General features: G+C 72.9%; 89 protein-coding genes, 1 rRNA gene and 1 pseudogene. 58 read left to right on the top strand and 33 right to left on the bottom strand.

All coding sequences use genetic code 11. From position 1 onward, the window contains the following. The 3 genes from rrf to ABZ877_RS31480 all read left to right on the top strand — a co-directional run. Positions 1-91, top strand: a 5S ribosomal RNA gene (gene rrf, locus ABZ877_RS31490); the annotation flags it as partial. Positions 92-349: 258 nt separating this feature from the next. Further along, positions 350-1,357 carry a hypothetical protein gene (locus ABZ877_RS31485; protein ID WP_361078129.1) on the top strand — a complete coding sequence of 336 codons (1,008 nt, stop codon included), beginning with the start codon at positions 350-352 and terminating at the stop codon, positions 1,355-1,357. After that, positions 1,249-1,986 carry a tetratricopeptide repeat protein gene (locus tag ABZ877_RS31480; RefSeq protein WP_361078126.1) on the top strand — a complete coding sequence of 246 codons (738 nt, stop codon included), beginning with the start codon at positions 1,249-1,251 and terminating at the stop codon, positions 1,984-1,986. Before ABZ877_RS31485 ends, ABZ877_RS31480 begins: the two co-directional genes overlap by 109 nt. Before the next feature lie 84 nt (positions 1,987-2,070). Here ABZ877_RS31480 and ABZ877_RS31475 read toward each other — a convergent pair whose 3' ends face one another. Then, positions 2,071-3,405: a DUF1015 domain-containing protein gene (locus ABZ877_RS31475; RefSeq protein ID WP_361078092.1), complete on the bottom strand. Its 1,335-nt coding sequence runs from the start codon at positions 3,403-3,405 to the stop codon at positions 2,071-2,073. A 71-nt stretch (positions 3,406-3,476) separates the two neighbouring features. Here ABZ877_RS31475 and ABZ877_RS31470 point away from each other — a divergent pair, with 71 nt between their 5' ends. From ABZ877_RS31470 to ABZ877_RS31455, 4 genes are all read left to right on the top strand, one after another. Beyond that, on the top strand, positions 3,477-4,532 hold the full coding sequence (locus ABZ877_RS31470; protein ID WP_361078089.1) for an HAD hydrolase-like protein: 1,056 nt from the start codon (positions 3,477-3,479) through the stop codon (positions 4,530-4,532). A 166-nt stretch (positions 4,533-4,698) separates the two neighbouring features. Further along, entirely contained in the window at positions 4,699-5,745 is a 1,047-nt protein-coding gene (locus tag ABZ877_RS31465; RefSeq protein WP_361078086.1) for an iron chelate uptake ABC transporter family permease subunit, read from the top strand. Positions 5,746-5,750: 5 nt separating this feature from the next. After that, positions 5,751-6,788: an iron chelate uptake ABC transporter family permease subunit gene (locus tag ABZ877_RS31460; RefSeq protein ID WP_361078123.1), complete on the top strand. Its 1,038-nt coding sequence runs from the start codon at positions 5,751-5,753 to the stop codon at positions 6,786-6,788. Beyond that, the gene (locus ABZ877_RS31455; RefSeq protein ID WP_361078083.1) at positions 6,785-7,720 is read left to right on the top strand and encodes an ABC transporter ATP-binding protein; all 936 of its coding nucleotides are present in this window, start codon (positions 6,785-6,787) and stop codon (positions 7,718-7,720) included. The genes ABZ877_RS31460 and ABZ877_RS31455 overlap by 4 nt, the downstream gene beginning before the upstream one ends. Here the strand turns inward: ABZ877_RS31455 and ABZ877_RS31450 are convergent. Beyond that, positions 7,704-8,051 (bottom strand): SCP2 sterol-binding domain-containing protein, encoded by a 348-nt coding sequence (locus tag ABZ877_RS31450; RefSeq protein WP_361078079.1) that lies wholly within the window; start codon positions 8,049-8,051, stop codon positions 7,704-7,706. The two genes, ABZ877_RS31455 and ABZ877_RS31450, sit on opposite strands and share 17 nt — an antisense overlap. A 42-nt stretch (positions 8,052-8,093) precedes the next feature. Between ABZ877_RS31450 and ABZ877_RS31445 the strand changes: the two genes are divergently transcribed. From ABZ877_RS31445 to ABZ877_RS31420, 6 genes are all read left to right on the top strand, one after another. Next, the gene (locus tag ABZ877_RS31445) at positions 8,094-8,372 is read left to right on the top strand and encodes a hypothetical protein (protein WP_361078076.1); all 279 of its coding nucleotides are present in this window, start codon (positions 8,094-8,096) and stop codon (positions 8,370-8,372) included. A gap of 7 nt (positions 8,373-8,379) precedes the next feature. Then, positions 8,380-9,195: a TlyA family RNA methyltransferase gene (locus tag ABZ877_RS31440; protein WP_361078073.1), complete on the top strand. Its 816-nt coding sequence runs from the start codon at positions 8,380-8,382 to the stop codon at positions 9,193-9,195. Beyond that, complete coding sequence (locus tag ABZ877_RS31435; RefSeq protein WP_361078070.1) at positions 9,192-10,097, top strand: NAD kinase; 906 nt, start codon at positions 9,192-9,194, stop codon at positions 10,095-10,097. The genes ABZ877_RS31440 and ABZ877_RS31435 overlap by 4 nt, the downstream gene beginning before the upstream one ends. A 304-nt stretch (positions 10,098-10,401) precedes the next feature. Continuing rightward, the gene (gene recN, locus ABZ877_RS31430) at positions 10,402-12,126 is read left to right on the top strand and encodes a DNA repair protein RecN (protein WP_361078120.1); all 1,725 of its coding nucleotides are present in this window, start codon (positions 10,402-10,404) and stop codon (positions 12,124-12,126) included. Beyond that, the gene (locus tag ABZ877_RS31425) at positions 12,119-12,880 is read left to right on the top strand and encodes a hypothetical protein (RefSeq protein ID WP_361078067.1); all 762 of its coding nucleotides are present in this window, start codon (positions 12,119-12,121) and stop codon (positions 12,878-12,880) included. The genes recN and ABZ877_RS31425 overlap by 8 nt, the downstream gene beginning before the upstream one ends. 174 nt (positions 12,881-13,054) lie before the next feature. Beyond that, entirely contained in the window at positions 13,055-14,185 is a 1,131-nt protein-coding gene (locus ABZ877_RS31420) for a glycosyltransferase family 4 protein (protein WP_361078064.1), read from the top strand. On the opposite strand, the gene ABZ877_RS31415 is transcribed toward ABZ877_RS31420, so the two are convergent. Then, on the bottom strand, positions 14,182-15,846 hold the full coding sequence (locus ABZ877_RS31415; protein WP_361078062.1) for a PucR family transcriptional regulator: 1,665 nt from the start codon (positions 15,844-15,846) through the stop codon (positions 14,182-14,184). The two genes, ABZ877_RS31420 and ABZ877_RS31415, sit on opposite strands and share 4 nt — an antisense overlap. 53 nt (positions 15,847-15,899) lie before the next feature. Continuing rightward, positions 15,900-17,702, bottom strand: a complete 1,803-nt coding sequence (locus ABZ877_RS31410) for a glycoside hydrolase family 15 protein (protein WP_361078117.1) — start codon at positions 17,700-17,702, stop codon at positions 15,900-15,902. Positions 17,703-18,282: 580 nt separating this feature from the next. Here ABZ877_RS31410 and ABZ877_RS31405 point away from each other — a divergent pair. The 12 genes from ABZ877_RS31405 to ABZ877_RS31350 all read left to right on the top strand — a co-directional run bounded on the left by ABZ877_RS31405 (position 18,283) and on the right by ABZ877_RS31350 (position 33,057). Continuing rightward, positions 18,283-19,971 carry a CTP synthase gene (locus tag ABZ877_RS31405; RefSeq protein WP_361078059.1) on the top strand — a complete coding sequence of 563 codons (1,689 nt, stop codon included), beginning with the start codon at positions 18,283-18,285 and terminating at the stop codon, positions 19,969-19,971. A gap of 99 nt (positions 19,972-20,070) precedes the next feature. Then, positions 20,071-20,700 carry an NUDIX hydrolase gene (locus tag ABZ877_RS31400; protein WP_361078055.1) on the top strand — a complete coding sequence of 210 codons (630 nt, stop codon included), beginning with the start codon at positions 20,071-20,073 and terminating at the stop codon, positions 20,698-20,700. A gap of 822 nt (positions 20,701-21,522) precedes the next feature. Beyond that, positions 21,523-23,550, top strand: a complete 2,028-nt coding sequence (locus tag ABZ877_RS31395; RefSeq protein WP_361078115.1) for a tetratricopeptide repeat protein — start codon at positions 21,523-21,525, stop codon at positions 23,548-23,550. 145 nt (positions 23,551-23,695) lie between these two features. Further along, complete coding sequence (gene ald, locus ABZ877_RS31390; protein ID WP_361078052.1) at positions 23,696-24,811, top strand: alanine dehydrogenase; 1,116 nt, start codon at positions 23,696-23,698, stop codon at positions 24,809-24,811. Between the two features lie 538 nt (positions 24,812-25,349). Continuing rightward, the gene (locus ABZ877_RS31385; protein WP_361078112.1) at positions 25,350-26,369 is read left to right on the top strand and encodes a ParA family protein; all 1,020 of its coding nucleotides are present in this window, start codon (positions 25,350-25,352) and stop codon (positions 26,367-26,369) included. Then, positions 26,354-26,941 carry a hypothetical protein gene (locus ABZ877_RS31380; protein ID WP_361078049.1) on the top strand — a complete coding sequence of 196 codons (588 nt, stop codon included), beginning with the start codon at positions 26,354-26,356 and terminating at the stop codon, positions 26,939-26,941. The genes ABZ877_RS31385 and ABZ877_RS31380 overlap by 16 nt, the downstream gene beginning before the upstream one ends. A gap of 591 nt (positions 26,942-27,532) precedes the next feature. Next, on the top strand, positions 27,533-28,588 hold the full coding sequence (locus tag ABZ877_RS31375; RefSeq protein ID WP_361078109.1) for a segregation/condensation protein A: 1,056 nt from the start codon (positions 27,533-27,535) through the stop codon (positions 28,586-28,588). Between the two features lie 5 nt (positions 28,589-28,593). Beyond that, on the top strand, positions 28,594-29,247 hold the full coding sequence (gene scpB / locus ABZ877_RS31370) for an SMC-Scp complex subunit ScpB (protein WP_361078106.1): 654 nt from the start codon (positions 28,594-28,596) through the stop codon (positions 29,245-29,247). A 12-nt stretch (positions 29,248-29,259) separates the two neighbouring features. After that, complete coding sequence (locus ABZ877_RS31365; protein ID WP_361078046.1) at positions 29,260-30,384, top strand: pseudouridine synthase; 1,125 nt, start codon at positions 29,260-29,262, stop codon at positions 30,382-30,384. A gap of 111 nt (positions 30,385-30,495) precedes the next feature. Next, a complete protein-coding gene (locus tag ABZ877_RS31360) occupies positions 30,496-31,239 on the top strand; it encodes an NUDIX domain-containing protein (RefSeq protein WP_361078043.1) in 744 nt (247 codons plus the stop codon). 5 nt (positions 31,240-31,244) lie between these two features. Then, positions 31,245-32,255 carry an ADP-ribosylglycohydrolase family protein gene (locus ABZ877_RS31355; protein ID WP_361078103.1) on the top strand — a complete coding sequence of 337 codons (1,011 nt, stop codon included), beginning with the start codon at positions 31,245-31,247 and terminating at the stop codon, positions 32,253-32,255. A 40-nt stretch (positions 32,256-32,295) separates the two neighbouring features. After that, positions 32,296-33,057: a nucleotidyltransferase domain-containing protein gene (locus ABZ877_RS31350; RefSeq protein WP_361078039.1), complete on the top strand. Its 762-nt coding sequence runs from the start codon at positions 32,296-32,298 to the stop codon at positions 33,055-33,057. Here the strand turns inward: ABZ877_RS31350 and ABZ877_RS31345 are convergent. Genes ABZ877_RS31345 through ABZ877_RS31330 form a run of 4 tightly spaced genes read right to left on the bottom strand, consistent with a single transcriptional unit; the run spans position 33,028 to position 35,466 of the window. Then, complete coding sequence (locus ABZ877_RS31345; RefSeq protein WP_361078035.1) at positions 33,028-33,726, bottom strand: nucleotidyltransferase domain-containing protein; 699 nt, start codon at positions 33,724-33,726, stop codon at positions 33,028-33,030. The genes ABZ877_RS31350 and ABZ877_RS31345 overlap by 30 nt on opposite strands. Before the next feature lie 22 nt (positions 33,727-33,748). After that, positions 33,749-34,198, bottom strand: a complete 450-nt coding sequence (locus ABZ877_RS31340) for a Rieske (2Fe-2S) protein (protein WP_361078032.1) — start codon at positions 34,196-34,198, stop codon at positions 33,749-33,751. Further along, the gene (locus ABZ877_RS31335) at positions 34,195-34,776 is read right to left on the bottom strand and encodes a DUF6529 family protein (RefSeq protein WP_361078029.1); all 582 of its coding nucleotides are present in this window, start codon (positions 34,774-34,776) and stop codon (positions 34,195-34,197) included. The genes ABZ877_RS31340 and ABZ877_RS31335 overlap by 4 nt, the downstream gene beginning before the upstream one ends. A 21-nt stretch (positions 34,777-34,797) precedes the next feature. Beyond that, positions 34,798-35,466: a hypothetical protein gene (locus ABZ877_RS31330; protein ID WP_361078026.1), complete on the bottom strand. Its 669-nt coding sequence runs from the start codon at positions 35,464-35,466 to the stop codon at positions 34,798-34,800. A gap of 139 nt (positions 35,467-35,605) precedes the next feature. On the opposite strand from ABZ877_RS31330, the gene ABZ877_RS31325 reads away from it, so the two are divergent. The 4 genes from ABZ877_RS31325 (at position 35,606) to der (ending at position 39,690) form a co-directional block, all read left to right on the top strand. Continuing rightward, positions 35,606-36,691 carry a prephenate dehydrogenase gene (locus ABZ877_RS31325; RefSeq protein ID WP_361078023.1) on the top strand — a complete coding sequence of 362 codons (1,086 nt, stop codon included), beginning with the start codon at positions 35,606-35,608 and terminating at the stop codon, positions 36,689-36,691. An 87-nt stretch (positions 36,692-36,778) separates the two neighbouring features. Continuing rightward, the gene (gene cmk / locus ABZ877_RS31320) at positions 36,779-37,474 is read left to right on the top strand and encodes a (d)CMP kinase (protein WP_361078020.1); all 696 of its coding nucleotides are present in this window, start codon (positions 36,779-36,781) and stop codon (positions 37,472-37,474) included. Then, positions 37,432-38,136: a lysophospholipid acyltransferase family protein gene (locus tag ABZ877_RS31315; protein ID WP_361078017.1), complete on the top strand. Its 705-nt coding sequence runs from the start codon at positions 37,432-37,434 to the stop codon at positions 38,134-38,136. Before cmk ends, ABZ877_RS31315 begins: the two co-directional genes overlap by 43 nt. A gap of 81 nt (positions 38,137-38,217) precedes the next feature. Further along, on the top strand, positions 38,218-39,690 hold the full coding sequence (gene der, locus ABZ877_RS31310; RefSeq protein ID WP_361078014.1) for a ribosome biogenesis GTPase Der: 1,473 nt from the start codon (positions 38,218-38,220) through the stop codon (positions 39,688-39,690). Between the two features lie 162 nt (positions 39,691-39,852). On the opposite strand, the pseudogene ABZ877_RS31305 reads toward der, so the two are convergent. Beyond that, a pseudogene (locus tag ABZ877_RS31305) lies at positions 39,853-40,062 on the bottom strand (hypothetical protein); the annotation flags it as partial. Between the two features lie 115 nt (positions 40,063-40,177). Continuing rightward, on the bottom strand, positions 40,178-40,978 hold the full coding sequence (locus ABZ877_RS31300; RefSeq protein ID WP_361078011.1) for a hypothetical protein: 801 nt from the start codon (positions 40,976-40,978) through the stop codon (positions 40,178-40,180). A gap of 393 nt (positions 40,979-41,371) precedes the next feature. On the opposite strand from ABZ877_RS31300, the gene ABZ877_RS31295 reads away from it, so the two are divergent. Next, positions 41,372-42,004, top strand: a complete 633-nt coding sequence (locus tag ABZ877_RS31295; protein ID WP_361078008.1) for a transglycosylase family protein — start codon at positions 41,372-41,374, stop codon at positions 42,002-42,004. Between the two features lie 117 nt (positions 42,005-42,121). Then, positions 42,122-42,676 (top strand): transglycosylase family protein, encoded by a 555-nt coding sequence (locus ABZ877_RS31290; RefSeq protein WP_361078005.1) that lies wholly within the window; start codon positions 42,122-42,124, stop codon positions 42,674-42,676. Here ABZ877_RS31290 and ABZ877_RS31285 read toward each other — a convergent pair. From ABZ877_RS31285 to ABZ877_RS31275, 3 genes are read right to left on the bottom strand one after another with little or no spacing between them, the layout of a single operon-like run. Next, positions 42,663-43,346, bottom strand: a complete 684-nt coding sequence (locus ABZ877_RS31285) for an ATP-binding cassette domain-containing protein (protein ID WP_361078002.1) — start codon at positions 43,344-43,346, stop codon at positions 42,663-42,665. The genes ABZ877_RS31290 and ABZ877_RS31285 overlap by 14 nt on opposite strands. Beyond that, positions 43,343-46,213, bottom strand: coding sequence for an ATP-binding cassette domain-containing protein (locus tag ABZ877_RS31280; protein WP_361077999.1), 2,871 nt, complete (start codon positions 46,211-46,213; stop codon positions 43,343-43,345). The genes ABZ877_RS31285 and ABZ877_RS31280 overlap by 4 nt, the downstream gene beginning before the upstream one ends. A gap of 3 nt (positions 46,214-46,216) precedes the next feature. Beyond that, entirely contained in the window at positions 46,217-46,678 is a 462-nt protein-coding gene (locus tag ABZ877_RS31275; RefSeq protein WP_361077996.1) for a hypothetical protein, read from the bottom strand. A 141-nt stretch (positions 46,679-46,819) separates the two neighbouring features. Between ABZ877_RS31275 and ABZ877_RS31270 the strand changes: the two genes are divergently transcribed. The 4 genes from ABZ877_RS31270 to ABZ877_RS31255 all read left to right on the top strand — a co-directional run bounded on the left by ABZ877_RS31270 (position 46,820) and on the right by ABZ877_RS31255 (position 50,940). Further along, positions 46,820-47,383 (top strand): hypothetical protein, encoded by a 564-nt coding sequence (locus ABZ877_RS31270; protein ID WP_361077993.1) that lies wholly within the window; start codon positions 46,820-46,822, stop codon positions 47,381-47,383. Then, positions 47,358-48,665: an ABC transporter substrate-binding protein gene (locus tag ABZ877_RS31265; RefSeq protein WP_361077990.1), complete on the top strand. Its 1,308-nt coding sequence runs from the start codon at positions 47,358-47,360 to the stop codon at positions 48,663-48,665. Before ABZ877_RS31270 ends, ABZ877_RS31265 begins: the two co-directional genes overlap by 26 nt. Positions 48,666-48,859: 194 nt before the next feature. Then, positions 48,860-50,107 carry a glycosyltransferase family 4 protein gene (locus ABZ877_RS31260; protein WP_361077987.1) on the top strand — a complete coding sequence of 416 codons (1,248 nt, stop codon included), beginning with the start codon at positions 48,860-48,862 and terminating at the stop codon, positions 50,105-50,107. A gap of 56 nt (positions 50,108-50,163) precedes the next feature. Beyond that, on the top strand, positions 50,164-50,940 hold the full coding sequence (locus tag ABZ877_RS31255) for a hypothetical protein (protein WP_361078101.1): 777 nt from the start codon (positions 50,164-50,166) through the stop codon (positions 50,938-50,940). An 18-nt stretch (positions 50,941-50,958) separates the two neighbouring features. Here the strand turns inward: ABZ877_RS31255 and ctaD are convergent, their stop codons facing one another. Continuing rightward, positions 50,959-52,680 (bottom strand): cytochrome c oxidase subunit I, encoded by a 1,722-nt coding sequence (gene ctaD / locus ABZ877_RS31250; RefSeq protein ID WP_361077984.1) that lies wholly within the window; start codon positions 52,678-52,680, stop codon positions 50,959-50,961. A gap of 425 nt (positions 52,681-53,105) precedes the next feature. Here ctaD and ABZ877_RS31245 point away from each other — a divergent pair, with 425 nt between their 5' ends. Beyond that, on the top strand, positions 53,106-53,321 hold the full coding sequence (locus ABZ877_RS31245) for an I78 family peptidase inhibitor (protein ID WP_361077981.1): 216 nt from the start codon (positions 53,106-53,108) through the stop codon (positions 53,319-53,321). Positions 53,322-53,430: 109 nt separating this feature from the next. Here ABZ877_RS31245 and ABZ877_RS31240 read toward each other — a convergent pair whose 3' ends face one another. Then, positions 53,431-54,462, bottom strand: a complete 1,032-nt coding sequence (locus ABZ877_RS31240; protein ID WP_361077978.1) for a phosphatase PAP2 family protein — start codon at positions 54,460-54,462, stop codon at positions 53,431-53,433. Positions 54,463-54,741: 279 nt separating this feature from the next. Next, positions 54,742-55,875, bottom strand: a complete 1,134-nt coding sequence (locus ABZ877_RS31235; RefSeq protein ID WP_361077975.1) for a hypothetical protein — start codon at positions 55,873-55,875, stop codon at positions 54,742-54,744. Between the two features lie 249 nt (positions 55,876-56,124). On the opposite strand from ABZ877_RS31235, the gene ABZ877_RS31230 reads away from it, so the two are divergent. After that, positions 56,125-57,723, top strand: a complete 1,599-nt coding sequence (locus ABZ877_RS31230; RefSeq protein ID WP_361077972.1) for an MFS transporter — start codon at positions 56,125-56,127, stop codon at positions 57,721-57,723. 50 nt (positions 57,724-57,773) lie between these two features. On the opposite strand, the gene ABZ877_RS31225 is transcribed toward ABZ877_RS31230, so the two are convergent. Then, positions 57,774-58,220 carry a cell division protein SepF gene (locus ABZ877_RS31225; protein ID WP_361077969.1) on the bottom strand — a complete coding sequence of 149 codons (447 nt, stop codon included), beginning with the start codon at positions 58,218-58,220 and terminating at the stop codon, positions 57,774-57,776. A gap of 344 nt (positions 58,221-58,564) precedes the next feature. Here ABZ877_RS31225 and ABZ877_RS31220 point away from each other — a divergent pair, with 344 nt between their 5' ends. Then, on the top strand, positions 58,565-59,902 hold the full coding sequence (locus ABZ877_RS31220) for a DUF5685 family protein (RefSeq protein WP_361077966.1): 1,338 nt from the start codon (positions 58,565-58,567) through the stop codon (positions 59,900-59,902). A 47-nt stretch (positions 59,903-59,949) separates the two neighbouring features. On the opposite strand, the gene ABZ877_RS31215 is transcribed toward ABZ877_RS31220, so the two are convergent. Next, positions 59,950-60,891 (bottom strand): ABC transporter substrate-binding protein, encoded by a 942-nt coding sequence (locus ABZ877_RS31215; protein ID WP_361077963.1) that lies wholly within the window; start codon positions 60,889-60,891, stop codon positions 59,950-59,952. A gap of 544 nt (positions 60,892-61,435) precedes the next feature. On the opposite strand from ABZ877_RS31215, the gene ABZ877_RS31210 reads away from it, so the two are divergent. The 10 genes from ABZ877_RS31210 (at position 61,436) to ABZ877_RS31165 (ending at position 72,889) form a co-directional block, all read left to right on the top strand. After that, a complete protein-coding gene (locus ABZ877_RS31210) occupies positions 61,436-62,284 on the top strand; it encodes an amino acid ABC transporter permease (protein WP_361077960.1) in 849 nt (282 codons plus the stop codon). Continuing rightward, entirely contained in the window at positions 62,281-64,065 is a 1,785-nt protein-coding gene (locus tag ABZ877_RS31205; RefSeq protein ID WP_361077957.1) for an FAD/NAD(P)-binding protein, read from the top strand. Before ABZ877_RS31210 ends, ABZ877_RS31205 begins: the two co-directional genes overlap by 4 nt. 46 nt (positions 64,066-64,111) lie before the next feature. After that, positions 64,112-65,002 (top strand): amino acid ABC transporter permease, encoded by an 891-nt coding sequence (locus ABZ877_RS31200; RefSeq protein ID WP_361077954.1) that lies wholly within the window; start codon positions 64,112-64,114, stop codon positions 65,000-65,002. Next, positions 64,999-65,790: an amino acid ABC transporter ATP-binding protein gene (locus ABZ877_RS31195; RefSeq protein ID WP_361077951.1), complete on the top strand. Its 792-nt coding sequence runs from the start codon at positions 64,999-65,001 to the stop codon at positions 65,788-65,790. The genes ABZ877_RS31200 and ABZ877_RS31195 overlap by 4 nt, the downstream gene beginning before the upstream one ends. Positions 65,791-65,836: 46 nt before the next feature. Beyond that, complete coding sequence (locus ABZ877_RS31190; RefSeq protein WP_361077948.1) at positions 65,837-66,808, top strand: ABC transporter substrate-binding protein; 972 nt, start codon at positions 65,837-65,839, stop codon at positions 66,806-66,808. 40 nt (positions 66,809-66,848) lie between these two features. Next, entirely contained in the window at positions 66,849-67,928 is a 1,080-nt protein-coding gene (locus tag ABZ877_RS31185) for an LLM class flavin-dependent oxidoreductase (protein WP_361077945.1), read from the top strand. Continuing rightward, a complete protein-coding gene (locus ABZ877_RS31180; protein ID WP_361077942.1) occupies positions 67,925-69,274 on the top strand; it encodes an LLM class flavin-dependent oxidoreductase in 1,350 nt (449 codons plus the stop codon). Before ABZ877_RS31185 ends, ABZ877_RS31180 begins: the two co-directional genes overlap by 4 nt. A gap of 270 nt (positions 69,275-69,544) precedes the next feature. Beyond that, the gene (locus ABZ877_RS31175; RefSeq protein ID WP_361077939.1) at positions 69,545-70,447 is read left to right on the top strand and encodes a S1 family peptidase; all 903 of its coding nucleotides are present in this window, start codon (positions 69,545-69,547) and stop codon (positions 70,445-70,447) included. A gap of 176 nt (positions 70,448-70,623) precedes the next feature. Next, on the top strand, positions 70,624-71,541 hold the full coding sequence (locus tag ABZ877_RS31170; RefSeq protein WP_361077935.1) for a slipin family protein: 918 nt from the start codon (positions 70,624-70,626) through the stop codon (positions 71,539-71,541). Positions 71,542-71,806: 265 nt separating this feature from the next. Next, on the top strand, positions 71,807-72,889 hold the full coding sequence (locus ABZ877_RS31165) for a S1 family peptidase (protein WP_361077932.1): 1,083 nt from the start codon (positions 71,807-71,809) through the stop codon (positions 72,887-72,889). Between the two features lie 89 nt (positions 72,890-72,978). On the opposite strand, the gene ABZ877_RS31160 is transcribed toward ABZ877_RS31165, so the two are convergent. Then, a complete protein-coding gene (locus tag ABZ877_RS31160) occupies positions 72,979-74,055 on the bottom strand; it encodes a DUF3533 domain-containing protein (RefSeq protein WP_361077929.1) in 1,077 nt (358 codons plus the stop codon). 177 nt (positions 74,056-74,232) lie between these two features. Between ABZ877_RS31160 and ABZ877_RS31155 the strand changes: the two genes are divergently transcribed. Together ABZ877_RS31155 and ABZ877_RS31150 are read left to right on the top strand one after the other, a co-directional pair. After that, complete coding sequence (locus ABZ877_RS31155) at positions 74,233-77,676, top strand: DNA polymerase III subunit alpha (protein ID WP_361077926.1); 3,444 nt, start codon at positions 74,233-74,235, stop codon at positions 77,674-77,676. Continuing rightward, positions 77,673-77,834 carry a hypothetical protein gene (locus tag ABZ877_RS31150; protein WP_361077923.1) on the top strand — a complete coding sequence of 54 codons (162 nt, stop codon included), beginning with the start codon at positions 77,673-77,675 and terminating at the stop codon, positions 77,832-77,834. Before ABZ877_RS31155 ends, ABZ877_RS31150 begins: the two co-directional genes overlap by 4 nt. A 28-nt stretch (positions 77,835-77,862) precedes the next feature. On the opposite strand, the gene ABZ877_RS31145 is transcribed toward ABZ877_RS31150, so the two are convergent. Further along, positions 77,863-78,846, bottom strand: coding sequence for a lytic polysaccharide monooxygenase (locus ABZ877_RS31145; protein WP_361077920.1), 984 nt, complete (start codon positions 78,844-78,846; stop codon positions 77,863-77,865). A gap of 272 nt (positions 78,847-79,118) precedes the next feature. Then, on the bottom strand, positions 79,119-79,808 hold the full coding sequence (locus ABZ877_RS31140; protein ID WP_361077917.1) for a response regulator: 690 nt from the start codon (positions 79,806-79,808) through the stop codon (positions 79,119-79,121). A gap of 146 nt (positions 79,809-79,954) precedes the next feature. Here ABZ877_RS31140 and ABZ877_RS31135 point away from each other — a divergent pair, with 146 nt between their 5' ends. From ABZ877_RS31135 to ABZ877_RS31120, 4 genes are read left to right on the top strand one after another with little or no spacing between them, the layout of a single operon-like run. Further along, positions 79,955-80,938 carry a tripartite tricarboxylate transporter substrate-binding protein gene (locus ABZ877_RS31135; protein ID WP_361077914.1) on the top strand — a complete coding sequence of 328 codons (984 nt, stop codon included), beginning with the start codon at positions 79,955-79,957 and terminating at the stop codon, positions 80,936-80,938. Then, positions 80,935-81,468, top strand: a complete 534-nt coding sequence (locus ABZ877_RS31130; protein ID WP_361077912.1) for a tripartite tricarboxylate transporter TctB family protein — start codon at positions 80,935-80,937, stop codon at positions 81,466-81,468. The genes ABZ877_RS31135 and ABZ877_RS31130 overlap by 4 nt, the downstream gene beginning before the upstream one ends. A gap of 4 nt (positions 81,469-81,472) precedes the next feature. Beyond that, the gene (locus ABZ877_RS31125; RefSeq protein ID WP_361077909.1) at positions 81,473-82,981 is read left to right on the top strand and encodes a tripartite tricarboxylate transporter permease; all 1,509 of its coding nucleotides are present in this window, start codon (positions 81,473-81,475) and stop codon (positions 82,979-82,981) included. Beyond that, entirely contained in the window at positions 82,978-83,454 is a 477-nt protein-coding gene (locus ABZ877_RS31120) for a GNAT family N-acetyltransferase (protein ID WP_361077905.1), read from the top strand. The genes ABZ877_RS31125 and ABZ877_RS31120 overlap by 4 nt, the downstream gene beginning before the upstream one ends. A gap of 9 nt (positions 83,455-83,463) precedes the next feature. On the opposite strand, the gene ABZ877_RS31115 is transcribed toward ABZ877_RS31120, so the two are convergent. Continuing rightward, on the bottom strand, positions 83,464-83,601 hold the full coding sequence (locus tag ABZ877_RS31115; RefSeq protein ID WP_361077902.1) for a hypothetical protein: 138 nt from the start codon (positions 83,599-83,601) through the stop codon (positions 83,464-83,466). A 108-nt stretch (positions 83,602-83,709) separates the two neighbouring features. Between ABZ877_RS31115 and ABZ877_RS31110 the strand changes: the two genes are divergently transcribed. Beyond that, the gene (locus ABZ877_RS31110) at positions 83,710-84,318 is read left to right on the top strand and encodes a class I SAM-dependent methyltransferase (protein ID WP_361077899.1); all 609 of its coding nucleotides are present in this window, start codon (positions 83,710-83,712) and stop codon (positions 84,316-84,318) included. 7 nt (positions 84,319-84,325) lie between these two features. Here ABZ877_RS31110 and ABZ877_RS31105 read toward each other — a convergent pair whose 3' ends face one another. Next, positions 84,326-84,835, bottom strand: a complete 510-nt coding sequence (locus ABZ877_RS31105; protein ID WP_361077896.1) for a DUF402 domain-containing protein — start codon at positions 84,833-84,835, stop codon at positions 84,326-84,328. Positions 84,836-84,915: 80 nt separating this feature from the next. Here ABZ877_RS31105 and ABZ877_RS31100 point away from each other — a divergent pair, with 80 nt between their 5' ends. Next, complete coding sequence (locus ABZ877_RS31100) at positions 84,916-85,281, top strand: GntR family transcriptional regulator (protein ID WP_361077893.1); 366 nt, start codon at positions 84,916-84,918, stop codon at positions 85,279-85,281. Positions 85,282-85,294: 13 nt separating this feature from the next. On the opposite strand, the gene ABZ877_RS31095 is transcribed toward ABZ877_RS31100, so the two are convergent. Then, the gene (locus ABZ877_RS31095; RefSeq protein ID WP_361077890.1) at positions 85,295-86,392 is read right to left on the bottom strand and encodes a DUF5925 domain-containing protein; all 1,098 of its coding nucleotides are present in this window, start codon (positions 86,390-86,392) and stop codon (positions 85,295-85,297) included. Between the two features lie 85 nt (positions 86,393-86,477). Between ABZ877_RS31095 and ABZ877_RS31090 the strand changes: the two genes are divergently transcribed. Next, complete coding sequence (locus tag ABZ877_RS31090; RefSeq protein ID WP_361077887.1) at positions 86,478-87,872, top strand: xylan 1,4-beta-xylosidase; 1,395 nt, start codon at positions 86,478-86,480, stop codon at positions 87,870-87,872. A 7-nt stretch (positions 87,873-87,879) separates the two neighbouring features. Here ABZ877_RS31090 and pelG read toward each other — a convergent pair whose 3' ends face one another. From pelG to ABZ877_RS31065, 5 genes are all read right to left on the bottom strand, one after another. Beyond that, positions 87,880-91,335: an exopolysaccharide Pel transporter PelG gene (pelG, locus tag ABZ877_RS31085; RefSeq protein ID WP_361078098.1), complete on the bottom strand. Its 3,456-nt coding sequence runs from the start codon at positions 91,333-91,335 to the stop codon at positions 87,880-87,882. 88 nt (positions 91,336-91,423) lie between these two features. Further along, positions 91,424-92,236, bottom strand: a complete 813-nt coding sequence (locus ABZ877_RS31080) for a polysaccharide deacetylase family protein (RefSeq protein WP_361077884.1) — start codon at positions 92,234-92,236, stop codon at positions 91,424-91,426. Further along, on the bottom strand, positions 92,233-93,189 hold the full coding sequence (locus ABZ877_RS31075; RefSeq protein ID WP_361077881.1) for a glycosyltransferase family 2 protein: 957 nt from the start codon (positions 93,187-93,189) through the stop codon (positions 92,233-92,235). Before ABZ877_RS31075 ends, ABZ877_RS31080 begins: the two co-directional genes overlap by 4 nt. Then, the gene (locus ABZ877_RS31070; RefSeq protein ID WP_361078095.1) at positions 93,186-93,902 is read right to left on the bottom strand and encodes a glycosyltransferase family 2 protein; all 717 of its coding nucleotides are present in this window, start codon (positions 93,900-93,902) and stop codon (positions 93,186-93,188) included. The genes ABZ877_RS31075 and ABZ877_RS31070 overlap by 4 nt, the downstream gene beginning before the upstream one ends. 136 nt (positions 93,903-94,038) lie before the next feature. Next, a complete protein-coding gene (locus ABZ877_RS31065; RefSeq protein WP_361077878.1) occupies positions 94,039-94,410 on the bottom strand; it encodes a hypothetical protein in 372 nt (123 codons plus the stop codon). Between the two features lie 207 nt (positions 94,411-94,617). Here ABZ877_RS31065 and ABZ877_RS31060 point away from each other — a divergent pair, with 207 nt between their 5' ends. Next, positions 94,618-95,427 (top strand): SGNH/GDSL hydrolase family protein, encoded by an 810-nt coding sequence (locus ABZ877_RS31060; RefSeq protein WP_361077875.1) that lies wholly within the window; start codon positions 94,618-94,620, stop codon positions 95,425-95,427. Positions 95,428-95,441: 14 nt separating this feature from the next. Here ABZ877_RS31060 and ABZ877_RS31055 read toward each other — a convergent pair whose 3' ends face one another. From ABZ877_RS31055 to ABZ877_RS31040, 4 genes are all read right to left on the bottom strand, one after another. After that, positions 95,442-97,094 carry a serine/threonine-protein kinase gene (locus tag ABZ877_RS31055; RefSeq protein WP_361077872.1) on the bottom strand — a complete coding sequence of 551 codons (1,653 nt, stop codon included), beginning with the start codon at positions 97,092-97,094 and terminating at the stop codon, positions 95,442-95,444. Between the two features lie 52 nt (positions 97,095-97,146). Next, positions 97,147-98,655, bottom strand: a complete 1,509-nt coding sequence (locus ABZ877_RS31050) for a sulfite exporter TauE/SafE family protein (protein WP_361077869.1) — start codon at positions 98,653-98,655, stop codon at positions 97,147-97,149. Then, on the bottom strand, positions 98,652-99,962 hold the full coding sequence (locus ABZ877_RS31045) for a hypothetical protein (protein ID WP_361077866.1): 1,311 nt from the start codon (positions 99,960-99,962) through the stop codon (positions 98,652-98,654). The genes ABZ877_RS31050 and ABZ877_RS31045 overlap by 4 nt, the downstream gene beginning before the upstream one ends. 91 nt (positions 99,963-100,053) lie before the next feature. Further along, positions 100,054-101,601 carry a DUF4331 domain-containing protein gene (locus tag ABZ877_RS31040; protein WP_361077863.1) on the bottom strand — a complete coding sequence of 516 codons (1,548 nt, stop codon included), beginning with the start codon at positions 101,599-101,601 and terminating at the stop codon, positions 100,054-100,056. Positions 101,602-101,817: the final 216 nt, after the last annotated feature.

The following is a 101,817-nucleotide window of genomic DNA, read 5'->3' as shown; positions in this document are numbered from 1 at the left end:
GCCCGGTTACATTCCGAACCCGGAAGCTAAGCCTCACAGCGCCGATGGTACTGCAGGGGGGACCCTGTGGGAGAGTAGGACGCCGCCGAACTATTATTGAGAGGACCTTTGGTCCCGGCACACATGCTGGGACCAAAGGTCCTTTTTGTATTTCCAGAGACTTTCTCGGAGCGCGCCGGCACCCCGGCTGCGCGAGAATGACAGCGGTACCGAAGACAGGAGTCCCCGATGTCCCCCAACTCTCCCGACGAGCGACCGGAGCGCGACCAGCGCCGCCGGGACAGTGGTGACCGGGGCGGCTACCGCGGGGGCGCTCCGCGCGGTGACCGGCGTGGTGACCGTCCCCAGGGTGACCGTGACCGGGATCGTGACCGTGGGCCTCGCCGTGACGGTGACCGGCCGTCCTACCGGCGTGATGACCGGCGCGACGACAATCGCGGCGGTGGGTTCCGGCGGGACGACAACCGTGGTGGCGGGTTCCGTGGGCGTGACGACAGGCCGTCGTACGGCGACCGTGACCGGGATCGTGACCGTGGGCCCCGTCGTGATGGTGACCGGCCCGCCTTCCGCCGTGACGACCGGCGTGACGATCGTCGTGATGACCGGCGTGACGACAATCGCGGTGGTGGGTTCCGTGGGCGCGATGACCGGCCCTCGTACGGTGACCGTGACCGGGATCGTGACCGTGGGCCCCGTCGTGATGGTGACCGGCCCGCCTTCCGCCGTGACGACCGGCGTGACGACAACCGTGGTGGCGGGTTCCGGGGGCGGGATGACCGGCCTTCGTACCGGCGTGATGACCGTGACCGGCCCTCGTACGGTGACCGTGATCGGGATCGTGATCGTGGGCTCCGTCGTGATGGTGACCGGCCCGCCTTCCGGCGTGACGACCGGCGCGACGATCGTCGTGATGACCGGCGTGACGACAACCGTGGTGGTGGGTTCCGTGGGCGTGACGACCGGCCTTCGTACCGGCGTGATGACCGTGACCGGCCCTCGTACGGCGACCGTGACCGGGACCGCGATCGTGGGCCCCGTCGTGATGGTGACCGGCCGCCCTTCCGGCGTGATGACCGGCGCGACGATCGTCGTGACGACCGGCGCGGTGGTGGGTTCCGTGGGCGGGATGACCGGGGCGGTCGGCCCGGTGGCGGTGGCTACCGTGGGCGCGACGACCGGCGGGACGACCGTCGTGGCGGCGGGCGGTTCCGGGACGAGCGGGAGCGGGACCGTGAGCCGATCAAGCGGCTGCCGATCCCGGAGGACGTCTCCGGCTATGAGCTCGACAAGGACGTGCAGCAGGAGTTGCAGTCCCTGCCGAAGGGGCTCGCGGAGGACGTCTCCAAGAACCTGGTGATGGTCGCCCGGCTGATCGATGAGGACCCCGAGACGGCTTACGCGTACGCGAAGATCGCGCTGCGGCTCGCGTCGCGCGTGGCCGCCGTGCGGGAGGCCGCCGGGTTCGCCGCGTACGCGACGCAGAACTACGGTGAGGCCCTCGCCGAGTTCCGGGCCGCGCGGCGGATGACCGGGCGTGTGGAGTTGTGGCCCGTCATGGCCGACTGTGAGCGTGGGCTCGGGCGGCCTGAGAAGGCGCTCGACATGGCCGGGGCGCCCGAGGTGCACAAGCTGGACAAGGCCGGGCAGGTCGAGATGCGGCTCGTCGCGGCCGGGGCGCGGCGTGACATGGGGCAGTTGGACGCCGCCATCGTGACGTTGCAGAGCCCCGAGCTGGCGTCGAACTCCGTGCAGCCGTGGACGGCGCGGCTCCGGTACGCGTACGCCGACGCGCTGCTGGCCGCCGGGCGTGAGGACGAGGCGCGCGAGTGGTTCGCCAAGGCCGTGGAGTCCGACAAGGACGGCACCACGGACGCGTCGGACCGCCTGGCCGAGCTGGACGGTGTCGAGTTCGTCGACGCCTTCGACGGCGACGAGGACGATGACAGTGACGATCACCGCGACGACGATGCCGGTGAGAGCAAGTAGGCAGCGGCCGCGTCCCGTGTGAGACGACGGACGGGCGGGTTCCCTTCGGGGGGCCCGCCCGTCCGTCGTCTCAGTCGTATTGGTTCAGTCGTTCGTCAGTGTGCGGAGGACGAGCCCGGTGGCCGGCTTCGGGCCGAACGACGTCGACTTGCGGGGCATCGTCACGCCCTGGCGGGCCAGTTCGCGGACGACCTCCTCGCGGACCGGGTGCATCAGGACCGCCGTTCCGCCGTCGCGGCGGGCCTTCTCGACGGTCGCGTCCGTCGAGTGGATGTAGGTGACGTCGGCGGGGGAGTCCTCGGCGATGCCCCACAGGTGGGCGAGGAGGGTGGAGTGCAGGACCGTCGCGTCCAGGGTGCGCCAGTCCTCGGGGCGGTCCTTCGGGATCGTCCGGTCGAGGAGGGCGGGGTCGGGGCGGTCGAGCAGGTGGTACGTGTCGGCGGTGCCGGTGAGGAGGAACGCGTTGCCGTGGCGGGCCGCCTCGGCGAGGGACTCCATGGCTTGGGGGAGCGGACCCGGGACTTCCCGTATGCGGAAGTGGGGGGACGCCGCTGCCAGGGCCTCCTCCAGCGGGAGGTTGTTCAGGAGGCGGTGGATGGCGCGGACGCGCAAGGGGTAGCGGGCCGTGTCGACGAGGAGGACCAGGCCGTGGTCCCAGGGGGTCGGCGACGGGTGTTCGGCGCGCAGGCGCAGGTAGGTGGCCCAGCGGTGGTGGCCGTCGGCGATCAGGGCCTGGTGGCGGGCGAGGTCGTCCTGGACCGTGCGGATGTCCGCGGGGTCGGTGATCGCCCAGAGGCGGTGGTGGTAGCCGTCCTCGGTCGTCGTGGAGAGGAGGGGGCTGGTGTGGCGGGTGGTGTGCTCGATGAGTGTCGACGCGGCGCCGGGCCCCTCGGCTTCGGCGTCAGTGGCGTCGTCAGTGGCAGCATCGGTGTCGGTGTCGGCGGGGTCCGTGCCTCGGTAGGTCAGCAGGAGTGGCTCGAAATTCGCCTCGGTGGTGCGCATCAGGGCCGCGCGGTCCTCGACGATGTGCGGCATGACGTCCTCGTGCGGCAGGACCACGCCCTCCGCCGCCTCGGACAGGCGCAGGGCGCCGATGAGGCCGCGCTGGAGGAGTTCGCCGTTGCGCTGCTCGTAGACGTAGAGGGCCGGTTCGGTGTCGGTGGCGAGGATGCCGTCGGCGAGCCAGCGGCGCAGGGTCGCGGCCGCCTGGTCGTTGCGCGACTGCGGGGACGTGGCCTGCGGGAGGATCAGGCGGACGATGTTGTACGGGTCCGCGCTCTCCAGGTGGAGCAGGCCGTCCGGGCGGACGACGACGTCGTACGGGGGTGAGGTGACGGCCGCGAGGCTGCCGACGCGCTCGGGGTCGTAGCGCACCCCGCGGAAGGGGCGCAGATCCAGGCCGTCACCTGCAGTGTTCATGCGGGCATCGTACGAGTGTCAGTGGCGTGGGGGATGATCGGGGGAGTGGGATCGAGGAAGGGCGGAACGGAATGAGCCAGAGTGCGGGCGGTGCGGCCGGCGTGGAGCCGCGGGTGCGGCCGGGGAGCAGCGCGCGGGCGCTGAGCGAGGCGTACGACACCGCGCTGCTCGACCTGGACGGGGTGGTGTACGCGGGCGGGCACGCCATCGCGCACGCCGTGGAGTCGCTGGCGGATGCGCGGAAGGCGGGGATGAAACTCGCTTACGTCACCAACAACGCGCTGCGTACGCCGGACGCCGTCGCCGAGCACCTGGTGGAGCTGGGCATTCCGACCGAGGCGGAGGACGTCATCACGTCCGCGCAGGCTGTCGCGCGGCTCGTCGCCGAGCAGTTGCCCGAGGGGGCGCGGGTGCTCGTCGTCGGCGGGGAGGGGCTGCGGGTCGCACTGCGGGAGCGTGGGCTCGAGCCGGTCGACTCGGCGGACGACGAGCCGGTCGCGGTCGTGCAGGGGTACGGCGGCCCCGACATGGCGTGGGGGCGGTTCGCCGAGGCCTGCTACGCCATCGCCGGGCGTGGTGTGCCGTGGTTCGCGTCCAACACCGACCTGACGATCCCGAGCGCGCGCGGCATCGCGCCGGGGAACGGGGCGGCGGTCGAGGTCGTCCGGATCGCGACGGGGGCGGAGCCGCAGGTCGCGGGGAAGCCGTTGCCGCCGATGCACCGGGAGACGATTCTGCGTACGGGGGCGCGGACGCCGCTCGTGGTCGGGGACCGGCTCGACACGGACATCGAGGGGGCGTTCAACGGGGAGGTGGACTCGCTGCTCGTGCTCACCGGGGTGACGGACGCGGCGCAGCTCCTCGCCGCGCCGCCGCAGCACCGGCCCACGTATGTGGACAGGGACCTGCGCGGGGTGCTCACCGGGCAGCCCGAGGTGACGGCCGAGGGGGACGGGTTCCGGTGCGGTGGGTGGACGGCCTCGGCGGGGGATGAGCGGCTGGAACTTGAGGGTGACGGTGACGCGATGGACGGGCTGCGGGCGCTGTGCGCGGCGGCCTGGACGGCTGCGGGGGACGGGGTGTGCGAGCTGGACTCGGAGAAGGCGCGGGGGAGGCTGGGACTGTAGGGCTCCGGCCCCAGGCTCCCGGCCCGCTTTCTGGAGGCTCCGGCGCAGGGCTCCGGGTTCTGGGCCCAAGTTCCCGGTCTCCGGGTTCTGGGCCCCCGCCCCTCTGGGGAGCTGCGGGGTCGGCCGGCTCAGGGTGGGCGGGTCGAGGGTAGGCTAACCTAACCTCGTGTTGGTTGAGAGTCCTCCAGAAACGGGCGCGGACGCCGCCCCCGCGCCGCCCGGCCGCCGCACGGCGATACGTACGGCCGGGCTGCTCGCCGCCGCGGTGGTGTTGCTCGCCGTTCTCGTCGCGAGCATCGCCGTCGGGGCCAAACCGCTCTCGCTGGACCAGGTCTGGCACGGGCTGTTCCACGACTCGGGGAACTATGCCGACATCGTCGTGGGGGAGCGGGTGTCCCGGACGCTGCTCGGGCTGCTCGCCGGCCTCGCGCTCGGCCTCGCGGGCGCCGTGCTGCAGGCGCTGACCCGCAACCCGCTCGCGGACCCCGGCATCCTCGGCATCAACATGGGCGCCTCCGCCGCCGTCGTCACGGCGATCAGCTTCTTCGGGGTGACCTCGTTCAGCGGCTATGTGTGGTTCGCTTTCCTCGGGTCGGCCGCCGTCGGTGTGCTCGTGTATGTGCTGGGCGGTACGCGCAGTGCGACGCCCGTGCGGCTCGCGCTGGCCGGTACCGCGATCACCGCCGCGCTCTCCGGCTACCTCTACGCCGTGATGATCACCGACGACGTGGCGCTGAACCGGATGCGGTTCTGGCAGGTCGGCTCGTTGGCCAGCGCCAAGATGGACACCATCGAGCAGGTGCTGCCGTTCATCGCGGTCGGCGCCGTGCTCGCGCTCGCTCTCGCCCGGCCGCTCAACGCGATGGCCATGGGCGACGACACCGCCCGCGCCCTCGGTGCCCATCTCGGCCGCACTCGCGCGCTCAGCATGGCCGCCGCGACGCTGCTGTGCGGCGCCGCGACCGCCGCCTGCGGGCCGATCGTCTTCGTCGGCCTGATGGTGCCGCACATCGTGCGCTCCTTCACCGGCCCCGACATGCGCTGGATTCTGCCGTACGCGGCGGTGCTGTCCCCCGTGCTGCTGCTCGGCGCCGATGTCGTCGGCCGGATCGTCGCCCGCCCCGCCGAGCTCCAGGTCGGCATCGTCACCGCGGTCATCGGCGCCCCGGTCTTCATCCTTCTCGTACGACGCCGGAGGCTGGCCCAGCTGTGAAGACGGTGAAAACGACCAAAGCGATACGCACGCCGGGCGGGCTCTCCGTACGCCTCGACGTCCGCTCGGCCGTCGTCGTGGCCGTGCTCATGGTGGCCGCGCTCGCCGCGAGCGTCGTCCTCATCGGCACCGGCGACTTCCCGATCCCAGCCCTCGACGTCCTGCGCACCCTCGCCGGGCACGGTGACGCCGGGCAGGAGTTCATCATCAACGACCTGCGGTTGCCGCGGGTCCTCGTCGGCCTCCTGGTCGGCGGCGCGCTCGGCCTGTCCGGCGCGCTCTTCCAGTCGATCTCACGCAACCCGCTCGGCAGCCCCGACGTGCTCGGCCTCAACCAGGGCGCGACCGCGGGCGCGCTCGTGATGATCGTGATCTTCGGCGGCAGCGCCACACAGGTCGCGTTCGGGGCGCTCGTCGGCGGACTCGTCACGGGCCTCGCGATCTACGTCCTCGCGTGGAAGCGGGGCGTGCACGGCTACCGGCTCGTCCTGGTCGGCATCGGCGTCTCCGCGTTCGTCACCGCCGTCAACGGCTATCTGCTGACCAAGGCCGACTTCGTGGACGCGGCCCGCGCCACTGTGTGGATGACCGGCTCGCTCAACGGGCGCGGCTGGGAGCAGGTGTGGCCGCTGCTCGTCCTGTTCGCGGTCCTGGTGCCGGTCGTCGCCGCGTTCGGGCGTCCGTTGCGGATGCTGGAGATGGGCGACGACGCGGCCGGCGCGCTCGGCATCCGCGTCGAGCGGACCCGGCTGCTGCTGCTCACGGCCTCCGTCTTCCTGACGGCGGCCGCGACCGCCGCGGCGGGCCCGGTCGTGTTCGTGGCGCTCACCGCCCCGCAGATCGCCCGGCGCCTGACCAAGTCGCCCGGCCCGAACCTGATGGCCGCGACCTGGATGGGCGCGACGCTGCTGATCGTCGCCGACCTGGTCTCGCAGCGGATGTTCGGCGCGGATCAACTGCCCGTCGGCGTCGTGACGGGCGTCGTCGGCGGCGTCTATCTGCTGTGGCTCCTTGTCGCCGAGCGCAAGGCGGGCCGGATATGAGCGGCCGCACCACCAGGACCTCACCGGCGGACCAGCCGCACCCGACGCACCTCCAGAACGCTAGGAGCACCGCTGTGAACAGGCTGACAGCCGACGACGTGACCCTCGGCTACGACCAGCGCGTCATCGCCGAGAACCTCTCCGTGGAGATACCCGACCACTCCTTCACGGTGATCGTCGGCCCGAACGCCTGCGGCAAGTCCACGCTGCTGCGCGCCCTGTCGCGGATGCTGAAGCCGAGCGCGGGCCGTGTCCTGCTCGACGGCAGCGTCATCCAGTCGATGCCCGCGAAGAAGGTCGCGAAGACGCTGGGCCTGCTGCCGCAGTCGTCGGTCGCGCCCGACGGCATCACCGTCGGTGATCTCGTGGCGCGCGGCCGCTACCCGCACCAGGGCCTGCTGCGCCAGTGGTCGCCGGAGGACGAGAAGGTCGTACGGGAGTCCATGGAGTCCACCGGCGTCGCCGAGCTCGCCGACCGGTACGTGGACGAGCTGTCCGGCGGTCAGCGCCAGCGCGTGTGGATCGCCATGGCGCTCGCCCAGCAGACGCCGCTGCTGCTCCTCGACGAGCCGACCACGTACCTCGACATCCAGCACCAGATCGACGTCCTGGACCTCTGCGCCGAGCTGCACGAGGAGCAGGGGCGCACGCTCGTCGCCGTCCTGCACGACCTCAACCACGCCGCCCGGTACGCGACCCACCTGATCGCCCTGCGCGGCGGCGAGGTGATCGCCGAGGGTGCGCCGAAGGACATCGTCACCGCCGATCTCGTCGAGCGGCTGTTCGGGATGAAGTGCCAGGTCATCGACGACCCGGAGACGGGGACGCCGCTGGTGGTGCCCGCCGCCCGCAAGGCGCGCAAACCCGCGCATCCGAAGGCCCCGGAAGCGGCGTCGGACGTGGACGCCGAGGTGGCTAGAGCAGCGTCCTGAGGCGGAGCAGGTCGCGGAACGAGGCTTCCAGCCTGACCCGGCCCGCGGCCCACGCCTTGGCGAAGTTCAGCCGGCCGTTCACCAGCGCCACCAGGTCGTCGCCCGTCATCGCGAGACGGATCTGCGCCTTGTCGGCCGGCGGCCCGGGACGGGTGGACTGCACCTCGATCCGGCCGTCCTTCAGGCGGCCGGAGAACGTCACGTCCAGATCGGTGATGCGGCAGCTCAGGGTGCGGTCGAGCGCCGCGGCGGCCCGTACGTCGCCGTTCGCGCCCGCCATGGAGTCCGAAAGTCTGTCGAGCGCCGCGCGGCACTCCTCCGTAGTGGCCATCGTGATCGACGGTACACCGGGCTTCCGAGGTAGCGTCTGGGCATGAGCGAGCACCCCGCCGAACAGTCGTACGAGCCTGCGGCCCCGGCCCCCCTCGGCATCGTGCGCACCCCCACCGGCAACGCCGACGTGGACGCCCACCTCGAGCGCCTCGGCGACGTCGACCACCTCGCGGCGGACGGACACATCGAGGTGTACGAGGATGTACACCAGGGGCTGCGCAACGCGCTGACCGCGCTCGACGCCGGGCCCCGGCCCTCGGCGACGCCCTCACCGGCACCGTCGCCGGCGCCTTCATCGACGTACGAGCACAGGAGCTGAACCGACCGTGGCAGGTGTGGCACGTCGCCGCCTCGACGCCGAACTCGTCCAGCGCAAGCTGGCCCGCTCGCGGGAGCACGCGAGCCAGCTCATCGCCGCGGGGCGGGTGAGCGTCTCCAGAATCGTCGCGACCAAGCCCGCGACCCAGGTGGACACCGGGGTGTCCATCGTCGTGGCCGCGGACGAGAGCGACCCCGACTACGTCTCGCGCGGCGGGCACAAGCTGGCGGGCGCGCTCGCCGCGTTCGGGCCGCAGGGGCTCGTGGTGAAGGGGCGGCGGGCGCTCGACGCCGGGGCGTCCACGGGCGGCTTCACCGACGTCCTGCTGCGGGCCGGCGCCGCGCACGTCGTCGCCGTCGACGTCGGGTACGGGCAGCTCGCCTGGTCGCTCCAGAGCGATGAACGCGTCACCGTCAAGGACCGTACGAACGTACGCGAATTGACGCTGGAAGCGATCGACGGAGTGCCGGTGGACGTGGTGGTGGGAGACCTCTCCTTCATCCCGCTCGGGCTCGTCCTGCCCGCCCTCGCGCGGTGCGCGGCGCCCGACGCGGACCTCGTCCTCATGGTCAAGCCGCAGTTCGAGGTGGGCAAGGAGCGGCTCGGCAGCGGCGGGGTCGTACGCAGCCCCGAGCTGCGGGCCGAGGCCGTGCGGGGTGTGGCCGCACAGGCGTACGCGCTCGGGCTCGGCGTGCGGGGCGTCACCGCGAGCCCCCTGCCCGGCCCCTCCGGAAATGTCGAGTACTTTCTGTGGCTGCGGGCCGGGGCTCCCGAACTGGACCCGGCCGACGTCGACCGTGCAGTGGCGGAGGGGCCGCGTTGACTCAGACCCGAGCTCGTACTGTTTTCCTGCTCGCGCACACCGGACGGCCCGCGGCCATCCGCAGTGCCGAACTCGTCGTGGAGGGGCTGCTCAAGAGCGGCCTCGGGGTGCGGGTGCTCGCCGCCGAGGCGGCCGACCTGCCGCTGCCGTCCTCCGTGCAGCTCGTGCAGGAGGCCACCCCGGCCTGCCTCGACGGGTGCGAGCTGCTCATCGTCCTCGGCGGTGACGGGACGCTCCTGCGCGGGGCCGAGTTCGCGCGGGCGTCCGGGGTGCCGATGCTCGGGGTCAACCTCGGGCGGGTCGGGTTCCTCGCGGAGGCCGAGCGCGACGACCTCGACAAGGTCGTCGACCGGGTCGTCACCAAGGAGTACGAGGTCGAGGAGCGCATGACGATCGACGTCGTCGTGCACCGCAACGGGGATGTCGTGCACCGGGACTGGGCGCTCAATGAGGCCGCCGTGCAGAAGACGGAGCCCGAGCGGATGCTCGAGGTCGTCCTTGAGATCGATGGGCGGCCCGTGACCGGGTTCGGGTGTGACGGGATCGTGTGCGCCACGCCTACGGGGTCCACGGCGTATGCGTTCTCGGCGGGTGGGCCTGTGGTGTGGCCCGAGGTGGAGGCGTTGCTGATGGTGCCCATCAGCGCGCATGCGCTGTTCGCCAAGCCGCTGGTCACGTCGCCGAACTCGGTGCTGGCCGTTGAGGTTCAGCCGCATACGCCGCAGGGGGTTTTGTGGTGTGACGGGCGGCGGACCGTGGAGTTGCCGGCCGGGGCGCGGGTGGAGGTTCGGCGGGGGGCCGTGCCGGTGCGGCTTGCTCGGTTGCATCATGCGGTGTTCACGGATCGGCTGGTGGCGAAGTTCGCGTTGCCGGTCGCTGGGTGGCGCGGGGCGCCTCACTAGCGGGTCGCGTCTGCGGGGTGGGCTTTTCGTCGCCGGGTGCGGGTTTCGTCGTGGCTGGTCGCGCCGTTCCCCGCGCCCCTGAGCGGCGCGTCTCGTCTGCCGGGTGGTCGTCGTCGGCCGGGTGCCGGTTCGTCGTGGTTGGTCGCGCAGTTCCCCGCGCCCCTGAGCGGCGCATCTCGTTACCGGGGTCTGTTGTCGCGTCGTTCCCCGCGCCCCTTCGGGGCGCCCCTTTCGGGGCACTCGGTCAGGGGGCCGTCGCATGGACGGGGTGGAACCTCGTAAGGTCGTGTTCGTGTTGGAGGAGATGCGGATACGGTCGCTCGGAGTCATCGACGACGCGGTGGTCGAGCTGTCACCCGGATTCACGGCGGTGACCGGCGAGACCGGCGCGGGCAAGACGATGGTCGTCACCAGCCTCGGGCTGCTGCTCGGCGGGCGGGCCGACCCCGCGCTCGTGCGGATCGGCGCGAAGAACGCCGTCGTGGAGGGCCGCGTCGCCGTGCCCGCCGGGTCGGCCGCGCTGGCCCGCGCCGAGGAGGCCGGGGCCGAGCTGGACGACGGCGTGCTGCTCGTCAGCCGTACCGTCTCCGCCGAGGGGCGGTCACGGGCGCATCTGGGCGGGCGGTCCGTGCCGGTGGGTGTGCTGTCCGAGCTGGCCGACGAACTCGTCGCCGTGCACGGGCAGACCGATCAGCAAGGGCTGCTCAAGCTCGGGCGGCAGCGGCAGGCGCTCGACCGGTACGCCGGTGACGCCGTCGCCGTGCCGCTCGCCAAGTACACGACCGTCTACAAGCGGCTCAAGGCCGTCAGCGGTGAGCTGGACGAGATCACCACGCGCGCGCGGGAGCGGGCGCAGGAGGCCGATCTGCTGCGGTTCGGGCTCGACGAGATCGCCGCCGTGGAGCCGCGCGCCGGTGAGGACGTCGAGCTGGCGGAGGAGGCGTCCCGGCTCGGGCACGCCGAGGCGTTGGCCTCGGCCGCCGCCGCCGCGCACGCCGCGCTCGCCGGGAACCCGGAGGACCCGGAGGGCGTGGACGCCACCACCCTGGTGGGCGGCGCCGCACGGGCTCTGGACGCCGTACGGGCGCACGACCCGGCCCTCGCCACGCTCGCCGAGCGGATCGGTGAGGTGCAGATCCTGCTGACGGATGTCGCCGCCGAGCTGGCCGGGTACGCCGACGACCTGGACGCCGACCCGCTGCGGCTCTCGGCCGTCGAGGAGCGCAGGGCCGCGCTGACCCAGTTGACCCGCAAGTACGGCGAGGACGTCGCGGGCGTGCTCGCCTGGGCCGAGGCGAGCGCCGCCCGCCTGCTCGAACTGGACGGGGACGACGAGCGGATCGAGGAGCTGACCGCCGAACGCGAGTCGCTCCGCGGTGAGCTGGGCGCGCTCGCCCAGGAGCTGACGCACGCCCGCACCGAGGCCGCCTCGCGGTTCGCCGCCGCCGTCACCGAGGAGCTGGCCTCGCTGGCGATGCCGCACGCGCGCGTGTCGTTCGACATCCGGCAGAACGAGACGGACGCCGCCGACGGCGTCGAGGTCGACGGGCGGACCGTGGTCTGCGGACCCAGCGGCGTCGACGAGGTCGAACTGCTGCTCGCCCCGCACCCGGGCGCCCCGCCCCGGCCCATCGCCAAGGGCGCGTCCGGCGGTGAGCTGTCGCGTGTGATGCTCGCGGTCGAGGTCGTCTTCGCGGGCACCGACCCCGTGCCGACGTACCTGTTCGACGAGGTGGACGCCGGTGTCGGCGGCAAGGCGGCCGTCGAGATCGGCCGGCGCCTCGCCAAGCTGGCCAAGACCGCGCAGGTCGTGGTGGTCACGCACCTGCCGCAGGTCGCGGCCTTCGCCGACCGCCAGCTCCTGGTCGAGAAGACGAACGACGGAACCGTCACGCGGTCCGGCGTCACCGTCCTGGAGGGCGAGGACCGCGTACGGGAGCTGTCGCGGATGCTCGCCGGCCAGGAGGACTCGGAGACGGCGCGGGCGCACGCGGAGGAGCTGCTGGAGGCGGCGCGCGCCGATGCCTGAGCCCGCCCGCGCCCTGCGCGTCGCCGCCGTCGCCGCGGGTGTCACCCTTGCCGCCCGCACCGCCCTGCGCCGTACGAAGCCGGGCGGCGCGCACCTGTGGGACCGGAAGAACCACGCGGGGCGCGGCGTCGATCTGTGCGCCGGGCCCGCCGTCACCCTGGGCACGGCGGCGGGCGCGCTCGTCGCGGACCCGGGGACGCGTAGCGCCACGCTGATCGCCACGCTCGCGGCCGGGGCCTGCGGCGCGTACGACGACGTGGCGGGCGCGGGCGACCCGCGGCGCGGCTTCCGCGCCCACCTCGGCGCGCTGCGGCACGGCGAGGTCACCAGCGGCGCCGTGAAGCTGTTCGGCGTCTCGGCGGCCGGGCTCGTCGCGGGCGCGCTGCTCAAGGAGCGGTGGGCCGACAAGGCGCTCGCCGGGGTCGTCGTCGCGAGCACCGCGCACCTCGTCAACCTCGTGGACGTACGCCCCGGACGCGCGGCCCAGGCGGCGCTCGCGCTCGGCAGCGCCGGGCTGCTGCGCGGCTCGCTCGCCGCCGCGCCGATGGGCGCGGCCGCCGCGGTCCTCCCGGACGACCTGGCCGAGCGCGGCATGCTCGGTGACGCGGGCGCGCACGCCCTGGGCGCCGCGCTCGGTGTCGCCATCGTCGCGGGCAACGGGCGGCCGGGGCTCGTCGCGCACGCCGCCGGTCTGGTCGCCGCCGTCGCCTGCGGGAAACAGGTGAGCGCGTGGGCCGAGAAGGGCATGGGCTGAGACACCCGCCCCCCTCACCCGTGTGAGTGATCCGGTGCGCCGGGTTGCCCGGGACGGCCGGGTGGGGGACCGTGGCCGGTGCCGGAACGTCCGTACGGGCTGGCATCCTTGGCCTGGACCGCTTCCAGGGCCGCACCACCCGCACTCGAACCACCGCATCAGGAGCCCCGCCGCGTGAGCCACGTGAGCAGCCACTCAGCGCACGGACAGCCGCCGCTGCGCACCGTCCAGGTGCTGGGTGGCGGCAGCGCGGGCAGCAGCGCCCACGTCCGCTCGCTCGCCGCCGGGCTCGTCGCGCGGGGCGTGCGCGTCACGGTCTGCGCCCCCTTGGAGGCCGAACGCGCCTACGGGTTCGGGGACGTCGGCGCCCACCACCTCGCGGTCCCGCGCAGCAGCGACCCGGCGTCCGTCGCCGCGCTCCGCGTGGCCTGCGCCGACGCCGACCTGGTGCACGCGCACGGCCTGCACGCCGCCCTGCGCGCCTCCCTCGCCCTGCACGGGCGCGGCGTCCCGCTCGTCGTCACCTGGCACACCCGCGGCTACGCGGAAGGGGCCCGCGCCCATCTGCTGCGCTTGCTGGAGCGCCGCGTCGCCCGCGCCGCCTCCGTCGTCCTCGGCACCTCCTCGGAGCTGGTCGACCGGGCCCGGGAGCGCGGCGCCCGTGACGCCCGGCTCGCGGCGGTCTCCTTCCCCGCCCGCCGCCCCGAGCGCAGGGACGCCGAGGACGCCGAGCGGGCCCGCAGCAAGATCCGGGCCGAACTGGGCGCCGTCGACCGCCCGTTGCTGATGGCCGTCGGCAGCCTCCAGCGGCACCGGGGCTACGACGTGCTGCTCGACGCCGCGCACGCCTGGCTCGGCCTCGATCCGGCGCCGCTGCTCGTCATCGCGGGCGAGGGGCCCGAACGGGCCGCGCTCCAGCGGCGCATCGAGACCGAGGGGCTGCCCGTGCGGCTGGTGGGGCGCCGGGACGACGTCGCCGAACTGCTGCCCGCCGCCGATGTCGCGCTGCTGCCGAGCAGTTGGGAGTCGCGCTCGCTCCTCGCGCAGGAGGCGCTGCACGCGGGCGTGCCGCTCGTGGCGACGGAGGTCGGCGGCATCCCCGAACTGGTCGGGAACGCCGCCGAATTGGTGCCCTACGGGGACGCCCCGGCCCTCGCCCGCGCCGTCGAGCGGATCCTCTCCGACCCCGCGCGCCGCGCCGAACTCCGGGACCGGGGGCGGGCGCAGGCCGCGTCGTGGCCGACCGAGGACGCGACGATCGCCCAGGTCCTCAGCGTCTACGACGAGTTGACCGGCGCGTTCTAACGCGCGGGCTGCTGCACGTGACGGCGGGCCCGCAGCGCCAGGCTGAGCGCGAGCACCGTCTGCGGATCGTCCAGATCGGTGCCGAGCAACTCCCCGATCCGGGCGAGGCGGTTGTAGAGGGTCTGCCGGTTCAGATGCAGTTCGCGCGCGGCCTCCGCCTTGCGGCCCGCGTGCGCGAGATAGACCTGGAGCGTCGGCAGCAGCGGCGGCTTCGCGCGCCGGTCGTGGTCCTGGAGCGGGCCGATCGCGCGCTCCACGAACGCGGCGAGGGCGTCCTCGTCGTGCCGGTGCAGCCGCCAGAGCAGCAGGTCGATGTCGAGGCGCCGGGCGTCGTGCCACGCCTTGTCGTCCAGGCCCTGCGCCGCCGTCGCCGTCTCGGCCGCGTGGCGCAGGCCCGCCGCGGCTGCGGCCCAGCCGCCCGCGCCGCCGACCACGACGACCGGGGCCTGCGCGCCCGCACGGCGCATTCCGGCGCGTTCCACCCCGGCCCGCAGCGCCGCCGCGACCCGCTCGGCGACCGCCGGACGCTCCGACTCCGCGCGCAGGCCGAGCAGGAGCGGCACCCGCCCCTCGACGGGCCGTACGCCGAGCAGGACCGGCACGCCGACCGACGCCAGCTCCTCCGCGACGGCCCGTGCGAGGACCGCCCAGCCGCCGCCGGGGGAGGGGCCGACCGGCGTCTCCGGCAGCCGCATGACCACCGGGAGGAGCGGCCCCCGGCCCGTCGGCTTGAAGCCGAGGACGCGGGCCTGCGCCGGGGCGTCCTCCGGCGCGATCCGCCCCTCGGCGAGGTCGGTGAGGAAGTCGCCGCGCCCGCGCGCCGCCAGTTCCTCCTCCTGCCGCGCCTGCATCAGCACGACAGCGAGCGACCCGGCGGCGCGTTCGGCGGCGATCCGGTGGACCGGTGCGAGCGGCGCCGCCACCGGGAGCAGCACGAGCCGCGCCCGCACCGAACCGGCCCCGGGCCCGCCGCCGGGGACGTCGACGAGCACGGCCCCGCCGGGCGGCTCGTCCTGGTGGGTGGCGCGCATGCCCTCCCACACCTGGAGCGGGTCGGCGACGTCACCGGCGGCGCCGGCCGCGTACAGGAGCTGTCCGTCGACGGTCTCCAGGAAGACCGGGTTGCCGCTGAACTCGGCGAGGACGCGCAGGACTTGCGGGACTCCGCCGCCGCCCAGCAGGGCCTCGGTGCAGCGGCGGTGCACGTCCTCGGCGCGGCGCAGGAGCGCGTAGTGCCCGTTGACGATCTCGGTGTGGATCTCCTCGGTGACCGTGACGAACGGCACCTCGCGGTGCAACTGCACGAGGGGGAGGTTCGCCGCCCGCGCGGTCTCGACGAGCGCGGCGGGCAGCCGGGCGAACCGCTGGCCCAGCTCTATGACGAGCGCGGCGATGCCCCGGTCGGCCAGCTTGCGGACGAAGGCCCGCTGTTCGGCGGGGCGGGTCCCGATCCCGTACCCCGTGCTCAGAAGCAGTTCGCCGCCCTTGAGCAGGGAGGCGATGTTGGGCACCTCACCCGCGTGCACCCAGCGCACCGTCCGCTGGAGCCGGTCCTGCCCCGCCACCACCTCGGGCAGCCCGCTGCGCAGGCCCGGCAGCTCCAGGGCGCGCTGCACGGTGATGCCCCCTGGGGCGTTCTGCGGGGTCCGGGCGCTGTCCATGGAGCGGACGGTACCCGGTACCGGTGCGTCCGCTCCATGGGCAACCGCCGAGGTCAGCCGCTGTACGCCCCGGACGACGTCAGCCGCAGGGCCGTGTCGATCAGGGGGACGTGGCTGAACGCCTGCGGGAAGTTGCCGACCTGGCGCTGCAGGTGCGGGTCCCACTCCTCGGCGAGCAGCCCCAGGTCGTTGCGGAGGTTGAGCAGCTTCTCGAAGAGCTTGCGGGCCTCGTCGACCCGGCCGATCATCGCGAGGTCGTCCGCCATCCAGAACGAGCAGGCCAGGAACGCGCCCTCGTCGCCGGGGAGCCCGTCGAGCCCCGCGTTGTCGCCGTCGGTCGGGTAGCGCAGGATGAAGCCGTCCGGCGTGGACAGCTCCCGCTGGATCGCCTCGATGGTGCCGATGACGCGCTTGTCGTCCGGCGGCAGGAAGCCCATCTGCGGGATGAGCAGCAGCGACGCGTCCAGCTCCTTGGAGCCGTAGGACTGCGTGAAGGTGTTGCGCTCGGCGTCGTAGCCGCGCGCGCACACGTCCCGGTGGATGTCGTCGCGCAGCTCGCGCCAGCGCTCGATCGGCCCGTCCGCGTCGCCCGACTCCAGGAGCTTGATGGTGCGGTCCACCGCGACCCACGCCATCACCTTGGAGTGCACGAAGTGGCGGCGCGGCCCGCGCACCTCCCAGATGCCCTCGTCCGGCTCGTCCCAGTGCTTCTCCAGGTACTGGATGAGCTTGAGCTGGAGCAGCGAGGCGTAGTCGTTGCGCGCGAGACCCGTCATGTGGGCCAGGTGCAGCGCCTCGGTGACCTCGCCGTACACGTCGAGCTGGAGCTGGTGCGCCGCCCCGTTCCCGACCCGTACCGGGGTGGAGTTCTCGTAGCCGGGCAGCCAGTCCAGCTCGGCCTCGCCCAGCTCGCGCTCGCCCGCGATGCCGTACATGATCTGCAGGTTCTCCGGGTCGCCCGCGACCGCGCGGAGCAGCCACTCGCGCCAGGCGCGGGCCTCCTCGCGGTAACCGGTGCGCAGGAGCGAGGAGAGGGTGATCGCCGCGTCCCGCAGCCAGGTGTAGCGGTAGTCCCAGTTGCGTACGCCGCCGATCTCCTCCGGGAGGGAGGTGGTCGGCGCGGCGACGATGCCGCCGGTCGGCGCGTACGTGAGCGCCTTCAGCGTGATGAGGGAGCGCACCACGGCCTCGCGGTAGGGGCCGTGGTACGTACAGTGCTCGACCCACTCCCGCCAGAACTCCTGGGTCGCCGCGAGCGCGCCCTGCGGGTCCGGCAGCGACGGCGGCTTCTGGTGCGAGGGCTGCCACTGGATGGTGAACGCCACCTGCTCGCCGGGCGCCACCGTGAAGTCGGAGTACGTCGTCAGGTTCTTGCCGTACGTCTCCGCCTCGGAGTCCAGCCACACCGAGTCCGGCCCCGCGACCGCGACCGTACGGCCGTCCACCTTGTGCACCCACGGCGTGATGCGCCCGTACGAGAAGCGCATCCGCAGCGCCGAACGCATCTGGACGCGTCCGCTGACGCCCTCCACGATGCGGGTGAGCTGCGGCGCGCCGTCACGCGGCGGCATGAAATCGGTCACGCGGACGGTGCCGCGCGGGGTGTCCCACTCGGACTGGAGGATCAGCGAGTCCCCGAGGTAGCCGCGGCGCGTCGCCGCCGGCGGTTCGGAGTCGGCCGCGTGCGCGGGGCCAAGGCGCCAGAAGCCGTGATCCTCGGTGCCGAGCAAGCCGGCGAAAATGGCATGCGAGTCGAAGCGGGGCAGGCACAGCCAGTCGACTGTGCCGTCCCGGCAGACCAGGGCGGCGGTCTGCATGTCTCCGATGAGTGCGTAATCCTCGATGCGCCCGGCCACGTGCGTCTCCAGTCGAACGGCCACGTTCGCCCCTGGACCGCGACAGTGGGTCGAGGGACGACTGCAATGCGGTCTAGCGGTCTGCGGTCAAAGGTCTAGATGATCGGTCAACGGTCAACGGTCAACGCTTCACAAAAGGAAGTCAACGGATCGTCTTGATACGTCTTCGGGGTACGTCGTTGCAAACGAACCGACGAGCCGGTCGTTCCGGCGGCGGCACCTGCGACACGGACGGGGGTGGCGCCGCTGTGCTGGTGTTTTCCTGTGTGACTCGACGAGCCGACTGATGCGAGCAGGATACGACGCGCCCAAGTGATCCGCTTGCCGCTCCCGGCAACGCGCCTGCGCCGAAAGGGTGACCACCGGGTGACGATGTCGTGGACCCGTGGTGACGTGTGCGCGGAGCGTGGCCGGAAGCACCCTGCCCGGGTCGCTGATACCCTGGTAGCCCGTGAGCCGGTGGTCATCGAACCCCCGAACCGCAGCGACGGCGCCTCCCTCTCCCGACGAGTCTCGACACGTCCGGGGACCGCGCCGGTACGCACCTCCAGACCGCGACCACGGGAGCCCCCTCTTGGCCATGACGCCCAAATCCACGACGACCAAGCACATCTTCGTCACCGGGGGTGTCGCCTCCTCCCTCGGCAAGGGCCTCACCGCCTCCAGCCTCGGGATGCTGCTCAAGGCACGGGGCCTCCGCGTCGTCATGCAGAAGCTCGACCCGTACCTCAACGTCGACCCCGGCACGATGAACCCCTTCCAGCACGGTGAGGTGTTCGTCACGAACGACGGCGCCGAGACCGACCTGGACATCGGCCACTACGAGCGCTTCCTCGACGTCGACCTCGACGGCTCGGCCAACGTCACCACCGGCCAGGTCTACTCGCAGGTCATCGCCAAGGAGCGGCGCGGCGAGTACCTCGGCGACACCGTCCAGGTCATCCCGCACATCACCAACGAGATCAAGCACCGCATCCGGCGGATGGCGACCGATGAGGTGGACGTCGTCATCACCGAGGTCGGCGGCACCGTCGGCGACATCGAGTCGCTGCCGTTCCTGGAGACCGTCCGCCAGGTCCGCCACGAGGTCGGCCGCGACAACGTCTTCGTGGTGCACATCTCGCTGCTGCCCTACATCGGCCCCTCCGGCGAGCTGAAGACCAAGCCCACCCAGCACTCGGTCGCCGCCCTGCGCAACATCGGCATCCAGCCGGACGCCATCGTGCTGCGCTGCGACCGCGAGGTCCCGACCGCCATCAAGCGCAAGATCAGCCTGATGTGCGACGTCGACGAGGACGCCGTCGTCGCCTGCCCCGACGCCCGCTCGATCTACGACATCCCCAAGACCGTGCACGGCGAGGGCCTGGACGCCTACGTCGTCCGCAAGCTGGACCTGCCGTTCCGCGACGTGGACTGGACGACCTGGGACGACCTGCTCGACCGCGTCCACAACCCCGACCACGAGATCGTCATGGCCCTGGTCGGCAAGTACATCGACCTGCCCGACGCCTACCTCTCGGTCACCGAGGCGCTGCGCGCGGGCGGCTTCGCCAACAAGGCCCGCGTCAAGATCAAGTGGGTCACCTCCGACGACTGCAAGACCCCGGCGGGCGCCGCCAAGCAGCTCGGCGACGTCGACGCCATCTGCATCCCCGGCGGCTTCGGCGAGCGCGGCGTCTCCGGCAAGGTCGGCGCGATCCGCTACGCCCGCGAGAACAAGGTGCCGCTGCTCGGCCTCTGCCTCGGCCTCCAGTGCATCGTCATCGAGGCCGCGCGCAACCTGGCCGACGTGCCCGACGCCAACTCCACCGAGTTCGACCCCGCCACCGGCCACCCGGTCATCGCCACGATGGCCGAGCAGCTCGACATCGTCGCGGGCGAGGGCGACATGGGCGGAACGATGCGCCTGGGCATGTACCCGGCCAAGCTCGCCGAGGGCTCCATCGTGCGCGAGGTGTACGACGGCAAGGAGTACGTCGAGGAGCGCCACCGCCACCGCTACGAGGTGAACAACGCCTACCGCGCCGAACTGGAGAAGAAGGCCGGTCTGCAGTTCTCCGGGCTCTCCCCCGACGGCAAGCTCGTCGAGTACGTCGAGTACCCGCGCGAGGTCCACCCCTACCTCGTCGCCACCCAGGCCCACCCCGAGCTGCGCTCGCGCCCGACGCGTCCGCACCCGCTCTTCGCCGGTCTGGTGAAGGCGGCGGTGGAGCGCAAGGTCGCCGCGCAGGGCTCCGCCGGTTCCGCGGGGTCCAAGAAGGCCAAGTAAGCCCTGTCGTACGAGCGATGTACGGTTACCGGGGTGCGTGCCATTTGCGGCACGTGCCCCGGTTTCTTTTGTGTACGTGTGCGTGGGAGGACGTGGCGGATGACTGCGATCGAAGACACCCCCGAGCAGTGGGAGGTCCGGGCCACCGAGACCCCCTTCGTCGGGAACAAGACCTCCGTGCGCACGGACGACGTCGTCATGCCCGACGGGTCGGTGGCCCGCCGCGACTACCAGGTCCACCCCGGCTCCGTCGCCGTCCTCGCCCTCGACGACGAGGACCGCGTCCTCATCCTCAAGCAGTACCGCCACCCCGTCTCCATGAAGCTCTGGGAGATCCCGGCGGGCCTGCTCGACGTCCCCGGTGAGAACCCGCTTCACGCCGCGCAGCGCGAACTCTACGAGGAGGCGCACGTCAAGGCCGAGGACTGGCGCGTCCTCACTGACGTGTACACCACGCCGGGAGGCTGCTCCGAGGCGGTCCGCATCTTCCTCGCGCGGGACCTCTCCGAGGCGGAGGGCGCCCGCTTCGCGGTGGAGGACGAGGAGGCGGACATGGAACTCGCGCGGGTGCCTCTGGCGGACCTGGTTTCCGGGGTGCTCCGGGGTGACCTTCACAACAACTGCCTTGTGGTGGGGGTGCTTTCGCTGGCGGCGGCGCGGTCCGGGGGGCTGATGGACGAGCTGAGGCCCGCCGAGGCGGAGTGGCCCGCGCGCCCCTTCGACGCCTAGTCGCCGGGGGCGACGGGTCTCGGGCGACCTCGGGCACGTCGTGGCTGGTCGCGCAGTTCCCCGCGCCCCTGAAATGCACACTGCGTGCGCCATTTCAGGCCCGAGAGCGACCACGACGATGCCCGCGCCCGAAAGGCGCCCGGTCGGATGCCGCACGGAGTGCGCATCTCAAGACGGCCGGTTGGATGCGGCACGGAGTGCGCATCCCGGGGGCGCGGGGAACTGCGCGAGCAACTACGACGAATGCCGCGCTCGAAAGACGGCCGGTTGGATGTCGCACGGAGTGCGCATCCCGGGGGCGCGGGGAACTGCGCGAGCAACTACGACGAATGCCGCGCCCGGAAGGCGGCCGGTTGGATGCGGCACGGAGTGCGCATCCCGGGGGCGCGGGGAACTGCGCGAGCGGCCACGACGAATGCCGCGTCTGGAAGACGGCCGGATGGATGCGGCACGGAGTGCGCATCCCGGGGGCGCGGGGAACTGCGCGAGCGACCACGACGAAAGCCGCGCTCGAAAGACGGCCGCATAGATGTCGCACGGAGTGCGCATCTCAGGGGCGCTGGGAACCGCGCGGCCAGCCACGAGGGAAGCCGCGCCCGAGAGATGGCCGGGGTCGTCACCTCGCGCGGCGGTGCGACAACCCGCTGATCCGATCGGGCGATCTTGGCGCGCCGCTCGCCGGAGACGCACCCGCTCCCTGAACTAGGCTCGGGACCGCCCCTGCCGACCCCCGGAGGGGCTGGGTGAGACGGAGCGTGGCCCGTGACGGATCAGGCGGTCGAATCGGACGACGAGACGGCGGTCGGGCCGTCCCCTCGTGACGTGACGGCCGGTCAGTTCTTGGGGCGCAGGCGGGAATTGAAGGAGCTGAGGGCCGACATCGAGCGGGCCGGGCTCGACACCCTGTCCGGCCGGAAGGCCCCCCGCGCCCGTGTCCTGCTCATCGCGGGACGCCCTGGCACGGGCCGCACCGCACTCGCCGAGGAGCTGTTGCGCCAGGTCGCCGACCGTTACCCGGACGGCACCTTGCGGGCCCGCCTGACCGCACCGGACGGCACCCCCGTACCGACCGAACGCGTAGCCCGTGACCTGCTGAACGCGCTCGAACTGCCCGCGCCCCCCGGCGAGTCCGCGGACGATCTGGCCGAGCGCCTGCGGGAGGGCCTCTCGGTGCGCCGGGTCGTGCTGCTGCTGGACGACGCGGGGGACGCCGAGCACGTCGACCCGCTGCTTCCGGACACCCCGGACTGCCTGGTGGTCGCCGTCGCCGAGGGCCCGCTCACGGGGATCGCGGACGTACGCCCTTGCACGATCGGCGGGCTCGACACCAAGTCCGCGCTCGAACTGCTCACCGCGCGCATCGGCTCCGTCCGCGTCACCTGCGATCCGCGCTCGGCCGAGACGCTCGTCGAGCTGTGCGCGGGGGAGCCGGCCGCTCTGGCGATCGCGGGCGGGTGGCTGGCGCGGCGGCCCAAGGAGTCGGTCGCCGATCTCGCGAGGCAACTGCACGCGCAGGACGGCGAGGGGCCCGCGCTCGTCCGCGTCTTCCGCCACTCCTACGCGTCCCTGCCCGGCCCGGCCGCCCGCATACTGCGCTACTTGTCCCTGGCCCCAGAGGGCTACGTCGACCCGCACACCGCGTCCGCGCTCGCGGGCTGCTCCGTCTCGGCCGCCCGCGCCACGCTCGACGACTTCGTGGCGCTCGGGCTCGTCCGGTCGGTCGGCACGCGGCTGCCGCAGTACGAGGTGCCGGTCTGCCTGATCCCGATGTTGCGCGGCCTCACCGAGACGCAGGACCGGCCGGGCGAGATCCAGCTGGCCCGCGCCCGCATGCTGGAACGGACCGTCCGCCTGCTGGCCTCCTGCCGCGCCGTCACCGAGCCCGCCGACAGCCCGGCCCGCAGGAAGCTCGCGGGGCTGCCGAGCGCCCTGCGCTTCCCCGACCGGGCCGCGGCGGCGGAGTGGCTGCGCGTCCGGCAGCCCGCGCTGCTCGCCGCGGCCCGGCTGGCCGTGGCGGACGGCGACCTCGACACCCTGGCCCGGCGGCTGATGGCCGCGCTGGTGCGGGCCCTGGTCGCGCACCGGGGCACCGAGGCCGCCGCGCCCGAGCTGTACGCCGTGCACGGCCTGGTCCTCGATGTCGCCGAGCGGCGGAACCTGCCGAGGGAGAAGGCCGCCGCCCTGCTCAACCTGGGTGACCTGGACGCCGGGACCGGGCGGACGCGGACGGCGCTGGCTCGCTACCGGGCCGCGCTCGACGCCGGACGCGCCGCCCAGGACCCGTACGCCACCGGCCGCGCGATGGAATCCGTAGGCGGTGCGTACCAGCAGTTGGAGGACTGGCACCGGGCCGCCGACTGGTACGGGCGGGCCCTCGCGCAGCGGCTCGCGCGGGGTGAGCGGGCGGACGCCGCGCGGCTGCACGGGCGGATCGCCACCGTCCACATGTACGCGGGGCGCTACGGCGAGGCGCTGCGGGGCTGGCGTTCGGCGATCGCCGGGCACCGCAAGCTGGGCGACGTGCCCGCACAGGCGCGGGCGCTCAGCGAACTGGCGCGGGTGCAGGAGTACGCGGGGCGGCCCGAGGAGTCGCTGCGCACCTGCCAGGAGGCGGCCGAGTGGGCGCGGCAGGCCAAGGACGTACGGCTGCAGGCGGCGCTCCAGTTGCGCCTCGCGGACACCCTCGAACGGCTCGGGGACCCGGCCGCCGCCAAGCTGCACCGGGGTGCTGCCGAGCGCATGCTGGGAGAGGAGGCGGTGGGGCCGGCCGTGGACGGTCTGTCGGAGGCAAACCCTTCGGAACATGCAGCTAACACCTGCGAAATCCGTAGTGCTTCACCAGAAGATTGATGTATCGAAAGGCTAGACAGCTCGAAAACCTTCATTAGACTGGCTCCGCCGCGTGCTTCCGTGGCGTCTCCCGGTGTGTCCTTCGGCGCACTGGTATGCAGTGCAATGACCGGTATATCCCCTGAGCCAAGGACCGTGATCGACGATGAAGGTCGGCATCCCCCGCGAGGTCAAGAACAACGAGTTCCGGGTGGCCATCACCCCCGCCGGCGTGCATGAGCTGGTGCGCCACGGCCACCAGGTCTTCGTCGAGCAGAGCGCCGGTGTGGGCTCCTCGATCCCGGACGCGGAGTACGTCGCCGCGGGTGCGCAGATCCTCGACACCGCCGACGAGGTGTGGGCCACCGCCGACCTGCTCCTCAAGGTCAAGGAGCCGATCGCGGAGGAGTACCACCGCCTGCGCAAGGACCAGACGCTCTTCACCTACCTGCACCTGGCCGCGTCCAAGGAGTGCACGGACGCGCTCCTGGAGTCCGGCACGACCGCCATCGCCTACGAGACGGTCGAGACCGCGGGCCGCCAGCTGCCGCTGCTCGCCCCGATGTCCGAGGTCGCGGGCCGGCTCGCCCCGCAGGTCGGCGCCTACCACCTGATGGCCGCGAACGGCGGCCGCGGTGTGCTGCCCGGCGGCGTCCCCGGCGTCCTCGCCGGCAAGGCCGTCGTCATCGGCGGCGGCGTCTCCGGCTGGAACGCCGCGCAGATCGCCATCGGCATGGGCTTCCACGTGACCCTGCTCGACAAGGACATCAACAAGCTCAAGGAAGCCGACAAGATCTTCGGCACGAAGATCCAGACCGTCGTCTCCAACGCCTTCGAGCTGGAGAAGGCGTGCCTGGACGCCGACCTCGTCATCGGCGCCGTCCTCATCCCCGGCGCCAAGGCGCCGAAGCTCGTCACCAACGAGCTGGTCTCGCGGATGAAGGCGGGAAGTGTCCTTGTCGACATCGCGATCGACCAGGGCGGCTGCTTCGAGGACTCGCACCCGACGACGCACGCCGAGCCGACCTTCCCGGTCCACGGTTCGGTCTTCTACTGCGTCGCCAACATGCCCGGCGCCGTGCCCAACACGTCGACGTACGCGCTGACCAACGCCACGCTCCCGTACATCGTGGAACTGGCCAACCGCGGCTGGGCCGAGGCCCTGCGCCGCGACCCGGCCCTCGCCCTCGGCCTCAACACGCATGACGGCAAGGTCGTTTACAAGGAGGTCGCGCAGGCCCACGGCCTCGACCACGTCGAGCTGAGCACGCTGCTCGGCTAGGAGCGACGCGCACGCCGCCCCGGGGCGGCGTCAACAAAAGTCGTCAATCTCACGCTTACGGCCGGACCTTGTCAGGGGTCCGGCCGTAAGCGCATGGGTACGGACTTGGCCAACTCGCCGTGAACGTAACCCTTTAGCCGATTCGCACCCCCGCGAAACGCGCCGAAGAACCGCCGCACGCCCTTGACATGACGGTGTTCCTTTGTCGCTGAAGCGCCGACACATCCTGCCGGGTACGGCGGATTGTGTTGCTGCGGAGCGGTGACACGCCATAGAGTCGCCAACCGTCGGCATGGTGCCACGCTGACCTATCGATAAATTGTTCCTGGTCACATCCAAGGAGGTAAGACGACTTGTGAATGAGTCGACATTTACTCCCGGAGGTGCCCAGCCAGGCGGACAGGGACCCGCGGGGCTTCAAGCTGTCGGCTCCGTAGCTGTGCGTACCTTCGCGGCCCACCAGAGCGGCTTCCGGAGCGGTCCCGAGGAGCAGCCGAGCAGCCCCAAGCAGCAGCCGACGCAGACAGCACACCAGAGCATGGATGGCCATCACGTGAACGCCATGGCCGGCGACCGAAGCGGCGACACACACAGCCACTTCGCCGACTACGACGAACTGTCCCCCGAGGGGCACTTCTACGACCCCGACGCCGAGTACGAGCCGGACCCCGAGTACGCGGCCACGCTTGCCCCGGACGCTGCCCGGCAGCGCCGTGAGCGCGTCGGCCCCACCGGGCGCCCGCTGCCGTACTTCCCGATCCCAGGACCCCTGACCGACCACGGGCCCGCGAAGATCATCGCGATGTGCAACCAGAAGGGCGGCGTCGGCAAGACCACGTCGACCATCAACCTGGGTGCCGCGCTCGCCGAGTACGGCCGCCGGGTCCTGCTCGTCGACTTCGACCCGCAGGGCGCCCTCTCGGTGGGCCTGGGCGTGAACCCGATGGAGCTCGACCTCACGGTCTACAACCTGCTCATGGAGCGGGGCATGTCCGCGGACGAGGTCCTGCTCAAGACGGCGGTCCCCAACATGGACCTGCTGCCGAGCAACATCGACCTGTCCGCCGCCGAGGTGCAGCTCGTCAGCGAGGTCGCGCGCGAGTCCACGCTCCAGCGCGCCCTGAAGCCGCTCATGGCCGACTACGACTACATCGTGATCGACTGTCAGCCCTCGCTCGGCCTGCTCACGGTCAACGCGCTGACCGCCGCGCACAAGGTCATAGTGCCGCTGGAGTGCGAGTTCTTCGCCCTGCGCGGGGTGGCCCTGCTGACCGAGACCATCGAGAAGGTCCAGGAGCGGCTCAACCCCGAGCTGGAGCTCGACGGCATCCTCGCCACCATGTACGACTCCCGCACGGTGCACAGCCGTGAGGTGCTCGCGCGCGTGGTCGAGGCCTTCGACGACCACGTCTACCACACGGTCATCGGGCGCACGGTCCGCTTCCCGGAGACCACGGTCGCCGGTGAGCCGATCACCACGTACGCCTCGAACTCGGTCGGTGCCGCGGCCTACCGCCAGCTCGCCAGGGAGGTGCTCGCCCGGTGTCACGCCGAGTGAGTCTGCCGGGGGCCGACGAACTGTTCCGCACGACCGGGGGAATGGCACTTCAGGCGTCGTCGCCACGGCGCCCGGCGAACGGCGAGGCGCGGGTACCCGGACCGGCCGGCGAGAGCGACGAGGCGGCGGCCTCGCCCTCCGCCGACGACGGCGACCCCGAGACGGCGGCCGCGTCCGCGCCCGTCGCCGAGCACACGGCCGCGGAGGCCGAGTCCGAGGCGGGCTCCCGCGCGCGGGCCGCTGCGGCGGAGACCGGGGAGAAGTCCCGGCGGGCGCCCGGCGCCGCGCAGGAGGCCGCGGGCGGGCGTGGCGCGTCCGCTGCCGCCCGGCGTCGCTCCCGCGCCGCCAACCGGCGGCCCAGCGGTCGCGAACGGCACGACGAGAAGATCACCGTGTACGTCTCCGCCGAGGAGCTGATGGACCTCGAGCACGCCCGCCTGGTGCTGCGCGGTGAGCACGGCCTCGCCGTCGACCGCGGCCGCATCGTGCGCGAGGCCGTCGCCGTCGTCCTGGCGGATCTGGAGTCCCGCGGGGACGCGAGCATCCTCGTACGCCGCCTGCGCGGCCGCTAGCGGCTCCGGCGGTACCCTCCGGCAGTGACGCCCGCGAACGATCCCTCACCCGCCCCCGCCCGGGGCACACGCCGGCGCACCCTGGGCCACGGGGCCGCTCCGCCGGTACCCGAGACCACCGCCCCCGAGCGGTCGGCTGCCGCCGCGCCGGGAAGCCCGCCCGAGCCCACTACCGGTTCCGGACCGGTGGCGGGGGAGCCGGAGGCCCTGCCCGAGCGGGTGCCTGCTGCCGAGGCCGAGACCGGGCCGCTGTCCGAGTCCGGCCCGGCGGACGTGGCTGTGGCGGAGACCGAGCGGTCGGCTGCCGCCGTGGCGGGAAGCGCGCCCGAGTCCGCTGCCGCTCCCAGGCCGGTTGTGAGGGAGGCGGAGGCCCTGCCCGAGTTCGGGGCCGCGGGGCGACCCGAGAAGGTGCCCGCAGCCGGTTCGGAGACCGGGTCGCTGTCCGAGTCCGGCCCGGTGGACGTGGCTGTGGCGGAGACCGGGCGGTCGGCTGTCGACGTGGCGGGAAGCGCGCCCGAGTCTGTTGTCGGTCCGGCGGTCGAGCCCGGGCCGGTAGTGAGGGAGGCGGAGGTCCTGCCTGAGTCTGGGCGTGTGGGCCGGCCCGAGCAGGTGCCCGCGGGGCGACCCGAGTGGGCGCCCGCTGCCGAGGCGGAGACCCGTCCGCTGTCCGAGTCCGGCCCGGCGGACGTGAGCGTGGCAGAGGTCGGGCAGGCTGCTGCCGCCGTGGTGGGAAACATGCCTGAGTCTGCTGAGCAGGCCGCTGTCGACGTGGCGGGAAGTGGGGCCGGGGACGCTGCCGGTTCGGAATCCGTGGGGCCCGGGGAGCAAGGTGATGACGGGCGGTTCAAAGTGCGGCTCGCCAACTTTGAGGGGCCGTTCGATCTGTTGCTTCAGCTCATCTCCAAGCACAAGCTGGACGTCACCGAGGTCGCCCTGTCCAAGGTCACCGATGAGTTCATGGCGCACATCCGGGCGATGGGGCCGGACTGGGACCTCGACCAGACCACCGAGTTCCTCGTCGTCGCCGCGACCCTGCTCGATCTGAAGGCCGCCCGGCTGCTGCCCGCCGCCGAGGTGGAGGACGAGGCCGACCTCGCGCTGCTCGAAGCGCGGGACCTGCTCTTCGCGCGGCTGCTCCAGTACCGCGCCTACAAGCGCGTCGCCGACATCTTCAGCGGGCGGCTCGACGACGAGGCCCGGCGCTATCCGCGTACCGTGGGCCTGGAGCCGCACCACGCGGACCTGCTGCCCGACGTCGTCATCAAGATCGGCGCCGAGGGGTTCGCGGAGCTGGCCGTGAAGGCGATGCGGCCCAGGCCGAAGCCGCAGGTGTACGTCGACCACATCCACGCCCCGCTGGTCAGCGTCCAGGAGCAGGCCGGTCTGGTCGTGGCGCGGCTGCGGGAGGTGGGCGAGGCGACCTTCCAGGCGCTGGTCGCCGACACCGAGGACACGCTGACGGTCGTCGCGCGGTTCCTGGCGCTGCTCGAGCTGTACCGGGAGAAGGCCGTCGCCCTGGAGCAGGAGACCGCGCTCGGGGAGCTGCTCGTGCGCTGGACCGGCGAGGACGCGGCGGAGCCCGTGGTGACCGACGAGTTCGACCGGGCGGTCGAGGTGCCCGCCGACGAGGGGCGGCAGAAGGAGTGAACGTGGTGAACGTGGAGACCACCGAGAGCGCCGAGGAGGGCGTCGCCGGGCTCGCCCTGCGGCCCGCCCTCGAAGCCGTCCTGATGGTCGTGGACGAACCCGCCACCGAGGAACACCTGGCCAAGATCCTTCAGCGGCCGAAGCGGGCCGTCGCCGACGCGCTGCGGGAGCTGGCCGACGAGTACACGGCGCAGGGACGCGGTTTCGAGCTGCGCCTGGTCGCGGGCGGCTGGCGGTTCTACACCCGGCCCGCCTACGCCGAGGCCGTCGAGGCGTTCGTCCTGGACGGCCAGGCCGCCCGGCTGACGCAGGCCGCGCTGGAGACGCTGGCCGTGGTCGCGTACCGCCAGCCGGTCAGCCGTTCCCGGGTCTCCGCCGTGCGCGGGGTCAACTGCGACGGGGTCATGCGGACCCTGTTGCAGAGGGGCCTGGTGGAGGAGGCGGGCGCGGAACCCGAAACAGGTGCGATCCTGTACAGGACGACGAACTACTTTCTGGAGCGGATGGGCCTGCGCGGCCTGGACGAGCTGCCGGAGCTCGCGCCCTTCCTCCCCGAGGCGGACGCGATCGAGGCCGAGACGCTGGAGGGGGTTCCGTCGTTCGATCCGGACGCGCCCGACGCGCCGGGTCCCGAGTACACCGAGCACGCAGCCGACTAGACGGAACTTTTGATGCGAAGCAGCAGCGGCAGGAACAGCAGCGGAAACAACGGCGGGAGCCGTGGTGGCAACAGCGGCGGCCGCGGCGGGAGCAGCGGTGGCCGCGGAAACTACCGCGGAGCCGGGAACAACCGCGACGAGAAGCAGGGCGGCGCCGGCCGCCCGAAGAAGCCGCGCCCCGAGGAGCGGCGCTACGACGTGGGCCCCGGCGGCTCGCAGGACGGCCCGAAGTCGGGCCGTGGCGCGTCCGCGCGCGGCGGCGCCAAGGGCGCCCCGAAGCGCGGGCAGCAGTCCGGCGGCCGGACGGCCCCGGCGCGTTCGCGCGAGTACGAGACGCGGACCGAGGAGCGCAACCGCGACCGGTACGCGGGCAAGAAGGACATCAAGCTCCCGAAGACCTTCCCCGGCGCCGAGCAGGAGGGCGAGCGGCTGCAGAAGGTGCTCGCCCGCGCCGGTTACGGCTCGCGCCGCGCCTGCGAGGAGCTGGTGGAGCAGGCCCGTGTCGAGGTCAACGGCGAGATCGTGCTGGAGCAGGGCATGCGCGTCGACCCGGAGAAGGACGAGATCAAGGTCGACGGCCTGACGGTGGCCACGCAGTCGTACCAGTTCTTCGCCCTGAACAAGCCGGCCGGCGTTGTCTCCACGATGGAGGACAACGAGGGGCGGCAGTGCCTCGGCGACTACACGAACAACCGTGAGACGCGGCTGTTCCACGTCGGGCGGCTCGACACCGAGACCGAGGGCATCATCCTGCTCACCAACCACGGCGAGCTGGCGCACCGCCTGACCCACCCCAAGTACGGCGTGAAGAAGGTCTACCTCGCGCACATCGTGGGCCCGATCCCGCGCGACCTGGGCAAGCGGCTCAAGGACGGCATCCAGCTGGAGGACGGGTACGCGAAGGCGGACCACTTCCGCGTCGTCGAGCAGACCGGCAAGAACTACCTGGTCGAGGTGACCCTCCACGAGGGGCGCAAGCACATCGTGCGGCGCATGCTCGCCGAGGCCGGGTTCCCGGTCGACAAGCTGGTCCGGGTCGCGTTCGGCCCGATCACGCTGGGCGACCAGAAGTCGGGCTGGCTGCGGCGCCTGTCGAACACCGAGGTCGGCATGTTGATGAAGGAAGTCGACCTGTAGAGATCCTCGGTACCAGGAATCCTCGATACCAGGAATCCTCGGTACAGGGCTTGTTCGCGGCAGCCCCCTCCCTTTAAAGTCTGTTGGACCAATAAGGGAGGGGGCTGCCGCATGCACGGCTACGACAAGCACGCCTATGAGCCCTTCGCCGTCACCGTCGACCTCGCCGTCTTCACGCTCCGCGCGGGCCGGCTGCAGATCCTGCTCGTCGAGCGCGGCCAGGAGCCCTACGCGGGCCGGTGGGCGCTGCCGGGCGGGTTCCTGCAGCCCGCCGAGTCCGCGGAGAGCGCCGCCCGGCGCGAGCTGGCCGAGGAGACGGGGCTGAGCGACGTCGCCGGGCTGCACCTGGAGCAGTTGCGGACCTACAGCGAGCCGGACCGCGACCCCCGGATGCGGGTCGTCTCCGTCGCCTTCGCCGCGCTCGTCCCGGACGCGCCGCAGGCGCACGGCGGCGGGGACGCGGCCCGCGCCGCCTGGCTGCCGTACGAGCCGGGGGCGCGCGGCGCGTACGGGCCGCTCGCCTTCGACCACGACCGGATCCTCGCCGACGCCCACGAGCGGATCGGCGGCAAGCTCGAGTACACGTGCCTGGCCACCGCGTTCTGCCCGCCCGAGTTCACGCTCGGCGAGCTGCGCCAGGTCTACGAGGTCGTGTGGGGGACCGATCTCGACCCGGCGAACTTCCGCCGCAAGGTCCTCGCGACACCCGGCTTCGTCGAGCAGATCCCCGGCGCCTCCCGGCTGACCGGCGGCCGCGGCAAACCCGCCGCCCTCTACCGGGCCGGCGGCGCGACCGCCCTGCTCCCGCCGCTGCTCAAGCCCGCGACGGACACCACGGAAGGAACGCGCCGATGACCCTCATGACCGCGAGCCCCGCGACCGGTTCCCTGCTCGGGCTGGCGCTCGGGGACGCGCTCGGCTTTCCGACGGAGTTCAACGACGTACCGGCGATCCTCGCCAAGTGCGGGCCCTGGCGTGAGATGGAGCTGCCGGGCCCGCTCGCCCACATCACGGACGACACGCAGATGGCGCTCGCCGTCGCGCGGGCCCTGCGCACCGCGATGGGCCGGGGGCCGCTCGACGCGGCGCGTTTCGAGCCGCCGCTGCGATCGGAGTTCACCGACTGGTACCGGTCACCGGAGAACAACCGCGCTCCGGGCAACACCTGCCTCACCGCCTGCGACCTCCTGGAGGACAAGGCGCGGGACTGGCGCGACGCCAGCCGGATCCACTCCAAGGGCTGCGGCGCCAACATGCGGGTCACCCCGGTCGGCCTGATGCCGGGGCTGAGCGAGGACCAGCGGGCGGGGGCGGCCCAGTTGCAGGCGGCACTCACCCACGGGCATCCGACCGCGCTCGCGGCGAGCGACCTGACCGCCCGCGCGGTGTTCCTGCTCGCGCACGGTGCCGACCCCACCGGCCTGGTGGGACAGCTGCGCTCGTACGCCCTGGAGAACCGCACGCGCTACCGGGAGGACTGGCTCGGCGACCTGTGGCGCCGCTCGCAGGACCCGGACCCCGCGCACTTCATCACGCGCGGCTGGGACGAGTGCCTGGCCGTACTGGAACGCCTGGCCACGGCGGCACGGACCGCCAACGCCGAGACCGACCCCTGCCTCGCCACCGGCGCGGGCTGGATCGCTGAGGAGGCCCTCGCCACCGCCCTCCTGTGCTTCCTCCTCTTCGTGGACGCCCCGGTGCTCGCCCTGCGCCGCGCCGCCTGCACCTCCGGCGACTCGGACTCGATCGCGGCCCTGACCGGCGCGTTCGCGGGCGCGTACCTCGGCGCGGACGGCTGGCCGAAGGAGTGGGTGGAGCGGGTGGAGCACCGGGACGAGCTGACGGCGTACGGGGCGGAGTGGGACGCGTAAATCGCTGGGGCGCGTCGGCGCGGTCCGGCACGATGGGCGGATGATCGCCGACGCACAGCTCCCCGCGGAGACCGACCTGACCTCGGTCGTCGCCGCGGAACCCGACCCGCTGCTCTTCGCCACCGTCTCGGGTGCGCACCTGTACGGGTTTCCGTCCCGCGACTCCGACGTGGACCTGCGCGGTGTGCATCTGCTGCCCGCCGCGGCGCTCCTCGGGCTGCGCGAGCCGGAGGAGACCCGGTCGCGGATGTGGTTCGCGGACGGCGTCGAGATGGACCTCGTCACGCACGACCTGCGCAAGTTCGTCCGGCTGATGCTGCGGCGCAACGGCTACGTCCTCGAACAGCTCCTGTCGCCGCTCGTCGTCCACAGCACGGACGCCCACCGCGAGCTGGTCGCGCTCGCGCCGGGCGTCCTCACGCGCCACCACGCGCACCACTACCGGGGCTTCGCGGGCACCCAGTGGCGGCTGTACGAGAGGAACCGCGAGCTGAAGCCGCTGCTGTACGCGTTCCGCGTGCTGCTCACCGGCATCCACCTGATGCGGAGCGGCGAGGTGCAGGCCCACCTGCCCACACTGCTCGGCGAAGTGGCGGCCCCCGCGTATCTGTCCGAGCTGATCGAGGCGAAGGCGGCGGCCGAGCACGGCGGTGCGGAGGTGGAGCACGCGCGCGTGGCCGCCGACGTCGAGGCCCTGCACGCCGAGCTGGACGCGGCGCAGGAAGCGTCGAGGCTGCCCGACGAGGCGTCCGCCCACGACGCCCTGCACGATCTAGTGGTGCGCGTCCGCCTGACGGGCTGAGGCGCGGCGGGCCCGGACCAGGAAGTCCTCGACGCGGGCGCGGTCCGGCGACGCGGGGAGCGGGGTGCGGCGCGCGGCCTCGTCCGTCTCCGCCGCCAGGCGGGCCATCCAGCGGTCGACCTCCGGCCACGGCACCTCGCCGCGCTTCACCGCGAGCAGCGCCTCCCGCTGATCACCCACGTCGATCGTCAGCTCACCCGTGCGCAGCAGGTCGCGGCAGGAGGTGAGCAGGCGGAGCAGGTGCATGGCGTGCTTCCAGCGGGGCGCGCCGTGCGTGCGGACGTCGGCCTCCAGCTTGCGGCGCTGGCTGAGCGCGTACCGGGCGAACGTCTCGTGGGCCTCCTGGGAGAGGAACGCGTCGCGCAGGGAGAGCAGGTCGCGGCCGGTGTCCGTGAGGTGGGTGACCAGGGGGGAGTGCAGGCACTCCAGGATGTTCGGGTTGGCGCGCAGGGCCAGTGCGCAGAAGCGTTCCAGCTCCCAGGAGAACTGCTCATCGGCCGGGCCCTCGATGTGCGTCGGCGGCTTGTCGAACCGCCAGAACAGCGGGGTCGGCGCCAGGTACACGCCCCGCAGGTCGGTGTCGCTGCCCTCCGTGGCGAGGCCGAAGGCGCGCGAGCCCATCACGCAGGCGTAGACCGTGTGGTCGCGCACCAGCTCTTCCCGTTCCATCCGGGGAGCGTACGGGGTCGGCTCAGCCCAGCGAGATCGATTTTCCGGTGACGGTGATCTTCTGGGGCGGCAGCGGGCGCGGCGCGGGGCCGCCCGCCACCGACGCGTCCGCGATCCTGTACTTGGAGCCGTGGCACGGGCAGTTGATCGTGCCGCCCGACACCGAGTTCACCGTGCACCCCTGATGCGTGCAGACCGCCGAGAACGCCTTGAAGTCGCCCTGCGTCGGCTGCGTCACCACGACCTTCTTGTCGGCGAAGACCTTTCCGCCGCCGACCGGGATGTCGGTCGTCCTCGCCAGCTCCTTGGGAGCCGCCGCCGACGGCTTCGCGCCGGACGGTGCCGACGATGTGGCCGAGGGCGCCGCCTGGGTGGCGCCGCCGTCGTTCTCCTCGCCGTACTTGCTGCACCCGGCGGCCAGCGCCGCCGCCCCGGCCACGAGCACGCTCCTGCGCGTCGCCGCCGGTTTCATGTCGTCACCCCGACCGTGCGGAAGAACCACAGCGCGGACGTCAGCCACAGCAGCGTCAGGACCGCGAACGCCAGCCCGCCGACGACCGGCAGGAGCCAGCCGGGCAGCCGCTCCGAGCGAAGCAGCAGCATCTTCGCGGTGAACGCCCCGAAGAAGAAGCAGCCGAGGAACGAGTGCCACATGACGCGGGTCGAGTACGTCTGATAGCCGAGCGCGTACAGGCAGTGCACCGCCACGGGCACGGCGAGGAGGAAGGCGATCCGGCCCGACCAGCGGTGCAGGGCGGGCGCCCACACCGGGCCCCGCAGCTTCCCGTAGACCATGAAGGCCGACACCACCTGGACGAGCGCGAAGGCGAACGCCGCCGTCGCCAGCCAGGACTTCACCGCGCTCGTGCTGGAGAAGCCCGCCAGGTTGAACGCCGTGCCCTCCGGGTCATGGGCCTTGCCGTACGCGCCGAGCGCCACCGCCACCGCGGCCGCGACGAGGGCGGGCACCAGATAGCGGGACGCGCCGGGACGGCGGTCGGGCTCGGGGCTCGGGAAGCTCTGGGTCGGGGCGTTCGGGTCGATGGTCATGGCTACCCCCTGCGACAGTGGTCAGGGCACGACGGGACGCGCGGTGAGCTGCTCGCCGTCGACCGTGACGGCGCCGGTCTCCGGGTCGACGGAGGGCGCGGCGGACGGTGCGCCGTCCTTGCGGACGATGCCGACCTGGCGGCCGTCGGGCAGGACGATCCAGCCGCCGTCGATCTTCGCGCCGCGCACCTCGGCGGTGGCGCGGTACAGGCCGGACCCCTTGACGGCCTTCTTCGCGGTGAAGTCCTGCGGCCCGTCGTGGACGCGGACGGTGCCCCGGATCCGGTCGTCGGCGAGGGTGCCGGCGAGCGTGGCGCCGTCCTTGCCGGTGAGCTTCATGGAGCCGTCGTCCTCGACGTCCCCCTTGAGCCAGGACTCCTTGGTGCGGCCGTCGCAGTAGTACGCGATCGCCTTCTGCCCCCGTACGGAGACGGAGACGGCCGCCACGTCGTCGTCCGTGCGGCCCGCGTAGCTGGTCTTCCCGTGGCGGACGGTCCGCGACGGGCCGGGGCTCGGCCTCTCCTTCGAGGCGCTCGGCGAGAGTGAAGGCGAGAGCGAAGGTGAGGTCGTGGCGGCGGGAGCGCCCGCGTACGAGGAGCCCTTCTCGCCCGTCGTCGCGTTCAGCGACAGCATGATCACGGCCAGGGCCAGCCCGGCGTACAGCGTGTAGAGCGGTCCTGAGCGCTTCATCACGAGCCTCCCCCGAGGCGGCAGGTACCGCCCTCCATGCAAGCAGCTCCGGTGGGAGGGCGACAGGGTCTCGTCCGCGCCAACTAGGCTGGGCCCCCTACCGCCCCGTCGTCGCCGCCCCGCGCAAGGACATCGCCCCGTGAGAACCGCACTCGTCATCGGAACCGGCCTCATCGGCACCTCCGCCGCCCTGGCCCTCGCGTCGCGCGGCGTCACCGTGCACCTCGCCGACCACGACACCGCGCAGGCCCGCACCGCCGCCGCGCTCGGCGCCGGGACGGACGCGGCGCCCGAGGGCCCCGTCGACCTCTGCGTCGTCGCCGTGCCGCCCGCCCACGTCGCCACCACGCTCGCGGACGCCATGCGCGAAGGCGCGGCCCGCGCCTACCTCGACGTCGCCAGCGTCAAGGGCGGTCCGCGCCGCGAACTGGAGGCGCTGGGCCTGGACCTGACCACGTACATCGGTACGCACCCGATGAGCGGCCGGGAGCGCAGCGGTCCGCTCGCCGCGACCGCCGACCTCTTCGAGGGCCGCCCCTGGGTGCTGACCCCGACCCGGGACACCGACACCGAGGTCCTGAACCTCGCCCTGGAACTGGTCGCCCTGTGCCGCGCCGTGCCCGTCGTCATGGACGCGGACGCCCACGACCGGGCCGTCGCGCTCGTCTCGCACATGCCCCACCTGGTCTCCAGCATGGTCGCCGCCCGTCTGGAGAACGCCGAGGAGAGCGCCGTACGGCTGTGCGGGCAGGGCATCCGCGACGTGACGCGGATCGCCGCCTCCGAGCCCGGCATGTGGATCGACATCCTCTCCGCGAACCCGGGCCCGGTCGCCGATCTGCTCTCCGCCGTCTCCGCCGACCTCGACGAGACGGTCCAGGCGCTGCGCTCCCTCCAGTCCAGCGACGACGCCAAGCGCCGCGCGGGCGCCGAGGGCGTCGAGACGATGCTGCGCCGGGGCAACGCGGGGCAGAGCCGGGTCCCCGGCAAGCACGGCGCCGCCCCGGCCGCGTACGAGATCGTCGCCGTCCTCATCTCCGACCAGCCCGGCGAGCTGGCTCGCATCTTCGCGGACGCGGGCGCCGCCGGCGTCAACATCGAGGACGTGCGGATCGAGCACGCCACCGGGCAGCAGGCCGGTTTCGTCCAGCTCATGGTGGCGCCCGCCGCCGCCCCCCGCCTCGCCGCGTCGCTGCGCGAGCGGGGCTGGGCCATGCGGCAGTAAGAGGCGCCCGCGCGAGCCAGTAACCTTGTGCGGGGCGCCTTCCGCCCCGCACCCCTGCCCCGTGCACTCAGAAAGGTGTCCGTCACCGTGGAAACCGCCGCCCCGGCAGCCGTGATCGTCGCCATCGACGGACCCTCCGGCACGGGCAAGTCGAGCACCTCCAAGGCCGTCGCCGCCCAGCTCGGCCTGAGCTACCTCGACACCGGCGCCCAGTACCGGGCGATCACCTGGTGGATGGTGAACAACGGGATCGACCTGAGCGACCCCTCCGCCGTCGCGGCGGTCGCGGGCAAGCCCGACATCGTCTCCGGCACGGACCCGGCCGCGCCCACCATCACCGTCGACGGCACGGACGTCGCGGGCCCGATCCGCACGGGCGAGGTCACCTCCAAGGTCAGCGCCGTCAGCGCCGTCCCCGAGGTGCGGGCCCGCATCACCGAGCTGCAGCGCTCCATCGCCGCCGCGGCCGCCGCCGACGGCAGGGGCATCGTCGTCGAGGGCCGCGACATCGGTACGACCGTGCTGCCCGACGCCGACCTGAAGATCTTCCTCACCGCCTCGCCCGAGGCCCGCGCCGCCCGCCGCTCCGGCGAGCTGAAGGGCGCCGACGTCAAGGCCACGCAGGAGGCGCTGATCAAGAGGGACGCGGCCGACTCCAGCCGCAAGACGTCGCCGCTCGCCAAGGCCGACGACGCCGTGGAGGTGGACACCACCGACCTCACGCTCCAGCAGGTCATCGAGTGCGTCGTCACCCTCGTCGGGGAGAAGCGGGCCTCGAAGTGAGCCCGGACAGCCTGTCCGCGCGTGGCCCGTCCGAGCGGGGAGCGGAGATCGGCCGGCGCATCGGCGTCGGTCTGATGTACGGGTTGTGGAAGCCGCGCGTCCTCGGCGCGTGGCGCGTCCCCGCGAGCGGCCCGGTGATCTTCGCCGTGAACCACTCGCACAACGTGGACGGGCCCATGGTCATGGGCGTCGCCCCGCGCCCGACACACTTCCTGATCAAGCAGGAGGCGTTCATCGGGCCGCTCGGCACCTTCCTCGAAGGGATCGGGCAGGTGAAGGTCGACCGGACCAGCACGGACCGCACGGCCATCACCCGCGCCCTCGACGTCCTCGCGGGCGGGGGAGTGCTCGGCATCTTCCCCGAGGGCACGCGCGGCGAGGGCGACTTCGCCTCGCTGCGGGCCGGGCTCGCGTACTTCGCGGTGCGCAGCGGCGCCCCGATCGTCCCGGTCGCCGTCCTGGGAAGCACGGAGCGGCGCGGACGGTTGATAAAGAAGCTGCCGCCGTTGCGCAGCCGGGTCGACGTCGTCTTCGGCGACGCGTTCGAGGCGGGCGACGGCACCGGGCGGCGTACGCGCACGGCGCTCGACGCGGCGACGGTGCGCATCCAGGGGCGGCTCACCGCGCACCTGGACCATGCCAGGCGTCTCACCGGGCGCTGAGCGAGACTTTCAGTAGTGGACCGCCGTACACGAACACGGCGGCTCACCGATCACCACGATGAACGACGAGGTACGGACTTCATGAACGACCAGATCCAGCCCGAGGGCGGCTCCGAACACGACCACGGGGCGCTCGGCGACGCGGAGTACGCGGAGTTCATGGAGCTCGCCGCCGAGGAGGGCTTCGACGTCGAGGACGTCGAGGGCGCCATTGAGGAGGCGGGCCACGGCCCGCTGCCCGTCCTCGCCGTCGTCGGCCGCCCCAATGTCGGCAAGTCGACTCTCGTGAACCGCATCATCGGTCGCCGCGAGGCGGTCGTCGAGGACAAGCCGGGCGTCACCCGCGACCGCGTCACCTACGAGGCCGAGTGGGCGGGCCGCCGCTTCAAGGTCGTCGACACCGGCGGCTGGGAGCAGGACGTCCTCGGCATCGACGCGTCGGTGGCCGCCCAGGCCGAGTACGCGATCGAGACGGCCGACGCGGTCGTCTTCGTCGTCGACTCCACGGTCGGCGTCACCGACACCGACGAGGCCGTCGTCCGGCTGCTCCGCAAGGCGGGCAAGCCCGTGGTGCTCTGCGCCAACAAGGTCGACGGCCCGAGCGGCGAGGCCGACGCCACCGCCCTGTGGTCCCTCGGCATCGGCGAGCCCCACCCCGTCTCCTCGCTGCACGGCCGCGGTACGGGCGACATGCTCGACGCCGTCCTGGAGGCGCTGCCCGAGGCGCCCGCGCAGACCTTCGGCACGGCGGTCGGCGGCCCGCGCCGCATCGCGCTGATCGGCCGCCCGAACGTCGGCAAGTCCTCGCTGCTCAACAAGGTGGCGAACGAGGAGCGCGTCGTCGTCAACGAGCTGGCGGGCACCACCCGCGACCCGGTCGACGAGCTGATCGAGCTGGGCGGTGTCACCTGGAAGTTCGTCGACACGGCGGGCATCCGCAAGCGCGTCCACCTCCAGCAGGGCGCCGACTACTACGCCTCGCTGCGCACCGCCGCCGCCGTCGAGAAGGCGGAGGTCGCGGTGATCCTGATCGACGCCTCCGAGACGATCTCGGTGCAGGACCAGCGGATCGTGACGATGGCGGTCGAGGCGGGCCGCGCCATCGTCGTCGCGTTCAACAAGTGGGACACCCTCGACGAGGAGCGCCGCTACTACCTGGAGCGCGAGATCGAGACCGAGCTGGGCCAGATCGCGTGGGCGCCCCGGGTGAACGTCTCGGCGCGCACCGGCCGTCACATGGAGAAGCTGGTCCCGGCCATCGAGACCGCGCTCGCCGGCTGGGAGACGCGTGTGCCGACCGGCCGCCTCAACGCCTTCCTCGGTGAACTGGTCGCCGCCCACCCGCACCCGATCCGCGGCGGCAAGCAGCCCCGCATCCTCTTCGGGACACAGGCCGGTACCAAGCCGCCGCGGTTCGTCCTCTTCTCCTCCGGATTCATCGAGCACGGCTACCGGCGCTTCGTGGAGCGCCGGCTGCGCGAGGAGTTCGGCTTCGAGGGGACCCCGATCCACATCTCGGTGCGGGTGCGGGAGAAGCGCGGGCGCAAGAAGTAGCGATACTTCTATGGCCCACGCCTGGAGCTAGGGCCTACGCGGTGCGGGCGGCAGCGCGGCCGGGAGGTGACCTCCGTGGCCGGGCTGCCGCCCGTTCTGCTGGGGGTAGTGCTGGCCCGTCGCGTAGTACGGGGTGTGGTGCCGGGCCACGTACGTCCCCGTCCCGAAGGGCGCGAAGCCCAGCTGCTCCTCCCCGCTGCGGTCGCCGGGCAAGGTCCTGAAGGACCGCCGGTACTCCGCGCACAGCGCGTCGTAGATCGGCGTGGCCGAGCGGCCCGTCTGGTAGTCCTGCGGGGGACGCATCGCCGGGATGTAGTTCGGGTACTGCTGGCGGCGTCCGGTGTGGGATGAGGTGGGGTCGTATGGGTGCACGTACGTGCCAACGACCCGGGCCCCCGACGGATGCGCCCTTGGCCTCGGCTTTCGCAGGGCGTCAGCAGTGTGACCGGCGGATTCGTGGGGGCCCGGGCGGGCGGAGCGCGGTGGATCAGGTGCCCGCGAGCGGCATGGCGGCGGCCACCAGACGGCCGTTCGCCGCCGCCTTGTCGAGCGCGTCGCGCAGCAGGTCCTCGCGGGGCTGACGGCCGATCGAACCGACCGGCGCGGCGAAGACGAGCACCGTGTGCGTCTTGTTCGCCGCCGTCCGCCAGCCCTCGGTGACCACGAGCGGCTGGTGCGCCTGCCACCAGGCGACCTGGGACGGGGCGCCGCCGGTGCCGGGCTGGAGCACGGCGTGCAGTTGGCCCATGGCGAGCAGCACCGACCAGCCGGGCAGCGTGTGCGGCGCCTCCGTCAGCTCGGAGACCGGCATGAAGCCCTGCTCGATCAGGAGCGGCAGGAAGTCGTCGCCGCCCTCGCCCGGGGTCGTGGCCCCGGGGCGGGCGATGGGGCCGGTCGGCTCGATGACGAGGGCCGGGTGCAGATCGCCCTCGATCAGGACCAGGCCGCTGGTCACCCCGAGCACGGCCTGCGGCGCGCCGGCCTGGGCGGGCACGGAGGCGCCCGCCGCCTCGGTGGCGGCGACAGCCTGCACGGCGCCCTGCAACTGGTCCTCCGCGACCCGCACGACCTGCGAGGGGAGGCAGCCGGCGTGCGCGAAGGCGAGGACGGCGGTCTCGTCCCCGACGAACAGGACCGTGCTGGTGCGCTCCTGCTCGGTGTCGCCGGGGGTGCGGCAGGACGTGCAGTCGTACCCGCCGGGGGTGTTCTCCCCGGCGAGCAGCCGGTCTGCTTCTTCGTCGCCGATCTCGGCGCGTACATCGTCACTCACGTCGAGCAAGCGCGGCACGGGGGGCTCCTCTGTATCGGATGCGTGGGTGAAGCGGTTGCGTGCTGATAAAGGGACAACGGGCGATCTGTGGCCGGAGTCACGCCCGGAAGCGAACGGAATCCACCCATCCGCAGCAGACCGTGAAGAGGCGCCCGGAATCTGTCACTCCACGCCAACTTGTGGGGACGGCAAGCAAGTTGAGTGGGTGAGGTGGGTCACAGATCGCCGTGGTGACAGGTCGACAAATCATGAAATCAGTGAATGAAGTGGGTGGCCGGAACTCGCCGCTACTTCAGGTAACCGCGCATCGACCTGGCGTGACGGGTCGTCAGTTGATGCGGCCCCGTGCGCTGCCTAGATTCCACCGCCGTCTGCACACCGCAGTCCACGAGGTCCACGAGAGGGAATCTCATGTCCGTGCCGATTCGTACGGCTCGAACGACAGTGGTACTCGCCGGGGCGGCCCTGCTCGCCCCCCTCGGCCTCCTCGCGACCGCCGGGTCCGCGCACGCGGACGGCGGCGTCTGGGACCGCATCGCCCGCTGCGAGAGCGGCGGCAACTGGCACACGAGCACCGGCAACGGCTACTACGGCGGACTCCAGTTCTCCGCCGGGACCTGGCGCGCGTACGGCGGAGGGGCCTACGCGCCGACGGCCGACCGGGCAACGAGGGCGCAGCAGATCGCGGTGGCCGCACGGGTCCAGCGCGCGCAGGGCTGGGGCGCCTGGCCCGCCTGCTCGGCCCGGGCCGGCGCGTACGGCGCGGCGCCCGCGGCCCCGGCCGCGCCCAGGGCGGCGAAGCCCGTGCGGCCGAGCCAGCCGCAGCAGTCGCGGCCCGGGTCCGCCCCGGAGTGGCGGAGCTGGTCGGGCGCCGACCGGGGCGGCGCGCGCGGCGGCGGGTACGTCGTGCGCGGCGGTGACACGCTGAGCCTGATCGCGGCGGCGCACGGCACGAGCTGGCAGCGGCTGCACGCCGTCAACCGGGCGGTCATCGGGCCGGACCCGAACCTGATCATGCCGGGGCAGCGGCTGTTCCTCGGCTAGCCCTGCGGGCCGCGCGGCCCCGTCCGGTCGGTTTGTCCGATAAGCCGACCGGGTGGGGTCGCGGGCTGCGCGGCGTGGCGCGAGGGGCCCCCGCGCACCGGTGCTTAGCGTGGCGCGATGTACCTGAAGCGCTTGAAGCCCTTGCAGCCCCTGAACCCGGTGAAGGCCTCCAAGCCCCTGACGTCCCCGCAGCCGGGGACGTACGGCCGGGCGGCGGTTGTCCTGGGCGGGTTGCTCGCCCTGATCTGCACCCCCGTCGCCGCGTCGGCCGCGCCGGGACCCGCTCCCGGTGTGGGGAACATCGTCACCAGACCCCGCGACTGCGCGCGCGACCAGCGCCTGTGGAGCTGCCTCGCCGAGTGCGAGAGCGGCGGGCGCTGGGACGCGAACACGGGGAACTCCTTCTACGGCGGGCTCCAGTTCACGCAGTCCACCTGGGAGGCGTACGGCGGCCTCAAGTACGCGCCGCGCGCCGACCTCGCCTCCCGCGCCGAACAGATCGCGGTCGCCGAGAAGGTCCTCGACGACCAGGGATGGGGCGCCTGGCCCGCCTGTTCGAAGCAGTACCGGCTCGCCGGGCGCGTGGTGCAGAGCGAGGAGCGGAAGCCGCACAAGAAGAAACGTCGGCCTCCGCGCGCGGAGGCCGGCACGACGTCGATCATCCCCCGCTAGCGACCGCGCCGCCCGCCTCGGGCGCCTCACCCGCCTCCCCGCTGAACACGACGGCACCGCGCCGCACCACATGGACGAGCACGGTGCCGTCGCCCGCACGCAGCCCGGGCGGCAGCCGCTGTTCGGCGAGGACCACGGCGGCGTCCAGCTCGCGCAGCAGGGCGTACGTACGGGCCGCGACCCGGGGCGCCATGCCCTGGGTGGGCTCGTCGAGCAGGACGACACGCGCGCGGGACAGCAGGGCGCGGGAGACGGCGACCATGCGCTGCTCCCCGCCGGACAAGGTGCCCGCGCGGCGTTCGAGGAGGGGGCGCAGCTCCGGGTAGGCGGCGAGCGCGGGCCCGGGATCGCCGTCCGGGGCGGCGAGCCGTACGTGCTCGGCGACGCGCAACGCCGCGAACACGGCCTGCCGGTCGGGGACGAAGCACAGGCCCGCGGCGGCGCGGGCGTGCGGCGCGTGCCGGGTGACGTCGGCACCGTCCCACACGACGGCGCCCGCGCTGAGCGGCGCGGTGCCCGCGAGGGCGCGCAGGACGGTGGTGCGCCCGGACCCGTTGCGGCCCAGCAGAACGGTGACCGTCCCGGCGGGAGCGGCCAGATCGACGCCGTGCAGGGCCTCCAGCGGGCCGTAGTGCACGCGGGCGGCGCGCAGTTCGATGCCGCGCCTCACGGACGCGCCCCGCCGACATGCTCAAGGACGCTGGACGGCGGCCCGGACGCGACGACGCGCCCCGCGCTCATCACGTGCACGACGTCGGCCAGGTCCGCGACGAGATCCAGATCGTGCTCCACGACGAGGATCCCGACACCGTCGGCGGCGAGCGCCCGCAGCAGCCGCGCCATGGCCCGCACCTCCTCGTCGTCGAGCCCGGCGGCGGGTTCGTCGAGGAGAAGGGTGTGCGGCCGCCCGGCCAGGGCGCGGGCCAGCTCGACACGGCGCAGGGCCCCGGTCGGCAGATCGAACGTGCGCTGCTCACCGCGCAGCCCGAACAGCGCGAGCAGCCGCCCGGTGGCGTCCGGATCGCGTACGCGGCCCTGCTCGGCGCCGACCCGAACGTTCTCGGCCACGGTCAACGACGGGAACACCGCCAGCTCCTGAAAGGTCCGGGCCACCCCCAGCCGGGTCCGCGCGTGCGCGGGCAACGCCGTGACATCCCGCCGCCCCAGCCGCACCCGCCCCGCCCCCGGCCGCAACGACCCGGCAAGACAGTGGAACAGCGTGCTCTTCCCGGCCCCATTGACCCCAACAACGGCCACGACCCGCCCCGTCGGCACGCTGACGTCCACATCCCGCAGCACGGTCCGCCCGGCGAAGGAGACGGTGAGGCGGGAGGCGGCGAGCAAGGGCTCCGCCCGGGAGGACGTGACGCGGCTCGGCGGGGGCGCGGAGGGAGGCCGCTTCCGCCGCGCGGGCCAGGTCGGCCGGGGCGTGGCCCGTGGTCCGGCGGCGTCCGGGCGCCCGCCTTGACGAGGGCGGTTCGTCCGCTGCTCCGGGCTGTTCTCCGCGCGGCACGGGTGCGATGAAGCCGAGTCGTCCTCGGCCGCGCCCGGAAGCTGCCGCGAACCCCGCCCGGCCGAGCCCACTCGCCGCCGCTCCGGCCCTCCTATAGAGACGCGTCGGCGCTGATGCGGGTCACCGCCCAAGGGGCCCCGGCGCTCCACCCGGACACCCCGCGCCCCGTCCGCCGCCCCCGCCCCCCGCCGCAACCGCTCCCTCGCCTCAACCCCCCGCGCCGTCAACCGGCCCCGGCCCCGTACGAAAGCGCCGCGCACCGCCTCGTACGGGTCCTCCGGGAGGTGGCCCACCAGAACGGCCAGGACGCCGATCGCCGCCGCCGCGACCCCGCCGCGCGCGCCCGCGTCCAGGCCCACCAGGAGTGCCGCGCCCGCCAGCGCCGCGAGGGGCGTGTCCGCGCCCAGGACGACGAGGGTCGCGAACCAGAGCAGGCCGCGTACCGGGTCGTACGCGCCCGGGTCGAAGGAGTGGAGGCCGAGTGCGAGCAGGCCGCCGCCGAGCGCCGCGAGCCCGGCGCCTGTCACGAACGCCGTCACCTTGAGCGCGGGCACCCGGACCCCGGCCGCCGAGGCGCCCGCCTCGTGGTCCCGCATCGCGGCGAGGGCGCGGCCCATTCGGCCCCGGCGCAGTGCCGAGACCAGGAGCAGGGCCCCGGCCAGCAGGACCAGCTCCAGGACGTAGTACGCGCGGTCGTCGTCGAAGCCCGCAGGCCGGCCCGGCGCCAGGCCCGACGCGTACGGCTGCGCGAACACGAAGCGGCTCACCCCGACCCCGACCGCGAACGTCGCGAGCGCCAGGGCCAGTCCGTGCCGCCCGATCGCCGGGACCGCCGTGAGCAGGCCGAGAGGGGCCACCAGGAGCGTGGACAGGAGCAGGGCGGCCAGGCCCGGCACCTCGGGGAGCAGCGGGAAGCGGCCCAGCGTCAGCAGCGTCGCGAACAGCGCGCCCAGCCCGGCGAACGCGCCCTGCCCCAGCGCCAACTGCCCTGCCCGCCCCGTCACCACCACCAGCGACAGCAGGATCATCGCGAGCGCCGGGACCTGGACCGACGTCTGGAGGTCCGCGCCCGCGAACCCCAGCGGCAGCAGGAACAGCACCGCCGCCACCGGCCACGCCCCCGGCGGCGCGGGCAGCCCCCGGCGCGTCACCGCGCGCGGCAGCGCCCCGCGTCCGCCGATCCCGGGCAGGGCGAGCGCGGCGACGAGCAGCGCGACCACGAACAGGTTCGCGCCGACCGCCTGGAGCAGCGGCTCGGCCCACCCGCCGGGGTGCACCCGTGTCAACTGGCTCTGCGCGACCCCGATGGCAAGGGCCACGAGGACCGCCACCGACAGCATCCGCATGCGCGCCGCCACCGCGACCGCCACGACCTCCATCACCAGCAAGGGCAGCCCGTACGGGTCGAGCCGTACGTACGGCGCGAGCAGCACCCCGGTCAGGCCCGCCGTGAACGCGCCGAACGCCCAGCCCGCCGCCGCGATCCGGTCCGCGTCGATGCCGCCGAGCACGGCCAGCGGCCGGTTGTCGACGACCGCCCGGAGCTCACCGCCGAACCGCGTCCACCGCGTCACCGCCCACACGGCCACGGCGACCGCGCAGGCCACCGCGAGCTGCCCCCACGGATCGGCCCCGATCAGCGTCGGCGCGTCCTCCCGCGCGCCCGTGCCCCACAGCAGCGCCGCCGCCCCGACCAGGAGCACGAAGACGCCGATGGAGGCGACCAGCGTACGGGCCGGGTCCGCGCCGTCCTCGGTCAGCGGGCGGAACACCCCGCGCTCCAGGGCCAGTCCGAGCCCCGGCGCCACGACCAGGAGCACCAGCGCCGCACTCGCCCACAGCGGCCAGGACCACACCACCACGCACTGCCGCAGCAGGTACGCGCAGACCATCGCGAGCGCGCCGTGCGCGAAGTTCAGGACACCCGTCGCGCGATAGGTGACGATCAGTCCGGTCCCGGTGAGCGCCGCCGCCGCGCCCACCGAAAGACCCGCGAGCGTGAGGTCGTACGTGAGCGAGGCCACGCCTCAGCCCTCCGCGGGCGGCTCGCAGACGGGGCACGGCCGGAGTCCGCCGTCCGCCCGCGCCCCGGCGTCGGCGGGCACGGCCTCGGGCCTGCCCGCGACGAGCGGGCAGTCCGCGCGGTGCCACAGGGTGCCGCCGGGGATCATGAGGAGCGCGTCGGAGGTGGCGACCGGCCCGGTCGCGGGCGGCGGCGCGGACGGTTCCCCGGCGACCAGAAGCTCGTACAGCTCCTCGACCCGCGATGTGGCGAGCACGCTCCTGGCGTACGTGAGCAGGACAGCGCCCGCGACGATCAGCGCCGCGCCCGGCACCGTGCAGGAGGCGAGGTAGGGCAGTTGCCGCTCGGCGAACCGCTCGCCGGAGACGCCGTACCAGCCGGCCACGCACAGGACGGCGCCCGCGGCGAGGGTGGCGAGCCCGGCCCACAGGGCGGGGCGCACGGTTCGGAGCCGGGCAGTCCGCATCGGTGACCCCCACGTCATGACGGAGTGTGCCTGCGCGTGTCTGGTCTTGTCGGCCGATCGCTTGCACTATGCCTTCTGCAGGCCAACCTCGAAAGCTCCGGGCGGAGTCGAGGCCCGGACCGACACCCGGTGGTGAGCCAGATGGTTCTCGGGAGCAGGATCAGGGTCCGGCGGGGCCGCACACGGGGCGCGGCGCTCGTCCTGGCCGCGGCCCTGGCGCTCGGCCCGGCGCTGACGGCGTGCAGCGACGACAGCGGCGGCGACGAGAGCTCCCCGCCGACCCCGTCCAGCCAGGAGCCCGGCTCGCACAAGCCGTCCTCGAAGGTGCCCACCCGCTCGGCGCCCGCCGACGCCGCCGCGGCCCGTAAAAAGATCAAGGAGAACTGGCAGAAGTTCTTCGACCCGGCCGTGCCGCAGAAGGAGAAGGAGCAGGTTCTTGAGGACGGCACCCGGATGCGGCCGGTCCTGCGGAGCTTCAACGGGGACAAGCGCGGCGGCCAGGTCCAGGCGAACGTCACCGCCGTCCGGTTCACGTCGCCGGGGAACGCCGAGGTGACGTACTCCCTCGCCCTGAAGGGCGCCACCGTCCTGCCCGGTGCGAAGGGCACGTCCGTCGAGCAGGACGGCACGTGGAAGGTGTCGGTCCGGACGCTGTGCGCGCTGGTGCGGCTGAGCGGCAATGCGTCGGCGCCCCCGGGCTGCTGAGGTCCTCGCGGCGGTGCTCGTCCTCACCCTGTTGTGCGCGCTGTCCGGCTGCGGCTCGCGGCTCCCGGAGAGCGCGTTCGAGGACAGGGCCCGGCAGGGCACGCCGGCGCGGACGTCCGCCCCGATCCACGTCGGCATCCTCACCAGCGCCACGAGCCCGGTCGGCGGCGCCACCTTCACCGACACCCGCGACGGCGCGCAGGCGTACTTCCGGACGCTGAACGACAAGGGCGGCATCCAGGGGCGCCGCGTCGAGGTGCACCTGTGCGACGACGGCGGCAGCGGCGTCGGCAACAACGCGTGCGTGCACGAGCTGATCGACGAGAAGAAGGTCGTCGCCCTGGTGGCCACCACATCCCTCGACTACGCGGGCGCGGCAAAGGTCTCCCGCGCGCGCGTGCCCGACATCGGCGGCCAGCCGATCGGCGCCGCCTACGACACCTACCCGCACCTGTACGGGATCTACGGCAGCCTCGCGCCCCGCGACGGCACCCCCGGCTGGGGCGGCAAGCTGTACGGCGGCACCGAGGTCTACCGCTACTTCAAGCGGGAGCAGGGCGCCCGCACCGCCGCCGTCGTCTCCTACAACCAGGCCGCCTCCGCCGCCTACGCCCGCCTGGTGGTCCGGGGGCTCAAGGCCGAGGGCTACAAGGTGATCACCGAGCAGGTCGACTTCGCGCTGCCGAACTTCCGCGCGGCCGCCGCCGACCTGAAGGACCAGGGCGCCGACCTCGTCCTCGACGCCATCGACGCCCACGGCAACGCGCGGCTGTGCCGGGCCATGGACGAGGTCGGCGCCCGCGTCACCGCGAAGGTCATGACCGTGCAGAGCTGGACGTCGACCGTCGCCGACGACTACAAGGACGCCCCGCACTGCCGCCACTCCCTGTGGGCGACCGGCGCGAGCCGCAACTTCGAGGACACCGGGCACCCGGCCGTACGCGCCTTCCGCGAGGCGACCAAGGGGCTGAGGACGCACGCGCAGTGGCAGCTGGAGGGCTGGGCCGCCGCCCTGTGGTTCACGGACGCGGCGCGCTCCTGCGCCCGGGGCGGGGGCGACGTCACGCGCGCGTGCCTGGACCGCTTCATGAACCGCCCGGCGCCGTACACGGCGGACGGGCTGCTGCTGCCGGTGACCTACCGCGCGCTGCCCGAGCCGCCGAGGACCCGCAGGACGTGCCTCTCGGTCGCCCAGTGGACGGACGAACGGGGCTGGGTCACCCGGAACGGGGACATGAACCGTACGTGTTTCGACGTACCCCAACTCGCCTACCAGCCCTGACGTAGCCCTGATGGACGAAATGGCCAAACGGTTCCCCGACATGTGTACCAATGAGGCAACTGTTGAAGAACAAGATGATGATGATGGACAACCCCCGCCACGTGCCCCCTGTCTAACCCCTCGGTAGGCGGGGTCACCCCGGACGGATCAGACCGTCCGGACTGTCCGCGAGAAATGGTGGGATACGGGGACGCATGCAGATTTCTTTCCTCATTCACAACGCGTACGGGATCGGAGGGACGATCCGCACCACGTACAACCTGGCCAACACGCTGGCCGAGCACCACGACGTGGAAGTGGTCTCCGTCTTCCGCCACCGTGAGCGGCCCACCTTCGCGCCCGACCCGCGCGTGCGCCTGCGCCACCTCGTCGACCTGCGCAAGGACTCGCCGACGTACGAGGGCGACGACCCCGAGTACAAGAAGCCCGCCTCCGTCTTCCCCAAGCACGAGGGGCGCCTCGCGCAGTACAGCGCGCTCACCGACCGGCGCATCGCCGAGCACCTGGCGAGCGTCGAGGCGGACGTCGTGGTCGGCACCCGGCCCGGGCTCAACGTGCACCTCGCGCGGCAGACCCGGCGCGGCCCGCTCCGCGTCGGCCAGGAGCACCTCACGCTCGACACGCACTCCGCGGGGCTCCGCCGCGAGCTGCGCAGCGTCTACCCGCGCCTCGACGCGCTCACCACGACCACCGAGGCCGACGCCCGCGCCTACCGCAGCGGTATGCGCCTGCCCGGCGTCCGCATCGAGGCCATGCCCAACCCGGTGCCCGCACCCCGTGTCGCGCCCGCCGACAGCAGCGCCAAGTGGGTCGTGGCCGCCGGCCGGCTCGCCCCGGTCAAGCGGTACGACCTGCTGATCAAGGCGTTCGACAAGGTGCGCGCCGAGCGCCCCGACTGGCGGCTGCGGATCTACGGGCACGGCAAGCAGAAGGACAAGCTGCGCCGCCTCATCGACCAGCGCGGCCTCTACAACCACGTCTTCCTCATGGGCACCGCGAACCCCATCGAGCCCGAGTGGGCGAAAGGTTCCGTCGCCGCGGTGACCTCCACGTTCGAGTCGTTCGGCATGACGATCGTCGAGGCCATGCGGTGCGGTCTGCCCGTCGTCTCCACCGACTGCCCGCACGGACCGGGCGAGATCATCGACAACGGTGTCGACGGCCGCCTCGTCGAGGTCGGCAACGTCGACGCGATCGCCGCCGGCCTGCTCGAACTCATCAACGACGACGATCTGCGCAAGCAGATGGCGGCGCGCGCCCTGACGGCCTCCGCCCGCTTCGACCCCGCCCGGATAGCCGAGCGCTACGAGGACCTCTTCGGTTCGCTCACCGGCCGCGGCGGCTCCGTGGGCCTGCTGCACCGGGCCCGCGGCTCCCTGATGAACGGCGCGTTCGCCGTGCGGGACGCCCTCAAGTCGCCGGAGAAGGGGCGTACCGCATGACGACACCGCTGGCCTCGCCCGCACCGATCCCCCCGTCCGACGACAGGACCGTCCGCATGCCACCCCGCGCCGACTGCACCGCCGACTCCGCCGGCGGCCTCACCTTTGACGTCTCCGACCACGGCTCGCCCGCCCCGGCCAGCCTCGTCCTGGTCGACCGGGCCGCGGGGGAGGAGGTGCGCCTGCCGCTCACCCCGATGGGCGACGGGCGGCTGCGCGCCTCCCTGCCGATCAGCGTCGGCCTGCCCGAGGGCCGCTGGGACGCCTACGTCCAGGTCTCCGGCGAGGACCCGGCGCGGCTCGTGCCCGGCCTGAACGACCTGCGCTCGCTCGTCGATCGCGCGCCCAGCGGCTCGCGCGGCTACGTGGCCGTGCGCATCCCGTACGCGACCAAGCACGGCAACCTCACCGTCCGGAGCTGGCTGCGCACCCCGCACGCCGAGGCCGGCGACCTGGCCGTCACGGACGGGGAGCTGACCGTCAAGGGGCGCGTCTACGGCACGGAGTTCACCGCCAAGGCGCACGCGGAGATACGTTCCCGCGCGACGTCCGGGCCGGTGCTCAGGGGCGAGCTGACCGTCGACGGCACCGAGTTCGCGCTGCGCATCGGCTACGACGAGCTGTCCGAGGGCCACTGGGACCTGTGGCTGCGGCCCGCCGGTGAGGACGGGCCCGAGGTGCGCCTCGCCCGGCTCCTGGACGACATCGCCGACAAGAAGCCGATCTTCGCCTACCCCGCGGTGACGGTGCCGGCCGGCGGCCGGGAGCTGACCGCCGAGCCGTACTACACGGGTGACAACGATCTCGCGATCGAGGTGCACGCCGGGGTCTGAAACCAGGCCCTGGCCCCCTCAGTCGCCGACGTGGGCCCCGGTGTCCGGGTTGTGGGTGTCCGGGCCCGCGTCGGAGCCGGAGTGCGCGGCGAAGGCGGCGTACTCGGGGTGGTGCAGGTCGAACGCCGGGGACTCCGAGCGGATCTTCGGCAGTGTCGTGAAGTTGTGCCGGGGCGGCGGGCACGACGTCGCCCACTCCAGGGAGCGGCCGTACCCCCACGGGTCGTCGACCTCCACCTTCACCCCGTACTTGGCCGTCTTCCAGATGTTGTAGAGGAACGGCAGGGTGGACAGGCCGACGAGGAACGCGCCGACGGACGACAGCGTGTTCAGGGCCGTGAACCCGTCGGCGGCGAGATAGTCCGCGTACCGGCGCGGCATGCCCTCCGCGCCCAGCCAGTGCTGCACCAGGAACGTGGTGTGGAAGCCGACGAACAGCGTCCAGAAGTGGATCTTCCCGAGCCGTTCGTCGAGCATCTTCCCGGTCAGCTTCGGCCACCAGAAGTAGAACCCGGCGAACGTGGCGAAGGCGACCGTCCCGAACACCACGTAGTGGAAGTGCGCCACGACGAAGTACGTGTCCGACACGTGGAAGTCCAGCGGCGGCGACGCCAGGATGACCCCGGTCAGGCCGCCGAACAGGAACGTGACGAGGAACCCGCACGACCACAGCATCGGCGTCTCGAAGGACAGCGAGCCCTTCAGCATCGTGCCGCACCAGTTGAAGAACTTCACGCCCGTCGGCACCGCGATGAGGAACGTCATGAACGAGAAGAACGGCAGCAGCACCCCGCCGGTCACGAACATGTGGTGCGCCCATACGACGACCGACAGACCGGTGATCGCCATCGTCGCGCCGACCAGCATCGTGTAGCCCCAGATCGGCTTGCGGCTGAAGACCGGCAGGATCTCGCTGACGATCCCGAAGAACGGCAGCGCGATGATGTAGACCTCGGGATGGCCGAAGAACCAGAACAGGTGCTGCCACAGGAGCGCGCCGCCGTACTGCGCCTCGAAGACCACCGAGCCGAACCGCCGGTCCGCCTCCAGGCAGAGCAGCGCGGCCGCGAGGACCGGGAACGCCATCAGGACGAGGATCGACGTGAACAGCGTGTTCCACGTGAAGATCGGCATCCGGAACATCGTCATGCCGGGCGCCCGCATCCCGATGATCGTGGTCAGGAAGTTCACCGAGCCGAGGATGGTGCCGAACCCGGCGAGCGCGAGCCCCATGATCCACATGTCGGCCCCGACCCCCGGTGAGCGGGTCAGGCTGTTGAGCGGCGCGTAGGCGAACCAGCCGAAGTCCGCGGCCCCGCCCGGCACCGCGAGCGAGGCGAGCACGATGAGCCCGCCGAAGAGGAACAGCCAGTACGAGAGCATGTTCAGACGCGGGAACGCCACGTCGGGCGAGCCGATCTGGAGCGGCATGATCTCGTTGGCGAACCCGGCGAACGTCGGTGTCGCGAAGAGCAGCAGCATGATCGTGCCGTGCATCGTGAAGAGCTGGTTGTACTCCTCGGCGGAGACGATCTGCAGCCCGGGCCGGGCCAGTTCGGCCCGCATCACCAGCGCCATCAGCCCGCCGACGAGGAAGAAGGCGAAGGAGGTGATGAGGTAGAGATGGCCGATCTTCTTGTGGTCGGTGGTGGTCAGCCAGTCCACGATCACCCGGCCCGGCTGCCGCTCCCGCGGCCGTGCCGCCGCCTCCGCACCGGCCTGCACACCGGTCGTTCCCATCGCTTGCCCCCTCGCTTCTCACGCGCCCCGGGCCTGCTTGCCGAACTCACGCCATGATGCGCGCGCCGCCCCCGCCGCGACAGGGTGCGCACACCTCTTTGTGGTGGCGACAGGCAATTCCCGGACGATCTCGACTCGCCCCGCGGGAGCCGGATTCGGAATGCGCCGGGAATTGCGCGCGGAGCTGCCGGTAAAGGGCAGGAGCGCGCTCCGGCGGAATCCCGCGGCCTTCCGGAATTCCGCGCGCGGGCGCGGGAGCGGCGTTGATGAGAACAGTATGAGAAGTAAGGAACCGCCCGATCGTGTGAGGGAGTTCGACCATGGCGGCCGTCGTGATCTTGTGACGAAAGCGTGACCGTACGAAGCCACGGCGCCGCCCGGGGCCGGGCCTGGCATCCCCTGGACACACCGCTTACGGTGGCCGTATGGCACCCATTCCGACCCCGCCCGCAGAGCCCCAGGACACCCCGGACGCCTACGTCGGACTCGACGCCGAACCCGCCGAGCGGCGGGCGCGCGGCCGTGGCTGGTCGACCGTGCGGCAGTTGCCGCCGGGGGCGATCATCACGATGGAGTACCGCGCGGGGCGCCTCAACTTCGAGGTCACGGACGGCAGAGTGACCCGCTGCTGGAAGGGCTGATCCGCCCGCGAACCCACCACGACGAAGGGCCCGGAACCTCCGAGAGGTTCCGGGCCCTTCGCTCATGCGGGCGGGTTGTGCGTACCGTGCCCGCGGTCTGGGGGGCGGGTCAGGCCCGCTGCGGGTCCGTCGTGGCCGTCCGGGCGGTGCCGCGCACCGCCGCCGGGCGTCTGCTGCCCGCGGGCGGCGTGCGCTCGCCGCGCGGGGTGTGCGGGCCCGGCGCGAGCAGCGCCGAAGGACGGGCGGCGGGGCGTGCGGCGGAGACGGGCTCGCGCGCGGGGGCCGCGTCCTCGACGGGCGCGACGACCGGCGCCGCGACGGGCAGCGGGGCCGTCGCGGGCGGTGCGGCGGGCTGCGGCGCGGGTGCCCCGGCTCCGGCGCGGCGCGCGCGCCACCGGTCGCGCAGCGACAGGATCAGCGCCTCGGCGCGGGCGACGAGCGGCTCGAACCAGGGGAGTGCGAGCAGGATGAGCAGGCCCGCGGCCCAGCCGAGGAGGACGTCGCTCAGCCAGTGCGTACCGAGGTAGACGGTGGTCAGGCCGACGCTCAGGGAGATCACCGCGGAGAGCGCGGAGAGCCAGCGGCGGGCGCGCGGCGTGGAGGCCAGATAGGCCAGGATTCCCCAGGTCACCACCGCGTTCGCGGTGTGTCCGGAGGGAAATATATCGCCGTTCTGCCACATCTCGTTCGAGCCGATGACGGTGGCGTAGTGCGGTCCGGCGCGGCCCATGCCGTACTTGGCGGCGCCGACCGTGGCGTTGAGCAGCAGCAGCGCGGTGCCGAACATGAGGAGCGGGCGCAGGGTGTGCTGCCGCCACGCGCGCCAGCCCAGCCACGCCATCACCATGACGGCGGTCGGGCCGCGCTGGCCGAGGACGACCCAGTAGTCGAGGAAGGCGTGGATCTCCGGCCACTGCTGGTAGGGCCGGAAGAACATGACCTGCCAGTCGAAGGCGACCAGCCACGAGGTGGTGAGGACGGCCACCACGATCGCGAGGTAGAAGGCGAGGGTCAGACCGAGGAGGACGACGCGGTGCCGGCTCATCCTGGGCATGACCAGGTTGCCCGGCCGTTCGGGCTCACGGTCGAGTCTCGCGAAGACCCGCTCGAGGCGGCGGGTCAGGTTTCGTTCGGTACGCACCCAATCGACGCTACAGCGGGCGCGCTCCCGACCTGGACGAAACAGTGGCTTTGTGATGACGATGTGATGTGGGATAGCTCTCAGGGCCGCCCTTTTTCCGGGTAATCCGCTAACCGGCCCGGGAAGGGTGCGCGAATTCACCGATCGTTTTCGGTTGCTCCTTGTCGCGCGCTTATGAATGCGTTCGCCGCGTGCTGGCACGGAATTCACCGTCCGCTCATCGGGCCCGTCGGAGTCGATCATGGTCGGCCGGGGCCGGTCACGGCGGGACCCGGCCGGTCAGGGCGGGCCCGAACCGTTCAGCCAGAACGCCCCGTAGACCGCCGAGACCAGCGCGAGCCCGCCGAGGACCGTCGCCGACCTGCTGGTACGCCACCGGGCCAGTGCCGCCGCGACCGGCAGGAGCAGGGGGAACGCGGGCAGCAGCAGACGCGGCTTCGATCCGAAGTACCCCGAAGCACACAGGGCAAGCAGCACGACCAGACCCGTGTACACGAGCAGCGGCACCGGCTGGCGTCGCCGCGCCCCGGCCACGTACAGCCAGATGACGAGCCCCACGCCGACGATGAGGCCGATGCCGGCGAGCGCGCCCAGCGGTGACGTGAACTTGTCGGCGACGAAGCGGGCGAAGGCGGCGCCCCCGTCGAACCCGTTGCCCCACTGCTCCTGCACGTCGAGGTAGCCGAACAGACCGCCGCCCGTGCGCCGCCCCACCCACACCACGTACGCCGCCGCGCCCACCGGGGCGAGCAGCACGCCGAGGATCATGCGCCAGGACGCGCGGCGCTCGCGGGCGGCGCACAGCGCGGCCGCCACCCACACCGCCGCCACGACCGCCGCGCCGACCGGCCGGGTCAGCCCCGCGAGCGAGGCGAGCAGGCCCGCGCCGGCCCAGTGGCGCCGCAGGACCGCGTAGAGCGCCCAGGCCGCGAGCGCGGTGAACAGGGACTCGCTGTACGCCATCGACGTGACGACGCCGACCGGCAGCGCGGCCCACAGGACCGCGAGGCAGACGCCGGCCCGGCGCCCGTACAGATGCGCGCCGACCGCGAAGATCCCCCAGGCCGCCGCGAGCGAGGCGAGCCAGCTCACCGCCAGGCCCGCGTCGGCGTACGACAGGGGGCTGACGGCGGCCCCGGCACGTTCCAGCCAGGGCAGGAGCGGGAAGAATGCCAGATTGGAATGGACACTGCCGTCCGGCAGCGTCACCGACCAGCCGTAACCGTCCCCGGCGACCCGCGTGTACCAGAGCGAGTCCCAGCGCGCGCTCAGCAAGGTGTGCGGGCTCTTGCCCTCGGCCGCGCTCCACAGGGCGAGTGCGAGCAGGCCGAGCGCGCGCACCCCGGCACAGGCGAGGAGGGCGGGCAGCGCCGCACGCGGAGTGGGAGGGCCGTGCTGATCGACGTCGTTCACGGCCCCGATTATCGACGCCCGCATCCGCGGACCCGTGCGCCGCCCACGCCGCCCCAGTGGCGCACGCCACAAGGGATGACGGGGTCCATGAGAGGTCCACCACGTGTACGTGGCCTGAACTCGCGTACGCTGACGGCTCACTCGCCTTCCGTCGCGGGGCCGGGAGAACCGCTCCTCCCGAGCCGAAGACCACGGGCATCCCCGGCCCGCGGATCCGCCGGACACGAGGATTCACTGGGAGGTACGCACATGTCCGGGACGAGCACGGCCGCCGGGCGGCTGCACCGTCGCCTCGCCGCTCATCGGGGCCGCGCCAATAGCTGGGTCGTCCTCGTCGTCCTGTGCACGAGCCTGCTCCTGGTCGCCCTCGACTCGACCATCCTGTACGTGGCCCTGCCCTCGGTCACCGAGGACCTGCGGCCCACCTCCGTCGAAATGCTGTGGATCGGCGACGCCTATCCGCTGATCTGCGCCTCGCTCCTCATCCTCTTCGGCACCCTCGGCGACCGTGTCGGCCGCAGACGCATCCTGCTGCTCGGCTACGGCCTGTTCGGCGCGGCCTCCGCGCTCGCCGTCCTCGCCGACAGCGCGCAGGTCCTGATACTGGCCCGCGCCCTGCTCGGCATAGGCGGGGCGATGATCATGCCCGCGACGCTGTCGATCGTGCGGGACGTCTTCCCCGACCGGCGCGAGCGGGCCGTGGCCATAGGCGTGTGGACGGCGGTCGCCGCGATCGGCGCCGCCACCGGTCCCGTCCTCGGCGGCTTCCTCGTCGAGCACTACTGGTGGGGCTCGGTCTTCCTCATCAACATCCCGCTGATGGCGGTGATGCTGCCGCTGTGCCGGATCCTCGTCCCCGAGTCCAAGGGCCGGTCCGACGGGCCCTGGGACCTGTTCGGCGCGCTGCTCGCCGCGCTCGGCGTCCTCGGTGTCGTCTACGGCATCAAGGAACTCGGCATCGACCGCGACCTCCTCGACGCGGGCGCCGTCCTGCCGTTCCTCGCGGGCGTCGCGCTCCTCGTCCTCTTCGTCCGCCGCCAGCGCAGGCGCGCGCACCCGCTGATCGACATGCGGCTGTTCACGCGCGCCGCGTTCTCCACGTCCGTCGGGTGCATAGTCATCGCGATGCTGGCCCTGGTCGGGCTGGAACTGATCGCGGTCCAGTACCTCCAGCTCGTCCTGGAGATGACCCCGCTGGAGACCGGTCTGCGGATGCTGCCGCTGACCTTCGCGGCGATGGTCGCGGGCGTCCTCGGCTCCCAGATACTCCGGCGGTTCGGCCCGCGCACCATGGTGAGCTGCGGCTTCGCCCTCACCGCCTGCGCGGTGCTGCTGCTCTGCCTGATGGGCGAGCAGGACCGGCCGTGGCTGCTCGGCGCCGGGTTCGTCCTGCTCGGCTTCGGCTTCCAGTCCACGCTGTTCGGCGCCTACGAGTCGATGCTCACCGAGGCCCCGGCCGACGACGCGGGCGGCGCCGCCGCCATCGGCGAGACGTCCTACCAGCTCGGCGCGGGCATGGGCATCGCGCTGCTGGGCTCCGTGATGAACGCGGCGTACGCGCCCGGGCTCGCCCACGTCCAAGGGGTCTCCGAGGGGGAGAGCGGGGCAGCCGGACATTCGCTGGGGGAGGCGTACCAGATCGCCGCGCGGCTCGGCGGCGGGGCGGGAGCGGCCCTGCGGGACGCGGCGCGGAGCTCGTTCGTGCACGGTCTGCATGTGACGCTGGTGGTCAGTGCCGTGCTGCTGCTTCTGGGGGCGGGCGCGGCGCTCCGGCTCCCGCGCCGCATGGAGTGCGAGGCGCCGGCGGCCGAGGAGCACGCACCCCGCGCGGAATCGCCGGTCGCCTGACCGGCGGCTCTGCTGCTCGGGCTGTCGGCCCGTGCTGTCAGCCCTGGCTGTCAGCTCTGGTTGAAGAAACCATCCGGCTGGGTACGGGACTCACGGCCCGAGACGATCTGGGTGTTGGCCGGGGTGAGGAGGAAGACCCGGGTGGCCACCCGGTCGATCGAGCCGCGCAGACCGAAGATGAGGCCCGCCGCGAAGTCGACCACGCGCTTGGCGTCGGCCGGCTCCATCGACGTCAGGTTCATGATGACCGGAACGCCCTCCCGGAACATCTCGCCGATCCGCCGCGCGTCCCGGAAGCTGTCCGGGGTCACGGTGCCGATGCGGCGCCCCTCCTCCTGGGCCTCCTCCGCGGCGACCTTCACGCGCGGGTCCGTCACCCAGGCGGCTGCGCTCGCGGCGGGCTCGGGCCCCTCGTCGTAGTCGTCGTCGTAGTAACGCTCGTCATCGTTGTCGTCGACGAGGCCAAGCCAGGCACTTGCCTTACGCACCGATCCCATGGACGCCTCCTCTCACAGCGGTTCCTCTGCGTTCCGTATCCCTATGGTCGTCCATGATGCTGATGCGGCGCCAAGTGGATAGTCGCCGCGCGGGGTTTTCGTGACGGTACTGGTGCACAGTCAACACGGGGTTGTCCCAAGGTTTCCAAGGGTCGTGCGGCTCAAGGTCGCTGACCGGGCATGAAATATGATCCTTCGCGGCGTTCGGGTGATCTTGGGTGCGTACGGGTGAACGATCGAGTGTCGTGATCACTCGGTACGATCGGGCGTACCCGATCCGGGCGAGTTGACACCGCACCCTCGCCCTGTTGACGGGCCATCATCCGACGTACGGGGGAGACGTCTTGTTCGGTATTGTCCGGCCTTGCAGCCATAGGCTCGGCGACGGCCTGAAGAACCAGTGGATGGCGCACCTGTGCGGGCTCTGCCTGGCGCTGCGCCGCGACCACGGGCAGTTCGCCCGGATCGTCACCAACTATGATGGTCTGCTGGTCTCCGTACTGACGGAGGCTCAGACCGTTTCAGTGGACGAAGGGCGCCGCCAGGCCGGACCCTGCCCCCTGCGCGGCATGCGCACCGCCTCCGTCGCCCGGGGCGAGGGCGCCCGCCTCGCCGCCGCCGTCTCCCTCGTCCTCGCCTCGGCGAAGGTCCGCGACCATGTCGAGGACCGGGACGGCCTGTTCGCCCGCAAGCCCGTCGCCGCCGCCGCGAAGAAGGTCGCCGCGAGCTGGGGCAGGGCCGGCGCCCGCACCGGATCGGCCGTCGGGTTCGACACGGCCGTGCTCGTGGACGCCGTCGAACGGCAGGCCGGGATCGAGTCCCTCGCCGGACCGGGGACCGCCGTCGCCGTCGTCACCGAGCCGACCGAGACCGCGACCGGCGCCGCGTTCGCCCACACCGCCCATCTCGCCGGGCGCCCGCACAACGCCGAACCGCTCGCCGCAGTGGGCCGTATGTTCGGCCGGCTCGCGCACCTCCTGGACGCCGTCGAGGACCGCGCGGCCGACGCCGCCGCCGGTGCCTGGAACCCGCTGACCGCCACCGGCACCGGGCTCGCCGAGGCGCGCGCGATCGCCGACGACGCCGTGCACCGCATCCGGCGCACGCTGCGCGAGGTCGACTTCGCCGACGGGAAGCTGGCCCACCTGCTGCTCGCGCACGAGCTGAGGCGTTCGGTGGACCGGGCCTTCGGCACGGGCGCCTGCGCCACCGGCCATGGCGCGCACGCCGCCACCGCCTCCACGCCCCAGCAGGGCGGCACCCCGGACGGCTGGGTCCCGACCGGGGCGCCGGGCGGCCCCTACGCGCCGACCGGCTCAGGACCGTACGCCTCCAACAACCCCTACGGCGGCGGACAGCCCGGACACCCGGGGCACCACCCGGGGCAGCCGGTCCACCCCGGCGGCCCGGGCGGGCCCGGTGACCCCGGCTGGTTCGGCGGCCCCGGCGGCGGGGGCGGGCACGAACCCCACAAGCCCGGCAAGCGCGGGCTCCTCGCGGGGTGCGCCGTCGCCATCGGCCTGTGCTGCACGTGCAAGGTGTGCTGCGCGGACGAGTTCGAGGGGCCGTGGTCGCGGAAGAAGCGCGAAGGCGCGTGCAGCAACTGCGACTGCGGTTGCTGCGAGTGCTGCGAGGCCTGCGAATGCTGTGAGTGCTGCTCCTGCTGCGACTGCGGACTCTGAGGGTTCTGCGTTTCTGAGGGTTCTGGGGGCAGGCCCCGGGGGAGCCGTCAGTCCTTGATCTCCGGCGGGGAGATCCTGGACGTCTCGATCCCCGACGGGGTCGTGCCCCACTTCTTCAGGATCTTGTCGTAGGTGCCGTTCGCGATCAGCTTGTTCACCGCCGCCTGGAACGCCGGGGCCAGGGGCGTGCCCTTCTTGAAGGCGAAGCCCACGTCCAGGCGGTGGAACTCGTTGAGGAACTTCAGCCCCTCCTGCTGCTTCACGGCGTACCGCAGGCCGTTGATCGTGCTCATCACCACGTCGGCGCGGCCCTGCTGGAGCGAGGACCAGACCGCGCTCGGCTCGGAGTACGTCTTCACGTCGTAGGGCTTCTTGCCCGCGTCCGTGCAGACCTTCTTGTTCTCCTCCAGGGTCGCCTCGAAGGTGGTGCCCGCGCCCGTCGCCACGTTCAGGCCGCACAGCTGCTTGAGGTCGGTGACCTTCTTCAGGTCGCTGTCCTTGCGGACGGCGAAGCCCTGGCCGTCATTGATGTAGGTGACGAAGTCGATCGTCTTGCGGCGCTCGTCCGTGACGCCGAAGTTGCCGGTGCCGAGGTCGTACTTGCCGCTGCCCAGGGCGGGCAGGATCGCCTCGAAGCTCGCGACCTCCTGCTTGAACTTGATGCCGAGCACCTTCGCCACGGCGTTCCCGAAGTCGATGTCCTGGCCGACGATCGTCTTCCCGTTGGGCAGGTACGTGGAGCCCGGCGGGTTGCCGCCGACGGTCACGGCGATCTTGAGACTGCCGCTCTTGCGGACATCTGCGGGAAGGAGTCTCGCCGCCGCGGGATCTCTCGCGAGGCCCGAGACCACGTCCGTCGTGGGGATCTCGGCGTTCTTCGCGGCGGCGGTCTCCGAGCCGCCGGAACCGTCACCGGAGCCGCAGGCGGTGAGACCCAGCGCGGCGACGGTGATCAGCGCGAACGTGGAGGTCAGGGTGGTGGAGCGCATGGCGTGGGGTTCTGCCCTTCGGTGACGGCACAACAAGACGGATTACGCGAGGGGAGGGGAGGGCGCAGCAGGGTGAAGGCGCGGGCGGATACGCGAAACCGCGCGTACCGGGACGCGTGAACAAGGGGTGGTGCGGGGCGCGACGACGCGCGGACCTCCGCAGGCGCGGACGTGCGGTGACGCCGCCATGCGGTGACGGCGTCGCGCGCTCGCGGAGAGAGAAGAAAGGCCGACGCGCGCGGAAGGCGTCAGAAGGGCATCAACAGGACGCGGACCACACTCGACCGAAGTCGATGTGGGAGCGCGTGACCAGCCACTGCTGCGGATGCATGCGCCAAGTGGAACAGGCATCCGTTTCCGCGTCAACTCACTTGAGACGTACGGCTCACACTGTGGACACCCTTGACAGGGCGCGCTCGGCGCCCCGTACTCTCAGGGGCGGTACCGCTGCTGAGGGGCTCCGGTGCCGTTCCCGTGCGCACGCAGGTGTCGAAGGCAAGACCAGGCCGGCCATCCAGGATGTCCGGTCCCACGGAGCCTTCTCATGTCATCGGACACCCTCGCCAAAGTCCCGCCCTCGGCCCCGCCGACCGCCTCCGCCGCACCCCGCATCGTCCCGCGCCGCCGTCCCGGCCAGTGGGCGGCCGCCGCCCTCGTCCTGATCCTGCTCGGCCTCGCCGTCAACTCGGTCACGCGCAACGAGGCGTTCCAGTGGGACGTCGTGGGGGAGTACTTCACCTCGTCGTCCGTGCTGCGCGGGCTCGGGCTCACGCTGTGGCTGACCGCGCTCGTCATGGCCCTCGGCTTCGCGATCGGCACCCTGCTCGCCATCATGCGGCTCTCCGCCAACCCCGTCCTCCGCGCGGTCAGTTGGGGCTACGTCTGGCTGTTCCGGTCCATGCCGATCCTCGTGCAGCTCCTGTTCTGGTTCAACATCGGCGCCCTGTACCCGACGCTCCTCGGCGTGAAGACCGTCGACCTGTTCGGCCCGGTCACCGTCGCCATCATCGGACTCACCCTGCACGAGGCCGCCTACGCCGCCGAGGTCGTGCGCGGCGGCATCCTCTCCGTCGACCGCGGCCAGATCGAGGCCGCCCAGGCGCTCGGCCTCAGCCGCGCCCGCCGCTGGCGCCGGATCGTGCTGCCGCAGGCCATGCGCTCCATCGTGCCGCCCGCAGGGAACATGCTGATCGGCACCCTCAAGGGCACCTCGATCGTCAGCGTCATCGCCGTGCAGGACCTGCTCTACTCGGTGCAGCTCGTCTACCACCGCACCTACCAGGTCATCCCGCTGCTCCTCGTCGCCACCATCTGGTACATCGTGGTCACCTCGCTGCTCAGCGTCGGCCAGTACTACATCGAGCGGCACTACGCACGCGGGACGACGCGATGAGCGCGGCGCGGCAGTCCTTGGTGATCGTGGGCGCGGGGCCCCGCGCGACCGGCGTCCTGGAGCGCATCGCCGCCAACGCCCAGGACGACGGCGGCCACGGCCTGCTGCTCGACGTCCACCTCGTCGACCCCTACCCGCCGGGCGCCGGGCGCATCTGGCGCCACGAACAGTCGCCCCTGCTCTGGATGAACTCGCAGGCGCAGGACGTCACCCTGTTCACCGACGACACCGTGCAGGTCGAGGGGCCGGTGCGGCCGGGCCCCGCGCTGCACGAGTGGGCCGGCATCGACGGCCGCGTCTTCGCCGACCGGCGCAGCCAGGGCCGCTATCTGCGCTGGGTGTACGAGAAGGCCGTCGCCGCCCTGCCCGACGGGGTCGTCGTCCACCACCACGCGCGGCGCGCCCTGCGCGTCGACGGACCGCGCGACGGGCGTCAGCAGGTGTGGCTGGAGGGCCGCACCCGGCCGCTGCTCGGCGACGCCGTCCTCCTCGCCCAGGGCCACCTCGACGCCGAACTGGACGACGAACAGCGGGAGTTGCGCGCGTACGCGCTCCGGAACGGGCTCGTCCACCTGCCGCCGGACTTCACCGCCGACTCCGACCTGAGCGCGCTCGCGCCCGGCCAGGACGTGCTCGTGCGCGGCTTCGGGCTCGCCTTCATCGACCTGATGGTGCTCCTCACGGAAGGGCGCGGCGGACGGTACGAGGGCGACCGGTACATACCCTCGGGCCGCGAGCCCGTCCTGCACGTCGGCTCGCGGCGCGGCGTCCCGTACCACTCGAAGATCGGCTACGACTGGGACGCGGCGGCGGGAGAGCGCCCGCCGCTGCCGCGCTTCCTCGGCCCCGCCGAGATCGACGAGCTCCTCGCCAGGCCGGACGGGTTCGACTTCCGCGCCGACGTATGGCCCCTCATCGACAAAGAGCTGGGCTACGCGCACTACCACCGCCTCTTCACCGCGCACCCCGAGCGCACCGCCATGGCCTGGGCCGATTTCGAGGAGAAGTACGCGGCCTCCGCGCCGCTCGGCGCCGAACTGCACGCCCTCGTCGCCTCCGCCGTGCCCGACCCCGCCGACCGGCTCGACCTCGCCGCCCTCGACCACCCCCTCGCCGGGGTCCGGCACACCTCCCACGACGACCTCCAGGCCGGACTGCGCTCCTACATCACCGCCGACCTGGAGCGTCGCCACGACCCGGCGCACAGCCCCGACCTCGCCGTCTTCATCGGCCTGCTCTCCGTGTACGGGCAGGTCATGCGGCTCGGCGACATCGGCGACTGGTGGCACGGCTTCTTCAGCTACCTGGCGTCCGGGCCGCCCGGACCCCGCCTTCGGCAACTGCTCGCGCTGTCCCGCGCGGGCGTCGTGAAGTTCGTCGGGGCCGACATGCGGGTCAGCGCCGAGGACGGGGTGTTCCGGGCGACCGGCGCCACCGTGCCGGGCCATGTCGTTCAGGCCCGCGCCCTGGTCGAGGCCCGGCTGCCGCATCCCACGCTGGCCCGCACCCGCGACCGGCTCCTGCGCGAGCTGCACGCGGACGGGGCCCTCGCGACCCCGGCCGGGCTCCTCGCCGTCGACCCGGACGACGGGCGCGTCCTGTACCGCGACGGCGGCGCCCATCCGCGCCGCTTCGCCCTCGGCCCGCACACCAACGCGCGCGGCGCCGGAGGCTTCACCCGGCCGCGCACCAACAGCCCGTCCTTCCGGCAGAACGACGCCACCGCGCGCGCGATCCTCGCGTTCCTGCGGGACCTGTCCTGTCGCGCCGGCGCCGCCTGAGCGGCCTCGCCCCTTCTTCCACTCTTGATCGCTTCGAGGTACCCCTATGTCTCTGACCAGCGACCCACCCGTCGAACGCCATGAAAAAGCGGCGGCGCCGCCCACCGACTACGCCCAGCTCAAGGTCGTCCCCGTCCGCCACCCGTGGCGCTGGGTCGCCATCGCCGCGACCGCCGTCCTGCTCGCCCAGTTCGTCCACGGCCTGGTCACCAACGCGGGCTGGGAGTGGGACGTGTTCGCGGAGTTCTTCACCGCGGACGTCATCCTCAAGGCGGTCTGGACGACGCTCCAGCTCACCTTCTACGGCACGGCGCTCGGCTTCGCGCTCGGCATCGTGCTGGCCTTTATGCGGCTCTCGCGCAGCCGGTTCCTGAAGACGGTGGCGTTCGGCTACATCTGGGCGTTCCGCTCGATCCCGCTGATCGTGCAGTTGCTGTTCTGGTTCAACCTGGCCTACCTCTACAAGGAGCTCCAGTTCGGCATCCCCTTCGGGCCGGGCTTCTTCTCCTTCGACACGATGGGGCTGGTCGGCGCGATGAGCGCCGCCGTCCTCGGGCTCGCCCTGCACCAGGCCGCGTACGCCGCCGAGATCGTGCGCGGCGGCGTCCTCGCCGTCGACGGCGGCCAGTTGGAGGCGGCGGCGGCGCTCGGCATCCCGCGCCTGCGCCAGATCCGCCGGATCGTGCTGCCGCAGGCGATGCGCTCGATCCTGCCCAACGCCGCCAACGAGGTCATCTCCCTCTTCAAGGGCACCTCGATCGTCTCCGTCATGGCGATCGGCGAACTCTTCTACCAGGTGCAGGTCATCTACGGCCGCAACGGCCGCGTGGTGCCGCTCCTCATGGTCGCCACCGCCTGGTACATCCTCCTGACCAGCGCGCTCTCCGTACTCCAGCACTACGTGGAGCGCCACTTCGCGAAAGGCACGACCCGATGAGCGCCCCCGCCCCCGAGGCTCAGGCCCCGGCCCCCATGGTCGACATCAAGGCCGTCCACAAGAGCTTCGGCTCCCTCGAAGTCCTGCGCGGCATCGACCTGGAGGTGCGGGCCGGCGAGGTCACCGTCGTGCTCGGCCCCTCAGGCTCCGGCAAGTCGACGCTCCTGCGCACCATCAACCACCTGGAGAAGGTCGACAGCGGCTGGATCAGCGTCGACGGCGCGCTCGTCGGCTACCGCCGCTCCGGCGACAAGCTGTACGAGCTGCGTGAGCGCGAGGTCCTCAAGCAGCGCACCCACATCGGCTTCGTCTTCCAGAACTTCAACCTCTTCCCGCACCTCACGGTCCTGGAGAACGTCACCGAGGCGCCCGTCGCCGCGCTCAAGCGGCCCCGCGCCCAGGCCGTCGAGTCCGCGCGCACCCTCCTCGGCCGGGTCGGGCTCGCCGACAAGGCGGACGCCTACCCGCGCCAGCTCTCCGGCGGCCAGCAGCAGCGCGTCGCCATCGCCCGCGCCCTCGCCCTGGAGCCGAAGCTGCTCCTGTTCGACGAGCCGACCTCCGCGCTCGACCCGGAGCTGGTCGGCGAGGTCCTCGACGTCATCAAGGACCTGGCGCACCAGGGCACCACGATGATCGTCGTCACGCACGAGATCGGCTTCGCGCGCGAGGTCGCCGACACCGTCGTCTTCATGGACGAGGGCCGCATCGTCGAGCAGGGCGCCCCCGGCGACGTACTGGACGCGCCGCGCGAGGAACGCACCAAGGCGTTCCTGTCCAAGGTCCTCTGAACCCCCGCCCTCCCACCCTTTTCAAAAACCACTGAGGAGTACGAACATGCTTTCCCGCCGCACTCTCGCCGCCTCCGTCGCCGCGCTCGCCGTCGCCCCGCTGCTCGCCGCCTGCGGGGCTGACAGCGATGCCGCCACGACCACGGGCAGCGGCGGCACCAAGAAGGTCGGCAGCATCAACATCGGGCCCGACCAGCACCGCATCCGGGGCAAGAAGGTCGACAAGATCGCGGCCCTCGTGCCGGAGGCGGTCCGCAAGCGCGGCACGCTGCGGCTCGGCGGCAGCGCCGACGCCTCGCCACCGCTCGGCTTCTTCGCCACCGACGACAAGACGCGGATCGGCTCCGAGATCGACATCGCCACCCTCGTCGCGGACACGCTCGGCCTGAAGCTCCAGTCGGAGCAGGTGAGCTGGGAGAACCTCTTCGTCGGGCTCGACAGCGGCAAGTTCGACGCCGTGTTCTCCAACGTGACCGTCACCGAGGAGCGCAAGGAGAAGTACGACTTCGCGACCTACCGGCTCGACAACATCGCCTTCGAGGCGAAGAAGGGCACGGACTGGCGGGTCAAGGGCCCGAAGGACGTGGCCGGCAAGACCATCGCCGTGTCGTCCGGCACCAACCAGGAGAAGATCCTCGTCGACTGGAGCAAGCAGGACGAGAAGGCCGGTCTGAAGCCCGTCACGATCAAGTACTTCCAGAAGGACACGGACTACTACCTGGCGCTCCAGTCGGGCCGTATCGACGCCTACCTCGGCCCGAACCCGTCCGCCGCCTACCACGTGGCCTCCGCCGGGCAGTCGCAGATCATCGGCACCATCTCCGGCGGCGGCGACCTCGTGCAGGGCAAGATCGCGGCGACGACGAAGAAGGGCAGCGGCCTCGTCGACGCCTACGCGGCCGCGCTGGACCACGTGATCGCCGACGGCTCGTACGGGCGCGTCCTGAAGCGGTGGGGCCTGTCGAGCGAGGCCGTCCCGAAGTCCGAGATCAACCCGAAGGGCCTGCCCAAGCCGTGAGCCGCCGCCTCCTCTTACGCCTCCGAAAGGTCAACCAGTCATGACCAGCCAACCGGGCCGGGGCCTGCTGCACCTCGCCGCGGCCGTCGACCTGCCCGGCACCTTCGACGCCGGGCCCCACCTCCAGCTCGCCCGGCTCGCCGAGCACGGCGCCCTGGACTTCGTCACGCTCCACGACGGGTTCACCGGGCCGGGCCCCGACAGCCTCTCCGTGCTGTCCCGGATCGCCCCGCGCACCTCCCGCATCGGTCTCGTCCCGACCGTCACCACCACGCACACCGAGCCCTTCCACGTCCAGGCCGCCGTCGCCACCCTCGACTGGGTGAGCCGCGGCCGGGCCGGCTGGCGGCCCGACGTCTCCACCGGCGACCACGAGGCCCGCCTCTTCGGCCGCCGGGACGCCGCCGCCCCCGCCGACCTGTGGCACGAGGCCGGTGAAGTGGTCGACGTGGCCCGCAAGTTGTGGGACAGCTGGGAGGACGGCGCCGAGATCAGGGACACCACCACCGGCCGCTTCATCGACCGCGACAAACTGCACCACGTCGACTTCGAGGGGCGTACGTTCTCCGTGCGCGGCCCTTCCATCGTGCCGCGCCCGCCGCAGGGCAACCCCGTCGTCGTGATCGACGCGACCCAGCCGTACGCGTACGACGTCGCCGCCCGCCACGCCGACGTCGCCCTGGTCGCCGTCGTCGAACCGGACCGGCTCGCCGCCGTGCGCGAAGGGCTGCGGCGCCGGGCCGCCGAGCACGGGCGCGACCCCGACGCCCTGCGCGTCCTCGCCGCCCTGCGCATCGACCTCGGCGACGGCGAGTACGCGGCCCAGCCGGGGCACGGCGGCGGCCCGCTGCCCACGAGCGAGGGCCCGCTGTACCGGGGCGGGCCCGTCGACCTCGCCGAACTGATCACCGACTGGCACCGCGCGGGCGCCGCCGACGGCTTCCACCTGACGCCGCTCGACCCGCGGCGCGACCTGGAGCGCCTGGTCAACGGGACGGTGCCGCTGCTCCAGCACCGGGCCCTGTTCCGCACCTTCTACCCGGGCAGCACGCTCAGGGAGCACCTGGGGCTGGCCCGGCCCGCCAGCCAGTACGCCGCCCTCGCGGGAGACCCCTCATGACCTCGTCACGCAGCACGCGCGGTGACCGCAAACAGATCCACCTCGCCGCCCACTTCCCCGGCGTCAACAACACGACCGTCTGGGACGATCCGAGGTCGGGGTCGCAGATCGACTTCGCCTCCTTCGAGCACCTCGCCCGCACCGCCGAACGCGGCCTGTTCGACTTCTTCTTCCTCGCCGAGGGGCTGCGGCTGCGCGAGCACAAGGGCCGCATCCACGACCTGGACGTGGTCGGCAGGCCCGAGTCGCTGACCGTCCTCAACGCGCTCGCCGCCGTCACCGAGCGGCTCGGGCTCGCCGCCACGGTCAACGCCACCTTCAACGAACCGTACGAGATCGCCCGCCGGTTCGCCTCCCTGGACCACCTCAGCGGGGGCCGGGCCGCCTGGAACGTGGTGACCTCCTCCGACGCGTTCACCGGCGAGAACTTCCGGCGCGGCGGCTACCTCGACCGCGCGGAGCGGTACACGCGCGCCGCCGAGTTCGTGCAGGTGGCGCGGGAGCTGTGGGACGCGGGCACGGAGCGCCCGTTCCGGCACGTGGGGCGGCACTTCACGGTCGAGGGGGACTTCACCGTCCCGCGCCCGCCGCAGGGCCACCCCGTCGTCATCCAGGCCGGGGACTCGGCCGAGGGCCGCGAGTTCGCCGCGTCCACCGCCGACGTCATCTTCACCCGGCACGGCACCCTGGAGGCCGGGCAGGCGTTCTACGCCGACGTGAAGGCGCGGCTCGCCGCGTACGGGCGCGAACCGGACGACCTCAAGATCATGCCGGGGGTGACGGTCGTGCTCGGCGACACCGCCGCCGAGGCGCAGGAGAAGGCCGCCGAGATCCGGCGCCGCCAGGTCTCCCCGCAGAACGCGATCCTCGCCCTGGAGCAGGTCTGGGGCGTCGACCTGTCCTCGTACGACCCGGACGGTCCGCTGCCCGACATCGACCCGGTCGTGGACTCCGGTCTCTCGCAGGGGCGTACGCACCGCGGTGACGTGCTCGCCCTCGCCGAGAAGTGGCGCGAGCTGTCCCGCGCCAAGGGCCTGTCCATCCGGCAGACGGTGATCGAGGCGAGCAGCAGGCAGTCGTTCATCGGGACGCCGGACGCGGTCGCCGCCGACCTCGACCGGTTCGTCCAGGAGGGCGCGGCCGACGGGTTCATCCTCGTACCGCATCTGACGCCCGGCGGGCTCGACGACTTCGTGGACCAGGTGGTGCCGCGGCTCCAGGAGCGCGGGGTGTTCCGCACGGCGTACGAGGGGACCACCCTGCGCGCGCACCTGGGGCTGCGCCCGGCATCCGGAGCGCTGAATTCCGGCCATCCCGTGGCGGCGGGAAGCGGCGCTGGAACCTGACGGACGCTCAGCCCGTCTCAGGGAAGAGACCGAGCCCCGGCGGCGTACGCGATGTACGGGTGAAGCCGTCGGGGCGTCCTGTCGTGCATGCGGAGATCCCGTGCACGTCCGAAAGGCGCTCTTGAGTCGATCAGTTGAAGCACCGAATACTCCCGGGCAAGCGCTTGTCAGGAGCACGGCAGGTTCGGAATCCGGACGCCCGCCCCTGGCCGCGCCTCACGGGCCCCGACCCCACGCGGGCCCCCGACTTCCCCTCGGGAGGAACGAGCAGTGAGGATCAAGCGCACCACCCCCAGTGGCACGGCAAGACGGACCAGGCTGATCGCCGCGGGCACCGGCTTCCTCGCCGCGGCAGCGTTCGCCGCACCCACCGCGCACGCCGCCGAAGCACCCCAGACCTTCAGCGCCGCCGAACTCACGCAGACCAGCGACGCGGTGCGCAGCGCCGACATCGCCGGTACGGCGTGGGCCGTCGACACCAAGACCAAGCAGGTCGTCGTCACCGTCGACGAGACGGTCTCGCAGGCCGAGATAGCCCGCATCAAGCAGGAGGCGGGTGACACCGCCGGGGCGATAAAGATCAAGCACACGCCCGGCAAGTTCAACAAGCTGATCTCCGGCGGCGACGCCATCTATGCGAGTAGCTGGCGCTGCTCCCTCGGCTTCAACGTCAAGAACAGCTCCGGTGCCGACTACTTCCTCACGGCCGGGCACTGCACCGACGGCGCGGGCACCTGGTGGTCCAACTCCAGCCACACCACCACCCTGGGCACCACCGCAGGATCGAGCTTCCCGGGCAACGACTACGGCCTGGTGCGCTACACCAACACCTCGGTGACCAAGTCCGGCACCGTCGGTAGCGTGGACATCACCAACGCGGCCACGCCGTCCGTGGGTACGACGGTCACCCGGCGCGGCTCCACCACCGGCATCCACAGCGGCCGCGTCACCGCCCTGAACGCGACCGTCAACTACGGCGGCGGCGACGTCGTCTCCGGCCTCATCCAGACCACGGTCTGCGCCGAGCCCGGCGACTCCGGCGGCCCGCTGTACGGCGGCTCCACCGCGTACGGCCTGACCTCCGGCGGCAGCGGCAACTGCTCCTCCGGCGGCACGACCTTCTTCCAGCCGGTCGTCGAGGCGCTCAACGCGTACGGGATGCACGTCTTCTAGCACTCCGGTCCCAGCAGTGCGACAAGCAGTGCGAAGCCCCCGCCGGTCCGGCCCGGCGGGGGCTTCCCCTTTCGCGCTTTACCCCGTCACCCGGCTCTCCCGCCCCGCCCCCTGCCGGGGTTACCGTCGAAGTGATGCGTTGCTGCGTCCACTTCGGACCCTGGGGGGCCGTTGAGATGGTCGAGGAACTGGTGGCGGCGGGGGTGGCCGCGGCGTGTGCCGGAGCGGTGTACGCGATGGCGGCGGCGCGGGTCGTGCGGCAGTACGAGCGCGGGGTGGTGTTCCGGCTCGGCCGGCTCCGGTCGGCGGTGCGCGGACCCGGGTTCACGATGATCGTGCCGTTCGTGGACCGGCTCCACAAGGTCAACATGCAGATCGTGACGATGCCCGTGCCCGCGCAGGACGGCATCACGCGGGACAACGTCACGGTGCGGGTGGACGCCGTCATCTACTTCAAGGTCGTCGACGCGGCCGAGGCCGTCGTGCAGGTGGAGGACTACCGCTTCGCCGTCTCGCAGATGGCGCAGACCTCGCTGCGCTCCATCATCGGCAAGAGCGACCTCGACGACCTGCTCTCCAACCGCGAGAAGCTCAACCAGGGCCTGGAGCTGATGATCGACAGCCCGGCCATCGGGTGGGGCGTGCAGATCGACCGCGTCGAGATCAAGGACGTCTCCCTGCCGGAGACCATGAAGCGGTCGATGGCCCGGCAGGCCGAGGCCGACCGGGAGCGGCGGGCCCGCGTCATCAACGCCGACGCCGAGCTCCAGGCGTCGAAGAAGCTCGCCGAGGCGGCCGGGGTCATGTCGGACCAGCCCGCCGCGCTCCAACTCCGCCTGCTCCAGACCGTGGTGGCCGTCGCCGCCGAGAAGAACTCGACGCTGGTCCTGCCGTTCCCGGTGGAGCTGCTGCGGTTCCTGGAGCGGGCCACGCCGGGGGACGCGGGGCGGGCGGCGGAGGCGGCCGTGCACCAACTGAGCGAGCTGGACGGGAGAACCTGGCCCGCGCAGGCACAGGAGCAGGCGCAGGATCAGAGTCGGACGCAGGAGCGGACGCCGACGCCGGAGCGCGTGGCGGAGCAGGAGGCCCCGTAGGCCCGTCCATACGGGCGACTTTCGGCCAGGACCAGACCTTACCCTCCGCCCCTCCCTCCGAGCGCAGAGTGTTTGCAATGGGGATCGGCGTGAGGGGACAGGGGCGTACAAGGTACGAAAGGCGCACGACCGTTTCCGCACGCGCGTCCTGAAGTCGACCTTGTGTGCTCCGTGTGACGCTCGGGATAGTGGGCGGGTCACCCTCACGGAATCAGGCCCACCCCCACATCGGGCCTGGTCCGAACCCCCCACAGGAGGACGTCAGTTGAAGCACCGACGCATATCCAAGCGGCGCGTCGCCGTGACAGGGGCGGGAATCGCCGCCCTGGTCGCCGCGGGCATCACCTTCCAGACTGCGAACGCCAGTACCTCGTCGCCGGACCCGGCGCCCCGGACCCTCTCCGTCGCGAAGGCCGGAAACCTCGCCTCGTCCCTGACGAAGAGCCTCGGCACGGACACGGCCGGCAGCTACTACGACGCCGAGGCGAAGCACCTCGTCGTCAACGTGCTGAACGAGGACGCCGCGCAGGCCGTCCAGGCCGCGGGCGCCAAGGCCAGAATCGTCGAGCACTCCCTCGCCGCGCTCGACGGCGCCCGCGCGACGCTCACGAGCGACGCGACCATCCCCGGCACCTCGTGGGCCACCGACCCCGCCACCAACAAGGTCGTCGTCACCGCCGACCGTACGGTCAAGGGCGCGGCCTGGGAGAAGCTGAGCAAGGTCGTCGCCGGGCTCGGGGACAAGGCCGAACTCAAGCGCACGCAGGGCGAGTTCACCAAGTTCATCGCCGGTGGCGACGCCATCACGGGCGGTGGCGGCCGCTGCTCCCTCGGCTTCAACGTCGTCAAGGACGGGCAGCCGTACTTCATCACGGCGGGCCACTGCACCGAGTCGATCTCCACCTGGTCCGACTCCAGCGGCCAGGTCATCGGCACCAACGAGCAGTCCAGCTTCCCGGGCAACGACTTCGGCCTGGTGAAGTACACCGCGGACGTGCCGCACCCCAGCGAGGTCGACCTCTACAACGGGTCCGCGCAGCCGATCACCCAGGCCGGCGACGCCACCGTCGGCCAGCGGGTGACCCGCTCCGGCTCCACGACCCAGGTCCACGACGGCACGGTGACCGGCCTTAACGCCACCGTGAACTACGGCAACGGCGACGTCGTCACCGGCCTCATCCAGACCGACGTCTGCGCCGAGCCGGGCGACAGCGGCGGTTCCCTCTTCGCCGGCGACACGGCGCTCGGCCTCACCTCCGGCGGCAGCGGCGACTGCACGTCGGGCGGCGAGACGTTCTTCCAGCCGGTACCGGAAGCACTGGCCGCCACGGGGTCGGAGATCGGCTGACCCCGCACACAGTGACAAAAAGGCTCGCCCCCTGCCAGCGGGGCGAGCCTTCGCTGTTCACGCGGCCAGGGTGCGCGAGCCCGGGAGGGCTACGGTGCCGTGTTCGCGGAGGTGGAGCCGTTGCCCGGGGTCCGGGCGGGCCCGGTCCCGTGGCGCGCGGTGCTCCGGCCTCGTTCCCGCAGGGCCGTGGTGAGGAGCGTCACCACGACGCCGAGCACCGCCCAGCCGGAGAGGACGAGGAGGGGCTTGGTGAGGGCGTTGCCGTGGAAGTAGGCGATCGAGCGGGCCGCCCAGGTGCCCGCGCCCGGCGGCAGCCACGGCCCGATGGCCTGCCAGAACGGGGGCAGCATCGGCAGGGGGAAGGCGCCGCCCGCGCTCGGGTTGCCCGCGATGACGACGAGGAGCACGGCGAGGCCGATGCCGACGATGCCGGTCAGCTCCTCCAGGGCCAGGGTGATCGCGCCGACCGCGAAGGTGACCAGGGCGCCGAGTCCGGCCAGCCCCCAGAAGGAGCCGGGGAGCGCGCCGAGGATCGAGTCGCCGATGATCCACGAGCCGCCGATGCCCCCGATGACCGAGACGACCGCCATGGCGCCGAGCCGGATCAGCGCCCGCTGTGGGCTGCTCGTCCTCGACCCGGCGCTGATCGACATGATCGACGCGCACAGGTAGCCGCCGACGCACCAGCCGACGACGAGGTAGAACGCCGAGAGCCCGTCGAAGTCGCTGGGCGAGGCGGGCGCCACGTCGACCTTCTCCACGCTGCGCCGCTCGGCCCCGTCGACCTTCGTGGCGATCGTCTCCAGGGCGCTGGCCAGCACGGTCCCGCCGCCGGACGCGACGAGCAGGGTGTCCTTGCTGCCACGCGGGTCGAGGACCAGGGCCCCGTCGATCTTCCGGTCCATGATCTGCCGCCGCGCCGTCTTCTCGTCGGCGACCACCCGCGGGTCGAGCGGCGACCCCGGCAGCTTCGCCATCCGCTGCTCGGCCTGGCGCGCGGCCTGCTCCACCGGGGCGACGACCCCGAACGGCACGTCCTTCGGCGTCGGATTGTGCAGCGCCCCCACGTAGGAGGCGATGAAGAGCAACTGGAGGGCGAGCACGCCGATCACCAGCAGGGTGGCGCGCGGGGTCACGGCGGATCTGAACTCATCGGCGAACCTCATGCCCCCACGCTCCGGCGGCGGCCGGTGTCGTGCAGTCGGGGTGGGCCGAACGGGTTCCCGGCCGCCCCCTTCGAACGACGGTCGTACAGGTGATCGTACATTCGTTCGAAAGTTGGTTTATGGTGGTGGTGGGGGAGGTGAGACCCGGTTGGCTCGAGTGTGCTGGAGGCGCGTGCGATGGACTTCACGCATCTGCACACCGTCTCCGGGTTCTCCGTGCGCTACGGCGCCTCCCACCCCGAACGCCTCGCCGAGCGCGCCGCCGAACGGGGCATGACCGCCGTCGCCCTCACCGACCGGGACACCGTCGCCGGAACCGTCCGCTTCGCCAAGGCGTGCGCCAAACACGGGGTGCGCCCGCTGTTCGGCGTCGACCTCGCGGTGGGCGCCCACGAGCCGGAGGCCAGGCGCCCGACGCCCGTACGGGGAGGCGCCTTCGTCGACGAGTCGGCGCCCCGCGCCACCTTCCTCGCCCGCGACGGCGCCCGCGGCTGGGCCGACCTCTGCCGGATGATCACCGCCGCGCACGCGGGGGAGGACCCCAAGGACGTCCGCCTGCCCTGGGACGCCAACCACGGCGACGGCCTCACCGTGCTGCTCGGCCCCGACTCCGACGTCGGCCGCGCCCTCGCCGCCGGACGCCCCGACCGCGCGGCGGCGCTGCTCGCCCCCTGGCGCGAGATCTACGGCGACGCCCTGCGCCTCGAAGCCGTCCACCACGGCAGGACGGGCACGGGCCCCGGCTCCCTGCGCCTTGCCGCCCGCACCGTCGGCTTCGCCGCCGAGCAGGGCATCCGCCCGATCCTCAGCAACGACGTCCGCTACGCCGACCCGGGCGCGGGCCCCGTCGCCGACGTCCTGGACGCCGCCCGCCGCCTCGTCCCCGTCGACCCGGCCAGGGGACTGGACAGCGGCGAACGCTGGCTGAAGGACCCGGCCACCATGCTGGCCGAGGCCGAGCGGATCGTGGAGGCGGCCGGATTCCAGCGCTCCACCGCCCACCGGCTGCTCGAACAGACCGAGCGGACGGCCGCCGCCTGCCGCGTCGACCCCGAGGAGGACCTCGGCATCGGCTCGGTCCGCTTCCCCGAACCGCACCTCGTCGGCGCCGGGCGGCGCACCGCCCAGCGCGTCCTCGCCTCCCGCGCGACCGCCGGCATGGTCCGCCTCGGCCACGCGGGCGACCGCTCGTACTGGGAGCGGCTCCACCGCGAACTGGACATCATCGCCCACCACGACTTCGCCACCTACTTCCTCACCGTCGCCCAGGTCGTCGACGACGTGCGCGCCATGGGGATCAGGGTCGCGGCGCGCGGCTCCGGCGCCGGATCGCTCGTCAACTACCTCCTCGGCATCGCGAACGCCGACCCGATCGAGCACGGCCTGCTCATGGAGCGCTTCCTGTCCAAGCGCCGCTCCGTCCTGCCCGACATCGACATTGACGTGGAGTCCGCGCGCCGCCTCGACGTCTACCGCGCGATCCTCGACCGGTTCGGGCCCGAGCGCGTCGCCACCGTCGCGATGCCGGAGACCTACCGGGTGCGGCACGCCATCCGGGACGTCGGCGCGGCCCTGTCCATGGCCCCCGCCGACATCGACCGCATCGCCAAGGCGTTCCCGCACGTCCGCGCCCGCGACGCCCGCACCGCCATGGCCGAACTGCCCGAACTCCGCGACATCGCCGCCGAGTTCGGCGACCACCCGCGGCTCTGGGAACTGGTCGAGGCGCTCGACGGGCTGCCCCGCGGCGTCGCCATGCACCCGTGCGGCGTCCTGCTCTCCGACGCCTCCCTGCTCGCCCGCACGCCGACCGTGCCGACCAGCGGCGAAGGCTTCCCCATGGCCCAGTTCGACAAGGAGGACGTGGAGGAGCTGGGCCTGCTCAAGCTGGACGTGCTCGGCGTGCGGATGCAGTCCGCGATGGCCCACGCCGTGAGCGAGATCGAACGGACGACCGGCGAGTCCGTCGACCTCGACTCCGTGCCCCGGACCGACCCGGCCACGTACCGGCTGATCCAGTCCACCGAGACGCTCGGCTGCTTCCAGATCGAGTCGCCGGGCCAGCGCGACCTGGTGGGACGCCTCCAGCCCGCCACCTTCCACGACCTCGTCGTGGACATCTCGCTGTTCCGGCCCGGACCCGTCGCCGCCGACATGGTGCGGCCGTTCATCGAGGCGCGCCACGGCCGGGCCCCGGCCCGCTACCCGCACGAGGACCTGGAGGACGCGCTGCGCGAGACGTACGGCGTCGTCGTCTTCCACGAGCAGATCATCCAGATCGTCGACGTCATGACCGGCTGCGGCCGCGACGAGGCCGACCGGGTGCGGCGCGGCCTGTCCGACCCCGAGTCGCAGGAGCTGATCAAGTTCTGGTTCGCCCAGCACGCGACGGTGCGCGGCTACGACGCCGAGACCATCCGGAAGACCTGGGCGATCGTCGAGGCGTTCGGCTCGTACGGCTTCTGCAAGGCGCACGCCGTGGCCTTCGCGGTCCCGACGTACCAGTCGGCGTGGCTGAAAACGCATCATCCCGCCGCGTTCTACGCGGGCCTGCTCACGCACGACCCCGGCATGTACCCGAAGCGGCTGCTGCTCGCGGACGCGCGGCGGCGGGGGGTGCCGGTGCTCCCGCTGGACGTGAACAAGTCGGCGGTCGACCACCAGATCGAACTGGTGTCTGATGCGGACGGCCCCGGGTCAGGCGCTTCCGATAAGTGGGGCATCCGGCTCGCCCTCTCCGACGTCTACGGCATCAGCGAGGCCGAGGCCGAACGCATCGCCGCGGGCCGCCCCTACTCCTCCCTGCTCGACTTCTGGGAACGGGCCCGGCCGAGCCGCCCGCTCGCCACCCGGCTCGCCCAGGTCGGCGCCCTCGACGCGTTCGGCGCCAACCGCCGCGACCTCCAGTTGCACCTGGCCGAACTCCAGCGTTCGGGCCACGGCGCGCGCGGCGAGCAACTCCCGCTGACCGGCGGACGCCGCACCGCCTCCGCCGGACTGCCCGACCTCGGCGACGCGGAGCGGATGAGCGCCGAACTCGGCGTCCTCGGCATGGACGCCTCCCGCCACCTCATGGGCGACTACCGGACGTTCCTGGACGACCTCGGCGTCGTATCGGCTCGCCGGCTGCGCGACGCCGAGCACGGCAGCACCGTCCTGGTCGCCGGGGCGAAGGCGGCCACGCAGACCCCGCCGATCCGCTCCGGGAAGCGGGTCGTCTTCTCCACCCTCGACGACGGCACGGGCCTGGTCGACCTCGCGTTCTTCGACGACGCGCACGCCGCCTGCGCCCACACCGTCTTCCACTCGTGGCTCCTCCTCGTACGGGGCACGGTCCAGCGGCGCGGACCACGCAGCCTGAGCGTGGTCGGCGAAGCGGCCTGGAACATGGCCGAACTGACCGAGGTCTACGGGGCCGAGGGGCTCGACGGCGTGGCGCGGCGGATGGCCGAGCCGCCGCCCGGCGCGGAATCCGGCCGGGAGCAGGGTGAGAGCGGCCGGCGCATCCAGATGGCCAACGGCTTCGTGCTGAACCCCTGGGCCGACCTGAAACCGGCCGGTGACGGCACCATGGGCCCGCGGCGCAAGCTGTGGCACCAGAGCCAGGGGAGCGCGGGATGAGCGCCGCCCAGCACGGACCCGCCGATGTGCTGTGCGTACGGTTCCTGCTGCCGCCCGGCGACGAGACGCCCCTGCCCCGGCTGCTCGGCCTCCTCGCCGGGATCAGCCCGGCCGACACCGCGACCCGGCAACTGACCTTCGACCCGCTCGCCGCCTGACCGCCGGCCGCCTTGGCTCAGGCGGGGCTCATCGCGTCGCCCGGCGGCGTGCCGAGAGGAACAGGGCCGTCGCGCCGAGTGCCAGTGCCGCGGCTCCGCCCACCGCGATGTAGGGGGTCGTGGAGTCGCCGCCGGTCTCCGCGAGGTTCTGGGTGTTGCCCTGGGCGGCGAGTTGCTGGGAGGGGTGGTCGTCCGCCGTCGTCGGGTGAGGGGACTCGTGGGGCTTGTCGGCTGCTTCGGGCGTCGCGGCCGTGTCCTTACCGCCGCTCATGTCCATGCCGCCGTGGTCGATCGTCGACTTGTCGGCGTCCGCCGTGATCTGCTCGTCCGTCGGGGCGGAGGGTGCCGGGGCGGCGGCCTCCGACGGCGCGGTGGCGCCGCCGTACGTCACGTCCGAGCAGGAGTAGAACGCCTCCGGGCTGTCCGAACGCTGCCAGATGCCGTAGATCAGGTGGCGGCCCGTGCGCTCGGGCAGCGTGCCCGAGAAGGTGTAGAAGCCGCCCTCGGCCGCCGGGTCCGTCTTCGTCGCCACCGGGTGCTCCAGGTCCAGGTCCGACCAGGTCAGCGGCTTCGACGCGTCGTAGCCCTGCTTCGTCATGTAGAGGTTGAACGTGCCCCGGTGCGGGGCGGTCACCTTGTACTTGAACGTGTACGAGCCCGCCGTAACCCGCGTCGCGGGCCAGTCGGCGCGGGCCAGGTCCAGGCCCTTGAACTCCTCGGAGTTCGCCGAGCAGAGCTTGCCGTCCGGGATGCGCTCCCGCGACTTGCCGCCGGCCGCGCCGTCCCGGATGCCGTTCCAGTCGTACAGGGCCTGCGTACCGCCCGCCGCGACCGCCGCCTTGCACGCCGCCGACGTGGGGTTCTCGGCGCCCTCCGCGTAGCAGGCGGCGACGCGGCTGACGGGGTCGCCGAGTGTGCCGTGCGCCCCCGCGGGGGTGGCGGAGGCGGTGATCAGGGCGAGGGGGGCGATGCCGGTGGCCGTGAGGGCGGCGAGTGTTCTGGGGGCGGGCATGGGGGCTCCTGGGCGTTTGTGAACGGGGGGTGTGGCAGTGAAGTTAGCCCGGGGAGTTGCTCGGATCCGCCCTTCTGGGGGGTCTGAGTTGATCTTTATGGTGCGCTTAAGGCGCGGCTCAGATTGCTCTCAGGAAGAGCCGCCTCGGCGCCGTAGGGGCGTGCTCTTTTGTCGGCGTGTGCCGCACCGTCGTGGTTGCTCGCGCAGTTCCCCGCGCCCCTGCGGGGCGCCGTGGGGCGGCCTTGTGGTTGCTCGCGCAGTTCCCCGCGCCCCTAGGCGGTCCATGTGTAGCGGCGTTCCGGTCTGCCTGTTCCGCCGTACTTCAGTGTTACCCGGGCCCTTCCCGTGTCCGCGAAGAATTCCAGGTATCTGCGCGCGCTCACCCGGGACAGGGAGCCCGCCTCCTGGGCGCATTCCGTTGCCGAGAGGCCCTCGGGGTGGGCGCGCAGGGTGCGTTCGACCAGGTCCGCCGTGTGTGCGGCCAGGCCCTTGGGCAACTCCCGGGAGCCTGGCGGGCGCGCGCCGAAGATCTGGTCGACGTCCTCCTGGCGGGCCTCGCTCAAGGTGTCCAGGCGGGCCCGTACCGATGCCACGTGCCGCAACTGCTCTTGCAGCGCCGCCTGGTTGAACGGCTTGATCAGATAGTGGAGCGCACCCGCGCGCAGCGCGGCCCGTACGATCTCCGCGTCCCGCGCCGCCGTGATGAACAGGGCGTCCACCGGCGCCCGCGCAGGATCGCGTTCCTCCGCGGCCCGCAGTTCGCGGAGCACGTCGATGCCGTCCATGTCCGGCAGGTACACATCGAGCAGCACCAGATCGGGGCGGACCGCCTCCGCCGCGCGCAGCGCCTCCGCGCCGCTGTGCGCCACCCCGGCCACCTCGAAGCCGGCCAGCGCGGACACGTACCGGCTGTGCAGCTTGGCGACCATGAAGTCGTCGTCCACGACCAGCACCTTCGTCACTGGCGCAGGGTAGGCGCGCGACCACAAGGACCACAACGTTCCTTGCTTGCGGAAGAGAGACAGTCCGTTAACGCGGCGGCAACATGTGGGCCACCTCACAACCCCCCGCACCCCCCGACCCCCGTACTCGACAGGTGGTGGCACCCGTGCGCCTGCGCACACCCCTCGCCCTGCTCGGGGCCGCGGCTCTCGTCCTGGTGGGGCCTCCGCTGCTCACCTCGGGCAGCGGCGCCGACACCGGCACGCAGATCCCCGGCCTGCGCCTCATGGTCCCCAACACGCCCGGCGGCGGCTACGACATCACGGCGCGCACCGCCGCCAAGAACGCCGAGGACGCCGGACTCACCCACAACATCGAGGTGTTCAACCTGCCCGGCGCGGGCGGCACCGTCGGCCTGACCCGCCTCGTCGGAGAGCACGGCAACGGCAAGCTCGCCATGTCCATGGGGCTCGGTGTCGTGGGAGCCGCGCGCTCGAACCACTCCCCGAAGACCCTCGCCGACACGACCCCCGTCGCCCGCCTCACCGAGGAGGCGGACGTCGTCGTGGTCGCCAAGAACTCCCCGTACAAGGACATCGGGCAGCTCGTCGAGGCGTGGAAGGCCGACCCCGGCAAGCTGCCGGTCGGGGGCGGGTCCTCGCCCGGCGGGCCCGACCATCTCGCGCCGATGCTGATGGCGCGGGCCGCCGGAATCCCGCCCAAGAAGGTCAATTACATCCCCTTCGACGGCGGCGGCGAACTCCTCGCCTCCATCCTCGGCAGCAAGGTCGCCTTCGGCGTCTCCGGCGTCGGGGAGTACCTCGACCAGATCAAGAGCGGGGAGCTGCGCCTCCTCGCCGTCACCGGGCCCGAACGCGTCCCCGGCCTCGACGGGCCGACCCTCAAGGAGTCCGGCTACGACGTCGAGTTCACCAACTGGCGCGGCATCGTCGCCCCGCCCGGCCTCTCCGACACCCAGCGCACCAAGCTCACCACCCTCGTCCGCAAGCTGCACGCCTCGGAGGAGTGGAAGCGGTCGCTGGAGAAGAACGGCTGGGACGACGCCTTCCTCGTCGGCGACGACTTCGGGGACTTCCTGACCGCCCAGGACAAGAACGTCGTCTCCGTACTGAAGGAGCTGGGGCTGTGACGACCTCCACCGAGACCCGCCCGCCGCGGGCGCCCGCGCGCTCCTGGCTGCGCGACCACTCCGAACTCGGCGTCTGCGTCCTGCTCCTCGCGCTCGGCGTCCTCGTCCTCACCGACGCGCTCACCATGGACGTGGACCTCACCCAGCGCGGGCCCGTCGGCCCGAGGACCGTCCCCCTCGTCGTCGGCGGCGGGCTGCTGCTCGTCGCCGTGCTGCTCGCCGTCGACGTCCTGCGCGGCGGGCGCGGCGAGGCCGAGGGCGGCGAGGACATCGACCTGTCCGAGCCCGCCGACTGGCGCACGGTGCTCCTGCTCGCCGGGGTGTTCCTCGCCTTCGCCGTCCTCATCGAACCGCTCGGCTTCCCCGTCGCGGGCGCCCTCCTCTTCTGGGGCGCGGCCTACGCCCTCGGCAGCCGCCACCTCCAGCGCGACCCGCTGATCGCCGCCGTCCTCTCCCTGCTCACCTACACCCTCTTCAACAACCTGCTCGGCGTCCCCCTGCCGGGCGGGCCCCTGATGGGAGCGCTGTGACGCCATGAACGCCCTCACCTCCCTCATGGACGGCTTCGGCACCGCCCTCACCCCGGTCAACCTCCTGTGGGCCGCCCTCGGCGTCCTCCTCGGCACCGCCATCGGCGTCCTGCCCGGCATCGGGCCCGCCATGGCCGTCGCCCTGCTCCTGCCGGTCACGTACGGGCTCGAACCCACCGGCGCGTTCATCATGTTCGCGGGCATCTACTACGGCGCGATGTTCGGCGGCTCGACCACCTCGATCCTGCTCAACACCCCTGGAGAGAGCGCCGCAGTCGTCGCCGCCATGGAGGGCAACCCGATGGCGAAGGCCGGGCGCGGCGCGCAGGCCCTCGCCGCGGCGGCCATCGGGCACTTCGCGGGCGGCATGATCGGCACGATCCTGCTCGTCGCGCTCGCCCCCAAGGTCGCCTCGCTCGCCGTCGACATCGGCGCCCCCGACTACTTCGCGATCATGGTCCTGGCGTTCATCGCGGTGACGTCGGTGCTCGGCTCCTCCCGCGTACGCGGCCTCGCATCCCTCCTCATCGGCCTGACCATCGGGCTCGTCGGACTCGACCAGATGACGGGGCAACAGCGGCTCACCTTCGGCTCCTTGCAGCTCGCCGACGGCGTGGACGTCGTCATCGTCGCGGTCGGCCTCTTCGCCATCGGCGAGGCGCTGTGGGTCGCCGCGCACCTGCGCCGCACCAGCGGCGAGGCCATCCCCGTCGGCCGCCCCTGGCTCGGCAAGGCCGACGTGCGGCGCACGTGGAAGTCCTGGCTGCGCGGCCCGCTCATCGGCTTCCCGTTCGGTGCGATCCCCGCCGGCGGCGCCGAGATCCCGACCTTCCTCTCCTACGTGACGGAGAAGCGCCTCTCCCGGCACAAGGACGAATGGGGCAAGGGCGCCATCGAGGGCGTCGCGGGCCCCGAGTCCGCGTCCTCCGCCTCGGCGGCAGGCACCCTCGTCTCCATGCTGACCCTCGGCCTGCCGACGACCGCCGTCGCCGCCGTCATGCTCGCCGCCTTCCAGCAGTACGGCATCCAGCCCGGACCGCTCCTCTTCGAACGCGAACCCGACCTCGTCTGGGGCCTCATCGCGTCCCTCTTCGTCGGCATGGTCCTGCTCCTCGCCCTCAACCTGCCCCTGGCCCCCGTCTGGGCGAAGCTCCTGCGCATCCCGCGCCCCTACCTCTACGCGGGCATCCTCTTCTTCGCGGCGGTCGGCGCGTACGCGGTCGGCGGCGAGCCGCTGGACCTCGTCATCCTGCTGGTCATCGGCCTGATCGGATTCGGCATGCGCCGCTACGGGCTGCCCGTCCTGCCCGCCGTCATCGGCGTCATCCTCGGACCCAACGCCGAACAACAACTGCGCCGCGCGCTCCAGATCAGCGACGGCAGCGTCCACGGGCTCGTCAACACGCCGTTCTCCGTGACCGTGTACGCCGTCGTCCTGCTCATCGTCGCGTGGCCCCTGGCGCGGAAGCTGGTGGCGCGGGGGAGGGGCGGTGACGTAGACAAGGCGGTATGACCAGTACGGAGACCGGCGCGGACCACACGGTCCGCCGTGCGACCGCCGCCGACGTGGCGGCCGTGAAAGCCGTGACCGACGCGGCGTACCACCCCTACATCGCCCGGATCGGCGTCGTGCCGCAGCCGATGGAGGCCGATCACGCCGCGAACATCGCGGCGGGCCTCGTGCATGTGACAGGGAACCCGGAGGTGACCGGCCTCGTCGTCCTCGAGGCGCGCCCCGACCACCTCTTCCTCGACAGCATCGCGGTCCATCCCGCCGCCCACGGGCGAGGGGTGGGCCGCGCCCTGCTCGCCTTCGTCGACGAGCACGCGCGCGGACTCGGACTGCCCGAAGTGCGGCTCTACACCAACGCGTTGATGTGGGAGAACCAGAAGATCTATCCGCGGTACGGGTACGAGGTCGTGGAGCGCCGCGTCGACGGACCCTACGACCGCGTCCACTACCGCAAGCGTCTCACCCGCATCTGAGCGGCCCGCCTACTCGTCCGGCCACCACGTCTTGCGCACGTCCTTGCGTACTTCGGGGCGCTCACGCACCGCTTCCGCCGCCTCTTCCCGCAACCGGCGCGTGACAGTGCCCGCTCCGGTCGGTTTGTGCATGGTCACTCGGCGCATGGTGCCTCCTGTACCTACACGAGTTCCAACATCGTGCCGTTGTAGACCTGTTCCCGGCTGGTTCCTCATCGAAGCGCATTTGTCAGTGGCGGTTGTCAGGATGTGGGGATGACGCACTCCCTGGGACCTGCCGGCTGGGACGCGGCGGCGGCCGGTTTCGACGACGAACCCGACCACGGTCTGCGCGACCCGGAGGTCCGCGACGCCTGGGCCCGGCGGATGGCCGACTGGCTGCCTGACCAGGCAGGAGACCTCCTCGACGCCGGCTGCGGCACCGGCTCCCTCTCGCTCCTCGCGGCCGAGCGCGGACACCGCGTGACGGGCGTCGACTTCGCCGCGAACATGCTGGATCTCGCCCGAAGAAAATTCGCGCCCCACGACGCTCGATTCCTCCTCGGGGACGCCGCGTCACCTCCTGTGCCGACCGGTGCGTACGACGTGGTGCTCGCCCGGCACGTGCTGTGGGCCCTGCCCGACCCGGCGGCGGCCCTGCGGACGTGGGTGTCCCTGCTGCGGCCGCGGGGACGGCTCGTGCTGATCGAGGGCGTGTGGGGCGAGCTGAGCCCCGTGGGCATCCCGGCGGACCGGCTGCTCGCGCTCGTACGGGAGTCGGCGGGCGGCGCCGACGTCCGGTACGAGGAGTTGTCGTCCGACGCGCTGTTGTGGGGCAAGGAGGTGCGGGACGAGCGGTACGCGGTTGTCGCCGTTCGTCACTGAGCGGTGCTCAGCGCAGCAGCGACTCGAAGTCGCCGTCGCGCGCCAGGCGTTCCAGTTCGTCCAGGGCGCGGGTCGCCGCGTCGGCGGCGGGCGGGTCCTGGCCGGCGAGGCCGCTGGCCGCGAACTCGTCCTCGTCCAGGCGGATCACCCGCGAGCCGTCGGCGGAGACCCACAGGTCCAGGTCGAGGTCGACGGAGACGATGTCGCCCGCGGCTCCGTCCCCCGCGTCCTCGCGGACCGCAGGGCGCGTGATGTCGCAGTACCAGCCCTTCAAGGTGCCGTCCCCCGCCCGAACCTCCTTGATCGCGTACCAGCGGTCGCGCCAGTAGTGCTCGGTGAAGACGTCGCCCGGCTCGAAGCGGACGAAGCCGAAGTCGCGGACGCCGTCGCCCGCCCAGTCGGCCCGCACGGTGATGTGCGTGCCGTCGTCGGAGAGGAGCCGCGCCGGGTAACCGATCTTCGTACGGCCCGCCTTGACGAGCCTCACCCGCACCACTTCAGAAGTCACCGCTCTCATGGGGCGCACGCTACGGGCCGCCCGCCCCGGCCGCCTCCCCTTTTCCGGCGGACGGGCGGACCCTGCGCGACAATCGTGCGGTGACCTTGAAGATCCGTATCGACGACAGCGCCGCGCCCTACGAGCAGGTGCGGGCCCAGATCAGCGAGCAGGCCAGGGCGGGCGCGCTCCCCGTCGGGTACAAGCTGCCCACGGTGCGCGGCCTCGCCGAGGAGCTGGGGCTCGCCGCCAACACGGTGGCGAAGGCGTACCGGGCCCTGGAGGCGGACGGGGTGATCGAGACGCGCGGGCGCAACGGCACGTTCGTCGCCGCCGCCGGTGACGCCGCCGCCAAGGAGGCATCGGCCGCCGCGCAGGCGTTCGCCGAACGCGTCCGGCGCCTCGGGCTCTCCGAGGAGGCGGCCCTCGCGGCGGCCCGGGACGCGGTGCGCGCCGCGTACGCGTGATCCGACGGCCGCGCTACAGGTACAGCCCTGCCTCCGCGTCCCCGCCGCGCTGTTCCGGTACCGAGGTCGGCGAGATGCCCCGGCGCAGCGCGTACAGCTCGGCGAGGGTCGCGCCGTCGCGGCCGATGCCTTCCTCGGTGCCGAGCCAGCCGGTCGCCTCGCGGCGGGTCAGCGGGCCGACCTCGATCCGGGCGAGGCAGCGGCCGGGCCGGACCACGGCCGGGTGCAGGCGCTCCAGGTCCTCGTTGGTGGTGACGCCCACCAGGACGTTGCGGCCCTGGCCGAGCAGCCCGTCCGTCAGGTTGAGCAGCCGCGACAGGGCCTGGCCCGCGGTGTGCTTGGCCTCGCCGCGGATCAGCTCGTCGCAGTCCTCAAGGAGCAGCAGCCGCCAGCGGCCCTTCGCGGTGCCGTCGTCCTCCCCGATCGCGATGTCCATGAGGTAGCCGACGTCGGAGAAGAGCCGCTCGGGGTCGAGCACGCAGTCGACCTGGCACCAGTCCCGCCAGGACCGGGCGAGGGTGCGCAGCGCCGACGTCTTGCCCGTCCCCGGCGGGCCGTGCAGGAGCAGGAGGCGGCCCGCGATGTCCTCGGGCCGGGTCTTCATGAGCTGGTCCATGGCCTCGGCGACCGGCTCGGTGTAGTTGCCGCGCACCTCTTCCCACGTACCGGCCGAGATCTGCCGGGTCGTGCGGTACGGGCCGCGCCGGGGCGAGACGTACCAGAACCCCATCGTCACGTTCTCCGGCTGGGGCTCCGGTTCGTCGGCGGCGCCGTCGGTGGCCCGCTTGAGGACGGTCTCGGCGAGTTCGGCGCTGGTCGCGGTGACGGTGACGTCCGCGCCCCGGTTCCAGCGGGAGACGAGCAGCGTCCAGCCGTCGCCGTCGGCGAGCGTGGCGCTGCGGTCGTCGTCGCGGGCGGAGCGCAGCACGCGGGCGTCGGGCGGCAGCAGGGTGGCGCCGGAGCGGACCCGGTCGATGTTGGTGGCTCGGGAGTGGGGCTGCTCGCCCGTGGCGAAGCGGCCCAGGAACAGCGCGTCGACGACGTCGGAGGGCGAGTCGCTGTCGTCGACGCCCAGCCGGACGGGCAGCGCGTCGAAAGGGTTCGCGGACATGCCCGCCATGATCCGTCACGAACGGCCGGTCCGCACGGAGATTTCCGGTGTGCGGCTTCGGTCCGGCTCACTACCCTCGGAGTCGATGGGACGTCGTGGGTGGGGTCCGGGGGCGTGGCGGTGGCGGCTCACCGCTCTGCTCGGCGTGGCGGTGGCGGCGCTGGCCGTCATCCTCGCTGTGCCCGGCACCCTCGCCGACCCCGGCGGCAAGGGGCACCGGACGCCGTCCGCGCCGCCACTGCCGGGGCGCCCCGGGGTCGGCTGGGGCCTCACCCACACCGAGCACTCGGCGGACGAGGGCGCACCCGCCGCCCGTGAGCGTGCCGAGAAGCTGCTCGGGTCCCGGCCGATGCCGCAGAACGAGGCGATCATGGGCTGGGGAGCGGGCAACCCCGAACCGGCGCCGGGCCGGTACGACTTCGCCGCGATGGACAGCCGCATGGAGCTGATCCGCAGGTCCGGCGGGACGCCGGTGATCACGCTGTGCTGCGCGCCCGACTGGATGAAGGGCGGGAGGCCGGGCGCGCGGAACACCGACTGGAGCCAGGAGAACCTGGAGAAGGCGCCCCTCCCCGCGCACTACCAGGACTTCGCGGACCTCGCGGCGGCGGTCGCCGGGCACTACCCCTCCGTACGCCACTTCCTCGTGTGGAACGAGTTCAAGGGGTTCTGGGACGAGCGGCGCGGACGCTGGGACTACGAGGGCTACACGAGGCTCTACAACCTGGTGTATCGGGCGCTGAAGAAAGTCGACAAGGACATTCAGGTCGGCGGCCCGTACCTGGGCATGGACAGCGTCGGCCCCGGACACGGGAACGGCGGGTCACCGGACGCGGCCGAGGGCGCGTGGGGGCGCCTCGACCAGCGGGTCGTCGACGCGTTCGACTACTGGAACGAGCACAAGGCGGGCGCCGACTTCGTCGTCGTCGACGGCACCAGCTACCCGCGCGGCGACGTACCCCTGCCCGACGCGTTCGCGGCCACCGACAAGTTCACCGACGTCAGCGCGTGGCTCAGGAGACGGACCGGCGGACTGCCGCTGTGGTGGGCCGAGTACTACGTGGAGCCCGCCGACGCCCGGGGCGCCCGCACGCGCTGGGGCGAACAGCACCGCGTCGCCGTCCAGGCCGCGGGGCTGATGGCGCTCGCGAAGGGCGGCGTCACCTCCGGCTTCTACTGGAACCCCGAGACGCGGACGGGGAGTTCGTGCGCGGGATGCCTGTGGCGGCCCACCGGCCGCGCCTCCGGCGGCGGCGCGCTCCCCATGTACGGGCTCGTGTCGCGGTTCCACGAGGAGTTCGGGCCGGGCACGAGGTTCCGCCGCGTGACCGTCGCCGGGGCCGACGCGTCGCACGTGCGCGTCCTCGCCGACGACCGGGCGGTCCTGGTGGTCAACACCCTGGACCGGCCGGTCGGCGCCGAGGTCGACGGGCGGCGGTTGGCGATGCGGGGGTACGAGGTGACGTGGCTGCGCCGGTGAGGCGCCGTCATGAGGGGCCCAGCGTGACGAAGCGCCGGACCAGCGCCACGGCGACCACCGCGAGCAGCGCCCACGCCCACCGGGACGTACGGTTCAGCCATCGCGGGCGCCGCATGCCCGGCGGGCGCGCCACCCGGACCACCTCGCGCACCGCGAGCAGCACGGTCAGTGCGACCGCCGCGAGGGCGCCGAGGACCGTCCACGGCGTCCAGGTGATGTGCGGCCCGGCCGGACCGGCGTCGGCGCGCTCGACCGGGCCGGACGGCCGCGCCCGTGACCGGTACAGGGTCACGTCCTCGTTGACGTACACCTTCTCCAACTCCTGCCGTGCGTCGAGGCGGCGCAGGAGCCGGCCGGCCCAGGACCGGGGGTAACCGGCGTCGAGCCGCAGGAACGCGACCTGGCTCTCGTTGACCATCAGGTACGCGGGCGGGCCCGCCCCCGTCACCGCCTTGACCAGCCCGTCGACCAGGACCGGGTCGGCCGGCGCGCGCACCGGCACGTAGTGGACCCGTTCCATGTCGCGGGCGCCCCACGGCAGCGACGGCGTCACGTCGGCGGCCGGGTCGCGGCTCAGCCACAGCAGCCGGACGGCCGGATCGTCGTGGGCGTAGACGTACTCCATCGCCGCGGCCTCGCCGGGCCTGACCCGTTCGAACGGCTCGTTGCCCCAGCGGGCCACCAGGAAGCCGCCCATGAGCAGCAGCCCGGCGAGGAGCGCGGCCAGCGGGGCGACGCTGACCCGGTCCCGGTCGCGTTCCCGCGCGGTCAGCCCGGCGCGGGGGAACAGGGCGAGACCGGCGAGGAGCGCGGCGCCGGGGAGGGCGAACAGGAAGACGCGGAGCGCCATCTCACCCCCGTACGACTGGAGGCCGAGACCGAGGAAGGGGACGAAGGCGAGGACGGGCAGGGAGCGTTCGCGGTACCGCCACGCGCGGCGGCGCCACCAGCCGCACAGGGCGCCGGTGAGGACGCCGCCCGCGAGGAGCACGCGCGCGTAGAGGACGAGGGCGTGCTGGGGGTCGCTGCCCCGGAGGCGGCCGGAGACCGACGAGGAGACGTTCCCGCCGATGCCGCCGACGCCGCCGAGAAGGTCGCCGAGATGCCCCGCCCAGTACGGTTCCGCGGCGAAGCCGAGCCAGCCGACGGCCATGACCCCGCACAGCAGCGGCAGACCCGGCAGTACGCAGCGGCCCGCCAGGACGAGGGCGGTCAGGACGCCCAGCATCATGAACGGGGTGAGCTGGTGCGCGGGGACGGTCGCCGCGAACACGGCGAGGAGCAGGACGAGGAGCGCGGCGCGCAGACGGGGGTCGGCCGGTTCGGCCTCGGTCTCGCCGGGCCGCCACGTGGCGCCCAGCGCGTGCGGCGGCCGGAACCAGCCGAGCAGGACCGCCACGAACACCAGGTACAGCAGGTACGTGAAGCCTTGCGGCGAGAAGTAGTCCTGGCCCACCCAGCCGCTCAGGACGAAGATCCACAGGCCGGTCCATCTGGCCCGCCAGTGCGCGCGCACCGAGCGCAGCAGCAGGGACATCGGCGCCAGGCACAGCAGGTGGAGGGCCAGTGGCCACCAGCGCAGGAGCGGTTCCGGATCGTCCACGCCGCAGGCCCGGGCGAGGAACGCGGCGGCGGCGAAGAACCCGGGCCAGCTCCAGCGGGCGTCCAGAGCGGGGGCGGTGGTGCCGGTGCGGTCGATGTGGTCCAGGAAGCCCCAGTGCCGCCAGGCTGTGGCGAACCGGGGCTCCGCCTCGACCACGGCGGGCAGCGCGTGCAGGGAGACGACGGTGGCGAGCAGGGTGAGCCACAGCAAGGGCTTGTGCGGGGATTCGAGCCAGAGCAGCGACGTGAAGACGAGGACGAGCAGCGCGGCGCCCGCCAGGGTGGCCGGGGGCAGGACGGAGACGAGCCCGAGCCCGCCCATCGCGTCGAGGTCCGCGTCGTCCATGCCGAGGACCGGGCCCCAGTACAGGGCGAGCGCGGCGAGGAGCAGCAGCGCGACGGCCGCCACGGTGGGGCGCGGAGCCGGTCGCGGCGGCTCCGCGTCCGGGACACCGGCCGCGTCGTAGAGCGGGTCCGGGGCGGCCTCGACGGTCGTGTACCGGCTCAGGTGGAGGCGGACCGCGAGCCGCAGCGCGGCCGAGCCGACGGCGTCGCGCAGCGCTTCCGCGACGGTCCGCGGGCGGGCGCGCAGCGTCGGCGCGTCGAGATCGGCGAGGTCGCCGTCGGGAGGCGCGTCCGCGACCGGCGCCGGGGGCGGCGCGGTGCGCACGACGCGCCACAGCCTCGGCGCCGCGACCGCCAGGACCACGGCGAGCGCGCAGACCTCGGCGACGCCCGCACCGGTCAGCCCCATCGGGGGCAGGAACAGCAGCGTCAGGCCGAGGACCAGGGCGCAGAGCAGCCCTTGCAGCCAGGCGAGCCCGGACGTCCTGCTCTGCGCCCGCAGCACCGCGAAGTAGATCTCCATGACGACGCGCAGGGCCGCGCCGACGGCGAGCAGGCGCAGCAGCGGGGTGGCCGCCTCCGCGTAGTCCCGCCCGAACACCCGCAGCACGTACGGCGCGAGGAGCAGCAGCGCGCCGCAGACCGGGAGCATGATGCGGGCCATGCGGCGCAGCGCGGCCCGGGTGTGCGCGGCGAGCCGCGCGGGGTCGTGCGAGCCCTCGACGGTCAGGGACGCGCCCATGTTGACGGCGAGCAGGTTGACCGTGGCGCCGACCGTGGCCGCGACGTAGAAGTAGGCGTTGTCGGCGGAGGAGACCCGCGAGGCGATGATCACCGGTACGAGGAAGACCACGGCCAGCGAGAACAGCGAGCCGGTGGAGTCGCCCGCCAGGAAGCGGCCCACCTCGCGCGCCGTCGGAGGCGCCCCCGCCCCGTCGCCGGTGGCCGCCACGTGCCGGGGCACGAGCCGTCGCAGGACCAGCCAGCCGAGCGGCAGCAGCGAGAAGGCGATGGCCGCCACCCATGACACGTAGACGCCCGTGGCGGGCAGAGCGACGGCGAACGCGACGAGCAGCGCCAGCTTCACCGCCGAGAACACGGCGTTGCCGACCGGCACCCACAGCGCGCTGCGCAACCCGGTGAGCACACCGTCCTGCAAGGTGAGCAGCGACCAGGCGACGACGGCGGCGACGAACCCGAGGCCGGGCAGCGGCCCGTGCAGGAAGCGGTACGAGGGCCCCCAGGCGTCCAGCGTCAGCAGGAAGACGACGGCCGCGAACGCCACGCCGCTCGCGCTCCACGCGTACGTACGCAGGACGAAGCGGCCGGTGGCGCGGCCCGCGACGGGCAGGAAGCGGGCCAGGGCGCCGGTCAGGGACACGGCGGTGAGCCCGGCGAGGAGCTTCATCGCGGCGATCGCGGCGGAGCCCCGGCCGACCGCGTCCGCCGTGTAGTAGTGCGCGGCGGCCAGCCAGAAGCCGACCCCGAGGACGCCGGAGACGACGGTGTTCAGCATCAGCGCGTAGGCGTTGCGGAACAGGCGGTCGTCCGGCGGCCCCGGACCGGGCGGGGTGGCGTGGGCGCCGCCGGTGGCCGTCACCGTGTCAGCCACGGGCCCGTACGGCTCTCCGGGCGCCACGGAGCACGGCGTACGCCTTGGTCAGCGCCCGGTCCCCGGCGAAGTGCGCACCGACCGCGCGGCCCTCGACCAGACGCTCGAACACCTCGGGCCCGGTGGACCGGCGCACGGTGAGACGCCGCAGGGCGTACGGGCCCTGACGGCGCCGGGCGAGACCGTTGCCGACGGCGAGGGCCTGCGCGAAGCCGGCGGCGCGGACGGCCTGCCGCACGCGCCGGTCGGAGTGCCCGTAGGGGTAGGCGAAGGAGACGGGCGGCGCGCCCAGCTCGTCCCCGATGACGTCCAGACAGCGCGCCAGCTCCAACCGGAGTTCTCCGGACGTGAGTTGATCGAGCGGCGGATGCGTGTGGCTGTGGCCGCCGATCTCCACGCCGTGCGCGGCCAGCTCCCGCACCTGCCCCCAGTCGAGCATGGTGTCGAGTCCGCCCCCGGTGTCGTACGGGCCGCGCAGCCAGCCCGTCGCCACGAACAGGGTGGCCGTGAATCCGTGGGCGGCGAGCACGGGCAGCGCGTGCCGGTGCACCCCCTCGTACCCGTCGTCGAAGGTGAGGAGAACGGGCCGCGCGGGGAGTCTTCCGCCGCGCCCGCGCCAGAGCGCGGCCAGCTCCGCGACGGTCAGCGGGGTGCGCCGGTGCGCGGCGAGGATCTCCATCTGCGTGGCGAACTGCCCCGGTGTGACCGACAACCGCCGGACCGCGCGGCCCGGCTCGTCCGTGACCGCGTGGTACATCAGCACCGGGACCGCCGCACGGTCTCCGTCCCGCGCGGGCGCCCTCATGGCGCCGCCCTCTCCCGTACGTAACCGGCCGTCGCCAGGGCCACCCCGGTCACGACGGCCCCGGCGCGGGCCGCGCCGTCCGGGCGGCCCCGCAGGACGTCCCGGGCCGCTCGCGCGAGCGCGGCCGGGAGCGTGCGCGTGACGTACGCGCGTTCGGAGCTGAGACCGCTGCCCGTGCCGACCCTCCGCGTGATCCGGGCCTTCGAGAGCCCTTCCGCGTAGGCGCGGGCGCGGAAGTAGGCGAACCGTTCGCGTTCGGGCGGGACGTGGTGGTGGATCACGGCCCGGTCCTCGATCAGCAGGACGGCGTCCGGTCGCGCGCGGGCGAGGCGGATGCAGAGTTCCGTCTCCTCGCCGCCGAGCGGGCGCGGGCCGCCGCCCCGGCCGATGCCGGTGGCGAAGCCGCCCGCCGCCGCCAGGGCGGTGCGCCGGTACGAGGCGTTGCCGCCCAGCACGTTGCGGACCCGCGCCGTGCCGTGCGGCAGCCCCCGGTAGGTGCAGCCCACGACCCAGTCGAACTCCTCCGGGAACCAGCCGGGCCGGCGCCCCGACGCCCAGACCGGCTCCGTGCGCCCGCCGACCGCCAGCACGCGCGGGTCGGCGTAGGCGGCGGCGAGATGGTGCAGCCAGTCGGGCTCCGCCACCGCGTCGTCGTCGAGGAACGCGACGATCTCCCCGGACGAGGCGGCGACGCCGGTGTTCCGCCCGGCGGACAGGCCGCGCGGCCCGGCGTTCGCGAGGACGCGGAGCCCGGTCGTCCCCTCGTACGCCCTGCTCAGCCGGTCGAGCAGCGCCGGACAGTGGTCGACGACGAGGAGGATCTCCAGCGCCGGATAGGACTGCGCCCGTACGGAGGCGACCGCCGCGAGGATGCCGGGCCAGCGGTCCTCGGTGTACGCGCAGACGACGACGGACGCCGTGGGCCGCCGCGATCCGTTCTGACAGGCGGTCAAGGCAACCGCCCGCGCGCCGCGTCGAGCCGTGCGGCGAACGGCCCGGTGCGGCGCGCACGCCGGTTCGGGCGCTCCCGCAGGATGACGTGCAGGGCCCGCAGCCCGTCCCGGACCGCGCGCAGCTTGCTCGCGCCGTGGATCCGCAGGTGCTCGTGGCTCGGGACCTCCCGCACCCGCAGCCCCGCCGTGACGACCCGGATGTTCATCAGGGTCTCCACCTCGAAGCCGGTGCAGTCGAGGTCGATCACGTCGAGGCAGCGGCGCCAGAACGCGTTGTAGCCGTAGCAGAGATCGGTGTAGCGCGCCCCGAACTTGGCGTTGACGGCCGCGCACAGCGCCCGGTTGCCGAGCCTGCGGACCGTCGTCATGTCGTCGGTCGCGCCGCCCGGAGTGAACCGCGAACCCTTGGCGAAGTCGGCGCCGCCGAGGAGCGCGGCGACGTAGGAGCCGATCTCGCGGCCGTCGGCGGAGCCGTCCGCGTCGACCGTCACGACGATGTCGCCGGAGCACGCCCGGAAGCCGCTGATCAGCGCGTCCCCCTTGCCCTTCCCCCGCTGCGGCACGACGACCACCCCGGGCCGCAGCGCGCGGGCGACCTCGGCGGTGCCGTCGGTGGAGGCGCCGTCCACGAGGACGACCTCATGGATCCAGTCGGGCAGGGTGGCGAAGACGTGCGGGAGGTTCTCCGCCTCGTTCAGGGCGGGCACGACCACGCTGACGCGTGGCGCGGCGTGCCGTACGGGCGTGCGGGCGGGCGCGGGACCGGCCGGGAGCGCCGGGCGCGCGGCGGATCTGCTCACAGGTCCGGTCCCTCTCGTCCGGTGGACGTGCGGAATCGACTGCCGTTCTCTACGGATGCTGCCGCGACCGGAGCGCGTACCGGCCTATGAGGGCGAGGGCGCTCAGCGCCCCCACGACGATCACCCCGCCCTCGACCGACCAGTGCCGGGTGGCGAGCATGCCCGTGGCCACCAGCATGACCACGGTGACCGCGCCGGTGACGGAGAGGACGCCCCGCGCCCACGGGTCGAGGCCGCGCAGCGCGACGGCGAACACGGTGCCGGGCGGGGCCAGCAGACAGCAGAGCGCGAGCGGTCCGCGCAGCGGCGTGCGGACGTCCGCGAGGACGAGGACCAGGCCCGCGCCCCCGGCCACGGTGGCGGCGCCCGCGAGCAGACGGGGCACGTCGCTCGACGGGCGCTTGATCCGAATGGTCTGCATTGGCGACTTTGCCCCCCGAAGCGCCGGATGCCGGACTTCAATGTGGCGCAGGGTCGTAGAGGCGTCAAGTCGCCAGGTGAGGGTATGTCAGTTCCGTGACATGAACCTGTAATTGAACGCTGGGCGAATGTCCGTCGGAGGTACTTCCCGGTAACTGTGGCGCGTGGTACCACAGTTGTCAGCAGAGATCCTGCTAAAGGAGGTTCCATGAGACGTTTCCGACTTGCGGCATACGTGACCTCGTTCCTCTTCGCCGCCACGGCCGCCCTCACCGGCGCGGGCGCGGCCCACGCCTCCGACACGGCGGCGGCCACCGGCTACGTGGCCCTCGGCGACTCGTACTCCTCCGGGGTCGGGTCCGGCAGCTACGACAGCGCCAGCGGCGACTGCAAGCGCTCCACCAAGTCCTATCCGGCGCTGTGGGCCGCCGCCCACGCGCCCTCCAGCTTCAACTTCACCGCGTGTTCGGGCGCCAAGACGGCAGACGTCCTCTCCGGCCAGCTCGGCCCGCTCTCCTCCGGCACCGGCCTCGTCTCGATCAGCGTCGGCGGCAACGACGCCGGGTTCGCCGACGTCATGACGACCTGCGTCCTCAACTCCGAGTCCACCTGCATCAACCGCATCAACCAGGCGCGCGCCTACGTCACCTCGACCCTGCCCGGCGACCTCGACAAGGTGTACTCGGCGATCAGCGCCAAGGCACCCGCCGCCCACGTCGTCGTCCTCGGCTACCCCCGCTTCTACAAGCTCGGCGGCTCCTGCATCGCCGGCCTCTCCGACACCAAGCGGTCGGCCATCAACTCCGCCGCCGACCTGCTCAACAGCACCATCGCCAAGCGCGTCGCCGACCACGGCTTCACCTACGGCGACGTGGCCGCCAAGTTCAGCGGACACGAGATCTGCTCGGGCAGCCCGTGGCTGCACAGCGTCAACTGGACCAACATCGGCGAGTCCTACCACCCGACGGCCGCCGGACAGTCGGGCGGCTACCTGCCCGTGCTGACGTCGGCGGCGTAGGCGTCAGGCAGGCCCTAGTAGCTCGGTGAAGGTGAAGAGGTGGCGGTCCCGCTCGTGCTCGACGACGTGGGCGGGGTCGACGACGGCGTGGGGGGCGTCGACGACGTCGACGGCCTCGGCGGCGGCGTCGACGAGGTGGACGGGGCCGCCGCCTCGCACGTGACCGCGTACGCCACATAGTTGGAGGTCGCCGTACGCGGGGCGCGCACCTCGACGCCGATCCGGTTGCGCAGCGTCCCGCCCGCCTCGTACGCCGTCTGCGTGGTGCCGACCGTACGGCTGCGCGCACCGCCCGCGCCGAAACTCAGGGTCTTCCACCCCGGATCCGACGCGTTCCCGCTCCTGGTGACCCAGCGGTACTCCACCTGAGCCGGGGTGCGCCCCACCGTGATCCTCGCCGCGAACGCGGGCGCCCGGGACGCGGACGGCGGGCACGCCCCCGAGAAGCTGCCCCGGATCGCGCTCACGCTGACCCGGACGGACTGGGCCGGGGCGGAACTGCTCCCGCCGCCGCCCGCACCGCTCGCCCCGCTCGTACCGGGTTCGCCGCTGCCCCCGGAGGCGGCGGAGCCGTCGTTCTTACCGCCGTCGTCCCGGTTGAGCAGCGCGTACGTCAGACCGCCGATGGCGAGGAGCAGGACGACGATCCCGGCCGTCAGGGCGAGCGAGGCACGCCGCGCGGAGCGCCGGCCCCCGTCGTCCGTCACCGTGGTCGTGGCCGTGGTCGACGGATCGCCGGACGGGAGCGGCACCGGCACCGGCAGGGGAGGGGTCGACGAGGGCGGCTGCTGCCGCGTGGTCACCGTCGGCATCCCCGCCATCGGCGACGCCGCTCCCGGATACCCGTACGGGTTCCCGCCCGCGCCGATGACCCGAAGGTCCCGCTCCGCGTCCGCCGCCGCCGTCCGCTCGGCCGGGTCCTTGCGCAGCAGGCCCTCGATGACCGGGGCGAGCGCGCCCGCCCGGCGCGGCGGCGGCAGCTCCTCGTCGACCACCGCGCGCAGCGTGCTCAGCGGTGTGTCCTGCCGGAACGGCGAGTACCCCTCGACCGCCGCGTACAGCAGCACCCCGAGCGACCACAGGTCGGACTCCGGGCCCGGCGCGCGGCCCAACGCCCGCTCCGGCGCCAGGAATTCGGGGGAGCCGATGATCTCGCCGGTCATCGTCAGCGCCGAGGTGCCCTCGACCATGGCGATCCCGAAGTCGGTGAGCACGACCCGGCCGTCGTTCGACAGGAGGACGTTGCCCGGCTTCACGTCGCGGTGCAGGACCCCCACGTCGTGCGCGGCCCGCAACGCGGCCAGGACCTCGGCGCCGATGTGCGCCGCGCGGGCCGGCTCCATCGGACCCTCGGCGTCGAGCTGCTCGGCCAGGGAGACGCCGCGCACCAGCTCCATCACGATCCAGGGCCGGTGGTCCTCGGTCGCCACGTCGTACAGCGTCACCACATTGCGGTGCGAGACCCGGGCCGCGGCCCACGCCTCCCGCTCCAGACGGGCGTACATCCGCTCGACGTCGGTCGTCGGCAGCCCGGCCGGGGCCCGGACCTCCTTGACCGCCACCTCACGGCCGAGGACCTCGTCCCGGGCCCGCCACACCGTGCCCATGCCGCCTTCGCCGAGCGGGTCGACCAGCCGGTACCGCCCCGCGACCACACGCTCACTCAACGGGTGCCCCCATTCGCGGATCTGCGGCAAGACAAGCCTGAACAAAAGTAGCTCAACCGAGCGCGGTTGCGGCCCCCTTGACGACCAATCCACAGCCGAGCGCGAGCACCACGCAGGCCGATCCCAGCGGCACCAGGCGCCGCGCCGCGCGCCGCCCCCGCGCCCCGCTCCCCGCGATCCGCCGCGCCGCGAACGCCCCCGCCCGTACGACGACGAACCCGGCGGCGGTCAGGGTGACGGCGAGCCCCGCCCCGTACGCGAGCACGAGCAGCACCCCGAACCACGCCTGCCCGAGCGCGGCGGCGCCCACCAGGACGACGACGGCGGACGGACTCGGCACGAGCCCCCCGGCGAACCCGAGGAAGAGTGCGCCACGGAGACCAGGACCAGGGGGATCGTGCGGATGGGGATGGGGATGGGGATGCGGGTGCGGGTGGTCGTGTCCGTGCGGGTGGGCCCTGTTCCGCCACGCCTTGCGTACGAGCGTCACCCCCGCGGCCGTGACGAGGACGCCGCTGGCCACCCCGAGCCAGGCCACGACCGAGGGGGCCGCCGCCGAGCCGCCGATCACGAGGGCGCCGAGCGCGACGACGCCGAGGGTGTGCGTGACGGTGACGGAGGCGGCGAGCGGCAGCACGTCACGCAGCCGGGCCCGGCCCCGGGCCGCCGCGGTCGCCGCCATCAGGGTCTTGCCGTGGCCCGGGGCCAGCGCGTGCAGGGCACCCAGCACCAGGGAGGTGGCCAGGGCGAGCGCGGCGAACCCCGGGGTGAGGTCGTGGCGGGCGACGAGCCCGGTCAGCGCGCTGGTCCACCGGTCGGCGCCGCGCGGCAGCACGCCCGACGCCCCGGGCCCGCGCGGTTCCTCTTCGCGCAGGGCGGGCCCGCCCGGGGTGACGCGCAGATCGGCGGTCGTGGCGTCGGGCGGCGACTTGAGGAGGTCTCCGGGGTACCGGGTGAGGACGTGCGAGAGGGACGTACGCGGGACGTCGCTGCGCGCGAGGGTCGTCCGGTCGCCCTGGGCGGTGATCTCGTGCCAGCCGGGCCCTTGCCGCCCGGGCGCGCGGAAGTGGACGGTGGCCGCCCGCTCGCGGGGCAGCGGCGCGGTCGCCCGGCACTCGACGCGCAGGGTCCGCAGCCCGGCCTGCCCGGGCCGGTAGGCGGCGCGGCTGGAGCGCAGGCCGACGGCGACCCGCGCCCCGTCGACCGTGACCGCCGTACCGCGCACGGCCTTCGCGCACCGCTCCCGCGCCCAGCCCCCGAGCCCGGCCCGCTGGACCGCGCCCCGCGCCTGCGTCGCCGGGATCTCGGCGAGATCCTCGACGTGCGTGAGGCGCAGCCGCTCGGGCGCGGTGACGAGACCGTCGTAGGTATTGGTGGTGAAGTTCCCGAGGGGGTGCGCGTGCACCCGGGGCGCCGGGGCCAGGAGGAGGGCGAGGACGAGAAGAAGGCCGGCCCCCGCCCGGCGCAGGAGAGGAGCGCCCCGCGATGCGCCGTGACCGATGGCGTCTCCGGTGGCCGCCCCGCGGACGCGTCCCGGACCGCCCGGCCCGGGGCGCGTCATGACCGGCCCCTCAGCAGCGCCCGCGCCGCTCGCGCCCCGAGCGGGGAGAACTCCGGGTTCAGGCGCAGCGCCCGGGTCAGCCATTGCTCGCGTTCCGCGCCGCGTGCGACGGCTCCCCGGTGGTAGGCGAAGGTGGCGTCGCGGTAGCCGGTGCGGGTGGCGAAGCGGGCGTAGGGCAGGGCCTCGGAGTCGCGGCCGTTGACGTGCAGGGCCCAGGCCAGGGCGTCCGCCGTGTGGAGCGTGTGGCGGCGGGACCACTCGGCGCGGGCCGCCCGCAGTGCGGCGCGGCGGTCGCCGTGGTCGGCGGCGGCCAGGGCCGTGTCGAGGTCGACGTCGACCCCGTTGGCGCGGGCCAGCCGGATCCAGGCCGAGACCAGGCCGTACTGCTCGCGGGCCGCCGCCTTGTCACCCCGCGCCTCGTACAGTTCGCCGAGCGCGACGAGCGGGCCGGGCAGCGGGTAGCGGGCCACGACGTTCCGCAGGTCCCGGACGGCGCCCGCCCTGTCGCCCCGGCCGGCCCGCGCCCGGGCCCGGCACTCCAGCGCGGCCACGTACCCCGGATCGGCGCGGAGCGCCCGCCCGCAGTGGCGCAGGGCGGCCGAGAAGTCGCCTTGTCGATACGCGAGTTGGCCGAGGGAGGTGGCCGTGTAGGACACGTCGCCCGGTGCCGTCGCCCCGGCGAGCGCCTGCTCCAGGGGGCGCCGCGCCCCCGCCACGTCCCCGCGCAGCTCACGCACGTACGAGAAGCGCGTGAAGACGGGCACCCCGGGGCGGCGCGCGTCCGCCTCGTCCGCGGCGCGGGACGCCGCCCCGTAGCGGCCCAGCTCGACGAGCGCGTCGATCCGGGTGGACAGGGCGCGCTCGCTGTACGGGTTCACGGCGAGCGCGCGGCGGGCGTCGCGCAGCGCGCCCGTGAAGTCGTGACGGGCGGCGGCGAGCGCGGCACGGCCGGCGAGCGCGTCGTCGTTGCCGTCGGGCCGCAGCTTCAGGGAGCGGGCCAGGGCCCGGTCCGCCTCCGCGTAGCGCGACGGATCGCCCCGGGTGCGGGCCTGCTCCACATAGGCCGTGCCGAGATCGGCCCAGCCCCCGTCGTCCTTCGGCTGGGCCCGCAGGTGCGCCTGCAAGGCCCGTACGCCCGCGTCGAGCCCGCCGGTGCCGAGCCCCTCGAGCGGCGCGGCGGGCGCGACGGCGGCGGGCGCGGGGCCCTGACCGCCGCCGCTGCCGCCAACGGCGATCGCGCCCCCCGTGAGCGCGAGCGCCAGCGCGCACGCGGCGACAGCGGTACGTCCTGAGAAGCGGGGAGTCATGGAACGTCCTTCTCTCTCGAACTCGAACCGGGAACGGAAGGGGAGGCGCGGCCCGGGGGGGGCTCGCACGGGCCGCGCCGTTCAGGAGGGGTCACGCGGCGTCGCCGCGCCGCCCCCGGGTCCGCCACCACGCGAGGCCGAGCCCGATGAGCAGGGCGCCCGCCGCACCGGCCGCGGCCGACGCGATCAGCACGGTGTCGGTGTCGCCGGACGAACCGGTCGAGGCGCCCGTGTTCGCCGCGCCGCCGTTCAGCGCGCTGCGGGTCTGGTCCTCGCCGTCCGCCTTCTTCGCCGTCGGGCCGCGCGAACCGGCCGTGGGCAGCGCCACGTACGGGAAGGTGGCGCCGAACGCCTGGTCGTTGGCGTTCACCGCGTCGCCCAGGTCGTTCTTGTTGCCGAGCAACTCGCCCGCGACGGCCTGGAGTTCGATGTCGACGACGTCGTCGGTGAGCCGCCGCCCGTTCGGGAACCCGGCGTTGTCCCCGTCGAGGACGCCGAGCCGCTTGGGCGAGTCCGTCGGCTTGACGGACGTGTTCAGGCGCAGCATCTCGGCGGGCCGCACGTTCGGCGGCTGCGTCAGCCCCTTCACACCGGTCAGGAAGACCGACACGAGGTCGTCGCGCGGCTCCGCCGGGGCCTTGAGACCGTAGATCTTCTGCAGGAGCTTCGGCAGCTCCGGCTTGGTGACGTACGGCAGGAAGTCCGCGTCGTTCCACGGGTGCGAGGCGTTGAACCTGTCCTTGTCCTTCCGGGGGACGACGACCTCGTTGACCAGCGGCGAACCGAGCCGCGACACCTGCGTCCAGCCGCCCTTGGCGTTCTTGCGCTGCGTCGTCGACCAGACGCCGATGACCGGCTGCTTCTCCGACTGCCGCAGCTCGGCCGTCGGCACCTGGAGCGCGATCGTGTTCACGTTGTACCCGGCGAGCGTGTCCCGGCCGACCTCGGACAGGTCACCGCCGTACAGCAGGTCGAAGACGCGCAGATCCAGGAAGAACGGGTCGTCGGCCTGCCCCGCGAACGCCGTGCCGCCGCCCTCCACCTTGCGGACCGCCTGGTCGCGCAGCGTCTTGTAGTTCGGCATCGACGCCTTGCCGACGTTCGACGGCGCGACCGGCACGTCGTTCGCGATCTTCGACGTGGAGACGACCTTCTGGTCCTTCAGCTTGAGCAGGTCGATGTCGTAGGTCTGCGTGACGTTGAGGTCCGGGTCGTCGAGGCCGGTGACCGGGCCCGTGTTGTAGAGGAACGTGTTGCCGTTCTTGGTCTGCGTGTCGAACGTCCAGCGGTAGAGCAGATCGCCCTGCCCGTCGCCGTCGCTGTCGATGTGGATGTCGTGCTGGGACTTCTCCGCGAACGGGTAGAAGTTCGGCCCGCCCGCCGGCTCCTCGAACGGCAGCCAGTTCGCGACGAGCGTCGTCGTGTCCGGCTTGTCGGGGCTGACGAACGCGTACACGTCCGTGTTGTCGTGCTGCGGGTCCGCCGAGATCAGCGGAGCCTCCCGGTGGCTGGAGGCGTGCGCCTGTCCCGGCCGGAGCGCGGTCGCACCGGCGGCGGCGAGCCCCCCTGCGGCCAGCGCGCCCGCGACGAGCGCGGCCACCGGGCGAACCCCCCGGCGTCCCCTGGCAGTTGCTGTCATCGCGACCCCTCTCGGGTCTCTCTCGCCGCCCGCACGGCGCGAGCGTCATGACGGCCATTCGGGACGGGGCGCTTCGCGGATTGGTATGGATCGATCGGGGCCGGCATCCAGCCGTCCCCCCCAGGGGCGCGGGGAACTGCGCGCTCAGCCACAGACAAGCCGCGGACGCGTCTGCTCGTGACATGAGCAGACGCGTCTGCGGCTTTCGTCGTGGCT

Origin of the sequence: Streptomyces sp. NPDC046939 (assembly GCF_040644575.1) — a bacterium.
GTDB lineage: Bacteria > Actinomycetota > Actinomycetes > Streptomycetales > Streptomycetaceae > Streptomyces.
This window is presented reverse-complemented; position numbering and strand designations above follow the sequence as displayed.

Coding starts and splice junctions, on each gene's coding strand:
- ABZ877_RS31350 (WP_361078039.1), top strand. CDS start 32,296: ATGATCGCCGACGCACAGCTCCCCGCGGAGACCGACCTGACCTCGGTC.
- ctaD (WP_361077984.1), bottom strand. CDS start 52,680: ATGGGAACGACCGGTGTGCAGGCCGGTGCGGAGGCGGCGGCACGGCCG.
- ABZ877_RS31405 (WP_361078059.1), top strand. CDS start 18,283: ATGACGCCCAAATCCACGACGACCAAGCACATCTTCGTCACCGGGGGT.
- pelG (WP_361078098.1), bottom strand. CDS start 91,335: ATGCTGAACACCGTCGTCTCCGGCGTCCTCGGGGTCGGCTTCTGGCTG.
- ABZ877_RS31145 (WP_361077920.1), bottom strand. CDS start 78,846: ATGCCCGCCCCCAGAACACTCGCCGCCCTCACGGCCACCGGCATCGCC.
- ABZ877_RS31290 (WP_361078005.1), top strand. CDS start 42,122: ATGTACCTGAAGCGCTTGAAGCCCTTGCAGCCCCTGAACCCGGTGAAG.
- ABZ877_RS31450 (WP_361078079.1), bottom strand. CDS start 8,051: ATGGCCACTACGGAGGAGTGCCGCGCGGCGCTCGACAGACTTTCGGAC.
- ABZ877_RS31225 (WP_361077969.1), bottom strand. CDS start 58,220: ATGGGATCGGTGCGTAAGGCAAGTGCCTGGCTTGGCCTCGTCGACGAC.
- ABZ877_RS31215 (WP_361077963.1), bottom strand. CDS start 60,891: ATGCGCTCCACCACCCTGACCTCCACGTTCGCGCTGATCACCGTCGCC.
- ABZ877_RS31385 (WP_361078112.1), top strand. CDS start 25,350: ATGGATGGCCATCACGTGAACGCCATGGCCGGCGACCGAAGCGGCGAC.
- ABZ877_RS31470 (WP_361078089.1), top strand. CDS start 3,477: ATGAGCCAGAGTGCGGGCGGTGCGGCCGGCGTGGAGCCGCGGGTGCGG.
- ABZ877_RS31160 (WP_361077929.1), bottom strand. CDS start 74,055: ATGAGGTTCGCCGATGAGTTCAGATCCGCCGTGACCCCGCGCGCCACC.
- ABZ877_RS31270 (WP_361077993.1), top strand. CDS start 46,820: ATGGTTCTCGGGAGCAGGATCAGGGTCCGGCGGGGCCGCACACGGGGC.
- ABZ877_RS31115 (WP_361077902.1), bottom strand. CDS start 83,601: ATGCGCCGAGTGACCATGCACAAACCGACCGGAGCGGGCACTGTCACG.
- ABZ877_RS31345 (WP_361078035.1), bottom strand. CDS start 33,726: ATGGAACGGGAAGAGCTGGTGCGCGACCACACGGTCTACGCCTGCGTG.
- ABZ877_RS31275 (WP_361077996.1), bottom strand. CDS start 46,678: ATGCGGACTGCCCGGCTCCGAACCGTGCGCCCCGCCCTGTGGGCCGGG.
- ABZ877_RS31105 (WP_361077896.1), bottom strand. CDS start 84,835: ATGAGAGCGGTGACTTCTGAAGTGGTGCGGGTGAGGCTCGTCAAGGCG.
- ABZ877_RS31455 (WP_361078083.1), top strand. CDS start 6,785: ATGAGCGGCCGCACCACCAGGACCTCACCGGCGGACCAGCCGCACCCG.
- ABZ877_RS31415 (WP_361078062.1), bottom strand. CDS start 15,846: ATGGACAGCGCCCGGACCCCGCAGAACGCCCCAGGGGGCATCACCGTG.
- ABZ877_RS31155 (WP_361077926.1), top strand. CDS start 74,233: ATGGACTTCACGCATCTGCACACCGTCTCCGGGTTCTCCGTGCGCTAC.
- ABZ877_RS31425 (WP_361078067.1), top strand. CDS start 12,119: ATGCCTGAGCCCGCCCGCGCCCTGCGCGTCGCCGCCGTCGCCGCGGGT.
- ABZ877_RS31125 (WP_361077909.1), top strand. CDS start 81,473: ATGAACGCCCTCACCTCCCTCATGGACGGCTTCGGCACCGCCCTCACC.
- der (WP_361078014.1), top strand. CDS start 38,218: ATGAACGACCAGATCCAGCCCGAGGGCGGCTCCGAACACGACCACGGG.
- ABZ877_RS31200 (WP_361077954.1), top strand. CDS start 64,112: ATGTCTCTGACCAGCGACCCACCCGTCGAACGCCATGAAAAAGCGGCG.
- ABZ877_RS31040 (WP_361077863.1), bottom strand. CDS start 101,601: ATGACAGCAACTGCCAGGGGACGCCGGGGGGTTCGCCCGGTGGCCGCG.
- ABZ877_RS31185 (WP_361077945.1), top strand. CDS start 66,849: ATGACCAGCCAACCGGGCCGGGGCCTGCTGCACCTCGCCGCGGCCGTC.
- ABZ877_RS31110 (WP_361077899.1), top strand. CDS start 83,710: ATGACGCACTCCCTGGGACCTGCCGGCTGGGACGCGGCGGCGGCCGGT.
- ABZ877_RS31195 (WP_361077951.1), top strand. CDS start 64,999: ATGAGCGCCCCCGCCCCCGAGGCTCAGGCCCCGGCCCCCATGGTCGAC.
- ABZ877_RS31060 (WP_361077875.1), top strand. CDS start 94,618: ATGAGACGTTTCCGACTTGCGGCATACGTGACCTCGTTCCTCTTCGCC.
- ABZ877_RS31210 (WP_361077960.1), top strand. CDS start 61,436: ATGTCATCGGACACCCTCGCCAAAGTCCCGCCCTCGGCCCCGCCGACC.
- ABZ877_RS31205 (WP_361077957.1), top strand. CDS start 62,281: ATGAGCGCGGCGCGGCAGTCCTTGGTGATCGTGGGCGCGGGGCCCCGC.
- ABZ877_RS31400 (WP_361078055.1), top strand. CDS start 20,071: ATGACTGCGATCGAAGACACCCCCGAGCAGTGGGAGGTCCGGGCCACC.
- ald (WP_361078052.1), top strand. CDS start 23,696: ATGAAGGTCGGCATCCCCCGCGAGGTCAAGAACAACGAGTTCCGGGTG.
- ABZ877_RS31330 (WP_361078026.1), bottom strand. CDS start 35,466: ATGAAGCGCTCAGGACCGCTCTACACGCTGTACGCCGGGCTGGCCCTG.
- ABZ877_RS31180 (WP_361077942.1), top strand. CDS start 67,925: ATGACCTCGTCACGCAGCACGCGCGGTGACCGCAAACAGATCCACCTC.
- ABZ877_RS31335 (WP_361078029.1), bottom strand. CDS start 34,776: ATGACCATCGACCCGAACGCCCCGACCCAGAGCTTCCCGAGCCCCGAG.
- ABZ877_RS31050 (WP_361077869.1), bottom strand. CDS start 98,655: ATGACGCGCCCCGGGCCGGGCGGTCCGGGACGCGTCCGCGGGGCGGCC.
- ABZ877_RS31445 (WP_361078076.1), top strand. CDS start 8,094: ATGAGCGAGCACCCCGCCGAACAGTCGTACGAGCCTGCGGCCCCGGCC.
- ABZ877_RS31090 (WP_361077887.1), top strand. CDS start 86,478: ATGGGACGTCGTGGGTGGGGTCCGGGGGCGTGGCGGTGGCGGCTCACC.
- ABZ877_RS31230 (WP_361077972.1), top strand. CDS start 56,125: ATGTCCGGGACGAGCACGGCCGCCGGGCGGCTGCACCGTCGCCTCGCC.
- ABZ877_RS31475 (WP_361078092.1), bottom strand. CDS start 3,405: ATGAACACTGCAGGTGACGGCCTGGATCTGCGCCCCTTCCGCGGGGTG.
- ABZ877_RS31255 (WP_361078101.1), top strand. CDS start 50,164: ATGCCACCCCGCGCCGACTGCACCGCCGACTCCGCCGGCGGCCTCACC.
- ABZ877_RS31355 (WP_361078103.1), top strand. CDS start 31,245: ATGACCGCGAGCCCCGCGACCGGTTCCCTGCTCGGGCTGGCGCTCGGG.
- ABZ877_RS31080 (WP_361077884.1), bottom strand. CDS start 92,236: ATGAGGGCGCCCGCGCGGGACGGAGACCGTGCGGCGGTCCCGGTGCTG.
- ABZ877_RS31260 (WP_361077987.1), top strand. CDS start 48,860: ATGCAGATTTCTTTCCTCATTCACAACGCGTACGGGATCGGAGGGACG.
- ABZ877_RS31360 (WP_361078043.1), top strand. CDS start 30,496: ATGCACGGCTACGACAAGCACGCCTATGAGCCCTTCGCCGTCACCGTC.
- ABZ877_RS31295 (WP_361078008.1), top strand. CDS start 41,372: ATGTCCGTGCCGATTCGTACGGCTCGAACGACAGTGGTACTCGCCGGG.
- ABZ877_RS31365 (WP_361078046.1), top strand. CDS start 29,260: ATGCGAAGCAGCAGCGGCAGGAACAGCAGCGGAAACAACGGCGGGAGC.
- ABZ877_RS31045 (WP_361077866.1), bottom strand. CDS start 99,962: ATGACTCCCCGCTTCTCAGGACGTACCGCTGTCGCCGCGTGCGCGCTG.
- recN (WP_361078120.1), top strand. CDS start 10,402: ATGCGGATACGGTCGCTCGGAGTCATCGACGACGCGGTGGTCGAGCTG.
- ABZ877_RS31150 (WP_361077923.1), top strand. CDS start 77,673: ATGAGCGCCGCCCAGCACGGACCCGCCGATGTGCTGTGCGTACGGTTC.
- ABZ877_RS31340 (WP_361078032.1), bottom strand. CDS start 34,198: ATGAAACCGGCGGCGACGCGCAGGAGCGTGCTCGTGGCCGGGGCGGCG.
- ABZ877_RS31245 (WP_361077981.1), top strand. CDS start 53,106: ATGGCACCCATTCCGACCCCGCCCGCAGAGCCCCAGGACACCCCGGAC.
- ABZ877_RS31120 (WP_361077905.1), top strand. CDS start 82,978: ATGACCAGTACGGAGACCGGCGCGGACCACACGGTCCGCCGTGCGACC.
- ABZ877_RS31190 (WP_361077948.1), top strand. CDS start 65,837: ATGCTTTCCCGCCGCACTCTCGCCGCCTCCGTCGCCGCGCTCGCCGTC.
- ABZ877_RS31170 (WP_361077935.1), top strand. CDS start 70,624: ATGGTCGAGGAACTGGTGGCGGCGGGGGTGGCCGCGGCGTGTGCCGGA.
- ABZ877_RS31095 (WP_361077890.1), bottom strand. CDS start 86,392: ATGTCCGCGAACCCTTTCGACGCGCTGCCCGTCCGGCTGGGCGTCGAC.
- ABZ877_RS31265 (WP_361077990.1), top strand. CDS start 47,358: ATGCGTCGGCGCCCCCGGGCTGCTGAGGTCCTCGCGGCGGTGCTCGTC.
- ABZ877_RS31065 (WP_361077878.1), bottom strand. CDS start 94,410: ATGCAGACCATTCGGATCAAGCGCCCGTCGAGCGACGTGCCCCGTCTG.